Annotated in this window: 103 protein-coding genes and 1 pseudogene (2 of these 104 cut by a window edge); 59 read left to right on the forward strand and 45 right to left on the reverse strand. The window is 44.2% G+C overall.

Annotated features, from left to right (window positions below; translation table 11 throughout):
* The 5 genes in view from miaB to galE are tightly spaced (at most 14 nt apart) and all read left to right on the forward strand, a layout consistent with a single transcriptional unit that may run on beyond the window.
* A protein-coding gene (gene miaB, locus ACHZC4_RS00860) for a tRNA (N6-isopentenyl adenosine(37)-C2)-methylthiotransferase MiaB (RefSeq protein ID WP_394751863.1) crosses the window boundary here: on the forward strand, positions 1-160 show its 3' portion. Its footprint begins 1199 nt before the window's first position; 160 of the gene's 1359 nt are visible here — the last part of the coding sequence; its start codon lies off the left edge, out of view; it ends in the stop codon at positions 158-160.
* Complete coding sequence (locus ACHZC4_RS00865; protein ID WP_394751864.1) at positions 160-1143, forward strand: PhoH family protein; 984 nt, start codon at positions 160-162, stop codon at positions 1141-1143. Before miaB ends, ACHZC4_RS00865 begins: the two co-directional genes overlap by 1 nt.
* Positions 1140-1598 carry an rRNA maturation RNase YbeY gene (ybeY, locus tag ACHZC4_RS00870; protein WP_394751865.1) on the forward strand — a complete coding sequence of 153 codons (459 nt, stop codon included), beginning with the start codon at positions 1140-1142 and terminating at the stop codon, positions 1596-1598. The genes ACHZC4_RS00865 and ybeY overlap by 4 nt, the downstream gene beginning before the upstream one ends.
* Positions 1598-2440, forward strand: a complete 843-nt coding sequence (locus tag ACHZC4_RS00875) for an HlyC/CorC family transporter (protein WP_394751866.1) — start codon at positions 1598-1600, stop codon at positions 2438-2440. The genes ybeY and ACHZC4_RS00875 overlap by 1 nt, the downstream gene beginning before the upstream one ends.
* A 14-nt stretch (positions 2441-2454) precedes the next feature.
* A complete protein-coding gene (gene galE, locus ACHZC4_RS00880; RefSeq protein ID WP_394751867.1) occupies positions 2455-3507 on the forward strand; it encodes a UDP-glucose 4-epimerase GalE in 1053 nt (350 codons plus the stop codon).
* Between the two features lie 38 nt (positions 3508-3545).
* On the opposite strand, the gene ACHZC4_RS00885 is transcribed toward galE, so the two are convergent.
* Positions 3546-4451: a 5'-nucleotidase gene (locus ACHZC4_RS00885; RefSeq protein ID WP_394751868.1), complete on the reverse strand. Its 906-nt coding sequence runs from the start codon at positions 4449-4451 to the stop codon at positions 3546-3548.
* A gap of 13 nt (positions 4452-4464) precedes the next feature.
* Positions 4465-5244: a hypothetical protein gene (locus tag ACHZC4_RS00890; protein ID WP_394751869.1), complete on the reverse strand. Its 780-nt coding sequence runs from the start codon at positions 5242-5244 to the stop codon at positions 4465-4467.
* A gap of 198 nt (positions 5245-5442) precedes the next feature.
* Here ACHZC4_RS00890 and ACHZC4_RS00895 point away from each other — a divergent pair, with 198 nt between their 5' ends.
* The 3 genes from ACHZC4_RS00895 to ACHZC4_RS00905 are packed head-to-tail and all read left to right on the forward strand — an operon-like array spanning position 5443 to position 6869.
* Positions 5443-5967, forward strand: coding sequence for a glycine cleavage system protein R (locus ACHZC4_RS00895; RefSeq protein ID WP_394751870.1), 525 nt, complete (start codon positions 5443-5445; stop codon positions 5965-5967).
* Positions 5968-5975: 8 nt separating this feature from the next.
* On the forward strand, positions 5976-6449 hold the full coding sequence (locus ACHZC4_RS00900) for a peroxiredoxin (RefSeq protein ID WP_394751871.1): 474 nt from the start codon (positions 5976-5978) through the stop codon (positions 6447-6449).
* 12 nt (positions 6450-6461) lie between these two features.
* Positions 6462-6869, forward strand: coding sequence for a YchJ family protein (locus ACHZC4_RS00905; protein ID WP_394751872.1), 408 nt, complete (start codon positions 6462-6464; stop codon positions 6867-6869).
* A 109-nt stretch (positions 6870-6978) separates the two neighbouring features.
* Here the strand turns inward: ACHZC4_RS00905 and ACHZC4_RS00910 are convergent, their stop codons facing one another.
* The 7 genes from ACHZC4_RS00910 to ACHZC4_RS00940 all read right to left on the reverse strand — a co-directional run bounded on the left by ACHZC4_RS00910 (position 6979) and on the right by ACHZC4_RS00940 (position 19802).
* Complete coding sequence (locus ACHZC4_RS00910) at positions 6979-7962, reverse strand: SCO family protein (RefSeq protein WP_394751873.1); 984 nt, start codon at positions 7960-7962, stop codon at positions 6979-6981.
* A 17-nt stretch (positions 7963-7979) separates the two neighbouring features.
* A complete protein-coding gene (locus ACHZC4_RS00915; RefSeq protein WP_394751874.1) occupies positions 7980-10502 on the reverse strand; it encodes a multicopper oxidase domain-containing protein in 2523 nt (840 codons plus the stop codon).
* A gap of 192 nt (positions 10503-10694) precedes the next feature.
* Positions 10695-13256 carry an HYR domain-containing protein gene (locus tag ACHZC4_RS00920; RefSeq protein WP_394751875.1) on the reverse strand — a complete coding sequence of 854 codons (2562 nt, stop codon included), beginning with the start codon at positions 13254-13256 and terminating at the stop codon, positions 10695-10697.
* Between the two features lie 10 nt (positions 13257-13266).
* The gene (locus ACHZC4_RS00925) at positions 13267-14004 is read right to left on the reverse strand and encodes a hypothetical protein (protein ID WP_394751876.1); all 738 of its coding nucleotides are present in this window, start codon (positions 14002-14004) and stop codon (positions 13267-13269) included.
* Between the two features lie 163 nt (positions 14005-14167).
* The gene (locus ACHZC4_RS00930) at positions 14168-16669 is read right to left on the reverse strand and encodes an Ig-like domain-containing protein (protein WP_394751877.1); all 2502 of its coding nucleotides are present in this window, start codon (positions 16667-16669) and stop codon (positions 14168-14170) included.
* A gap of 1104 nt (positions 16670-17773) precedes the next feature.
* Positions 17774-18880, reverse strand: coding sequence for an AI-2E family transporter (locus ACHZC4_RS00935; protein ID WP_394751878.1), 1107 nt, complete (start codon positions 18878-18880; stop codon positions 17774-17776).
* A 49-nt stretch (positions 18881-18929) separates the two neighbouring features.
* The gene (locus ACHZC4_RS00940) at positions 18930-19802 is read right to left on the reverse strand and encodes a class I SAM-dependent methyltransferase (protein ID WP_394751880.1); all 873 of its coding nucleotides are present in this window, start codon (positions 19800-19802) and stop codon (positions 18930-18932) included.
* 242 nt (positions 19803-20044) lie between these two features.
* Here ACHZC4_RS00940 and ACHZC4_RS00945 point away from each other — a divergent pair, with 242 nt between their 5' ends.
* Together ACHZC4_RS00945 and ACHZC4_RS00950 are read left to right on the forward strand one after the other, a co-directional pair.
* A complete protein-coding gene (locus ACHZC4_RS00945; RefSeq protein WP_394751881.1) occupies positions 20045-20677 on the forward strand; it encodes a discoidin domain-containing protein in 633 nt (210 codons plus the stop codon).
* Between the two features lie 171 nt (positions 20678-20848).
* Complete coding sequence (locus ACHZC4_RS00950; protein ID WP_394751882.1) at positions 20849-22651, forward strand: M14 family metallopeptidase; 1803 nt, start codon at positions 20849-20851, stop codon at positions 22649-22651.
* A 16-nt stretch (positions 22652-22667) separates the two neighbouring features.
* On the opposite strand, the gene ACHZC4_RS00955 is transcribed toward ACHZC4_RS00950, so the two are convergent.
* The 3 genes from ACHZC4_RS00955 to queF all read right to left on the reverse strand — a co-directional run bounded on the left by ACHZC4_RS00955 (position 22668) and on the right by queF (position 24632).
* Positions 22668-22910, reverse strand: coding sequence for a VF530 family DNA-binding protein (locus ACHZC4_RS00955; RefSeq protein ID WP_394752128.1), 243 nt, complete (start codon positions 22908-22910; stop codon positions 22668-22670).
* A gap of 444 nt (positions 22911-23354) precedes the next feature.
* The gene (gene asd, locus ACHZC4_RS00960) at positions 23355-24215 is read right to left on the reverse strand and encodes an archaetidylserine decarboxylase (RefSeq protein ID WP_394751883.1); all 861 of its coding nucleotides are present in this window, start codon (positions 24213-24215) and stop codon (positions 23355-23357) included.
* Between the two features lie 27 nt (positions 24216-24242).
* Complete coding sequence (gene queF / locus ACHZC4_RS00965) at positions 24243-24632, reverse strand: preQ(1) synthase (RefSeq protein ID WP_394751884.1); 390 nt, start codon at positions 24630-24632, stop codon at positions 24243-24245.
* A 97-nt stretch (positions 24633-24729) separates the two neighbouring features.
* Between queF and smc the strand changes: the two genes are divergently transcribed.
* From smc to ACHZC4_RS00980, 3 genes are all read left to right on the forward strand, one after another.
* The gene (gene smc, locus ACHZC4_RS00970) at positions 24730-28236 is read left to right on the forward strand and encodes a chromosome segregation protein SMC (protein ID WP_394751885.1); all 3507 of its coding nucleotides are present in this window, start codon (positions 24730-24732) and stop codon (positions 28234-28236) included.
* Positions 28237-29034 (forward strand): cell division protein ZipA C-terminal FtsZ-binding domain-containing protein, encoded by a 798-nt coding sequence (locus tag ACHZC4_RS00975; protein WP_394751886.1) that lies wholly within the window; start codon positions 28237-28239, stop codon positions 29032-29034.
* 182 nt (positions 29035-29216) lie between these two features.
* Positions 29217-31268, forward strand: coding sequence for a helix-hairpin-helix domain-containing protein (locus tag ACHZC4_RS00980; protein ID WP_394751888.1), 2052 nt, complete (start codon positions 29217-29219; stop codon positions 31266-31268).
* 57 nt (positions 31269-31325) lie between these two features.
* Here the strand turns inward: ACHZC4_RS00980 and ACHZC4_RS00985 are convergent, their stop codons facing one another.
* A complete protein-coding gene (locus ACHZC4_RS00985; protein ID WP_087147187.1) occupies positions 31326-31625 on the reverse strand; it encodes a BrnA antitoxin family protein in 300 nt (99 codons plus the stop codon).
* Positions 31585-31863 carry a BrnT family toxin gene (locus ACHZC4_RS00990; RefSeq protein ID WP_394751889.1) on the reverse strand — a complete coding sequence of 93 codons (279 nt, stop codon included), beginning with the start codon at positions 31861-31863 and terminating at the stop codon, positions 31585-31587. Before ACHZC4_RS00990 ends, ACHZC4_RS00985 begins: the two co-directional genes overlap by 41 nt.
* Positions 31864-32077: 214 nt before the next feature.
* Between ACHZC4_RS00990 and ACHZC4_RS00995 the strand changes: the two genes are divergently transcribed.
* A complete protein-coding gene (locus ACHZC4_RS00995) occupies positions 32078-32323 on the forward strand; it encodes a hypothetical protein (protein ID WP_394751890.1) in 246 nt (81 codons plus the stop codon).
* Positions 32324-32464: 141 nt separating this feature from the next.
* Here the strand turns inward: ACHZC4_RS00995 and ACHZC4_RS01000 are convergent, their stop codons facing one another.
* Complete coding sequence (locus tag ACHZC4_RS01000; protein WP_394751891.1) at positions 32465-33214, reverse strand: hypothetical protein; 750 nt, start codon at positions 33212-33214, stop codon at positions 32465-32467.
* A 475-nt stretch (positions 33215-33689) separates the two neighbouring features.
* Here ACHZC4_RS01000 and ACHZC4_RS01005 point away from each other — a divergent pair, with 475 nt between their 5' ends.
* The 7 genes from ACHZC4_RS01005 (at position 33690) to ACHZC4_RS01035 (ending at position 44047) form a co-directional block, all read left to right on the forward strand.
* The gene (locus tag ACHZC4_RS01005; RefSeq protein WP_394751892.1) at positions 33690-34100 is read left to right on the forward strand and encodes a hypothetical protein; all 411 of its coding nucleotides are present in this window, start codon (positions 33690-33692) and stop codon (positions 34098-34100) included.
* A 113-nt stretch (positions 34101-34213) separates the two neighbouring features.
* Positions 34214-35056 carry a 23S rRNA (adenine(2030)-N(6))-methyltransferase RlmJ gene (locus ACHZC4_RS01010; protein WP_394751893.1) on the forward strand — a complete coding sequence of 281 codons (843 nt, stop codon included), beginning with the start codon at positions 34214-34216 and terminating at the stop codon, positions 35054-35056.
* 135 nt (positions 35057-35191) lie between these two features.
* Complete coding sequence (gene nhaD, locus ACHZC4_RS01015; RefSeq protein WP_394751894.1) at positions 35192-36712, forward strand: sodium:proton antiporter NhaD; 1521 nt, start codon at positions 35192-35194, stop codon at positions 36710-36712.
* Positions 36713-37070: 358 nt separating this feature from the next.
* Positions 37071-39017, forward strand: coding sequence for a S8 family peptidase (locus ACHZC4_RS01020; RefSeq protein ID WP_394751895.1), 1947 nt, complete (start codon positions 37071-37073; stop codon positions 39015-39017).
* 29 nt (positions 39018-39046) lie between these two features.
* Positions 39047-40372 carry an alpha/beta fold hydrolase gene (locus ACHZC4_RS01025; protein ID WP_394751896.1) on the forward strand — a complete coding sequence of 442 codons (1326 nt, stop codon included), beginning with the start codon at positions 39047-39049 and terminating at the stop codon, positions 40370-40372.
* 347 nt (positions 40373-40719) lie between these two features.
* Positions 40720-41388, forward strand: coding sequence for a CPBP family intramembrane glutamic endopeptidase (locus ACHZC4_RS01030; protein WP_394751897.1), 669 nt, complete (start codon positions 40720-40722; stop codon positions 41386-41388).
* 541 nt (positions 41389-41929) lie between these two features.
* Positions 41930-44047: an acyltransferase family protein gene (locus ACHZC4_RS01035; RefSeq protein WP_394751898.1), complete on the forward strand. Its 2118-nt coding sequence runs from the start codon at positions 41930-41932 to the stop codon at positions 44045-44047.
* Between the two features lie 17 nt (positions 44048-44064).
* Here the strand turns inward: ACHZC4_RS01035 and ACHZC4_RS01040 are convergent, their stop codons facing one another.
* Positions 44065-44865, reverse strand: a complete 801-nt coding sequence (locus ACHZC4_RS01040) for a phosphatase PAP2 family protein (RefSeq protein WP_394751899.1) — start codon at positions 44863-44865, stop codon at positions 44065-44067.
* Positions 44837-46468, reverse strand: a complete 1632-nt coding sequence (locus ACHZC4_RS01045; protein ID WP_394751900.1) for a phosphoethanolamine transferase — start codon at positions 46466-46468, stop codon at positions 44837-44839. The genes ACHZC4_RS01040 and ACHZC4_RS01045 overlap by 29 nt, the downstream gene beginning before the upstream one ends.
* Positions 46469-46960: 492 nt before the next feature.
* On the opposite strand from ACHZC4_RS01045, the gene ACHZC4_RS01050 reads away from it, so the two are divergent.
* Positions 46961-47692, forward strand: a complete 732-nt coding sequence (locus tag ACHZC4_RS01050; RefSeq protein ID WP_394751901.1) for an MHYT domain-containing protein — start codon at positions 46961-46963, stop codon at positions 47690-47692.
* 303 nt (positions 47693-47995) lie between these two features.
* On the forward strand, positions 47996-48730 hold the full coding sequence (locus tag ACHZC4_RS01055) for an MHYT domain-containing protein (RefSeq protein WP_394751902.1): 735 nt from the start codon (positions 47996-47998) through the stop codon (positions 48728-48730).
* Positions 48731-48846: 116 nt separating this feature from the next.
* On the opposite strand, the gene ACHZC4_RS01060 is transcribed toward ACHZC4_RS01055, so the two are convergent.
* Both ACHZC4_RS01060 and ACHZC4_RS01065 read right to left on the reverse strand, forming a co-directional pair.
* Complete coding sequence (locus tag ACHZC4_RS01060) at positions 48847-50988, reverse strand: YgiQ family radical SAM protein (RefSeq protein ID WP_394751903.1); 2142 nt, start codon at positions 50986-50988, stop codon at positions 48847-48849.
* Positions 50988-51797 carry a spermine synthase gene (locus ACHZC4_RS01065; RefSeq protein WP_394751904.1) on the reverse strand — a complete coding sequence of 270 codons (810 nt, stop codon included), beginning with the start codon at positions 51795-51797 and terminating at the stop codon, positions 50988-50990. The genes ACHZC4_RS01060 and ACHZC4_RS01065 overlap by 1 nt, the downstream gene beginning before the upstream one ends.
* Before the next feature lie 269 nt (positions 51798-52066).
* Between ACHZC4_RS01065 and ACHZC4_RS01070 the strand changes: the two genes are divergently transcribed.
* From ACHZC4_RS01070 to ACHZC4_RS01080, 3 genes are read left to right on the forward strand one after another with little or no spacing between them, the layout of a single operon-like run.
* A complete protein-coding gene (locus tag ACHZC4_RS01070; RefSeq protein ID WP_394751905.1) occupies positions 52067-52453 on the forward strand; it encodes a hypothetical protein in 387 nt (128 codons plus the stop codon).
* Positions 52454-52472: 19 nt separating this feature from the next.
* Complete coding sequence (locus ACHZC4_RS01075) at positions 52473-53150, forward strand: DUF2760 domain-containing protein (protein ID WP_394751906.1); 678 nt, start codon at positions 52473-52475, stop codon at positions 53148-53150.
* Entirely contained in the window at positions 53147-55228 is a 2082-nt protein-coding gene (locus ACHZC4_RS01080; RefSeq protein WP_394751907.1) for an Hsp70 family protein, read from the forward strand. Before ACHZC4_RS01075 ends, ACHZC4_RS01080 begins: the two co-directional genes overlap by 4 nt.
* Positions 55229-55425: 197 nt before the next feature.
* Here the strand turns inward: ACHZC4_RS01080 and ACHZC4_RS01085 are convergent, their stop codons facing one another.
* Positions 55426-56445, reverse strand: coding sequence for a TolB family protein (locus ACHZC4_RS01085; RefSeq protein ID WP_394751908.1), 1020 nt, complete (start codon positions 56443-56445; stop codon positions 55426-55428).
* A 496-nt stretch (positions 56446-56941) separates the two neighbouring features.
* Here ACHZC4_RS01085 and ACHZC4_RS01090 point away from each other — a divergent pair, with 496 nt between their 5' ends.
* From ACHZC4_RS01090 to ACHZC4_RS01125, 8 genes are all read left to right on the forward strand, one after another.
* The gene (locus ACHZC4_RS01090) at positions 56942-59737 is read left to right on the forward strand and encodes a valine--tRNA ligase (RefSeq protein ID WP_394751909.1); all 2796 of its coding nucleotides are present in this window, start codon (positions 56942-56944) and stop codon (positions 59735-59737) included.
* A 296-nt stretch (positions 59738-60033) separates the two neighbouring features.
* Positions 60034-61755 carry a type IV-A pilus assembly ATPase PilB gene (pilB, locus tag ACHZC4_RS01095; RefSeq protein WP_394751911.1) on the forward strand — a complete coding sequence of 574 codons (1722 nt, stop codon included), beginning with the start codon at positions 60034-60036 and terminating at the stop codon, positions 61753-61755.
* A gap of 2 nt (positions 61756-61757) precedes the next feature.
* Positions 61758-62978 carry a type II secretion system F family protein gene (locus ACHZC4_RS01100; RefSeq protein ID WP_394751912.1) on the forward strand — a complete coding sequence of 407 codons (1221 nt, stop codon included), beginning with the start codon at positions 61758-61760 and terminating at the stop codon, positions 62976-62978.
* An 85-nt stretch (positions 62979-63063) separates the two neighbouring features.
* Entirely contained in the window at positions 63064-63933 is an 870-nt protein-coding gene (locus tag ACHZC4_RS01105; RefSeq protein ID WP_394751913.1) for a prepilin peptidase, read from the forward strand.
* A gap of 2 nt (positions 63934-63935) precedes the next feature.
* Entirely contained in the window at positions 63936-64532 is a 597-nt protein-coding gene (gene coaE / locus ACHZC4_RS01110) for a dephospho-CoA kinase (RefSeq protein ID WP_394751914.1), read from the forward strand.
* A 12-nt stretch (positions 64533-64544) separates the two neighbouring features.
* Positions 64545-65315: a cell division protein ZapD gene (zapD, locus tag ACHZC4_RS01115; RefSeq protein WP_394751915.1), complete on the forward strand. Its 771-nt coding sequence runs from the start codon at positions 64545-64547 to the stop codon at positions 65313-65315.
* Positions 65315-65509, forward strand: coding sequence for a DNA gyrase inhibitor YacG (gene yacG / locus ACHZC4_RS01120; RefSeq protein WP_394751916.1), 195 nt, complete (start codon positions 65315-65317; stop codon positions 65507-65509). The genes zapD and yacG overlap by 1 nt, the downstream gene beginning before the upstream one ends.
* A gap of 76 nt (positions 65510-65585) precedes the next feature.
* Positions 65586-66149: a plasmid pRiA4b ORF-3 family protein gene (locus tag ACHZC4_RS01125; RefSeq protein ID WP_394751917.1), complete on the forward strand. Its 564-nt coding sequence runs from the start codon at positions 65586-65588 to the stop codon at positions 66147-66149.
* Between the two features lie 39 nt (positions 66150-66188).
* Here the strand turns inward: ACHZC4_RS01125 and ACHZC4_RS01130 are convergent, their stop codons facing one another.
* Complete coding sequence (locus tag ACHZC4_RS01130; RefSeq protein ID WP_394751918.1) at positions 66189-66920, reverse strand: pteridine reductase; 732 nt, start codon at positions 66918-66920, stop codon at positions 66189-66191.
* A 303-nt stretch (positions 66921-67223) separates the two neighbouring features.
* On the opposite strand from ACHZC4_RS01130, the gene ACHZC4_RS01135 reads away from it, so the two are divergent.
* Positions 67224-67988, forward strand: coding sequence for a DUF5765 domain-containing protein (locus ACHZC4_RS01135; protein WP_394751919.1), 765 nt, complete (start codon positions 67224-67226; stop codon positions 67986-67988).
* Positions 67989-68211: 223 nt separating this feature from the next.
* Positions 68212-68550, forward strand: coding sequence for a small metal-binding protein SmbP (gene smbP / locus ACHZC4_RS01140; RefSeq protein WP_394751920.1), 339 nt, complete (start codon positions 68212-68214; stop codon positions 68548-68550).
* 164 nt (positions 68551-68714) lie between these two features.
* On the opposite strand, the gene ACHZC4_RS01145 is transcribed toward smbP, so the two are convergent.
* Positions 68715-68921: a hypothetical protein gene (locus ACHZC4_RS01145; protein ID WP_394751921.1), complete on the reverse strand. Its 207-nt coding sequence runs from the start codon at positions 68919-68921 to the stop codon at positions 68715-68717.
* A 62-nt stretch (positions 68922-68983) separates the two neighbouring features.
* On the opposite strand from ACHZC4_RS01145, the gene mnmG reads away from it, so the two are divergent.
* The 6 genes from mnmG (at position 68984) to ACHZC4_RS01175 (ending at position 74237) form a co-directional block, all read left to right on the forward strand.
* On the forward strand, positions 68984-70855 hold the full coding sequence (mnmG, locus tag ACHZC4_RS01150; RefSeq protein ID WP_394751922.1) for a tRNA uridine-5-carboxymethylaminomethyl(34) synthesis enzyme MnmG: 1872 nt from the start codon (positions 68984-68986) through the stop codon (positions 70853-70855).
* Positions 70855-71475, forward strand: coding sequence for a 16S rRNA (guanine(527)-N(7))-methyltransferase RsmG (gene rsmG / locus ACHZC4_RS01155; RefSeq protein ID WP_394751923.1), 621 nt, complete (start codon positions 70855-70857; stop codon positions 71473-71475). The genes mnmG and rsmG overlap by 1 nt, the downstream gene beginning before the upstream one ends.
* A 239-nt stretch (positions 71476-71714) precedes the next feature.
* Entirely contained in the window at positions 71715-72491 is a 777-nt protein-coding gene (locus ACHZC4_RS01160; protein ID WP_394751924.1) for a ParA family protein, read from the forward strand.
* Between the two features lies 1 nt (position 72492).
* Entirely contained in the window at positions 72493-72759 is a 267-nt protein-coding gene (locus tag ACHZC4_RS01165; RefSeq protein WP_394751925.1) for a hypothetical protein, read from the forward strand.
* Positions 72760-72903: 144 nt separating this feature from the next.
* A complete protein-coding gene (locus ACHZC4_RS01170; protein ID WP_394751926.1) occupies positions 72904-73758 on the forward strand; it encodes a ParB/RepB/Spo0J family partition protein in 855 nt (284 codons plus the stop codon).
* 5 nt (positions 73759-73763) lie between these two features.
* Positions 73764-74237: an EVE domain-containing protein gene (locus ACHZC4_RS01175; RefSeq protein ID WP_394751927.1), complete on the forward strand. Its 474-nt coding sequence runs from the start codon at positions 73764-73766 to the stop codon at positions 74235-74237.
* Positions 74238-74291: 54 nt separating this feature from the next.
* Here ACHZC4_RS01175 and ACHZC4_RS01180 read toward each other — a convergent pair whose 3' ends face one another.
* The 3 genes from ACHZC4_RS01180 to ACHZC4_RS01190 form a co-directional block, all read right to left on the reverse strand.
* Positions 74292-75692: a selenium-binding protein SBP56-related protein gene (locus ACHZC4_RS01180; protein WP_394751928.1), complete on the reverse strand. Its 1401-nt coding sequence runs from the start codon at positions 75690-75692 to the stop codon at positions 74292-74294.
* Between the two features lie 106 nt (positions 75693-75798).
* Positions 75799-76074 (reverse strand): DUF4242 domain-containing protein, encoded by a 276-nt coding sequence (locus ACHZC4_RS01185; protein ID WP_394751929.1) that lies wholly within the window; start codon positions 76072-76074, stop codon positions 75799-75801.
* Positions 76075-76133: 59 nt separating this feature from the next.
* Positions 76134-76730, reverse strand: a complete 597-nt coding sequence (locus ACHZC4_RS01190; protein ID WP_394751930.1) for a TetR family transcriptional regulator C-terminal domain-containing protein — start codon at positions 76728-76730, stop codon at positions 76134-76136.
* A gap of 392 nt (positions 76731-77122) precedes the next feature.
* Here ACHZC4_RS01190 and ACHZC4_RS01195 point away from each other — a divergent pair, with 392 nt between their 5' ends.
* Positions 77123-77773 (forward strand): hypothetical protein, encoded by a 651-nt coding sequence (locus tag ACHZC4_RS01195; protein ID WP_394751931.1) that lies wholly within the window; start codon positions 77123-77125, stop codon positions 77771-77773.
* A gap of 167 nt (positions 77774-77940) precedes the next feature.
* Complete coding sequence (locus ACHZC4_RS01200) at positions 77941-78582, forward strand: hypothetical protein (protein WP_394751932.1); 642 nt, start codon at positions 77941-77943, stop codon at positions 78580-78582.
* Positions 78583-78589: 7 nt separating this feature from the next.
* On the opposite strand, the gene ACHZC4_RS01205 is transcribed toward ACHZC4_RS01200, so the two are convergent.
* The gene (locus tag ACHZC4_RS01205; protein ID WP_394751933.1) at positions 78590-79267 is read right to left on the reverse strand and encodes a YggS family pyridoxal phosphate-dependent enzyme; all 678 of its coding nucleotides are present in this window, start codon (positions 79265-79267) and stop codon (positions 78590-78592) included.
* Between the two features lie 125 nt (positions 79268-79392).
* Between ACHZC4_RS01205 and ACHZC4_RS01210 the strand changes: the two genes are divergently transcribed.
* Positions 79393-80430 (forward strand): type IV pilus twitching motility protein PilT, encoded by a 1038-nt coding sequence (locus ACHZC4_RS01210; protein WP_394751934.1) that lies wholly within the window; start codon positions 79393-79395, stop codon positions 80428-80430.
* A 12-nt stretch (positions 80431-80442) separates the two neighbouring features.
* Complete coding sequence (locus tag ACHZC4_RS01215; protein WP_394751935.1) at positions 80443-81558, forward strand: PilT/PilU family type 4a pilus ATPase; 1116 nt, start codon at positions 80443-80445, stop codon at positions 81556-81558.
* Positions 81559-81659: 101 nt separating this feature from the next.
* On the opposite strand, the gene ACHZC4_RS01220 is transcribed toward ACHZC4_RS01215, so the two are convergent.
* From ACHZC4_RS01220 to rpsT, 15 genes are all read right to left on the reverse strand, one after another.
* Entirely contained in the window at positions 81660-82394 is a 735-nt protein-coding gene (locus ACHZC4_RS01220; protein ID WP_394751936.1) for a WecB/TagA/CpsF family glycosyltransferase, read from the reverse strand.
* Positions 82395-82455: 61 nt separating this feature from the next.
* A complete protein-coding gene (gene greA, locus ACHZC4_RS01225; RefSeq protein ID WP_394751937.1) occupies positions 82456-82932 on the reverse strand; it encodes a transcription elongation factor GreA in 477 nt (158 codons plus the stop codon).
* Positions 82933-83136: 204 nt separating this feature from the next.
* Positions 83137-86355, reverse strand: coding sequence for a carbamoyl-phosphate synthase large subunit (gene carB / locus ACHZC4_RS01230; RefSeq protein WP_394751938.1), 3219 nt, complete (start codon positions 86353-86355; stop codon positions 83137-83139).
* A gap of 63 nt (positions 86356-86418) precedes the next feature.
* Positions 86419-86853 (reverse strand): hypothetical protein, encoded by a 435-nt coding sequence (locus ACHZC4_RS01235; RefSeq protein WP_394751939.1) that lies wholly within the window; start codon positions 86851-86853, stop codon positions 86419-86421.
* On the reverse strand, positions 86850-87401 hold the full coding sequence (locus ACHZC4_RS01240) for a Panacea domain-containing protein (RefSeq protein ID WP_394751940.1): 552 nt from the start codon (positions 87399-87401) through the stop codon (positions 86850-86852). The genes ACHZC4_RS01235 and ACHZC4_RS01240 overlap by 4 nt, the downstream gene beginning before the upstream one ends.
* 130 nt (positions 87402-87531) lie before the next feature.
* Positions 87532-87768 carry a hypothetical protein gene (locus ACHZC4_RS01245; protein WP_394751941.1) on the reverse strand — a complete coding sequence of 79 codons (237 nt, stop codon included), beginning with the start codon at positions 87766-87768 and terminating at the stop codon, positions 87532-87534.
* Positions 87769-87824: 56 nt separating this feature from the next.
* Positions 87825-88397 carry a Uma2 family endonuclease gene (locus tag ACHZC4_RS01250; protein ID WP_394751942.1) on the reverse strand — a complete coding sequence of 191 codons (573 nt, stop codon included), beginning with the start codon at positions 88395-88397 and terminating at the stop codon, positions 87825-87827.
* 24 nt (positions 88398-88421) lie between these two features.
* Positions 88422-89555, reverse strand: coding sequence for a glutamine-hydrolyzing carbamoyl-phosphate synthase small subunit (gene carA / locus ACHZC4_RS01255; protein WP_394751943.1), 1134 nt, complete (start codon positions 89553-89555; stop codon positions 88422-88424).
* A gap of 139 nt (positions 89556-89694) precedes the next feature.
* Positions 89695-90861, reverse strand: a complete 1167-nt coding sequence (locus ACHZC4_RS01260) for a hypothetical protein (protein ID WP_394751944.1) — start codon at positions 90859-90861, stop codon at positions 89695-89697.
* A gap of 111 nt (positions 90862-90972) precedes the next feature.
* Entirely contained in the window at positions 90973-91722 is a 750-nt protein-coding gene (locus ACHZC4_RS01265) for a hydrolase (protein ID WP_394751945.1), read from the reverse strand.
* Positions 91694-92893, reverse strand: a complete 1200-nt coding sequence (locus tag ACHZC4_RS01270) for a phosphoribosyltransferase domain-containing protein (protein WP_394751946.1) — start codon at positions 92891-92893, stop codon at positions 91694-91696. Before ACHZC4_RS01270 ends, ACHZC4_RS01265 begins: the two co-directional genes overlap by 29 nt.
* 17 nt (positions 92894-92910) lie before the next feature.
* On the reverse strand, positions 92911-94599 hold the full coding sequence (locus ACHZC4_RS01275) for an exo-beta-1,3-glucanase (protein WP_394751947.1): 1689 nt from the start codon (positions 94597-94599) through the stop codon (positions 92911-92913).
* 203 nt (positions 94600-94802) lie between these two features.
* On the reverse strand, positions 94803-95120 hold the full coding sequence (locus tag ACHZC4_RS01280) for a hypothetical protein (protein WP_394751948.1): 318 nt from the start codon (positions 95118-95120) through the stop codon (positions 94803-94805).
* A gap of 125 nt (positions 95121-95245) precedes the next feature.
* Positions 95246-98758: an exodeoxyribonuclease V subunit beta gene (gene recB / locus ACHZC4_RS01285; protein WP_394751949.1), complete on the reverse strand. Its 3513-nt coding sequence runs from the start codon at positions 98756-98758 to the stop codon at positions 95246-95248.
* Positions 98759-98946: 188 nt separating this feature from the next.
* Entirely contained in the window at positions 98947-99210 is a 264-nt protein-coding gene (gene rpsT / locus ACHZC4_RS01290) for a 30S ribosomal protein S20 (protein ID WP_394751950.1), read from the reverse strand.
* Positions 99211-99309: 99 nt separating this feature from the next.
* On the opposite strand from rpsT, the gene murJ reads away from it, so the two are divergent.
* The 6 genes from murJ to ACHZC4_RS01320 all read left to right on the forward strand — a co-directional run bounded on the left by murJ (position 99310) and on the right by ACHZC4_RS01320 (position 107003).
* Entirely contained in the window at positions 99310-100851 is a 1542-nt protein-coding gene (gene murJ, locus ACHZC4_RS01295) for a murein biosynthesis integral membrane protein MurJ (RefSeq protein WP_394751951.1), read from the forward strand.
* A gap of 201 nt (positions 100852-101052) precedes the next feature.
* Positions 101053-102009 (forward strand): bifunctional riboflavin kinase/FAD synthetase, encoded by a 957-nt coding sequence (gene ribF, locus ACHZC4_RS01300; protein WP_394751952.1) that lies wholly within the window; start codon positions 101053-101055, stop codon positions 102007-102009.
* Complete coding sequence (gene ileS / locus ACHZC4_RS01305; RefSeq protein ID WP_394751953.1) at positions 101993-104824, forward strand: isoleucine--tRNA ligase; 2832 nt, start codon at positions 101993-101995, stop codon at positions 104822-104824. Before ribF ends, ileS begins: the two co-directional genes overlap by 17 nt.
* Positions 104817-105314: a signal peptidase II gene (lspA, locus tag ACHZC4_RS01310; RefSeq protein ID WP_394751954.1), complete on the forward strand. Its 498-nt coding sequence runs from the start codon at positions 104817-104819 to the stop codon at positions 105312-105314. The genes ileS and lspA overlap by 8 nt, the downstream gene beginning before the upstream one ends.
* 109 nt (positions 105315-105423) lie before the next feature.
* Complete coding sequence (locus tag ACHZC4_RS01315) at positions 105424-106233, forward strand: DUF2971 domain-containing protein (protein ID WP_394751955.1); 810 nt, start codon at positions 105424-105426, stop codon at positions 106231-106233.
* A gap of 152 nt (positions 106234-106385) precedes the next feature.
* Positions 106386-107003 carry a class I SAM-dependent methyltransferase gene (locus ACHZC4_RS01320; protein WP_394751956.1) on the forward strand — a complete coding sequence of 206 codons (618 nt, stop codon included), beginning with the start codon at positions 106386-106388 and terminating at the stop codon, positions 107001-107003.
* Positions 107004-107073: 70 nt separating this feature from the next.
* Here the strand turns inward: ACHZC4_RS01320 and ACHZC4_RS01325 are convergent, their stop codons facing one another.
* Positions 107074-107517 carry a DUF29 domain-containing protein gene (locus ACHZC4_RS01325; protein ID WP_394751957.1) on the reverse strand — a complete coding sequence of 148 codons (444 nt, stop codon included), beginning with the start codon at positions 107515-107517 and terminating at the stop codon, positions 107074-107076.
* Positions 107518-107735: 218 nt separating this feature from the next.
* Here ACHZC4_RS01325 and ACHZC4_RS01330 point away from each other — a divergent pair, with 218 nt between their 5' ends.
* Positions 107736-108233, forward strand: coding sequence for a hypothetical protein (locus ACHZC4_RS01330; RefSeq protein ID WP_394751958.1), 498 nt, complete (start codon positions 107736-107738; stop codon positions 108231-108233).
* Positions 108234-108249: 16 nt separating this feature from the next.
* Here the strand turns inward: ACHZC4_RS01330 and ACHZC4_RS01335 are convergent.
* Together ACHZC4_RS01335 and ACHZC4_RS01340 are read right to left on the reverse strand one after the other, a co-directional pair.
* Positions 108250-108540, reverse strand: a pseudogene (locus ACHZC4_RS01335) (type II toxin-antitoxin system RelE/ParE family toxin).
* The gene (locus tag ACHZC4_RS01340) at positions 108530-108778 is read right to left on the reverse strand and encodes a type II toxin-antitoxin system Phd/YefM family antitoxin (RefSeq protein WP_394751959.1); all 249 of its coding nucleotides are present in this window, start codon (positions 108776-108778) and stop codon (positions 108530-108532) included. The pseudogene ACHZC4_RS01335 and the gene ACHZC4_RS01340 overlap by 11 nt, the downstream one beginning before the upstream one ends.
* Before the next feature lie 360 nt (positions 108779-109138).
* Between ACHZC4_RS01340 and ACHZC4_RS01345 the strand changes: the two genes are divergently transcribed.
* Positions 109139-110107, forward strand: a complete 969-nt coding sequence (locus ACHZC4_RS01345) for a GIY-YIG nuclease family protein (protein ID WP_394751960.1) — start codon at positions 109139-109141, stop codon at positions 110105-110107.
* 122 nt (positions 110108-110229) lie between these two features.
* Here the strand turns inward: ACHZC4_RS01345 and trxC are convergent, their stop codons facing one another.
* The gene (trxC, locus tag ACHZC4_RS01350; RefSeq protein ID WP_394751961.1) at positions 110230-110661 is read right to left on the reverse strand and encodes a thioredoxin TrxC; all 432 of its coding nucleotides are present in this window, start codon (positions 110659-110661) and stop codon (positions 110230-110232) included.
* Positions 110662-110758: 97 nt separating this feature from the next.
* On the opposite strand from trxC, the gene rlmA reads away from it, so the two are divergent.
* From rlmA to ACHZC4_RS01375, 5 genes are all read left to right on the forward strand, one after another.
* On the forward strand, positions 110759-111634 hold the full coding sequence (gene rlmA / locus ACHZC4_RS01355; protein ID WP_394751962.1) for a 23S rRNA (guanine(745)-N(1))-methyltransferase: 876 nt from the start codon (positions 110759-110761) through the stop codon (positions 111632-111634).
* Between the two features lie 152 nt (positions 111635-111786).
* Positions 111787-112290 (forward strand): hypothetical protein, encoded by a 504-nt coding sequence (locus ACHZC4_RS01360; RefSeq protein ID WP_394751963.1) that lies wholly within the window; start codon positions 111787-111789, stop codon positions 112288-112290.
* A gap of 121 nt (positions 112291-112411) precedes the next feature.
* The gene (locus tag ACHZC4_RS01365; RefSeq protein ID WP_394751964.1) at positions 112412-112804 is read left to right on the forward strand and encodes a rhodanese-like domain-containing protein; all 393 of its coding nucleotides are present in this window, start codon (positions 112412-112414) and stop codon (positions 112802-112804) included.
* Positions 112805-113007: 203 nt separating this feature from the next.
* A complete protein-coding gene (gene typA, locus ACHZC4_RS01370; RefSeq protein WP_394751965.1) occupies positions 113008-114819 on the forward strand; it encodes a translational GTPase TypA in 1812 nt (603 codons plus the stop codon).
* Positions 114820-115166: 347 nt separating this feature from the next.
* Positions 115167-115343 carry the 5' portion of a putative lipoprotein gene (locus tag ACHZC4_RS01375; protein ID WP_394751966.1) on the forward strand. The gene runs 306 nt beyond the window's last position, so only the first 177 of its 483 coding nucleotides appear in the window; the start codon lies at positions 115167-115169; its stop codon lies beyond the right edge, outside the window.

Here is a 115343-nt window from a genome sequence, read left to right on the forward strand (position 1 = left end):
GCAAGGGCGTACCGAAAATAACCGCGTGGTGAATTTTATTGCCCACCCGCGTTTGGCAGGTCAGTTTGTTGATGTGCTGATCACCGAAGCTTTACCGAATTCTTTACGGGGTCGATTAATTGATTCTACTGTTGATAAAATTTTTGCCGTTGGTGTGTAATGATTTCACAGGAAATTTGCCTGCTACCCGCTGATAATGAGCGCTTATCCAATTTTTGTGGTTATACCAATGTCAATTTACGACAAATAGAAAATCGGCTTAATGTTGATATTGCCAATCGTGGCAACCAGTTTAAAGTCACTGGTTTAGACGAATCGGTTAAAGCGGCGTGTGCTGTCATGCAAAAATTGTTTGAAAGCACTGAAAGTGAAGAGCTGACGGCCGAGCTGATTCATTTGGCGATGCAGGATGCTTCTATTAATGATTTGTTAACTGTGCAAGGCGAAACTGATACGCCCGCTCAAAAAAATGTCAGTATAAAAACCAAGTCTGGCACGATTAGAGGCCGGGGTGCTAATCAGCAAGATTATTTGCGGAAAATTTTTGCCCACGATATTAATTTTGGTGTCGGCCCCGCTGGAACCGGAAAAACTTATCTCGCCGTGGCCTGTGCGATTGATGCGTTGCAATCTGAGAAGGTTAAACGCATTATTTTAGTGCGTCCGGCGGTAGAAGCTGGTGAAAAACTGGGTTTTTTGCCTGGCGATATGGCACAAAAAGTTGATCCGTATCTGCGGCCTTTGTACGATGCTTTGTATGAAATGCTTGGCGTGGAGCGCGTTGAAAAAATGATCGAGCGAGGTATTATAGAGGTTGCGCCGTTAGCGTTTATGCGCGGTAGGACTTTAAACGATGCTTTTATTATTCTAGATGAGGCGCAAAATACCACGATTGAACAAATCAAAATGTTTCTAACCCGTCTTGGTTTTGGCTCAACAGCGGTAATTACCGGCGATATTACCCAAATTGATTTACCTTCAGAAAAGATGTCCGGCTTGCGGCATGTGTTAGAGGTTTTAAAAGACGTGGAAGGCATTAGTTTTACGTTTTTTGATGTGCGTGACGTAGTAAGGCATCCGTTAGTGCAACGCATTGTATTGGCTTATGAGCTTTATGATAAAAAGATAAAATCTAATCTGTGAATGCTATAGAGTTGCAAAATGTATGTGTATCGCCGGATTTGCCCAATCTCCAGCAGCTGCAAAGCTGGGTCGATACAGCCCTGGAAGCGATAGATTACGATACTGAAATCGTTATTCGACTTGTTGATGAACTAGAAAGCCAAGCGTTAAATGAACAATACCGCCATAAATCCGGGCCTACCAATATTTTGAGTTTTCCGGTTGAAGTGCCAGCGGGCATAGAACTGGATTTACTAGGTGATTTGGTGATTTGTGCGCCGGTTGTTGCTAAAGAAGCGCTGGAACAACAAAAAGCCTTAATGGACCATTGGGCACATATTGTTATCCATGGTGTGCTGCACCTTTTGGGCTATGATCATATTGATGATAGCGAGGCAGATATCATGGAAAGTAAAGAAATAGCCTTATTAATGCGGTTGCATATTGATAATCCATACCTATCGGTGAATGACTAATGAGTGAAGATCAGCCTCCGAGTAAACTCTCCCCGCAGAAAAGTTGGATCGAAAAAATTGTCCATCTGCTGACCGGGGAGATACAAGATCAGGATGATTTACTGGAGATACTGCGAGAGGCACGCGAAAAAAGATTATTAGATACCGATGCGCTGATTATGATTGAAGGCGTATTACAAGTATCGCAGTTGCGGGTGAGGGATATTATGATTCCCCGCGTACAAATGGTTGTGGTTGCTAAAGATGCTGAATTAGAAACTATTTTTCCTTTGGTTATAGAATCTGGGCATTCGCGTTATCCGGTTATTGATGGTGACCGCAGTAAAGTGGTGGGTATTTTACTGATTAAAGATTTACTGGCGCATGTCTTGAAGAATAAAGATCTCCTGGTTCAGGATATTATGCGTCCTGCCAGTGTCGTGCCTGAAAGTAAACGTCTGAATGTATTGCTTAAAGAGTTGCGCACTAATGGTAATCACATGGCTATTGTCGTCGATGAATATGGCCAGACCGCAGGTTCTGTGTCCATTGAGGATGTATTGGAGCAAATTGTCGGTGAAATCGAAGATGAACACGATGATTTTGAAGAAAAAGATTATGTCACCCAGCGTAATGAACATGAGTACATGATTACTGCATTAATGCCCATTGATGAATTTGATGAGTATTTTTCCACCCAACTGGCCACTGATGAATACGATACGGTAGGTGGGTTTATAGTGAATCAGCTTGAACACATGCCCAAAAAAGGCGAAAGCCTTACCGTTGATAATTTAAAGTTTGAAGTGATTAGAGCCGATACCCGCCGTATACATCTCGTTAAACTAAAAATACTCGATTAGCATTAGGATAAAAAATGGATAAACACACGGTTTTAGTGACTGGCGGCGCCGGTTTTATTGGTAGCCATGCCTGCGTTGAATTATTGCAAGCAGGTTTTAACGTTGTTGTTGTGGACAATTTGTCCAACAGCAAGCTTGAATCTTTAAAGCGTGTAGAGCAGATTACCGGCAAGACCTTGCAGTTTTACCAAGCGGATATCAGGGATAAGACGGCATTAACGGACATCTTTGCCAAAGAATCGATTGCTACCGTTATCCATTTTGCCGGCTTAAAAGCGGTAGGTGAGTCATGTGAACAACCGTTAAATTATTATCATAATAATGTTTACGGTACGCTGGTTTTGCTGGAAGCCATGAGCGAAGCCAATGTTAAGCAGCTGGTGTTCAGTTCGTCGGCAACTGTTTATCAGCCTTCAGAAACCGGGCAATATTCCGAAAGCTTACCGTTAGGTGCGATTAATCCTTATGGGCGCTCCAAAGTCATGGTAGAAGACATTTTGCGTGATGTGGCGGCGGTCGATAAAATCAAGCCAAATGGGGCACCCTGGAAAGTCGCGTTATTGCGTTATTTTAATCCCATAGGCGCTCATGAAAGTGGCATGATCGGCGAAGATCCCAATGGTATTCCTAATAATCTGATGCCTTATGTATCGCAAGTGGCGATAGGCAATTTAAAACAATTATCCGTGTATGGTAACGATTATGCTACGCCTGATGGCACCGGGATACGTGATTACATTCATGTGGTTGATCTGGTTAAAGGCCATATTAAAGCCATAGAAGCTATTGAAAGTGACAAGTTCAGTGGCGGCGGTTGTAAAGCTTACAACTTGGGCACTGGCAAAGGGTACAGCGTTTTGGATATCGTCAATACCTTTGAGGCGGTGACGGGCCGTAAAATTTTGTACCAGTTTGCGCCCAGAAGAGCAGGGGATTTGGCTGAATGTTTTGCAAATCCAGCCTTAGCCGATAAAGAATTAAACTGGATAGCCGATAAAGATTTAGAAGATATGATTGCCGATACCTGGAATTGGCAAGTTAAAAATCCACAAGGCTACGTCGACTGAATTGAGGGGTTATTGGTTTTGCCGGTAGGCTGTTCTGTTCATATCTCGGGTGCTTTTTGGTTAATAATGCCGTGCGGTACATGAGCAGCGGCGACATGTTGGGCGGCTGATTCACAATGGCCTTCTTGATCGTCAAAGAAAATATCTGCGCCGAAGGCTTTTAAGAACGCGCCTTTAGGCATACCGCCTAAAAATAAAGCTTCATCGATTCTAATACCCCAGGCGCGTAAGGTTCTTACCACCCGTTCATGTGCAGGCGCTGCCCGTGCAGTCACCAAGGCGGTTCTGATCGGGGATGAATGCGGGTCGCATTGCGTTTGAATATGATGGAGTGCACTTAAAAAATCTTTAAAAGGCCCGCCGGGCAAAGGTTTTTTAGCTTCTGTACGTTCATTTTCGGCAAAAGCCGTTAAGCCGCGTTGTTGATAAATACGTTCGGATTCGTCGGAAAATAATACCGAATCGCCATCAAACGCAATGCGCAGCTGATCAGGATGGCTGTCTATTGAGGAGCCGCATAGAATAGTGGCGGCAGCAAATCCGGCATCCAGGGTTTTGGCGACATCATCGGCATTAGTCGATAAAAATAAATGTGCGCCAAAAGCAGACATATAGCTGTAAGGCGATACTCCGCTGGTAAATGCAGCGCGGGTAATATTTAAACCGTGATGGGCAATAGAATTGAAGATTCTAAGCCCGGTATCAGCGCTATTTTGCGACAGTAATATAATTTCCACTAAAGGATCATCGGCGGTTTTTTCGTTGAGTGCTAGAAATTTTTTGACTAATGAAAAACCGTAACCTGGCTGTAAAACCTCATCTTCATGTTGTATTTGGTAGCGCAAGAAAGCTTCCTTGCCTTGTTTTTCAAATATGGCGTGAGATTCGTCCAGATTAAATAAGGCACGGGAGGATATGGCGACGACTAATTTTTGTTTTCTCATAATATTTTCGTGGTTACACTAAGCCGCTAACGGCGGCAATTAAAGACAGCCCCGCTAAAAGTGCGGCGACAAGGCTAAACAGCAGTGCTTTTCTAAGGCTATTTTCAAGCGCAACGATGCGTTTTTTGTGCTGCGAGTTGATGTTATCCTGTTCGGTTTTAAATAAAATCCATTCAGAATCGTGTAGGGTTTCATTCGCGGTTGATCTGATGGTCACAGAGGTTGGGCTGCCATTATCATCATCTGCCGGTTGCAATTGAGGCAATGTATCTTCTGTTTCGACTAGCAGATTTTTGACTGTGACATTATTGGGGATATATTCCTTATTTGAAGAAATTTTTTCCACTTTTGTATTGTTTTGAACTAGACTTGAGATAGTTCCTACAGAGTTGTTGGATTCTGAATTATCTAAAGGGACAATGATGAGTGGGTTGCCGTTGTTATCGTCGGGAGTTGTCGTAAAAACGTCTGGTTCTGGTATTAATTTTACAGGGGCGGTGTTCTTATTATCAACCCATCTGATGGGCTCAAGAGTAATAGCGGATTTTTTTTCTGCTATAGAGTCTAAAATCAATTGTGAGTCGTGGAAATCATCTACGGTATGAATGTCTACCAGATGTTCGTTGCTGTTAAATAAGTGTGATTTTGTAGTGATTTCTGGCATATCGAGACTGTCGAAGTCGGTGTTGACCGATAAACCGTCAATGCTATCCTCATCACTCATAATGACAGCGAAATGGGCATCAATACCATTTTTGTAATATTTTGATTTCATATCGTTTAAAGATGACATATTTATAGCCGTTGTTTAAGAGTAAAATAGCCCGTAGTTTTCGTTACTGTAGGGATGGGCAAGCTATACCGTATTAACATAATAGTAAGCGCAGTTTTAATATCTGTGGTTATTTTATGCCAATAAAACCTTAATGTTAGTCAAATTTTATCGATTTGATGCTAATCTATTCAAAATAAAAACTTTTAAAAAACAATAATGCAACTAGCCATCACCGTTTTAGGGAATAACAAAATCAATTTTGTTGCCGAATTGCTGCCCGCTATCCGCGATTGTAATTGCAGCATTATGGAAATTAGAACGACAAAATTAGCGCAATCGACTGCGGCTTATGTGTTGATTCAAGGTAACTGGAATCAGATCGCCAAGTTTGAAAGCACATTAGAGCTTATTCAAACCCGCTTAGAAATAAAAGTACACACATTACGTCCCGATGCGAAGGATAAAGGCAAAGATTGCATGCCGTATTCGCTGGAAACCATATCGCTGGATCGTGCGAATGTGGTCGAATCCATCACTTCTTTTTTGTATGATCGAGAGATAGAAATCGAGGAAATCACCGGCAGTTGCTATCAGGCGCCGTATATTCAATCTTCGGTATTTTCAACCAAATTTATTTTGCTGATTCCACCGCAATTGCATTTGCTGTCGTTGCGCGAAGAATTTTTGGATTTTTGTGATCAATCCAATATTGATGCCATTCTTGAGCCTATTAAACGTTAGGTAATACTATGTCTCATCCCGTTATCGGTACGATTATTGCTGATGTTGATTTATTAGCGACAGGCGGTAAAAACGTTAAATTGTCCGATTTTCGGGGTCAATATCTGGTGTTGTACTTTTATCCTAAAGATAATACCCCCGGTTGTACGCAACAAGGCCAGGCGTTCCGCGATAATATCGACAAATTTACCCAGCTCAACGCTGTTATTGTCGGTGTATCGCGTGATAGCGTGCGTGTGCATGAAGGTTTTAAAGGCAAACAGCAGTTTCCGTTTGATTTGCTCAGCGATAGCGATGAAGTCTTGTGCCGGTTGTTTGATGTGATCAAAATGAAAAACATGTATGGCAAACAGGTTTTGGGTATTGAACGCAGTACTTTTTTGGTTGATCCTGACGGCGTACTGATACATGAATGGCGTAAGGTTAAAGTTAAAACGCATATTGATGAAGTATTGCAGGTTTTAAACACCGTTTCTGTATAAAAATAATTAATCATGACAGATTGTTATTGCGGATCGGGTCAGAACTACAACGAATGTTGTGAGCCTTATCACACGGCATCTAAAATGGCGCAGACGGCAGAAGCGTTAATGCGTTCACGCTACAGTGCTTTTGTGCTGGGCAATGAAAGTTATTTATTGGCCACTTGGGATGAGGCTAAACGCCCTTTAAGTCTTGGTCTTTCCGGTGACGGTATCATTTGGCAACGTCTTAACATTATCCGTTGCAACAAGGGGCGAGAAATTCATAAGCAAGGTACGGTTGAATTCAAAGCTTATTACCAGCAAGATGGCCATGATTTTGTACTGCATGAAATCAGCCGATTCAAAAAAAATCAAGTTGTTTGGTTCTATGTGGATGGTGCTGCGAGAATAATTCCGGGACTCGCAGCCAAAAAATGAAATCTTGTTTTATTTAAAGACCGTTCGTGGTGAGCTTGTCGAATCATGAACTACAAACCCTTCGACAAGCTCAGAGCGAACGGATATCTTCTCTTAAAGGTGGAGCCTGTTACGATTTTTTTCCAGAAAGCGATAGCACTTGCTGTCCAGATTTACCCATTTCTTCCATATAATTAATTAAAGCCTCCACGTCACTGTCGTTAAGCCTTAAATTAGGCATCAGTATATGGTTGTAACGTTTGTAGAGACTAACCGCAATAGGGTCTTTTTCGGCCAGTAATTTGTCAGGAGTTTTTATCCAGCGAGCAAGCCAGGCTTTATCGCGCCGTTCTGTTATGCCTTGCAGTCCTGGGCCTAAACCATCTTCATTACCCAGGCTATGACATGCTGCACATCGAAAGCGAAATAGGTCAGCACCTTTGCTAATTTTTGGAAGCTTATCTGCTGCCGCATAACCCGTCTGGACAGTATTATGTACAGCTTTAGTATTGGACAACGCATAACCCAACTGCCAGGCCAAAACCTTGGGTTCGTCAAAGGGTGAACGTTTCATCCATTGCCCTGTGCTTTCATTGCCGATCATAATACTGGTGTTATGATCGCTGAGCTTGCTGGCTTCTACGCTGTCTCTGAATAGACCCAATTTTTTACGCAGTAGCGTGGTGTCGGCTTTGCTTCCGGTTAGAAAACGCCAGCCTGCACCTATACCAAAGTTATCTGCATAGTTTTTCAGGGCTTTAGGAGTATCGTGGTCAGGGTCAATGCTGATGGAATAAAAGAAAATATCCTTGCCCATGCGCTCAGCCAATAAGCGTTGTACCCGTAATAAACTGGCAGTTTCCAGTGGACATGAATCACCGCAATGGGTAAAAATGAAATTGATGACGACGATTTTACCCTTAATCAGGTCATCATAAAAATGCACGGTTTTACCATCCTGGTCGACTAGTTTGGTATTAGTGAAATAATCTCCATTCCAGGGAGAACCCTCGGGCGCAGCCCAAGAAGGACTACCCCCAAAGACAATAGCGCTTATGAACACGGTGAATATAAGCCATTTCCTCCAATACCCCATCACGCTATGTGTTTTCATTGTTTTTCTCCTTTGCCTTACGGTAGCTTAAATGCTTTCTTGGCAGCCACATCACCGATTTTAGCCGTCGGCAATAATATACTGGGATCGTATTTAACCCCATCCCATTCTGGCATCGGTGTGGGTATTGCTATGGTTTGCCCAGGGCGTTGAATATCCCAGCGTAGCAGCATAGCCTTATCCTCATGCTGGGTATTATGACAATGCTCTACATAAGTCCCCGCAAATTCCCTAAAACGAATCGCCATATCCACACTTGCAGTGCTGTCTGCCAGAGGTCCGATACGGTAAACGTCTTTACGGGCGTATTTTTCCCAAGGTGGCGGCGCTTTACCACCACGGTAGAGGATTTGGCCTTCTTCAAAATGGATGTGTACCGGATGACTCCAACCTAAACCACCCAGTTTGATATGCCATATCTCCGGTTTACCTAAATCAGTTGGATTCGCTGGAAGATTTGGTGCCGCTGAAATCCGGTGTGGATCCGCAGATAACCCTCCAGCACCATCGGTTTTAATAGTCCAAGGTGTCGCATCTGTACCACTGGATCTACCAAACTCGAATGTCCTATGCACGGCGGCTTGCAGTTCCTGGGTGGTTGGCCTATTCAGTGGAATCATTTGTTTTTTGCCCTCCACATAATCGGCTGGATTCATGCTCATATCAGTGCCGCTATAGCTCTTTACTCGGAACTCCAGGAACTTGCCAACGCCTGGATCGCCATTTTTACCGTCTGCTTTATACCTTCCGCTAATGACATCTGCTAAAGCAACCACCCTGTTTGGCCCTAATCCACTGACATGCTCCAGCAAATTAACCAAGTACAGTTTTTTGCCTTCCATGCCTTTAAAGTCAATTACCATGTCGTAGCGCTCGGCTATGCCTTGCTCAGGCCAAGCGCCCTCAGCAGAAGCGGCATTAGGAAATGGTACAGTATGTTGCATAAGGTTGCCGTCGTTAGCAACCATGTAAGAGGGGACAACTTTTCCCGTTTCATCGACAACGGCTATTTTAAAATAACGCGAAACACTGCCATCTAATATGCGGAAGCGGTAACGGCGGGCACGGACATCAAGGTAGGGCTTATAAACCCAGTTGACGGTAATGCGGTCACCTAGGTAGCCATCGGTGTTAAAAATGTTGAATTTAAGCTGGCCGTTTTTATCCCAAGCCTTGTCAGCAATCACTAGATTGACGTCATAATCACGGTTGCCCCAGTCAAGACCTGTACCACTCGGCAGGCACAAATTTGCCGCCGTAGGATTGGCGTAATGACAAGCGTAGCCTGGTTTATCATTACCATTGGCTTGATCCAGATTTTCAGGTTCGCGGCCACGATCAATTGCGCTGTAATAGTTCATCATGGCCGCATTGCCTTTGTAGACATTTTGCGCGGTGTAATCCAACATGTGGTCATGAAACCAATGGGTACTCATGGTTTCATGCCAGTCGCCAGGGACTTGCGTGATGCCGCCATGACCATCAGGTGCCCCAGTCCGAAGATCAGTTGCCCCAGTATTGATACTGTCATGCCCTGCTAATACCATCGGCCAATGGTAGTCATAAAACTGGCCAGGATAAGAGTAAGCATGCATAAAACCATCGCTTTCGGCAGGGTTATGGCCATTGTGTTCATGCGTGGAGATGGTGTGCATACCAAAGCCGTTGTTGGCGGCAACATCAATCGGCAGCGCATTATAATGGCGGAACAATAGGGTTTCGCCATAGCGTGCCATGAGCAACTTAGGTGGCAGCGTACCGTCAAAAGTCCAAACCGAATTGGGTTTTTGCACGGGTAAGTTGGGGTGCATTTTTATTTCAATGCCTGCCGTCGTATTACCGGGCAAACAATACAGGCCGCTGTCTGGTGCGCCACATACACCATCCTTATTAGGCGCAAACTCACCGACTTTGTATTCATGTAATTGTCGCTTGTCGCGCATGCCGCCGTTAACGCGCGCCCCGGCCTGTGCCGATTGAAAATAGGCTTGTGCCGGAAAATCTTCCCAGCGTTGGTGGGCAAACCATTCCCCAGCTGGACGGGCATCGCCTGGCGTAGGCGTTTGATCAGACAAGCCAACACAAGCCCGTACTTGCGTTTCCCACGCATTAGCTAGCGTTTCATCTGTCGCACGAGTTGGGGCAGGATAGAGGTCTTCCTTTAAAAAATAATCCAAGGCTGCGCCGTCTGGTGCATTCTTGCAAACAGCAGTAGGGTCAGTTGGATTTTCGACAGGTTGCGGCAAGCTCATTGGAGTAGCGGGTGAACTTGACATGTTTTTAAGGCCAAATTCTTCAAACATCAGCATCTTGGCAGTAAATTCTGTTGCACAAACACCATTAATACACAGAGGGCTGGATACAGGAATGGGGTTAATACCGCTTTCTGTGGGTATATTAAATGCTGCTTGTGCGGGTATTGCAGACAAAAAATAGCCAGACAGTGCTGCAATGGCCATAGCCAATCTGGATAAGTTATGGGGTTTATACGTAAGTATTCCAGCGCGTCTCTGTAGGCTGAAGTTGATTGTTTTGTTCATGACACAATCCTCTTTAATAAAGATTTAAAATGCTGCACTGGAGCGTGTACCTAGTGCAAACGTTGTTATTCAATTCAAATTACTCGGCTAGAAAAATTAGCTTTTCAACAAAACCGAGGTATTGCCAGGCAGCCAACCGGTAATTGATACCGGTATGGCGGTTTAACTTAACGACATTAAAATACGATGCTGCTACTGAACGTTGACAACAATATTCTCCTTAATAGTACCAACAGTAGATCGCAAGCTGATGGGTGTCTTGCAAGCCGGGCCAGGTTTAGCCGAAAACGACCATGCCCCAGCCGATACCTGAACAGACGTACCTAATCTGTTACTGGTTAAATCAACTGGAACAGTGGACGTTAAATATAGCTGGATTCTGTTGTTAGTTGAGACAGTGCTGGTTCCCCGTACTGACCATTCACCAGATGTGCTGCTCTTAACCTTACAAATAGCTGTCGAAGCAGGCACATTGATTGTTTCGGTAACCGGGGCATTAACCGTCACCTGTTGAATGCAGGTTGATGGTGTAGTGTTACCGGCTTGATCTCTAGCTATCCAGGTTACCGAAGTTGTTCCAAGGGGCAGCGTGCCAGCGGGTGTACGGGTAACAACAGCTGCTGACAAGTTGTCAGTTGCAGTGGGTGTGGTTACAGTAGCGGGTGATATCAGGGTAACTGCTGCAGGGCAAGTGAAGCTAGGCGCTAGCGTGTCGATATTTATTAGTTGTGTGTTTACCGTTGCAGTGCCTCCTGCACTGGTCGCTGTGCAAGCACGGGTTTGCCCTATGCCGTTGGTTGAAATAACCACTGATGGACATGCAGGTGAAGTAATTGCCGATTGGGCGTCAGTGGCGCTCCAGGACACGGTAACCGGACCAATAAACCAGCCGTTTTGGCCCATAGTACCGGTCACGGTGGGTGTGATTACAGGGGGTGTGGTGTCGGGTGCTGCCAAGACAGTCACTACAAAGCTCGCGCTTTTGCTGTTGCCAGCGTTATCAGTAGCAGAGCAGGTTATTGTGTTAGCGCCGATAGGTAAGGTGGCACCAGACGCTGGCAAACAGCTTACAACTCCATTGACACCTGAGAAAGTATCTGTTGCTGTTGGCAAAGTGTAATTTACCGTTGCACCTGTTGGACTGCTTGCTTGTTGGGTGAATGCTGCTGGAACACCTACCAATACAGGCGCAACAGTATCTACTTTGATAACAGAAGTGACGACAGGGGTTGATGTGCCACCTGCACTGGTCGCTATACACGAAAAGGTTTGTCCCGCAGGGGCTGTGTTAGCGACTGCTGGCACATTTGTACACCCCACCCTGGATGAAATAGCCGATTGTGCATCCGTGACTGTCCAGGTTACGCTCGGCGACACCAAATACCAACCGGATGCACTAGGTGAAACGGGTGCAATAGCAACACTGACGACTGGCGGCGTATTGTCACCACCGACAGTCACTAACTGCGTACAAGTCGCTGCATTACCGTTAGCGTCAGTTGCAGTCCACACGACGGTCGTGTCGCCATTCGGGAAGGGCGTAGGCCGGTTATTGGTGATAGCTGGCGCTGTATCCAGGTTATCCTGGGCTATCGCCGTACCTATACCAATCGGTTGTGCGCCCGTTGTAGTAATTGTTGCAGGACAGGTTATCGTTGGTTTTACTGTGTCAGGTGTCAATAGGAAGGCGTGGGGTTCCACCCGATTGAGATTGTTAACGGTATCGACTTTTGTCAAAGTGCCGATGCCGACAATCTGTCCTGCATCATTAATAGCGCGGGCTTCAGACAACGCCCAACCCGTATTGGGTAAAATCAGTCCATTGAGGTCTGCCAGGGTTGTTCCGGTCTTGCGGATAATGGCACGCTTTGTCACACCACTCGCCGTAGTCGAATATCCAACTACATCATCATTTGAGTTGATGTCAAGACCCGCCGTATGGGTGCTGGTGGCGGTCAAAGTGCCCAAATCAACCATGCCTTGGCCTGATTGCCAGATGAAGCCCCGAAACTGGGCATCATTAGCGTTACTGGAAATGCCCGTTATATGCCCCAATGCGTTAATGCCATAAGCCTCACTATAAGAACCTCCCAAGGTGCCTAAATCCAAGCGCGACGCAGCATCGTAAGGCGCTACCCAACGGATGGCATGAGTAAGGCCGCTGGCATTCTCGGCATAGCCAACAACTTGGCCATTAATATTGATGTCATTGCCTTGGCTATTAGAACCACCCAATGTACCTAAATCCGTCGGTGACGTAACCAGCGAAGTCGGCCAAATGACACCATGCTCGGAGGTATCTCCTGTTACGCTTGCCGCACCGCTCATAACACCATTATCATTGATGGCGGTGGCACGGCTTCTTGTACCGCCGAGCGTAGATAATGACGACATGGCGTTCACGTTCCAGACGAAGCCGCGACTGGCTGCATCCCCGGTTATTTGCGAGTTGCCAATGACTTGTCCGGCACTATTAATGCCCAAAGCCATTGCATGTGTACCGCCCAGTGTGCCAAGGTCAAGATTTACACCGCTTTGCCAAAGGAATGGATGTAGCGCAGAATTGGCGGCGAAATGAGAATAACCGACTATCTGTCCTGATTCGTTGATAGCTGCACCGTTACTGTAAATACCACCGAGCGTACCCAGATCGGTAATGATATATTGGGGCGCGGCGTGTAAAGTGCCAAACGGCAAACCTAAGGCGAGCGGAATCGCCAACAGGTTTCTAATCGTGATTGTTAATGTTTTCATGATCGCGCTCTCAGAAATTAGTCAGGGGTACGATGGTGAACTGGTCACCGATGATAGATCCACCGCCCGTACTGATGATAGTCAGATCGGTAAAGCCATGCGGGTCTTCCACGCCGACAAAAGGAATATTGCCGCGTAACTCCTGGGTAAGGTCACGAACGGGTGTCGATTGGCCGTTGACGACAAACTGTATGCCATCAGAAATTCGCCCTTCCAAAGGATCAGGCGTGTCGGTCACGATGTAGGGATCAAAAACCATCCCGAATTGTGCGATCCGTTTATTAAAGTGAATGTGGACTACACGCGGTGTCTCGTTAGGCTGGTTAACTGCCGGAGATCGGCCATTAACGCCAAACTCTATGCTGACCTTATCAAGCCCTGAATCTTTATCGGCGGCCGTAAAAGGTAAGTTGGGCTTGGGAATGTTGGTAATACTGTTGAAGGAAAAAAAATCAGCACCGAAGCGGATTGCACCACTGCCACAAACTAGATTGTTGACATTAAGGTCGCCTGGGATAAGGCAAGGCGTAGTGCTAAGTCCTGCTGCAATAAGGCGTTCCTGTAACTGGGTCTGTACCGTCGCTGTTGTCAATAAGACTTTGTTGGGATCGGCGTAAAAAAATGAATAACTTGTCTTGACTGGCCTTAAATCGACATCACCTATCAACCTTGGCGCAGCGGCAACCGGTAAGGTGATAACCGAGCAGAGCGCTATCGCTATCGTTTTTGTGAGTTTATTTGTATACATTGTGATACCTACGTTTAAGTGCAGAAAATACTGCATCAAGCCTTGGGTAGTTCATCCATAAATAAGGTAGTGGCCGATACAACCACAACCTCTGTTTTTTAGGGGTTACGGCGACCCCCTAAGGTGATCGCCGTTTACTATGGTTTCCCTACTGGCTAAGGGCTTACAGTGTTCCGGTACGAGATCCCGCACCGCCACTGGATGTGGTGCAAGTAACCGTCCAGGTATTGCCGACAGTAGCTGGCGAGGTGGCGACATTCACGTAAGCATTTGTACCAGCAGCCGGTAGAACTGGGCCGCCAATGTTGCCGTTTGCCGTGCCATTGTTGCTCATCACGCATTGCGCACTTGGTGTCAAGGTAACGGCACCGGACGCACCCGCGTAAGTGCTGGTAAAACGGATATCCCAACGTGTACCAGTCCATTTGACGCGTTGGAAGGCGACAGCTTCAGCCGCTGTTTTCAAGGCTACTTGTACTGTGATAGGTGTTGAACGAATGCCAGCCGTATTAGCCACTGTGTAGGTAAAGCTATCGATGGTGTTGTTGGCTGTTGCGCCTTGGCTTACAGGGGTGTAGGTTATGGTACCATTGGCGTTCGGTGTTGCAGTACCACGGCCAGGCGCTGTTACAATCTGAACAGTTGCAGGATCAATCAGCGTGCTGCTCAGGCCAGTCGTATCATTAGCAAGCACCGGAATGATTGCCCCGGCGCTGCTACGGAACACACCTTGACTGTCAGTCACACCCACTGGTGGTGGTACTGTCTTCTTTACTCTCAAATCCACTCTGGCAACATTGCTTACTTCGTTGGTGGCCGTGTTCTGGATTGCATAGTAGAAAGTCAGTTCAGACGCTGGCATATTCTGTTCAGCCGTGTAGGTCACGCTGCCTCCGCTACTCGGTGCAGTCACTGTACCAAGTTGCTCGCCCAAGTTATTTACAGGTTGACTGACCACAACGATACGGAAGTTACCCGGTGTGTTATCCGCACTATCAGTCAGCTTAGCTAAATTAGGGCTTGCGCCGAAACTTGCTCCAGTGAGATCCAAGGTGGTTGTACCCGTACCTTGTATATTGTCGAAGCTATCGCTGATCGCGCCAGTAATCAATGGTGCATCGCTTACCCCCGTACCACTGACAGGCTGGCTGGTTTCTTGTCCACCCAAGTTAGACTGCACAATAACGTCTTTAGGGATGAAGTGGGTATCTGGATTAAATTCGTTCAAATCTTTTTCCAGTACCACGTCGTTATCTGCCACCTTTCCGCAAGTTCCAGTCGGTGCGCCGAATGCACCGTAAGCAGGTGAGTTCAGGCTTAAAGGTAACGGGTTGGTTTCATCTCCAGAATGTGCGGCTATACAAAGCTTTCTTGTCACTGGATCAAAGACTGACTTAGTAACGACTACGGCATCCACCACACCGCTAGATGAACGGTTAGCCGGATTACTGGTCAGGTCGGTTACTGTCACGTTGGTAGGAATCGGTTGATCTTTATCGAACTCCAAATGGGCATGATAGCGACCAGTGAGATTACCGCTAATTTTTTCTTCCAACATCGTGACGCTAGGCATGTGTTGGGAAGCATCCGATGAAGCTGTCAGAACTACATCATGCGCTTTAGTCCCGTCTGCCCAGACATCTAAGGCAGCAGTTGTGGAGTTACGGACGTAAGTTGCCTTACTAATGGAGATTGGATCCACAATGGGCAGATCCCAAATAGGGCCAGAGATGGCAGCCAATTCATTGAACAGCGGTTGCCCAGCACCAGCACCCAAGTTACAACCTGCGGGTGGCGTAATTTCTACATAATTATTGAATGGATGCTCAGGATGACCGGCAGGCGCTCCCGCCGGTACGGTACTACCCACAAACAAATGCGGAACGTTTGGATCACCGATATACTTACGAACTGGGCCAGCGGGTGGGGTAAACGTTACCGCAGGGTTGGTAGCACTGACTGGGTTGATGTTATCAATACCCACATCCCATTTCAGGAAAGGACCGGTGTGGCCTTTTAAGGCAGCATCGTAATCACCTGGAATGGCAGTCTTGTCGTCTGTATAGAACAAGGCTCGCGCCCCTTCTACCATGTCAAAAGTATGGACTGCAAAAGGCGTACGAACGATGTACTCTCCTGTACAGGAGTTGTCATTGGTTGTTGGCAAGTCAATACGAATACGCTCACGGGAAAAAACAATTTCCTGTGGGTCAGCCGCATTGCGAATGGCTGGTGGTTCGCCATCGGCGGTTAAATAAGCCATTTCTAAATGCCCCATCCACAACAAGTTACCGCCGGTCATGGGAATGGTTACATCAGCAGTGGCATAGAATGCTTCCGGCCCAATATTGCCGGCAAAGCGACCGGCTGTGGCATCGGCAGTGCTGGTCAAACACAAAGGGCCATTACCTGCATCATCTTGATAGATACATTGGCCGACTGCCAAGCCACCTGCGTCAGCAGTTTCACGATACCAGTCCGGAAAGAAATCAGCCGCTAACGTGGTTGTGCCAGCAGTTCTTATTGGGCCACGGTCACGCAGCACAGCGTTTGCCATACCGCTGACAAATATTGAACCCGCCAATGCAATTTGAATACTTTTACGTAGGCGACTATTGCCTGGTTGGGAGTTTGTACTCCCTGTTAAAGATTTAATTTTGTTCATTTTAATACCTCATTAAGTCAGGGTGTGCTGAGTTAAAGGGGTAATAAAAGTTTCTTCAAAAAACAGATGTGGTTACTATTAGAATTTCACTTATGCGCTAGTATCCGCACACAAACACAAACACAAACACAAACACAAACACAAACACAAACACAAGCCATGTTTGCATTGCGTTAGAGGCAATCGCATTTGTCGTTACACGTTAAAGTTGGGTGTAAAAATAACTTAAGTCTACATTAATATTATTTTGTTATAATCAATACAAGATTTCGAAACCGCCAAAGTTTTAAGCCCAGGTTGATTTTACTCAGCCGATGTAGTTGTCAATCTTCCACGGATTGGCAACTACGTTTAACGCCATAAAAAATCAATAGTTTTGCGTTTCATATTTTTATCCGATACTTTATAACCCCTTAAATCGTTAGTAGCGTGCATCCGTGCGTGAGTAAAATTTTTGAGTATTTGCCGCGTAGGCAATTCAAACCTATCCAACAGCCATCTTCGTTTTGCAGTAATAGATATTCTTGCCAGTAATTACTATACGCAGATTAAAATTTGTGTACATACGTATAATTACCTACGGTAAGTGGGCTGAGGCTTACGCATGAATTCAAGCTATTTTTCCTTTCGGATTGAGAAATATCCATACTGCAACACCCCATAATTCCTTGCAGGCCTTAGCCTAAAATGCACTCCAATACCGGTAATCCTTGCTTCAAACAGCTAAAGTCCTATGGACAATGAACTCCAGAGTTTATGTAGGGTATTGGTATCAGAAATACACATTAATATCTAAGCGCATACTGTGCCATTAATTTTAATAAATTGATTGTAATGATTTATTTAGCATTTGTTGCTGTTAGTTTCGGTAGCAATCAGCAGCAGTGTACAAAAATAAATACGTTGTGTTTTAGATGGATAGACAAGGAGTTGATAAATATGTAAATAGGGGAGGCAAAAACTAAGCCATATCAAAAAACTAGTCCTTAAATATGTAAAAAACTGATTACTATGGCTAAAAGCTGAATGGAAAATTACATGAAGTTGCTTAATATTTAAAAATGTAATATGTATAAAAAACAAACAAAGGAAAGCTGATTTTTTTTAAACTTCACTGACTTCTTTATCCTCCACTTGTGGCCAAGCGGGCCAGGCAGTTAGCACGGCTTTAACGACCGTAGCCAATGGAATCGCCAAAAATACCCCCCAAAATCCCCATAAGCCACCAAAAAATAGAATGGCTACAATAATGGCAATCGCATGTAAATTAACCGCTTCGGAAAATAATACCGGCACCAGAATAACGCCGTCTAAAGCCTGAATAATTGAATAGGCAATCAAAATATACAGAAAATTATCACCGCTTAAGCCCCATTGGAAATACGCCACCCCCAGCACTGGAAAAGTAACTAAAGTTGCGCCGATGTAGGGAATAACCACTTGCAAACCCATTAATACTGACAGCAGTAGCGCATAATTTAAGCCCATGGTTTTGTAAGTCACATAGCTGACAAACCACATAATCAGAATCTCCGCAAATTTCCCGCGAATGTAGTTACCAATTTGCATATCAATTTCTTCCCACACCCGTACCGATAAATTACGTTCTTCGGGTAAAAACTGCAAAAACCAATCAATAAGCAATTGCTTATCTTTTAAAAAGAAAAACACCATCATCGGTACCAAAAACAAATACACCATCGCACTCACTAAACTCACCACCGAAGCCGCCGAAAACGACAACATGTTTTGTCCGTAATTCAGTAATTCGCTTTGCACCTTAAACAAAATGTCCTGAATTTTATGCTCGGAAATAAACTGCGGATAAGTTTGCGGCAAGCGCATAATTTCATCCTGAAAGCTCGAAATAATGGCCGGAATATGCTGTACCAGTTCTACCGCTTGTTCTGACACAATAGGCATTAAATAAAATAACAAAATGCCAAGACAGGCCATAAAACAGGAAAATACCAAATACACAGCGGGTAAGCGGTGCATTTTTAGACCTTCAAGTTTCTCTACGATACCTTCCAGTAAATAGGCCAGCACAATAGAGGCAAACACCGGCATTAATAAATCAGCGAGAGAATAAATCAGCACAAAACTGACCACTAAAATAATGGCCAGGGAAACCGTTTGTGTATTGGGCAAAAATCGATTAAAGCGTTCTATAAAAAATCGTAAATTGACGGATTGGTTTTGCATGGGCATTACGTCTTATTTTAATTATGGCAATGGTCTGGATGGCTTGTTTTTAATGCTAAAAAGGTTTTTGGAAGCCGTAGATGTAGTAGTTTAATAATTTCAACCGACTTAAGCATTCTAATGCCGCTGTTTCTAAGCGGGCAATAGGTCGCGCAACGCGTTGTTGGCGTGCAAGCCAGTTTAGATAAGTGTATGTGGGCAAGGTGTTGTCGGTAATGTCCCGTTCAGTGTGCAGATTAAAGCGCATTTGCTTGGCTAAGTTCCGATAATGAGCAGTGGTGTATTGTACGTTGCATTTGCCGTAAAAGCCGATACTTAAGCTCTCTGGGAGTTTTATTTTTGTTAACGGTGCTATGGCCGCATGAGGGATAAAATCGGATAACGCTAAATAACCACCCGGCTTAAGCACCCGATAGGCTTCAGCAAAAAATTGCTCACGATCAGGAAAATGGAAAATACATTCAACCGCCAGCACGGTGTCAAAGGATTGATCGGCAAAGGGCAGGGCACAGGCATTGCCTTGTTGAAAATCAATATGATTGCCGTTTTGAGCTACAACAGTAGCACGCGCCCTGTGCAATTGGCGCTCATCAATATTTAATCCTGTTAATGTCATGCCGGTATGGTTTTCGTTGATATGGGCAATGGTGCCGCCAAAGCCGCAGCCGACATCAAGCACAGTAAGATTATTACCCACGTGACCTGCAAGGCACACTTGCTCACTTAGGTTTTCTGCGGCCTGTGCAAAATCGGCGCTAGTCGGCAAGGCATGGGTAGGTTTCGGCCAATAACCCCAGTGCACATGGCGTCCAAAGCTTTCGGCAACCACTTTATTGTCTTGGGCTAATAAGGCTAGCAAATCATCAAAATAGGGTAGGTTGACAGTTACCCGGTGAGTTTGTTTTTTTAATGGATCAGGTGTTTTCATGGCAAATTTAACCGTTTAAGGTTGGGTTTATTAGCTTAAGCTAAATAAGTTTACAGGTGTTGAAAAAATATTAGCATGAGACTTGTTGTTAGCTTTACATTAACTATACTCAATGTACTATCAATAGATTAATTTTTTTTGAAAACTATCTGTTTATAGTTACCGGTATTACCGGAAAAATAATGGATTTATATTAGGTTAAGGATTTAAAACAGATTGAAAATAGTTATAAGAGGATAAAAATGAAATTGAAAATTTTGGCTTTGGCTGCAATGGCCAATTTAATGATGCTGACATCTCCTATAGTGAGTGCAATAGTGATAACACCTAAATCGGTCGTGGCTTCAAGCACTTTTATTAATTCGGATGCAGATAATCTGATTAACAGTGTGGGAATGGATAATCAGCTGCATAATACGGATTTTGACAATATGTGGTTGAGTAATCAATCGATAACCGCAACACTTACTTTTGATTTGGGAAGTGTTTATGATTTAAGTGGTGCTTATGTATGGCAATATAACCCAGACAATGCCACGACTACATCTGGCGTAAAGCAATTTAATATTTTAACGTCGCTGGATGGCTTAGACTTTGTTCCAGTTTTTTCGGCCACTCTGGCTCAAGGAAGCGGTGTTGCTGGTTGGTTTGAACCTGAATTTAAGGCATTCTCTCAAACTGCCCAATATGTTCAATTTTCAATTTTGTCAAATTACGGCAGTTCTTACAGCGGTTTAAGCGAAGTTAAATTTGAAACAGGTGTTTCTGTACCTGAGCCTCAAGTGATGGGCTTATTGGCTTTATCACTATTAGGTTTATTGGCACTACGGGCAAAAACTGGTTTTTCTCAAAGAAGCATGGCACTGCCTTTTTGATTATAAACTCCTTCAAAAATGATGATATTATTAGATTATGGGTTTGTGAAAACTAATAAAAAGTTTACAATTGACCCATTTTTTGAGTACACATTTGCATTAATGCTTATAACCAAAGTGGTGTTGTAGAGCATTTTTATGATCGGATGGTATAAATAACATCAGGGTAACATGAGTAGATTTAAGCATTTTTTGATTTTTTTTCTGACGCCCTTATTATTGGCCAGTTTGCTTTCAATAGGCATAGGCAACGCTGCGGTTGCTGTGGATAAGCAAGCGTCGAGTGTTTATAAGGTGGATCGGGTTTTTAGTGCCATCAACCGTTCAAAAATTGCTAAAACCGGCGCACTTATACTCGAAGCGGGTCATGACTATGTCTTGGTTGAGGCAACAGCGTTAGAAAAAACAGCCATCGCCCAACTGGGTTTTTCTATTGCCCGGCCAACGCAGGATGAAGGCAAAATGTTAGCTTTTTCGGCTACCGACTCTGATTATCATGATTATGCGGAAATGGTGGCCGAAATACAGCAGGCAGAAACCGACTATCCGGCTATTTTTAAGTTGTTTAATTTAGGTATTTCTGTCCAAGGGCGTACCATCTGGGCGGGTAAAATATCGGACAATGTTGAAAAAGATGAGCCCGAGCCTGAAATTTTATTAACGCATCATCAGCATGCGCGTGAGCATCTGACAGTAGAGCAAGCGTTATACACTTTAAAAATGTTAACCACTGAATACGCTAATGATCAGCAAATTATGCGTTTGGTCAATGACCGCGAAATCTGGATTATTTTTGATATGAATCCCGATGGCGGCGAATACGATACCGCTAGCGGTTCTTACCGGTCTTGGCGTAAAAATCGCCAACCTAATGCCAAGTCTAAAGCACTGGGCAGTGATTTAAATCGCAATTGGAATTATGTGTGGGGATGCTGTGACGGCAGTAAAGCTATTCCCAGCAGTCCAACGTATAAAGGTGATGCCGAATTTTCTGCGCCAGAAACCAAGGTAGTGCGTGATTTTGTTAATAGCCGCGTATTGAAGGGCAAGCAGCAAATCAAAGTGGCTATTGATTTTCATAGTTATTCAGAACTGGTTTTGTGGCCGTACAGTTACACACTAACGGATGTGCCCGTTGATATGACCCAGGATGACCATGATGTATTGGTGGCGATGGGCAAGCAAATGGCCAAGCTAAATGGCTACGCACCCAAGCAGTGGAGCGATATGTATATTGCCGACGGTACCTTGAACGATTGGTTATACGGCGTACACGGCATTCTTAATTATACCTTCGAGATGGCGCCGAAAACCTTGGGTAAAGGCGGTTTTTACCCGTCTGATAAGGTTATTCCCAAAGAAACCGCCCGTAATCGTGCCGCCATTTTGTATTTAATGGCTCAAGCGGCGTGTCCGTACAGCGCAATTGGTAAAAAAGTGCAGTATTGCGATACGGTTACTACGGGCTTTTACAGCCCCAGTGACGATAATCCTGTGTCGCGTAATGCCGGTGATAATAATGGCTATGATATCAGCCCCGTCAATGCTTATTCACCTCAGAAACTCAGCGCTGTTGATATCAATAGTGGTATCGGCAAGGTTGTGGCTTGTGATGATAAAGGTAAAGATAGTCATGATTTTTATGATTATTTTATCAATATCCCTAAAGAGGCAAATGTTAAAGGCCTAGAGCTAAAGCTGTATGCTAAAGCCGACAGTGCCTTGAATGAACCGCATATTTGCACACAATTGTCATGGGATGGTGGACAAACGTGGACGACACCCAAGTTAACGGGCACATTAACTACTCATCTTCAAGCTTACACCTTAGGGGGTATTTCAGATACTTGGGGACGTACTTGGGCTTCAAATGATTTAGCTAATCATAGCTTTAGAGTGCGCTTGACGAATGTGGCAAGCTCTCCATTGCGTGATTTTTCGCTGGATTGGTTAGCCGTTAGGGTCAGATATTAAGTCAAACCACGTAGATTTAATCGTCACGCTTAGCTACTCGGTTAATGTCACGTAGCATAAAACCGTAAAGCCCTTCCACTTTGTCACGCGCCCATGGCGTTTTACGTAAAAATTTCAGGCTTGAGATAATGCTGGGGTCAGTACTAAAACACCGTATCGGGATTCGCTCAGCCAATTCATCCCAGCCATAGTGCGCTACCAGTGCGGTTACTATGGTTTCCAGGGTCAGGCCATGTAAAGGATTGTGCCGTTGCTTTATCGGCTCAACGGGCAGTTGTTCAGCTTGAGTAACCGGCGCATCCGGGAGATTATCAGGTGGCGAGATCATGATTGTTGTCCGTTTTTGATGGGTTTAAATAAGTGCGATGGGTCTTGAAATTATCGGATCCAAAATCCATCGCCCACCAATGCCCAAGCTGGCCAGATCAGTAACAAATCGATATTCAACATCGCTTTTTAACATGGGTTCCTAGGTGTGATCAATGTCTTGTATGGGAGTAATTTCCGCATCGAGACAATGTTGTGTTCAACGCTGTATAGCCAAGTGTCTTTAGTGTGCGTTCCACTAAAAAATAAAATTAAACAATGGCTTAGTCGTTTTCTGCCCAGGAAAATGAGCGTAACATTATTTTTACATTTTTAAGAGTACATTGTAACTCAACAACAATAATGCTTCTTCCGCTTTAAACGCGAAGTCTAAACGTTAAACCATCACAGTCCCAATCTGTTCACCCAGTCTAACCGCTTCACCGGCAACAAGCCCATCACGCCACTGCGCTGCATCTTTGCCAAATAGCACAATAATGGTAGATCCCATATTAAAACGCCCAAGCTCCTCGCCGATATTAAGCGTTATGGGTTTGTCATCATAATGCCAGGTTTGCACACTGGTAGCGCTGGGTGGTGTCACTTCACCATGCCAAACAGTTTCTATGCTACACACAAAAATAGCGCCTACCATCACCAAGGCCATCGGCCCTGCGGCGGTGTCAAAAATAGCGACTACGCGCTCATTTCGGGCAAACAAGCCCGGCACGTTATTGGCCGTTACCGTATTAACACTAAACAAACGTCCAGGCACATGTATCATCTCGCGCAGTGTACCGGTAAGCGGCATGTGCATACGGTGATAATCCTTGGGTGCCAAGTAAATGGTGCTGAACATGCCGTTATTAAACGGCGCAGCACGTTCGGCATTGCCGCCTAACAAATCAATAGCAGTAAAGCTTTTGCCTTTGGCCTGAAAAATAGTGCCGTTAGTAATCGCTCCCGCCTGACTAACCGCTCCATCAGCAGGACTGGCAATAGCATTGGCCTCACTTGTAACAGGCCGTAAGCCGGGCTTAAGTGCGCGGGTAAAAAAATGGTTAAAACTTTTAAAAGCACTGATATCCTCTTCAATGGATTCAGCCATGTTGACGTCGTAATGCTTGATAATCTGCGTGATGAACAGTGTCTTAATAAAGTTATTTTCTGAATGTGAAATGCGCCGCATTATGCGCGACAAAAAATGATGTGGCAGGATATATTGTGGCAAGGTTGCCAGGGCTTCTTTAAATGTCATGTAAACAAGAGGTTCGTGATAGTGAAATTAAGGCAGATTAACAAGCTGCGGCGCTTGCCAGCCAGGGTTTTTGTGTTCCACAATCACCGTCGTATAAATACCGCCACGCACGTTAAACTCGGCACGGATGCGCATAAAGTTAGGCGCAATCGCAGCAACGATGTCGTTGAGGATTTCATTAGTGACTGCTTCATGAAACGCACCTTGATTCCGAAATGCCCACATATAAAGCTTAAGGGCTTTTAATTCCACACATAAAGCACCTGGAACGTACTCTATAACGATAGTCGCAAAATCAGGTTGGCCGGTTTTAGGGCACAAACAAGTAAACTCCGGAATGGTCATTCGTATCGTATAATCACGCTCTGGCTGGGGATTGGGAAAGGTTTCCAGGGTTTTACTTGGGGTTGTTGTCATGTTGAATTATGCAAAAAGTGTATAAAAAATAAAAAGTCTGACAAATACCGCTAAAATAGTAAATGTTTTCTTTAAGTCTAGGGATATTCTACCAGTTATGAAGCTGGAAAAAATCAAACTTTCAGGTTTTAAGTCGTTCGTCGACCCGACCACCATCCCGATTAAAGGGAATTTAACCGCTATTGTCGGCCCCAATGGCTGCGGCAAATCTAATATTATAGATGCCGTGCGCTGGGTTATGGGCGAGAGTTCTGCCAAGCATTTGCGTGGCGGCAGTATGGCCGATGTGATTTTCAATGGTTCATCGGGTCGAAAGCCGGTGAGCACCGCATCTGTTGAACTGGTTTTTGATAACAGCGAAGGTAAGCTTGGCGGCGAATATGCGCAATACGACAGCATTGCTATCCGCCGGCAAGTCAGTCGCGATGGCTTGTCGTCTTATATGCTGAACGGTTCGCGCTGCCGCCGTAAAGATATTACCGACTTATTTTTAGGCACTGGTTTAGGTTCACGCAGTTACGCTATTATTGAACAAGGCACTATCTCCAGAATGGTAGAAGCCAAGCCGGACGAGCTGCGTGTGCATATTGAAGAAGCGGCTGGCATCTCTAAATATAAAGAGCGGCGCAGTGAAACCGAAACCCGCATGAAGCAAACCCGGGAAAATCTGGAACGTCTGGACGATGTGCGCGACGAGGTGGACAAGCAATGCAAGCATCTGCAAAAACAATCAGAAAAAGCCGAAAAATATACCGAGCTCAAACAGCAAGAGCGCCAGTTTAAACTGGAATTGCTGGCCATGCGCTGGAATACTTATCATCAAGCCGCCACGCAACTTGATGCCCTATTACAGGCGGTTGCAACCGAACATAACCGTCTGTTTGTCGAACGCCGTGCGCTTGAAAGCAACATAGAAAACAAGCGCACCGAACACAAAGCCCAACAACAGCAGCTCAATCAAAGCCAAGAAGCGTATTACGCTGTGGTTACCGAAGTCAGTACGCTGGAACAAACGATTAAGCATAACGAAACCAGCCATCAAGAAACCTTGGTAGAAATTGAACGTTGCCAACACTTGCAAGCCCAGGCCGCTGAACAGCTGGAAGCGGATATGGAAGCGTTGGAGAATATTAAATACGACCTGCTCGCCGCCGAAGAAGCGTTGTTAATTGCCGAAACTACCCAAGAAGAAGCGTTGCATATCCAGCAGGACTCACAGCAAAAACGCAGCATTTGGCAGGCACAATGGGAAAGCTATCGTAACGAAAGCGCTAAATACAAAGAACAAACCGAGGTGCATCGGGTAAAAATAAGCCAACTGGACAACCAAAACCGCCAGTTACAAGCGCGTTTGGATAAGCTCAGCGCGGAAGGCAGCGAGCTTAGGCGCCAAAATGACCAAACTGATCTGGATGCTTTGCAAGACAGTCTTGACCAAATGCTTGAAGAGCGCGATAGCTTGCATAATCAACTGGAAATCTTGCAACAGCAAATCCGCGAATACCGCGAGCTGGCCAAATACACGCATAATCAATTGCACGGACAACGCTTAGAAAGCCAAAATGTACAAGGCAAAATCACTTCGCTAGAACTGCTTCAGCAACACGCCATGGGCAAAGATAATCAGCAAACCGGTACGTGGCTAGAAACAGTGAATTTGCATCAACAGCAACGATTAGCTGAATTTCTGGACGTTGAAAGCGGCTGGGAAACAGCGGTTGAAACCGTGTTGGGCAGTTATCTGGAAGCTATTTGTCTGGATAGTGCTGAGCCTATTATTGCCGCTCTAAATTCTTTAAAAGAAGGATCAGTTAGTTTATTTGAGACTGTTTACCCTACTGCATCAACCTCACAGCAGCACGTGGCATTACAAGATAAGATCACCGCGCCGTGGAACTTAAGTGCGTTATTATCCGGCGTTTATTGCGCCGCTAACCCTGAGCAGGCACGGCAGTTATCAGCACAGATTAAAGTGCATGAATCGGTGATTACACCCGATGGCAGTTGGTTTGGCCCTGGATGGGTAAAAATCACTCATCATCAGGACAGTAAAACCGGCATCTTACAACGTGAAAAGGAGTTGCGACTATTAAAGCAGCGTCAGGAAAGCTTGCATCATGAAATCGATACCAGCGAACAGCAACTTGAAAGCTCTGAAACTGCCTTAAAAAATGCCGAACTTAATCGTGAAACCTTACAGCAACAGCACAACCGTCTTAACGCAGAACTGTCCGCGAAAAGCTCAGAATTTAGCGCATCTTCCGCAAAATGGGAGCAGCAGCAATTACGCCTCAAACAGATTAAACAAGAGCTGGAGGACATTAATCAAGAGCTGTCTGAAAATGCTGAAATAGTGGCTGAATCGCGTTTGTTACAGGAAGAGGCTGAACAAGTCATGGCAGAACAAGATGAAAAACGCCAGCACCTGGAAGCGTTAAGCCAAACTTTGCAAGCGCAACAACACACTACCGAGCAAATTGTTAAAGAAACTCAGCAGCAGTTTTATAGCATAAGAGCGCAAATTGAAGCGTTACGGTCATCAGAAACACTTACCCAAAAACAAATCGAACGCCTACAGATTCAGCAGCAACAAAGTCGTGAACGCATTACTGAACTTGAAAAAAAGCGCCAGCAGACTAACTTGCCGCTAGATGGTGAAAAAGAGCACCTCATACAGCGGCGTAGCGATAAAGATGATCTGGAAAACCAGTTAGCAAAACACCGCCAACAACAAGATGACAGCGAAACGCAGATTACGGTTTTAGCAACTGAGCTATCGCGCGCAGAAAAAGCACTTGAAAAACAAAAAGAAAAATTGGATCATCTACGTTTTGAACACCAAGAAAACAAAGTTCGCCAGCAAACCGTCAGTGAGCAGCTTAAAGAAATTGATGCTAATATTGAACACGTACTGAGTACTCTACCGGAAAATGCACAAGAGCCCGGTTGGAAAAAGAAGGTGGATGAATTGGCTACGCAGATTGAACGCTTAGGCAGTATTAATCTTACCGCTATAGAAGAGTACAAAACGCACAGTGAACGCCTGAATTTTCTGAATGAACAGCATGCCGATTTAGTTGAAGCATTGCAAACGTTAGATCAAGCCATCAGTAAAATTGATAAAGAAAGCAGGCTGCGTTTTAAAGACACATTCGATAAAATAAACACCGGTTTACAGGAAAAGTTTCCTAAACTGTTTGGCGGTGGCCAGGCTTATCTGGAATTAACCGATCAGGATATACTGGAATCGGGTGTTAACATTATTGCAAGGCCTCCAGGCAAGCGCAATAGCTCTATCCATTTGCTGTCGGGTGGTGAAAAAGCCTTAACGGCAGTTGCGTTGGTGTTTTCAATTTTTGAGCTCAATCCAGCACCGTTTTGTTTGCTTGATGAAGTCGATGCACCGCTGGACGATGCCAATGTCGGGCGGTTTTCTAAGATGGTTGAAGAGATGTCGGAATCTGTCCAGTTTTTATATATTTCCCATAATAAAGTCACTATGGAAATTGCAAAACAACTGGCAGGTGTTACTATGAAAGAGCCGGGCGTGTCCCGGATGGTCGCTGTTGATATTGAAGAAGCAGTCAGTCTTGCGGAAATCTAAATGGATAAAGAAATATTGAGAATTGTAATAATTGCCTCCGGTTTGCTGGTGATGATGGCGATGCTGTTATGGGGCTATTTGAGAAGTCGACGCTCGTCGGATGACTTCAAGATTTTTGATGGCGAAAAAAATATCGGCCCGCTCAAAGAATCGTTAAAACTTCATCCTGAAAATGATGAGTATGACGTTGTGCGCGTGTCGCCGAGTGCGCCTATTGCCCAACAAAATGTAGCAAGCAGCACAGCAACCAAACCCCAAAGTCAACCACCGACTCCTAAACCAGCGGCCGCTAAAAAACCAGCACATCTTAAAGTCGTACAGCCACCGGTACCCGTGGTTGAGCAAGACGATGACTTTGATATCGATTTTGATTATGAGCCGCTTGATACCGATCCTAAACCACGCGCAACGCTACCTGCTATTATTCAATTTAGTATTGTTGCTAATGCAGATCAAGGCTTTAATGGTGTGAATTTATTTGAAGCGTTTGAATCGGCGGGACTGCATTACGGGTCATTGAAGATTTTTGAGCGCCTTGATGCACAGCGTTTAGTTAATTTCGGTGTTGCTTGTATGGTGGAACCGGGTACGTTTCCCGATAAAAACCTGGAATCGTTTTACTGCCCTGGTGTGGTTTTTTTCATGCAGCACGGTGAATTGGAAGATGCCCGCATCGTTTTTGATGATTACGTCGATACCATTGCCTATTTGGCTGACGCACTTGATGGTGTCGCCTGGGATCATCAAAGACAACCGCTTACTGAAGAAACGGTTGAAGCGATTCGGCGCAGTTTGTAGACAGCACGGCTAGGGTCGCAAAATCTTGTGATTTAGAAACGCAAAAAATTCTACAATTGTAGAGACGTAAAATCTTGCGTCTCTACACGCTGCCCCGAAAATGTTTAACTAATTCGACTATCCATTTAAGCTGCTGCGACACGTTTTGTAGGTTGGGGTGAGGTAACAAAACCCAACATGTGATGCACCGTGTCGTTGGGGTTCCTAACGTCACCCCAACCTACGCCAGTAGCAATACAACTTTGTCCCAACTTAAGTGGATAGCCACTAATTCAATGACGACATCCATGCTTAATCCAACACAGTTACAGCTCCTTGAAGTTGCTGATCTAACCCCACTGAATTTATCCCCTGAACAAATTGCTGAGATGGCCACAAAGCTTGATGCTTCTTTGTTAAGTGATGCGCAATTGGTGGGGTTTTTGCAGATTTGTAATGCGCTGTACCGTGGTGGTGAGCCGCTGATTACTGATTTAGCCTATGACCAGATTTTTCTCGCCGAACTGGAGAAGCGCCACCCTGATCACCCTTATCTACAAACCGTCGAACCCGAACTGGCTTTTGCCGGTAAAACAGTGTTGTTGCCTGAAAAAATGCTGTCCACCGAAAAAACCTACACCGCTGATGGCATCAAAAAATGGTTAGCAAGGTTAGAAAAAGCCGCTGAAGATATCGGTATAGATATTGAAAGCTTACACTTTAAATCCACACCCAAGCTGGATGGTTACGCAGCTTACGATGATGGAAATCTGCTTTATACCCGTGGCGATGGCCGAAAAGGTACTGATATTACCCGTGTGTTTGAGCGCGGTTTGATTGTCGGCGGTAATGGCCTGCGCGGCCAAGGTGCAGGTGAGATTGTGGTTAACCAGAGCTATTTTGCTAGTCATTTGGCCGACACCTTCGACAATGCCCGAAACTTCCAGGCCAGTATCATCAAAGAAAAAGACCTGGGACAACACGCGCTGGAAGCCATACAGAATCACGCGGCAGTGTTCTATCCGTTTGCCCAACTGCCGCAATGGCAAGGTTGTGCCCAAGACCTTAAAGCCAATCTGGCCGACATCATCACGCAAGCACTAAGCAGTGTGGATTATGATGTCGATGGTGTGGTTTTTGAAGTGACTGATGAGGTGCTGAAAAACCATTTGGGTGCGACACGGCATCATCATCGCTGGCAAATTGCTTATAAAAATAACATCGAAACGGCGATCGTGACGGTATTAAGCGTCACACCGCAAACCTCGCGTTCTGGCCGTGTTAATCCGGTTGCAGAACTGGAACCGACCCGATTGAGCGGTGCGTTGATTTCTAGAGCGACTGCCCACCATTATGGCATGGTGAAAGAGCAGGGGATTGGTATCGGTACGGTGATTGAATTAACCCGTAGCGGCCAAGTTATCCCAAAAATTGAGCGCGTCATCACCCCGCAAACACCGCAAATTCCCGAACATTGTCCCAGTTGTGGCAGTGATCTTGTATGGGACAGCGATTACCTGTACTGCCTAAATACCACGCAATGCCCTGCACAAATCGAAAACAGCATTGAGCATTTTTTCAGGGTTTTGGCCAATAACGATGGTTTCGGTGGTAAAACCATCCAAAAACTCCATGCGGCAGGCGTCAGTTCCGTGTATGCCATTTACCAGCTATCTTTGGAAGATTTAATGGGTATGGGTTTTGGCGAAAAAACCGCACAAAATCTGCTGGCACAGCGCCAACTCAGTCAAAGTTTAGCTATAGAAGACTGGCGTTTTTTGGGTGCATTTGGTATTCATCGCATGGGTTTAGGCAATTGTGAACGGTTGCTGCAACATTACCGGTTGGCTGATATTTTTCAGCTGACGGTAGAGGAAATTATTAACATAGAAGGCTTTGCGGATAAAACGGCTGCCGCAGTGGTCGAATCCTTAGCCAAAATTCAGCATGACTTTCAGCAGCTCTATCAACTGGGTTTTAACTTAATCACTACGCCGTTACTCTCGGAACAGCAGCAAAACCACAGTCCGATTGCCGGTAAAATCATTGTTTTTACGGGCACTATGATACACGGCAAGCGCGATGTTATGGCGCAACAAGCCAAGCGTTTGGGTGCAAAAGTGGCGACCTCTGTTACGGGCAAGACGGATTTTCTGGTCACCGGTACGGATGTCGGCGCTGCTAAGATTGCGGCAGCTATAGAAAAAGGTGTTAATGTTATTAGTGAAGATGCGTATTTGGCGTTGCTGAGTTAATCACCCTCTTGATAACGAGATTAAAGCTCCGGCTCCCAACTAATCTTGAACAGACAATCATCCTATAACGTGCTCTTTTAGCCATTCCTTAAGGGCATCATTCATACGGGTTTGCCAGCCGCTCCCAGTAGAGCGAAAGGCTTCCAGAATGTCTTTATCAAAACGTATCGTCAGTTGTTCTTTTACGCTATTTCCCGCAGGTCTACCACGTCTAATAAGTTTTGTACCCTCGTACAAATCGGCTTTCTCAAAAAATTCATCATTTAATTCTGGCAGTTCGTCATACTCTTCGGGCTGTATGATATGAGTATCAGCTTTACTCAAATCGCTCCTGATAATTATTAATTTCTCGTTCATTGGCTTTCCTCATTGTAAACACATGGTGGTTATCACCGCGTTGTACCCATCCCACAACCATCATACGCCCGTGTAAAAATCCGACAGTAATTTGACGAATTTCTCCATAATCTTTACGAGAATCTACGATAGTGAAATGTCGCCCAGCAAAAATATAAGTAGCATCCATGAAATCGAGACCTCGGTCAATAAGGGTTTTAGTACGTTTATTGGGGTCAAAAGTAATGTTCATTTGCATTATTGTAACTACAAATAATACGGGTTAGCAACTTGTTTTGATTCAATTTCTCCCTCGTTTTCGATCATCATTTTTTGAGTACGATGTTATTCCTTTATGTAGCTTGATTTGAGTTAACTTGCAAAAGTGCCTTCCAAAAACCTATTTCATTAAGCCTGCATTCATCAATAAACCTGTAAACTTAGCTCCTATATTCATAAACTTACTGGAGCAAATGATGAAAACAATATTGCTTTTAACCTCTATTTTGGGGCTTGCACTTAGCTTGCAAGGTTGTGCCGTATATCCTTATGGCAACGGCAACTATGGGGGTTATAACGGCTACAATAATGGCTATCAGTCTTATGGAAATGGCGGTAGGGGCGGCGGTTATGGAAGAGGATATGGTGGTGGACATCATGGCTGGGGAGATGACGACGGACGCGGCTGGCATGGTGGAGGCGGACACCACCACCATTGATGCCTTAAGTCTTTGTGGTCTTGCAATGAGTAAAAGTCGCGCCCCGTATGGGGCGCGTGGATTGAAACGCTTCCGATTGATATCAGCTGCCCGTTGTCCTATGTCGCGTCATGCAATTAACGGGTTGGACAACAGGCTTCACTAGTCTTTGTCTGATCTATTATTTTTAGAAAAAAACCACATCTGATAAATACTCAAAAAAATCTGTAAGCCCATAGACAGCCCCATTAACGCGCCACTGAAAATAACCACATAAGCGAATGAGGAAATCTCTTTAGTAATAAACCACGACAGCACATCCAGTAGCATCGCTGCAAATGGAATCACGACGGCCACTCTTTTTATATGTACATTGATATCGCACAATATAAAAATTTTGCCAATAAAAAACAGAATAAAGGCAATACCAAATAAATGGATATGCGATACCCGCACCAGCGTGGGTATGGTTGCGCCACCGGCATGAGCCACTTCGGAGACTGTTGCATAATGCGTTAAATCTGGCAAAGATGGGTTAATAGTAGGTGTGTGGCAAACAATGCAGTCACGATTCAATATGGGGGCGATTTTTTCTTCATAGGCGGGTTCTTCAGCGCCTTGTTGTATCCATTGCAAGATGACATCTTTGTCGCTGACATATTTCAGGTTAGATTTCATAATCCCATTAATGGCAGTACCTAAACGGGTTTGATCCTTCCCGCCATGATAACTGATGACAATGTCCTCAACGGAAAGCCCGGCTTTACCATCAAGTCCTTGATGGGTGTAATACATATTAGCAAGCGCCATCAGATACCCAAGGCCTATGGTCAATAGGAATACGGTATTTAAAATTCTTTCACTGACGGAAATATCGCGAAAGCGTCTATAGCGCTCAGGGGGTGCTGGCATGAGAAGTCCTAAAGTAGAGGTATTACTATGGGGAATGGTGGATGTTTAGGCGTATTTTTTAGGAAGCCGCCTTGTTCATAGTATAGGCAGTATTAAATTTATAGGTAGTTACAGCGTTTTCAGTATCGATTAGTTATATTTCAATGCAGTACAAACTTAGGTTTGTAATTTACTGCTAATAATTAATGTTATTCACCTGATATGAAAACGCTGTAAATGCACTGATTGCAAATCTGGTCTGCAAATTTGGTATGGCCTAGGGATTGGGGCTTAGTCAGTCAGCTACAGTTTAGTCGATAATTGATAAGCGCTGTAAATTGATTATGAAAGCAATGACGGTTATTATTTCTAAGCTCGCAGAAGCGGCTGATATTTTCATGACGATTAAACTTTTTTGGGGGCTGTGATTTTTAGTTCACTTAATCACCCGAATTTAGCTCTCATCGTCACCTATCATTTCAACTAAAATAAAAATATGAAAAAATTATTGATAGTTTTATCGTTTTCAACTTCGTTGCTTACTTACATTGACGTCAATGCTGCCCAGCATCATGGGGGGCATAGAGGTGCAAGCCGTGGTGCGGCAAGCGGCAATTGTTCACGGCCTCAGTTTGAGAAGTTCTTGCCGCCTAATATGGCCACTGTCGCCCCAGGATCGGAATTTTCTTTTAGAGCCACCAACATTGAAAAACCGGAACAACTTGAAGTAACCGCAAAAAAACTCCCCGTTACCGTCAATCTGGAATTTAAAGATCCGTATTATGTCGTTACCGGCAAATTACCCGATAGTTTACGTAATACCGTAGCCCGTATTAACGTTAAGTTGAATGCAAAAATCTCTGCGTGTGAAGCGGAAACAGGATGGCTAGTCAAAATATCTGAATAATGCACTTTCAAGCTGCGCAAATCGGATTTAACTGGCGTTAGCCGATTTGCCATCACACCTGTGCGCAGTTTTTCCTGTAAACTGCTCTCATTTACTCACTACTCTCCTTGCTCATGCTGAGTTACCGCCACATCTTCCACGCTGGAAATTTTGCTGATGTTTTAAAGCACAGTGTTCTCATTCACATTATTGAGTACCTGAAGAAAAAAGATAAGCCATTATGCTATATCGATACCCATGCAGGCCCCGGAAAATATCCCTTAGATAATGAGTTTGCGCTAAAAAATAAAGAGTTTGACAGCGGTATCAGCAAATTATGGCCATGCGATGACTTGCCCGCATCGTTAGCATCTTATGTGGCTTTGGTTAAACACTTTAATAACACTAACGCCTTAAAAAGCTATCCAGGATCACCGTTGCTTGCGCAACACTTATTGCGTAATCAGGACCATTTGTTTTTATGCGAATTACACAATACCGAGATTACTTTATTAACCAAGCGCTTTAAAGGCGTTAAAGGTGTGGATGTTATTCAGGCCGATGGTTTAAAACATGGCGTAAACTTACTACCGCCTAGCCAGCATCGTGGCTTGGTTATGATCGATCCCTCTTATGAAATAAAAAACGATTATCGATTGGTCGTCGACGCCTTGCAAGCGATGAGCAAACGCTTTGCCAGCGGTACCTATGCGCTATGGTATCCGGTTGTGGAACGCGATCGTAACCATCGGCTAGAAAAAGCCCTTGTTGCTACCGGCATCAAAAATATCCAGTTATTTGAGTTGGCAGTACGTGAAGATAGCAGCGGCCACGGTATGACAGCAAGCGGCATGATTGTCATCAATCCTCCGTTTACATTAATAGCGGAAATGGAACAAACGTTACCTTATTTGTCTAAAGTGCTTGGCGATAACGGAGCGGGATTTCATCGCATACAGACTTTGTCTGGAGAATAATTATTTCAGATTGAAATGTAGTGCAGCACGGGTATATTAACTACTAAAGCACTTTATTGCCCAACTAATAAAAACCATGATACCCTTAAAACATACGTCGCAAAACCTACTTTAATTGTTAGGATTACTCTTTAAATGACATCGCGTTACTTAAAATACTCTTGGTTTTTGTTTGCCCTGTTTTTACCCTCTTTGTCACTGGCCGCAGAGGATTTGGCCACTATCAACCCCCTCCTGCATTTAAACTTAACCCATCACTGGACGGGTTATCTGTCTTTGGTTTTATTTGCCGTGGCTTATTTGTTTGCCATGACCGAAGAAGTCACCGACTTACGCAAATCCAAGCCTATGGTGCTGGCGGCCAGTTTAATTTGGGTATTTATCGCCATTATTTATGCCCGTAACGGCATGAGTGAGCAAGCAGGACTGGCATTCCGTTCTTCTTTAGAAGGCTATGCCCAGCTGTTTTTGTTTATTATGGTATCAATGACTTATTTGAATGCCATGGAGGATAGGGGCGTATTTGAGAGCCTTCGAATCTGGCTGTTAAGCAAAAATTTCAGTTATCGACAATTATTCTGGATAACCGGTATTCAGGCGTTCTTTATTTCCTCAGTGTGCAATAACCTCACCACGGCATTATTGATGGGTTCAGTTATTGTCGCTATGGGCAAAAATGAACGCAAATTCGTCACCCTGGCGTGTATTAACGTGGTAGTTGCGGCCAATGCAGGCGGCTCGTTTAGTCCTTTTGGTGATATCACAACGCTGCTCGTGTGGCAAAAAGGCGTGGTGCCCTTTGGTGATTTCTTTTCGCTATTGATCCCCGCCATCGTTAACTTTGTTATACCGGCTACGGTGATGAATTTTGCCATCCCTAAGAAAAAGCCTGAAGCGGTGCAGGAAGAGCAACAAATGAAACGCGGTGGTTTTGTCATTATATTTTTATTTATTATGACCATTATTACCGCTGCAACCTTTGAAAACTTCCTCGGATTACCCCCGGTTGCTGGCATGATGATGGGCTTAACATACCTGAAGTTTTTCAGCTTTTACCTGCAAAAAACCTCAGACTATAGTGATGTTGTTTCGCATGAATTAACCGGCGCGGAGTTGATGAAGCTTCAGCAGCGACCTGTTAACGGTAAAATAGACTATTTTGCCCCCATGAAAATGATGAATACGCCGCAATATAAAGAAGCGGCATTCGATCAGCCTTTTGATGTATTTAACAAAGTAGCTAATCTTGAGTGGGACACGCTGTTGTTTTTTTACGGTGTCATGGTGGCTGTTGGCGGCTTAAGCTTTATTGGCTATTTAACGGTGGCTTCTACTTATTTGTATTCAGCCATTGATCCCTCTGTGGCCAATATTTTGGTGGGTATTGCCTCTGCTTTTGTTGATAACGGCACCATCATGTTGGCAGTATTAACCATGGAACCGCATATTTCGCAAGGCCAATGGCTATTGGTGACATTAACAGCGGGGGTTGGCGGTAGTTTGCTAGCGGTAGGTTCAGCGGCAGGTGTAGGCTTAATGGGGCAAGCTAAAGGCATTTATACTTTTACCAGTCATTTAAAATGGATGCCGGTTATTGCATTAGGTTATGCAGCCAGTATTTTGGCGCATTTTTTAATAAATGGCCGATATTTTTGATCTTATCCGCTATTAAAAAAAATTATTCCTACTCCTGTTAAAAATGGCCTAGGAAACCAAAAGTAGGCGTTTTTAAGCGACACGAAAGCTCCAGTAAAATAAATTCAGAGTTAAATGTTTTTGTCTATCGATAATTCCACAGTTTTTTAGTGAACTAGTTAACAGGCATTTAGTTTAAATTTACTTAAACTAATTCTGGCTCAAAATTTCAGCTTTGTGTGGCTAGTTCAAGCCTAGTTATCGTGGCAAGGAAGCGTTTTTATTGCTGAAGTTTTAGTGCTGCGCAGGTCCAGGGGATTTGTTTAGTTTCTGTAAACACTATATTCCTGACTTCTATCTTTAAGTATGGGAGTTTTTTATGAAAACAAAACTCGAACGCCAGCCCCACCCCTTCAACCCTAAAATCTTGGCTCGTTCGGTTATAGCGCTTCCGCTGCTAGAGCAGATAGAGCGGGAGTTTACTGTTACAGAGAGCATAAAAAAGAAATACCCGCATCTCCGCGATACCCACAATACTGCAATTTTCCTACAGCCTAAGTTTCCTGGTGGTTTAAAAGCTGCTTTAAAAACTATTCGTGAGCTCCTTCCGCAAATCGCAACAAAAGTTGGCGCTAAAACCCAGCCTACGGTAGACGACCCTGACCCCATAAGGATTAGTGATGACGTTGCGCTTGCATCGATTGAGGGTGCAATTGTTCGCCAGCTTCTAAGGATGGTAGCTGCCGGTAAATTGCCTGCCATCAAGTGTATTTGGCCGACGCAATTTGAAGTGATCATAGACATCAATCTCGATTTCAAACCCCTTGAAATGGGTAGCGACTCTGTTACGTCAGGTATTGAAATCAAACATCCTGATCCAAGACGAATTGCTAAAGTGTTGATAAAAAAATACATCGAAAAAGCAAAGAAAGCGGCTGGAGTCACTGATCAGGATCAAGGTGTAGACGAATATAAAACCGAGCTGAGCAATCAATATGTGTTTGCCCGACTTGAAGGCAGCGTCATCAAAAAACTTGTCGATATTGATTTGCGTGCTGCCAAGTCGTTGGTTAAAAAAGCAACCGCAGCAAAACCTGAAATTGTCGAACAAGCTGTAGGCCGTACCGGCCAAGCTACCAATAAAGTGATTGATGCGACACCGACTGTTGAAACATCGCGTTTTCGGACTATTCATCATATCTGGCCGGATTTTGAGCTCCAGAACTGCATTACCCGCTCAATCCGTACTATTAAAGTGGATGCCGCGCGAAATTCTTTTACCGCTTCGGGTGAGGGTATTACGTGGGCAATTATGGATACCGGCATTGATGCTTTGCACCCGCATTTCAAGCTGCACCAAAATATTGATGCTTCCTCACCGTATCATGCCGATTTTACCGATGTACCGGGTGGGCCAAAACCTTTGCAAGACGATTTTGGTCACGGAACCCATGTCGCTGGCATTATCGCTGGCGAACAGTCGGTTAAAGAAGGCTCAGATCAGACAAAAATGTTTGCCGTCTCGCATGAGCTGGATGCTAACAATAAACCCGTTATCCGCAAGCTACAGCTGGATAGCATCAGTGGCATGGCGCCCAAGTGCAAGCTGGTAAGTCTCAAGGTGCTGGATGAATTCGGCATAGGCAATGCCAGTAACGTTATCGCGGCGATTTCTCACGTCCAGTTACTTAACGGCTATGGACGCGATCTTAAAATTCATGGGGTTAATCTCAGCCTTGGACACACCTTTGATCCCAATTGGTTTGCCTGCGGCCACAGTCCGCTGTGTACGGAAGTCAACCGCTTGGTAAAATCTGGGGTGGTCGTTGTGATCGCTGCTGGCAACACTGGCTACGGCACATTGCAAACCAAAGAAGGCACGAGCGATACCTGCCTTGATCTGACTATCAATGATCCCGGTAATGCCGAATACGCCATTACAGTAGGCGCTACCCATAGAGACATGCCGCATAAATATGGCGTGTCTTATTTCTCTTCCAAAGGCCCCACCGGCGATGGACGCTACAAGCCTGATTTAGTCGCACCCGGTGAAAAAATTATTTCTTGCGCTGCGCCAAACAGTGAATTAGTCCAACGCGAACCCGGCAGTGACGAATGTGCATACTTTGAAAACAGCGGCACGAGTATGGCCGCGCCGCATGTGAGTGGTGCCATTGCAGCGTTCCTTTCTATTCGTGGCGAATTTAAAGGCGAAGCTGAAAAAGTTAAACAAATTTTCACCTCCACCGCGACTGATCTTGGCCGGGACCGCTATTTTCAGGGCGCAGGGTTGGTGGATCTTATGCGAGCCATTCAATCGGTATAATTTATTAAAAACTTAACTCGGAGCTACCCATGAACACCATCAAAGGCATTCCGTACAGCACTGCTGAGTTTGACAAAGAAGGCAAGCTTCTCAGCCAGCCGATTGTTCCGGCAGGAACCACCGATCTTATTGTTATGTCCCACGGCTGGAACAACAACCGCATTGAGGCAGAGGCGCTTTACACCAAGCTTTTTAGTAACTTTGTTGATGTCACCGCAACTGATTCTGTACTCAAACAACGTAAACTTGCCATCATTGGTGTCATCTGGCCGTCGAAGAAATTTGATGAGTTTATGACGCAACCCGACAATAATAAAGTAGCCGGAGGCGCCGCGTCCGCAGGTAGCGTTAAAAAAGCAGCCTCAGAAGCCACGATGCACGCCGCTATCGACCTCAGCGCCCAGCTTTTTAACGATGCCGGTGATGCTGAGCGCATTGCCACGCTCCATAAGCTTGTACCCAAACTTGAAGATGACACCGACGCACAAAAAGACTTTGTGAAAACACTACGTAGTTTGCTGGATCCTAATAATGCCCATACTAGCGAACAAAGTAAAAATGACGGCTCTGCGGTTTTTTTTAGAGCCCAAGCCGAGGTGATTTTTAACCGTGCTGCCGCATCATCGGTTGAGACATTAGGTGTTCCAATAGTGCACAGCCAAACTCCAGGGGATAGCATGGGGCAGGCTGCGGGAATAGGCAGCTTTTTTTCCGGTGCCACCCATGCCGTCAGCAACTTGCTTAATCTCACGACTTATTTTGAGATGAAACAGCGTGCGGGAACGGTGGGCAAAATCGGCCTCGTCCCACTTTTAGATAAGCTTGCAAGCCAAGTGGAGCGTATTCATCTCGCTGGGCATAGCTTTGGTGCACGCGTGGTGACAGCAGCGGCAGCAAATTCCACAACTAACAAACTCTACAGCCTTTCACTGTTGCAGGCTGCTTTTTCGCACAATGGCTTTTCTTTAAGACGGCAAGGCTTTTTCCGTTCCGTAGTCAACAATAAACGCATTTCGGGGCCAATATTGGTGACTTATAGCAACCACGATAAAGCGGTGGGTATTGCCTACCCGAGCGCGTCACGCATCAGCCGCGACAGTGCTGCGGCTTTGGGGGATGCTAACGACGAGTTTGGCGGGCTTGGTAGCAATGGCGCCCAGCAAATGGAAGTGGGTGAGGTTGTCTCTGGCGTTAAAGACTTGCTACCGGTAGGTCAAGCCTATTCGTGGCAAATGGGAAAATTCCATAATCTGGACAGCAGCAAATTTATTATCGATCCAAAAGGCGGCGACGCGCATGGGTTTGTTTTCGTCCCACAAGTTGCCTGGGCTATCAGCCGTGCCATCGTGTCATAAACGGTCAATTTTAGGCGATTGATAAAAATAATAACCTCCCAAACCCTCATGGGATCCAGTAGGGACACAAAATCTTGCGTCTCTACTGGGTAAATTATGTAGGTGGAATCACCTCAAACTCAACAGTTTCCGCTGGCGTATTCACAATTAACATCATTTTTTCTGACCGTATGTTCCCGCCAACTCGCCTGCCGCCAGGACATGATCGTGTTTAAACCTGATCTCTAACTCGAAAACTGAATCAGAAAAGCTTTAAAGCCCGATCCTATAAATGTATTAAAAACAACTTTCATACGCTTGCAAAAATAACCGTGTAGAGTGTGGCTTTAAATTGGAGGCTTTATTTTATGTATCTTAATCACAGACAAAAAATAGAAGTTGCTGTTGTTTTGTTTCTGATTGTAATGGTCTGGGAAGCTAACGGCATTTATCTGGCGGCTTTTGCACACAACCATATTGTACTGTATTGGTTGAGTTATCTTTTTCAGTGGGTAATACTTCCAACAATGCTAATAATTTTGCTGGCTAAACAAGCGTTGATCTTGCCTCAGCATTATGGATTTAACAGCACTGTCTTTTCATGGCAAGGATTTATTGCCGAAACGATAGGTATGTTCATTTCAGCAGGCTTGGCTTTTAAATGGTCTAGCCAATTATCCTGGCATTTACTGGGTCAGCGTACGGGCTATTTTAATGTGCTTAGCGCATACCCCAATGGCGCACTGCATACTGTGGTTTGGATTTACTCATCCATTGCGGTAGGTATTGTTGAAAGTATTTTCTTTATTGGTCTTCCGTGGCTTTTGTATAAAAATACTCAGCGTCACGCTTCGGTAAAAGTTTTCTCTGTACTCATTTCTGTGATCTTTGCTACCACACATTGGGAACAAGGGCCACATGTGATTGTGGGGGCTTTTTTCTTTAGCATAGTGGCGTGTTATTGGTATTTTAAGTTAGGTACGTTGTGGCCTGTAGCGGCTGGTCATGCTCTGATCGACTTGGTTGCCTTCGCATAAGTGAAGCTCAAGCCTTGGCCATCCAGCTTAAGGTTTAGTAGATTTAAAAGGTTAGCTCTAATTATCGATTTCCTTTTCAATAACCTCAATAATAAAATCAGCATTGCCTTAAAAGGGCTTTTAACTTAACACTAAACAGTTTAAGATGAAGCTGTTATTCGTTAAACCCTCTTGCTTGCGTTTAAAAAGTCTCTCCGACTCTTTACAGTTTGCCGCTATACCCCTCGATAAATTCCAATTATAAAAATAGCCTTAAGGTTAGTTAAACGCTTAGGCCTTATATTACTTTGTTTTTTACAAGCAATTAAAGTACAGACATCAATGTCTCCGCCACTTTATGGTTTGGTTTGGAAAGGATTTAATCAAATCAAGGTAAGGTACTTGGGGTTCAATCAATAGACTAAAAATAACTAAAGTCTGCTTTTCAACTGACTTTATGCGTTTGATGAAGATATTGAAATAAATAGAAAAGTTCTTATGATGCAATGGATTGATGCCCTTGAATTCATTTATGGCGAGTTAATTTTTTATATGGGTATCTATGGTTTTTATGAGAGCTAAGGCTAAGCATTCTACTTATCGATCTGATATTGATGGTTTGAGGGCAATTGCGGTAATGGCGGTATTGTTCTTCCACGCGGGTGTACCCGGATTTTCCGGTGGTTTTGTGGGTGTCGATATGTTTTTTGTCATATCAGGCTATTTAATCACTGGTATTATTTTGCGGGAATGTTCCTCTAAAACTTTCAGCTTCAAGGGCTTTTACTTAAGGCGCATCCGACGCATATTGCCAGCATTGATTGTCATGGTAGCCACAACTTTGGTGTTAGCCTCATTTGTATTAACGGCATTCGATTTTAAGATGCTCGCTAAAAATGTGCTGGCTACTGTGTTTATGATACCGAATATCAGTATCTGGAAAACCTCCGGTGATTATTTTTCTAATGCCGTTGATAGCAATCCTTTACTGCATTTATGGTCGCTGGGTGTCGAAGAGCAATTTTATTTTTTGTTCCCGCTGCTGTTGTTTCTGTTAACACGTTACTTACATTTAAAATGGTTGTGGGGATTACTGGTTATCGCCTTGTTAGGCGGCATTGGCTTTGCTTATTGGGCGGTTTCTCTTAAACCTACTTTCGCTTTTTACTGGTTACCACCGCGTGCCTGGGAATTGTTGTGTGGCGCAGTGTTAGCCTATTATCACTTGCGCCGACAATCCATCAATGGCCAACGACTTATGACGTTGTTAGGCTCAGTAATGATATTCCTGGCCATTGTTGTAGCTAGAAATAATGATGTGTATTCGGATTTTGCCCATCAAATACTCGCGGTAGTTGGCATTACATTACTGATTGATGGCAATAGGAAATTGTGCAATGCTGCCGATTCAGGCTATCAAAACCTGTTTCCAAAACCTCAAGAAGCCTATATAAAACACAGTATTCCTGTTCTGATATCAACCCGATTAACACAGTGGATTGGTTTTTTTCTGAGCTGGCAACTCTTGGTTGGCATTGGCCGCATTTCTTATTCTTTGTATTTGTGGCACTGGCCCTTGTTTAGCTTATATGCCTATCGGATACATCCGGATGCATTGCTTTGGTATGAAACCACGGGCTTGCTGGCAGCTACTTTTATATTAGCATACGGGAGTTGGCGTTTTGTGGAAACGCCGTTTCGTCGTCCAGCCAATTGGAATAACAGATCAGTGGTCAAACTGGCTGTCAGCTTACAATCTGTGTTGGTGCTTATTGCTGTGGGCATTTTATACAGTAACGGCATGCCTCAACGTTTTGGTCTTGCAAGTAGCGCTTATTCGGCGGGGGCAGAGGATAAAAACGCTTTGCAAAAAGATTGTCATACCGATCCGTACTCATCTGATTACCATTTTCCCAGCATCGAAAAATGTTTGATTGGTCAACAGGTTGCTGATGCACCTATTCGCTTTCTGGTCTGGGGAGATAGTCATGCCAATGCAGTAACGCCAGTTTTTGATGCCCTGGGCAGCGAATACGGACTGACAGGCGGGCATGCGACTTTATTTGGCCATGCACCTTTATGGGGAGCCAAATCCAATGATGACAACGCAACTTTGAATTGGCTGAAATTTAACCAAGGCCAATTGAAGGTCATTGCTGATCGGGGCATTCATGATGTTTTTCTGGTAGGCAGATGGCCCAGTTATGTTTTTTCAGCAACCCGGTTTGAAGGCACGCTGGGTAGAAATGGTATTCCGAATGTGTTGATTAAAGGACATGAAACCGGACTGCAAGCATTTCGCTCTAGCCTTGAGGAAACCGTGCAGCGGCTGCAACAGCAAGGCGTAAGCGTCTGGCTGGTATTGCCGGTGCCAGAAATGGATCGCATAATGCCAAGGTGGCTGGCACTTAATGCCGCCGATAAAACCGAGGTTTGGTTAAATAACCCTTATCCGGAACGTTCTGCTGCCGTGTGGCCGGTTTTTAAGGAACTACAGGCAAAATACGGTGTGCATTTGTTAGATCCAAGGCTACAGCTGTGCCGCAAAGATGGGCAATGCCGTGTGGCTTACCAGGGAAAATCGGTGTATTACGACGATGATCATCTGTCAGCCAGCGGATCCATGTTATTGAAAGACATGCTACGTCCGGCCTTTGCAGCCATGAAGCAGCACCTGTAAGTAGTGTAGGGTAACGGTTAACGATTATTTGGTACGTTGTTTGGAATAATATTTTCAGGAAAATTTTCAGTAGCGCTTAGCAAATGCTTTCTGAAGAACAGCATAAATACTGTCGCGGAACAAAACCAGCACACCGCGAGCGTAAACAGGTCATGGCTTAAAAAATGTGCGCCCCGTATTTCTTGCGCCATAGCAAACACAGTGCCTGTCAGTAGCCCAATGGCTAAGCCGTAAAATTTATACGCTGGCTTAACAATCAGGCAGAAAAAATACAGGTTAACTAGGGTAAAGCCTAAGCTGGAATGGCCTGCCGGAAAACAATGTCCCACACTCAGCGTGTCGCTGATACTGTCGAATAATTTTATATGCGGCTTGCTGCCACCAAATAGACTTACATCCCACGGGCAATAAATATGGGTATGGCTTTTTAAATAGGTAATTACTAAAGGCCCGGTTACGCCTGCCATCACTAAGAATGCTAAGGCGCGTCTATAGGGCGACAGTTTTGATGTTGTTCGGCAGGACATGATTAAACAAATCAGCATGCCGCCGCCAACGGCATACACCGCGTTACGCCCAGTTTTATGAATAACCGCTTGCAACAACCAATGCTCGCGGTAAGGCCATTGCTGCAAAGCAGTATTATAAAAATGTTTAGCGAGCCACACATCAATCTGGGTATACTGAAAACACAGCAACAAAGCCAGCCAAGCCAACAGCGGCAGGCTAATATGGTATTTAACAAACTGGCTAAAATCTAATACTTTATAAGAATTCAAAAGCAAACCTTTATTCCCGACAACCGTTAAAAATATCATAGCTTTTATCATAAACACTGGTTTGAATAGCCATTAAACCCAGTACGGAATGAAACAGGTTATCATGTGAATAGTGGCCATCACTGTTTTGTTTTAAACAGTTTTTATCGATGCCAAACTTGTCGGCATAACCATCAGACAGCCAAAAGATAAACGGAATGTGTTTTTGTTCGTCCGGTGCCAGCATATAAGGTAAGCCGTGCAGATAAATACCGTTTTCGCCTAACGATTCACCATGGTCAGACATATACAGCATGGCGGTATGGTAGTTAACGCTGTTGTGTTGTAGAAAATGGATAACTTGCGTTAAGAAATGGTCGGTATACAAAATGGTGTTGTCGTAAGCGTGGACAATCTGATCTTGCGGACAATCCTGTACCTGGTTGGTATCACATTCTGGCGTAAACACTTTAAAGTTGGACGGATAGCGTTTGTAATACGCAGGGCCATGGCTACCCTTTTGGTGCATAACAATAACGCTGTCATTGGGCAGCTTATCCACCATGGCTTGCAGACCGTGTAACAGCACTTCGTCATAACATTCTTCGCTGTTGCACACATCAGGAATTTTCAGGTTTTCCATGGCTTCGGTAGGGGTTCTGTTACATACACCTTTGCAGCCGGAATTATTGTCGCGCCAAAAAACGCTGATGCCGGCATGTTTTAACACATCTAAAAGATTCTCGGATTTTTCGGCTTTGGCTTCATCATAATCATTACGGTTAAGCGGCGAAAACATGCAAGGAACTGAAGCGGCAGTGGCCGTCCCGCAAGAGGTAGTGTTCGGGTAATTGATGATGTCTTCTTTGCTCAGTTCAGGATTGGTTAACTGACTGTAACCGTTTAGCGAGAAATTTTGTGCGCGTGCCGTTTCACCTACTACCAGAACTAGCAAGGATTTTTTGCCGCGTGTTTGCCAGGTTGTTGTTTGTTTGGCATCCATACCAATGGGGTCAACATTGATTACCTTGGGATGTGCCGAGCGCTTCAGGTATTTAGTTAATGCGTATACTGCGTGGTTAGGGTTAATTAAATAGCGTAAATGTTTGTTATTTCTGTCGACAAAAGACAGATCTTTATAGTGGCTAAATACTGCGCCAGCAAATACGGCAATCGCCAATACAAACACGACAATGCGAATCAACAATTCTTTTAAAAAAGAGTGATAACGAATATCAGTATGGTAAATCAGTAAGGCCGGTAACAATCCCCAAAATAGAATATGCACCAGCAATTTAACGCTGATTAATTCTAATATCTCCTTAGAATCGGTCTCGAACATGTTTTGTATCATCGAGGTATCGACAATAACCCCGTAAGCATTCATAAAAAAGCTGATGACGGAGGCGGTGATCAGTATCACAATCACGAACGGCTTAAACAGGTACTTATTAGCAAAGATAGACAGCAATGCCGTAAACAAAGCGATGAGCGCAACGACAAGCGCAGCTTTAAAACCGATGCCGGTAAATGACGATTGGTCAGCGATTTTAAAGGCCGCCTGGAAAAATGCCTGGTTATCGAGTAGTGTCAGGAACAGCGCCGTGATCAGTAGCAACTGGGTAAGCGTTAATGTTGGCCTTGGCCATTTTTGGGGCAGCATGATTAAAGACGGTGTTTAAATAAGACTAAATAAATTGCGTGAACCTGTCAGGGTTGACAGCGCTACGGCAGAGGCTGATCGGTCATTTTTGAGATACGGTACACGCTAGTGCTTAGTCATCTTTGTTTTGCCGAGTACCATAAAATACTTCGTTCGTCCTGAGCTTGTCGAAGGACTTGTGGTTCATGGTTCGACAAACTCACCACGAACGGTTTTTTAAAGTTCACAGCCGCCAAAATAATATTGACTAAGTACTAGTACTTAGTCAGCTTTATAATGTCGAGTACTATAAAATACTCCGTTCGTCCTGAGCCTGTCGAAGGACTTGTGGTTCATGGTTCGACAAGCTCACCACGAACGGTTTTTTAAAATATCTGACTGACAAAATAAGATTGACTAAGTACTAGCAATCCCATATTCCAAGGCAGGCAATCTGGACAATAATGACATGGTGTTTTTAATTTATTATTGATTTTATTTTAAGAGAAAAAAATGGCAAGTTACGATATTACCCTGGTTATTCTATCCTTTGTGGTAGCAGTAGTCGGTTCATTAATGGCTTTAATCGCCACTAAGGATGCCCTGTTACGGCCAGCTGAAAACCGTCGCGGCTTGATTGCTTTGGCTTCATTGTGTTTAGGCGGGGTCGCTATTTGGTCGATGCATTTCATCGGCATGTTGGCGTTTGACATGGACGGCATGGAAATGAGCTACAACGGATGGCTTACGGCTTTTTCATTTTATGTGGGCGTAGGCGTGGTTTATGTGGGTTTAACCCTCATGACTACTGGAGAATTCGAAATTTCCAAGTTAATTATGGCGGGCGTTTTGGTAGGCTTTGGCGTTGCAGGCATGCATTATAGCGGCATGTTGTCTATGCAAGTGCAAGCAGATGCACATTGGAATTGGGGACTGGTCACGGTTTCGATTGTAATAGCCGTCACCGCTGCAATTGTTGCGCTGTGGCTGGCCGTACACGTTAAACACATGTGGCAAATGTTGATCAGTGCAGTAGTGATGGGAGTTGCTGTATGCGGTATGCATTATACCGGCATGGCGGCAGTGGAGTTTGTGCATAATGCGGCTTTGCCTTATATAAATGCGATGAATGTGACATCATCCGTTTTTTCATTAAGCATAGCCACGGTTGATGCTGTCATTATAGTATTGGCCATTGCGCAAGCTATCTCCGAAGCGAATCAACGTAAGTTTTTTTCGCTTTAATATGGCAGGGCAAGTAGCTTAATCACAGCATTTGTCCCAGCATCTAGCATTCGATCTACTTTTTCGGAAAGTCTTGCTTTAACTTTTCGGCTACCAACTAAGACGAGACAATTTAAAAAACCGTTGTTGGTGAGCTTATCGAATGACTCACCAACAACGCCCTAACCTGAAACTGTCTCGCTTTAGTGGGTAAGCATTTTATCGAAGGAAATCTCACTGCCTATTCCCTAGAAATCTTGATCATATTTACTATACTCATTTAGGTATATAAATTTTATTATGATTTAAACTAGAGGTAAATAAATGGCACATTACAGTTTTTCCTTGGTTCTTCTTTCCTATATTATAGCGGTAGTGGGTTCTTTAATGGCGTTGATAGCGACGCGGGATGCGTTGCTACGACCCGAAAACAGTCGCCGTGGTTTGATTTTATTAGCAGCATTAAGCTTAGGTGGCGTGGCAATTTGGTCGATGCATTTTATTGGTATGCTCGCATTCGATATGCACGGTATGGACATGAATTATAATGGATGGCTCACAGTATTATCTTTTGTAGTGGGTGTGGGGGTCGTCTATATTGGACTAATGATTATGGTTTTGGGGAAGTTTAAGTTGCCCAAATTAATTTTAGCAGGTATTTTGGTGGGGCTGGGTGTTGCCGGTATGCATTACACTGGCATGTTATCTATGGAAGTACAGGCCGATAGCCACTGGAACTGGAGTCTTGTCGCTGTTTCAATTGGTATCGCCATAGCCGCAGCCATTGTCGCGTTATGGCTGGCTGTGCACGTCAAACACATGTGGCAAATGGTAGCAAGTGCCCTGGTTATGGGCGTTGCGGTTTGCGGCATGCACTATACAGGCATGGTAGCTGTAGACTTCGTACATAACGCCGCTTTACCTTATGTCACATCAATGAGCGTGACCGCATCTGTTTTTTCATTAACTATTGCTACATTAGATGCTGTAATAATAATTCTGGCATTAGCGCAAGCTTTGTCGGAATCTAACCAGCGTAAATTTCACCCAGCGCAATAAACATAACAATTATTCTGATTACCTTGCCTACTTAGCTGTATATCTCCTCCATCCTAGAGACGCAGTAGCGTCTCTATTTTCCTCACAACTCCCCTATTTTTTTGTCAGCCAATCGTTCAATTTTTCGCTGATGGCCGCGCTTTGTTTTTGCCAAACTGGCTCGCGATACTGGTATGTTTGGTTTTAAAGTGCTGAATTTTTCCAGGTGCTTCCAAACTGCCTTTAGGTTGGAACGATGGAATTAAATGATGTTTGCCATTGCCGATTAAATCATTGCGACCCATAGCCTTCAAAGCATCACGCAATAACGGCCAGTTTTTAGGGTCGTGGTAACGCAAGAAGGCTTTATGTATCCGGCGCTGCTTAACGCTTTTGGGTATAGAAATATCGTCAGCTGTACGACTGACTTTACGCAGCGTATCTTTACCAGAATGATACATAGCAGTCGCAATCGCCATGGGTGACGGCAAAAATGCCTGTACTTGATCCGCTCTAAAACCATGGCGCTTTAGCCATAAAGCCAGATTCAACATATCTTCATCAGTCGTTCCAGGATGCGCGGCAATAAAATAGGGAATCAAATACTGCTCTTTACCGGCTTCCTTGGAGTACTTATCAAACATTTCCTTAAAGCGGTCATAACTGCCCATACCCGGCTTCATCATTTTAGATAGCACACCTTGCTCGGTATGTTCAGGGGCAATCTTAAGATAACCACCCACATGATGAGTGACTAATTCTTTAACGTATTCAGGCGATGTCACCGCCAAATCGTAACGTAGGCCTGAGGCAATGAAGATTTTCTTAATACCCGGCAAGGCACGCGCGCGGCGATACAATTTAATCAAAGACGAATGATCGGTATTAAGATTGGGGCAAATCCCTGGGTAAACACACGATGGCAATCGACACGCCGCTTCAATTTTAGGATCTTTACACGCCAACCGGTACATATTGGCGGTAGGTCCGCCCAAATCAGAAATATGGCCAGTAAAGCTAGGCGACATATCACGGATATTTTCTATTTCCTTGATAATGGAGTCTTCCGAACGGCTCTGGATAATACGGCCTTCGTGTTCAGTAATGGAACAAAACGTACAGCCGCCAAAGCAGCCGCGCATAATATTCACCGAATGCTGAATCATCTCAAACGCCGGTACGTTGGCCTTACCGTAAGTTTTATGCGGCACGCGCGAATACGGCAAATCATACACACCATCCATTTCCTTAGTGGTCAATGGAATCGGCGGTGGGTTAATCCACACTTCACGAGTACCGTGCAACTGAATTAACGGCCGTGCGTTACCTGGATTGGTTTCACCGTGCATAACTCGCGAGGCATGGGCATACAAAATCGGGTCGTCTTTAACGGCATCATAATCCGGCAAACGGATAACGGTTTTGGCACGGCGATCTTTAATCAATTGACGGTCAAAACGGATGACTTTTTCCTCCGGATTAGCATCCGGCTCTTTTAAATCACAGGCTGGCGCTTCTTGATACGGATCGACTATCGGAGTAATTTTGCCAGGCTTATCCACATCGGTGGAATCTTTAACCTGAAAATCAACCGGTATTTGCTTGACAAAATGCACGGTGCCACGAATCCCCTTAAGATCGCTGATGCTTTCGCCATTGGCTAAACGATGGGCAATTTCCGCCACTTGACGCTCGGCATTGCCGTACACCAGCAAATCAGCCTTGGAATCCAGCAACACCGATTTTCTGACCTTATCCGACCAGTAATCATAATGCGCGATACGGCGCAAGCTGGCTTCAATGCCGCCGATAATAATCGGTACATCTTTAAAGGCTTCGCGGCAGCGGTGCGAATACACATTAACCGCACGATCCGGGCGTTTGCCTGCTGCGCCATCAGGGGTATAGGCATCGTTGGAGCGGATTTTTTTATCCGAGGTGTAGCGGTTGACCATGGAATCCATATTGCCACCGGTCACCCCGAAAAATAAATTCGGTCGGCCTAATACGGTAAAATCCGCCGCGCTAGTCCAATCGGGCTGGGAGATTATCCCTACGCGAAAGCCCTGCGCTTCCAGCAATCGGCCAATCAGCGCCATACCAAAACTGGGGTGATCGATATAAGCATCACCGGTGACCAGGATAACATCACAGCTATCCCAGCCTAGCTCGTCCATTTCAGCGCGGCTCATAGGCAGCAGCGGCGAGATACCAAAACGGTGCGCCCAGTATTTTCGGTAACCAAACAGGTTGGGTTCAGATTGAAGAATTGCTGACATTAGGGTTTTATTAAGTTGTTAAGTACGCTGGCGTTGTGTCTTGTAAGATCTTTCAAAAACGAAGGAAATTCGATTTGATAATGCTGCTCAAGTTCAACGGCTTTGGTTTTTAGGACTTTCATGGAAAAAGAAGCGGCAGCATCGTTAAAACCGATAGCAATAATATTGCCTTTACCTCGCACCGGTAAAAATAGTAATCGCCAATCAAATAACCGGCTAAGCCACATGGCACAGTCCTGGAAAGGTTTGTTGTTCATGCCGCCCCACAAATTAACCAGCAATAAACCATCGGGTTTCAACAACGCTTTGCAGTTTTTAAAAAAGCTTTCATTGCACATAGAAGGCGCCATGCCTTCATGATCAAAAGCATCAATAAACATCAGGCTGTAATGCTGGGAGTGGGTTTCTACACGATGCTGTATATGGTGTGCGCCATCACCCATAATAATTTTTAAGCGCCTATCCAAAGGTAAACTAAAATGGCTGCGGGCGATTTTTACTACACTTGGCCGGTATTCTACCGCGTCTAAGTGGCAATCAGGGAAATGATATAATAAATGTTTGGCAAGCGAACCGCCACCCAACCCAACCAATAAGGCATCATCATCTACGGTGCCTTTAAACAATAGCCAGCAGGCCATAGCGCGTGCGTAGTCCAGCTCAAGGCGATAAGGATCAGCGATTTTTATGCTGCTTTGTCTGGCAGGCGAACCGAAATGTAGCGATCTGACACCGCCACGCTCAACCACCTCTACAATACCGTCATCATCGTGGCTCTGATGAATCAAGAGTCCATTGTATTTATACATAAAGAGGTTTTAAACGCATTTTTATTCAAAGTGTGATTATACACCAACATAAAAACGGGTATTCTGTCTTATGCAACTCAGTGAATGGCAAATTGCCGATTTAAGCTACGGTTTCGTGGACTACACTCATCAATTACAAAATAATATCAAACTGACTTGTACGGGCTTGAAAAATAAATTCCTGCCTCGATGTTATTTAAATGCTGCGCTGTTATAGTGAGTTCACATAAAATTAAACTAGACATTCCATCCACAATCCGAGGAAGATTATGAAACAGCTGTTTTTTATAACCGTGCTACTGTTTACGGCCAACACTTTTGCAGCAGAAACAAAAAACGACTGGGAACAAGGCACAAGCTTGTCTGAAGATTTGATTAAAAAAATTCAGGAAGCACAGTACCAGTACAAAAAATGTGTGTCTGATGAAATGCAAAAACCAGAATATCAAAGCTTGGAAAGCAAGCAATCCACCAGCAAAATCATCAAACAATGCGAACCGTCCTTGGCCAAAATGCGGACAATGTATTTGGCTGAAAAAGTGCCCGGCGAGGTGGCTGATCGGCATTTAAAAAAAATGCGCATACAAACCATTCGTAATGTCCTACAAAACATGATGTATGGCGAAGCGGCCCGTAAAGCGGGGCAGCAGAAATAATATGGAAGAGCCTCTTGTTATGAACACCTATGCAATCGACTTAGCCCTGAAACCCACCACTTTTGACTTATGGCATGTGTGCTTGGCAGGCACGGTGGCCGTACTGGCGTTAATGCTAATTTCTCTGTTACTGGCAATGGTCATCAGCTTGTCCAGACGTAAAAAACCGCAGCCAGTTGCCGAGCCTATCATTCAATACGTGCAAGCACCTGCGCCGGAACCGGTGATTAAAGTCGTTGAAAAGATCGTCGAAAAAATTGTTGAAGTAGAAAAAATCGTCCATGCACCTGCGCCAGAACCGGTTGTGCTTAAAGAAGCCACACCCGATGCGGCGTTGCAATTATTAGGTTTGCTGCAAAAAGAAGCGCGGTTTATTGATTTTGTGAAAGAAAATATCACCGAATACAGCGATGAAGACATCGGTATTGCCGCACGGGTGGTTCACGAAGGCTGCAATAAAGTCATTAATGAGCATTTCACGCTCGCACCGATCCGTAACGAAACCGAAGGCAACAACATTACACTGCCCAAAGGCTTTAATGCCGCAGAAATCCGCTTGACGGGGAACATTGTTGGCAACGCACCGTTTAATGGCACCTTGGTACACAAAGGCTGGCAAATTACCAACACCAAGCTACCCAAATTAACACAAGGCCATAGCGCCAATATCATTGCCGCAGCGGAAGTTGAAATATGAGTTTATTCGATCACATCAAGAAAAAACAAGACCCCAAACCAGAGCCTAAAGCTGTCGAACCGGTCGCTGAATCTGTTCAACCTGAGCCTGTTGAAGTTATCGCAGCCGAACCAGAAGTTATTGTTTCTGAACACATTGAACCTATTGAAAATGTAGCGCCAGCCATTGAAGAGCCGATTGCCGACACAATAGTAGAATCGAGTGCCCAAGCGACAACATCAACATCAGCCGCGATAGACCATCGCACTGATCGGCATTATTCAGTCGGTATCGATTTGGGCACCACGCATTGCGTATTGTCCTATGCCGACATTACCGACATTACCGATGATGAATTCAACCTGCACGTTATGCCGATACCGCAGCTAACCGCTCCCGGCATGGTAGAAGACGGCAAGCAATTACCGTCGTTTTTGTACCAGCCGCACGAATCGGAACTGGCAGAAAACACTATTGTGTTGCCGTGGAGCGCGCATCCTGAGCATTTGGTTGGTGAGATTGCGCGTAATTTGGGCAGCAAAACTCCAATACGCTTAGTGTCCAGTGCCAAAAGCTGGTTATGCCATGCCGGTGTCGATTGCAAAGCGCCGATTTTACCGGTGGATGCACCGGATGAAATCGCCCGTATTTCGCCATTTGCCGCCACTACCGCGTTCTTGCAACATTTATGCGATGCCTGGAAATACGCACACCCGAATGCGCCGCTATCTGAACAAAGTTTGGTGATTACCGTACCGGCCTCGTTTGATCCGGCGGCGCGGGAATTAACCATAGAATCTGCTCGTAGCGTAGGCTTAGGTCAGGCGATTTTGTTGGAAGAGCCACAAGCGGCCCTGTACAGTTGGATAGAAAAAAGCCAAGGCAAATGGCGTACACAAGCCAAATGCGGCGATATTATCTTGGTAGTGGATATTGGCGGTGGTACCACCGACTTGTCGCTCATTGCCGTTACTGAACACGGGGGTAATTTAGAATTAACCCGTGTGGCGGTGGGGGATCATATCTTGCTAGGCGGCGACAATATGGATTTGGCGTTAGCTTATACCGTTAAAGCCAAGCTTGAACAAGACGGCAAGCGTTTAGAGCCGTGGCAGTTACAAGCCTTAACCCACGCTTGCCGCGAAGCCAAAGAAAAAATCTTTAACAGTGCTGATGTGGATTCCATGCCCATCGTGGTGGCCAACCGCAGTTCGTCGTTAATTGGCGGTAATTTACGCACCGAATTAACCCGTGATGAAGTCAATAGCGTGTTAGTGGAAGGCTTTTTCCCGCAGGTTAATGTCAGTGATAGACCAGTGAGCCGTACCCGTACCGGTTTGCGGACTACCGGTTTGCCGTATGCACAAGATGCAGGGATTACTCGGCACTTAGCGGCGTTTTTAACCAAGCAGCAAGGTGCTGCCGAAGATTTAAAAGACATCAATCTACCCGCAGATGCAACTTTCTTGCACCCAACCGCAGTGTTGTTTAACGGCGGCGTGTTAAAAGCGCAGCCATTAGCAGAGCGTTTGATGCAGGTGATGAACAGCTGGTTAAGCACAGAGCAAGCCCCCGAAGCGCGTCTGCTGGCTGGTGCTGATCTGGATTTAGCGGTAGCGCGGGGTGCGTCTTACTATGGTTATGTGCGTAAAGGTAAAGGCGTACGCATTAAAGGCGGTACGGCGGCATCGTATTATGTGGGTGTGGAAAGCGCGATGCCAGCCGTGCCTGGACGACCACCAGAGCTTGAAGCTCTGTGTATTGCACCGTTCGGTATGGAAGAAGGCACCCAGCAAGAGTTACCTGATGATGAATTCGGTTTAGTGATTGGTGAGCCAGTACGTTTCCGCTTCTTTGCCTCTACTACGCGCCGTGAAGATCGTGTGGGTACGCGCTTAGATCATTGGACAGCGGATGAAATTTCTGAGCTGGATGAAATTGAAGTGACTTTACCGGAAGAAGGTTTCCGTGCCGGCGAAGTCATTCCGGTGCATTTGTGCGCGGCAGTCACTGAAGTGGGTACGTTGGAATTGCAAGCAGTATCGCAAAAGAATGATAGCCGCTGGAAAATTGAACTGGATGTAAGAGCAGGCGATTGATAGTAAAGCCTGTAAGTGACTGTGTTTTAAAATAGTTTTTATACATAATGGCGTAGAGCCGCAAGATTTTGCGTCTCTACGTTTATCCGGATGCATTGGCTTATTACGATTGCCCAATAATCTTCCAAATTCAAGCTTTACTGATTTTTGAGAATATTATCATTCTCCTTAATTACTATGTGGCAGCGCTAACTTCCTTAGCGCAGAGCACTATAGGTAGCACCCAGCTGATTTTTTTGCATTTGATTGACACCAAATTTATTCAGCGACCACACTTTACCGGTAGAAATATTACCCATAAACAGGTTATAAAAATTGCTGCCCCGTGTGCTGGAGAAAAAAAGATTAGCAGCATCAACTGACATAGGATCAGAGTTATCGGCATTGCAATCGTTTAAATTAAGTTCACTAGGCTGACTATAAACATCGGTACTCATCGAATAAACCTGATCTCTTCTTGCCGTGGCATTTTTCCAGCCGACAAAATATAAAGACTTGTTTTGAACAATTGGATAATACTCGGCTAAACCCGATCTGCCAGCCATTAATCGTGGATTTTCTACAAACAATTGACCAGACTGAATTGTAAAATCTATACGATACAGATCGCTGTTTTCCCGCGCGCCACGACTGTAAAAAACCGATTTTCCATCTGAGGACAGATAGGGCATAGACTCTTCCGAAAGATAGCCATCTTGAGTCAATCGCCATAAATTATTCACAAAAGGGTTAGCGGCATCGTTGTAATTCATATGCATCAAAGCAACATCGCCATTGTTTTTGTAGACAATGTAATTGCCATCGGCAGAAAATTTTGGATCTTCGCTAGTGCCACCTGAGCTATCGGTATGATGACTCAAGTTAATGGGTGCAAATTGCGAATCCGTTTTCCAAATAAAAATATTCCACCGCGAATTTTGCTTACCCATAAAAGTAAGATAACGCCCATTTGGAGAAAAGTGTGCATTCATCGGATCTTCAATATTCCAAAAAGGCTGATTAATCTGGGTTAATGTATTGAAGCGAAAATCTTTTAAAAATAAATTTGATGAACCATCGCCGTATTGAACATAGCTGTGGTAAACCAACCTGCCTTGTAATGCCAAAGGGAATTTCGAATCAGCTTGTAGCGTAGGGTTAACTGTACACTGCGCATTACTGGTAAAGCTGGCCATCAGCGATGTAATAAGAATCGGTAAGGCTAAGATTTTTTTCATAATTATTTCAATAAAGTTAATTTTTTGAGGTGCCATGACATGTCGTTACTATCTAAGGCACCTACAAATCCATTGAAGATGGCTTAGCGTAAAACCGATACATACCGAATTTTCAACACTGTTTTTTATGTTGTTATTCAGGATGAAGCATGTAATGTGCCACTTTAAAAGTGATAAGGCTTTTGGCCTTGTGATTGCCCCATATTCGTGGAGTGTGTTGAGCCGAGCGGAAAAATAATGGGGATGTTGTTAAAAAAAGGGGCTTCATGGGTGGCTGTTAATAATAACCAAAGGCGTATTTATGTCAGCTAGTGACACTTTTTGCTGCCCTATGTGGAAAATGCTGTGTTGAGATTATCTATAAGCGTAGCTTTTATATTTTATTTTTCTGTAAAAATTAATTTGAAATGACTGCTGAACAGTTAAATCCTGCATACCGATGCATCCTTAACCCTGTTAAAATGAAACAATTTTTCACCTAAACACACTGCCCTCCATGGAAAAAACATACGCTCCACACGCAATAGAACAACGTTGGTATCAAAACTGGGAAGAAAACGGTTATTTCGCCGCCAAACCTGAGGGTGAATCTTATTGCATCATGATTCCACCACCCAATGTCACCGGCAGTTTGCACATGGGACACGCCTTTCAAGACACCATCATGGATGCGCTAATTCGCTACCACCGCATGAAAGGCTTTAGCACACATTGGCAAGCGGGAACCGACCATGCCGGGATTGCCACGCAAATGGTCGTAGAGCGCTTGTGTAATGCCGAAGGCAAAACCCGCCATGATTATGGCCGCGAAAAATTCATCGAAAAAGTCTGGCACTGGAAGGAAGAATCGGGCGGCACGATTACCCGTCAGTTGCGCCGCATGGGTTCATCGCTGGATTGGAGTAAAGAACGTTTTACCATGGACGATGGCATGTCCGATGCCGTGCAGGAAGTCTTTATCCGTTTGCATGAAGAAGGCCTGATTTATCGCGGTAAACGCTTGGTGAACTGGGATCCGGTTTTGCATACCGCCGTGTCTGATTTGGAAGTGCTGTCCGAAGAAGAAAATGGCTTCATGTGGCACATACGTTATCCATTGTCCAATGGTCAAGGCCATTTGATTGTGGCGACCACGCGCCCTGAGACCCTACTGGGCGATGCGGCGGTGGCGATTCATCCTGACGATGACCGCTATAAACATTTGCTCGGCGAGTTTGTGGAATTACCGCTCACCGGCAGACGTATTCCTATAATTGCCGATGACTATGTTGACCCAGAATTTGGCACCGGCTGCGTTAAGATTACCCCTGCGCATGATTTTAACGATTACGAAGTCTGGACGCGCCATCGTCATACCTCGGCTATATTGGATCTACCGCACGGCGGCTTGATCAATATTCTCACGGTTGATGCCAGTATTGGCACGGATGACTTAATTCCCGCGCACTATCAAGGGCTGGATCGTTTTGACGCACGCAAGAAAATCGTCGCTGACCTGGAAGCACAAGGTTTGCTGGAAAAAATCGCCGACCATAAATTAATGGTACCGCGTGGTGATCGTACCAACAGCGTTATCGAACCGTTGTTGACTGACCAATGGTATGTCAAAGTTGCACCGCTCGCTGAACCTGCCATTGCCGCTGTTGAAAACGGCGACATCAAATTTGTACCGGACAACTGGAAAAATACTTATTTTGACTGGATGCGTAATATTCAGGATTGGTGTATTTCGCGGCAAATTTGGTGGGGACACCGCATTCCCGCTTGGTATGATGATAAAGGCAATATCTATGTCGGTCGTTCAGAACAAGCCATCCGCGAACAACATGGCTTTGCGCCTGATTACCTGCTTAAACAAGATGAAGATGTTTTGGATACCTGGTTTTCGTCGGCATTATGGCCATTTTCTACGCTCGGTTGGCCAGAAAATACCGAAGAACTGGCCAAGCATTATCCTACCAGTGTGTTAGTCACCGGCTTTGATATTATTTTCTTCTGGGTTGCCAGAATGATTATGATGGGCTTGAAGTTTAAAGGCACAGTACCGTTTAAAGAAGTCTATATTCATGGTCTGGTACGTGATGCCGAAGGCCAGAAAATGTCCAAGTCCAAAGGCAATGTGCTTGACCCTATCGATATTATCGACGGCATTGATCTGGAAGCGTTGGTGGCTAAACGGGTGTCTGGCATGATGCAGCCGCATTTAGCCAAGAAAATTGAACAAGCCACACGCAAACAATTTCCTGACGGTATTGCCTCGTTTGGTACCGATGCGTTACGTTTTACTTTTGCATCGCTGGCCTCCAATGGCCGTGATATTCGCTTTGATTTGGCACGTACCGAAGGCTATCGCAACTTCTGTAACAAACTGTGGAATGCAGCACGTTTTGTATTGATGAACACTGAAGATCAGGATAATGGCTTGTCTGGTGACATCTGTCAGTACAATCAGGTAGATCGCTGGATAAACACCCGCTTAAACCAGGTGATTGCCGAAACCAGCAAAGCGATTGATAACTACCGTTTTGATTTGGCCTCACAAGCGATCTACGATTTTACCTGGAACGAATTTTGCGATTGGTATTTGGAACTTACGAAAATTTCCCTGCAATCAGAAAATAGTGCTGAGCAGCGTGGCACACGTAAAACATTGTTAAATGTATTGGAAACCTTATTGCGTTTGGCGCATCCGATTATGCCATTTATTACCGAAGAAATTTGGCAGACTGTCGCGCCGATTGCGGGCATTCAAGGCGATACCATCATGTTACAAGCTTACCCAAGCGTTGATGAAACAAAAAATGATCTGGGAGCCGTCGCTGAAATTAACTGGATCATGCAGTTTATTTTAGGGGTGCGTCGTATTCGGGGTGAAATGAATATTGCGCCCGGAAAACCTTTAACTGTGTTGCTGAAAAATGGCTCGGCGACTGATCAACACAGCGTCAGTAATAATCAAACCTATTTGCAAAAATTGGGGCGTTTAGAAACTATAAGCTGGTTAAACGAAAATGACGACGTTCCTGAATCTGCCATCGCCTTAGTCGGTGACATGCAACTGCTGATTCCGATGGCTGGTTTAATCGATAAACAGGCTGAACTTAACCGCCTGGACAAAGAAATCCAACGCATTAAAAACGATTTACCGCGTATTGAAGGTAAGCTAAACAACCCGACTTTTGTTGATAAAGCGCCGCAAGACGTTATTGACAAGGAAAAAACAAAATTGGTAGAGCTACATTCTTTACTGCATAATCTTGAAGAACAACACCGTAAAATACAAACATTGTAAAACCTCAGTAACGTGCATAGAATAAGTTAGTTAGGTTATATTTCCGACAAAGACAAGTGTTACCGGTAGAGACGCAAAATCTTGCGTCTCTATATTAATTCCACGATGAGATGCTATTTCTGGGTATATTATTTCCCATAAATTACCTTAGACATAAACTACCCGCTAAACACAACACACGATTTGGTAGCTGGCAAACCTGTCATCTTATTAACGGACTTAATCGGCCTATAGATTGAATAAAACCGTTATTTCATCTATATTTTTCTAGTTACATCTCATAAGATACTTATCCCATGGCAACTGCACCAATAGATTTTCGTCTGAGCGGTCTTACCAACTGCTTAATTCAGGAAGGCCTGCTTTCTGAAAGCGATGCAAAAATGCATGCTCAGGAAGCAAAAAAAAATAAAACGCCTTTAATCAGTTACTTGGTTAGCGCCAAACTGGTAGATAGCAAAAAAGTCGCATCAGTCGCCATGGCATCATTTGGTGTGCCTTATTTTGATTTAGACGCTATCGATAAAAGCAATTTACCGATTAGCCTGGTCAGCGAAGTACTGATACGTAAACACCATGCGCTACCGCTGTACAAACGCGGTAAAACGTTGTTTATTGCTATGTCTGATCCCACTAACCTCCAGGCAATAGACGATATTAAGTTTCAAAGTCGGCTTAATCCAGAGACTATCCTGGTTGAAGAAAACAAATTAGCGCACGCTATTGATACCTACCTAGAATCTCTCAACACTGCGATGACTGATTTGATGGATTCCGATCTGGATAATCTGGTGACATCCTCATCCACAGGCGATGAAGAAATCGGCAGCAAAGATGCTATTAACGTGGATATTGACGATGCGCCGATTGTGCGCTTTGTTAACAAAATTTTGCTGGATGCCATTAAAAAAGGCGTTTCCGATATACACATGGAGCCGTATGAAAAAAACTTCCGCATCCGTTTTAGATCAGATGGCATCTTGTCTACTGTGCCAAGCCCGCCTGCCAATATCGCCAATAGAATTATATCGCGCATAAAAGTGATGGCCAAAATGGATATTGCTGAACGCCGTATTCCGCAAGATGGCCGGATTAAATTGACCATATCTAAAAACAGGGCGCTTGATTTTCGGGTTAACACCTGCCCGACTTTATTTGGTGAAAAAGTAGTGTTGCGGATTTTGGATTCTACCGCCGCGCATATCGGTATTGAAAAACTGGGCTTTGAACCCGAACAAGAACGGCTTTTTTTAAAGGCCATTAATAAGCCTTATGGCATGGTATTGGTAACAGGCCCCACCGGTAGCGGTAAAACTGTAACCTTATACACGGGTTTAAATTTACTGAACAGCGTGGAACGCAATATTTCCACCGCCGAAGACCCCGTTGAAATTACGGTTGAAGGCATCAACCAGGTTAACGTTAACCCCAAAGCCGGCTTAACATTTGCTACCGCATTACGTTCGTTTTTGCGCCAAGATCCAGACATCATCATGGTGGGCGAAATTCGCGACCTGGAAACCGCCGAAATTGCCGTAAAAGCCGCACAAACCGGCCATTTAGTATTATCGACACTGCACACCAATGATGCACCCCAAACCTTAAACCGCTTGATGCAAATGGGTATTGAGCCTTTTAATATTGTGTCGGCGGTAAACTTGATTATGGCGCAGCGTTTGGCGCGGCGCTTATGCGAACATTGTAAAACACCGGTCAATTACCCCGATAATGTCCTTAAATCCATTGGTTTTACCGATGCAGAAATTCAGTCCATAACCGTTTATGGCCCAGTAGGGTGTGAAAACTGCACCAACGGTTATAAAGGTCGGGTCGGTATTTATCAGGTGATGACATTAAGCGACGGCATGCGCCAACTTATACTGGAAGGTGGCAATGCTTTGCAGCTTGCTGAACAGGCAACCGCAGAAGGCATTAATGATTTACGCGCATCTGGATTAAACAAAGTGCGTTCGGGCATTACCAGTCTTGAAGAAATTGACAGAGTTACTAAGGAATAGCCATGGCAGAACAGATTGAGCAACTAGATTTTATTTGGCAAGGTAAAGATAAGACCGGCAAAAGAACCAAAGGGGAAATTGCTGCCAAAACCGAAGCCCTTGCCCGTACCGAATTAAGGCGACAAGGGATTAAGGTTATTAGTATTAAAACCAAGTCCAAATCCCTGTTCAGCGCACGCACCAGACCGATTACCCCCGCTGACATTGCCATATTTTCACGTCAGTTAGCCACCATGCTGGGTGCTGGCGTACCGCTGGTGCAATCTTTTGATATTGTTGCCAAAGGCCACGAAAACCCAAGTATGCAAAACATGCTATTGGATGTTAAAGCCGACATTGAGGCAGGTAGTACATTAACCGAAGCCATGAGTAAAAAGCCGCTGTATTTTGACGAGCTGTTTTGTAACTTGGTCAGAGCCGGTGAACATGCCGGTATCCTGGAAACCTTACTGGACAAGATTGCGACTTACAAAGAAAAAACTGAGTCGATGAAGAAGAAGATCAAGAAAGCATTGACCTATCCGATAGCGGTTCTGGTCGTCGCTTTTGTAGTGACTGTTATCTTGTTAGTATTTGTAGTGCCGGTATTTGAAGATTTATTTAAAAGCTTTGGTGCGGACTTACCGGCTTTCACCCGCATGGTCATTAATATGTCGGAATGGATGCAAGCGTGGTGGTGGGTGGTTATTGCGGTGATTGGCGCGACTGTATATACCTTTGGTTATTTCAAAAAACGCTCACGCGAATTTAATCACGTCCTGGATCGCACCTTGCTGAGAATACCTGTTGTCGGGATGATATTAAACAAATCTGCTGTGGCACGGTTTGCAAGAACGCTATCGACCATGTCTGCGGCAGGTGTACCGTTGGTTGATGCGCTGGAGTCTGTGGCGGGCGCATGCGGCAATATTATTTATTCGGATGCTGTTTTAAAAATGCGCGAAGAAGTGGCCACTGGCCAACGCTTGCAGTTTGCCATGCAACAAACCACACTGTTTCCGCACATGGTGCAGCAAATGGTCGCTATTGGTGAAGAATCGGGATCTATCGACAGTATGTTAGCAAAAGTAGCTGATTTTTATGAAGAAGATGTAGACAATCTGATTGATAATCTTAGCAGCTTAATGGAGCCTTTAATTATGGTGGTACTGGGGGTTTTAGTCGGTGGCTTGATTATTGCCATGTATTTACCCATTTTCAAAATGGGTGCGGCGGTGGGTTAATTGGCTGTCTATTATTTGTATTAATATATTAGATAATTATCCATAAACAATACGTTAGTTATAGAAACCTTATGCATACAGCCTCATGCTATTAAATCCCATATCACCCTTTTTGCTGTGTGCGATTGTAGGGATTATTGGCCTACTGGTCGGCAGTTTTCTGAATGTGCTGATTTACCGACTGCCGATTATGATGCGCCGCGATTGGCGTAATGAGTGTGCCGACTATTTACAGCTTGAACTCGATGACATCGACAACATCGAAAAACCTTTTAATCTGGTTTTGCCGCTATCACGCTGCTCGCAATGTAAAACGCCCATTAAACCCTATCAAAATGTGCCGGTTATCAGCTATGTTTTACTAAGGGGGCGTTGTGGGCAATGTCGTCATCCTATTTCAATACGCTATCCGGCTATTGAAGTGTTGACTATGGTGTTATCCATTGCTGTTGCCTGGCACTTAGGTTACTCATTGCAAACCGTTTTTGCTTTGCTGTTAACGTGGGCATTAATTGCCCTTAGTTTTATTGATGTTGATCAGCAACTGTTACCGGATTCAATTACTTTACCGATGCTGTGGCTGGGTTTGTTATTAAGTGTATTTAATATATTCATCGATGCGCCCACCAGTATTATCGGGGCGTGTGCTGGCTATCTAATTTTATGGCTCGTTTATCATTTGTTTAAATTAGCTACCGGCAAAGAAGGCATGGGCTACGGTGACTTTAAATTACTGGCTTTATTCGGGGCGTGGCTAGGCTGGCAAACCTTGCCGATGATTATCTTATTGTCATCACTAGTGGGAGCCATCATTGGTACGGCTATGATTATCTTTGGCAATCGTGACCGCAATACGCCTATTCCTTTTGGGCCTTATTTAGCAGCAGCAGGATGGATAGCGCTGTTATGGGGCAAGCCGATTAATCAACTCTATCTGAATATAGTGGGTCTGTAGTAATGCTAAAAATTGGCTTGACAGGCGGCATAGGCTGTGGGAAAACAACAGTCACCAACTTGTTCGTGGCGCATAATATTCCTGTTATTGATGCTGATGAAATCGCCCATCAATTGGTTGAGCCGGGACAACCTGCTTTGGAACACATAAAAACAGCCTTCGGCACAGACTTTGTCAGTGTAGAGGGTGTGTTAGATCGAAAAAAAATGCGCGACTGTATTTTTTCCGACAATTATGCAAAAAAAAAACTTGAAGCTATTTTACATCCTTTGGTTTACAGCGGTTTACAATCAAAACTAACTCAATTGCATGCGCCCTATTGTATTATTTGTGTGCCACTGCTTTTTGAAACCCAAATGGAAAGTATTGCTGATAGAATACTGGTTGTAGATTGCTCAGTAGCGCAACAGATAGAACGTGTCAAAAAAAGGGAAAATATGAGCGCTGAAAAAATTCAGGCGATAATCAATAGCCAGATAGCTAGAGACATTAGACTATCAAAAGCCGATGATATTATTAATAACGCAGAAACGGAAAACAACCTTGCCCACCAGGTTAAAAAACTGCACCAGTTGTATATTTCATTAAGCACACTTTAGGATAAACTGTCTGTGAATACTACCATTACCTATGAATTTCCACTCAATGAAAGGATTCGAGTTTTCATACGGCTCGAACAGCTTTTTCAACAATTCAGTCATTTTTTAGTCCGGGATACTGTGACTGACAAACGCATTACCATTCATCTTTTGCTGGATATTGTGTCTATTTTTAGACGTAATAATCTCAAATCAGAAATATTGCAAGAACTGGAACGCCAATTCAAAGTGTTAACAAAAATTGTTAACAGCCAAAACCTGGGCACGGGCAAACTGCAAGAGTTGCTCACTAAAATCAATCAGATCAGAGAAAGACTGTACGCCACCAAAGACCGCGTTGACGTGAATATGATGTCGAGCGATTTGTTTCAAAGTATTAATCAACGTAGTGCCATACCTGGTGGCACATGCTCTTTTGATTTGCCCGAATACCATTATTGGCTGGAACAAAATGAAGCCACGCGCCTTAAAGATTTACAGTATTGGAGCAGTCCATTTGAGGACATTCGCCTAGCCAATCAACTGGTGCTTGAGATGATCCGTAATAGCAACACCACCAGCCAAGAAATAGCCGAAGCCGGTTTTTTCCAGATTGTTTTGGATGCCAGCCAGCCTATGCAATTAATTAAAGTGACGCTGGAAAAATCGATACCGTGTTTTGTAGAGATTAGCGGCGGCAAACACCGTTGCACTATTCGTTTTATGGTTCCATCTGCGGATGAAAAGCGCCCCGTACAAAGCCCAAATGATATCCCCTTCACCTTGAGTTGCTGTATGCTCTAATGTCATTAACTAAACCGCTTAATGTTAAATGCCCCACTTGTAAAAGGCAAGTTGCCTGGACATCCGAGCAACTGTTCAAACCCTTTTGCTCTGAGCAATGTAGGCTTATTGATTTAGGTGAATGGTTTATGGAAGAAAAATCAATCCCCGGCGAAGATTTACTAGATGATGAGCAAGACTGGAAAGACATTTGACAGTTATGCGTTGTACAATTATTCTTTAAGATATACCCAAGTATACTTAACCCTTGTTTAATAGCAGGCCGCTAAAATGACAATTAAACCAGCCAATATTTATCAATTAAAAATAACCCTGAACGATTCAAAACCGCCTATTTGGCGGAGAGTTTTAGTTGCCAGCAATATTAACCTCAGTGTTTTTCACAAGGTGATTCAGATTGTGATGGGGTGGACCGACAGCCATTTACATCAATTCGTTGCTGGACAGGTGTTTTATGCACCACCCTACGATGATGATTTTGGCATGGAATGCAAAGACGAATCCAAATACAAGCTGTCGCAATTATTAAAAAAAGAAAAAGATAAAATCATTTACGAATATGATTTTGGCGATAGCTGGCGCCATAAAATAGAGCTGGAAAAGATCCTTCCCTATGATGCAAAAACCGTATTCCCTTCTTGCATTAAAGGCAAGCTTGCTTGCCCACCAGAAGATTGTGGTGGTGTGTGGGGCTATGCTGATCTTCTGGAAACACTAACTGAAACTGACAACCCAGATCGCGAAGAGCTCTTGCATTGGTTAGGCGAAAAATTTGAACCCGACTATTTTAATATTACAGAAATAAATGCAGAACTGGCGCATAGGTTCCGGTAGCGTTTAGAACCTTGTGTACGGATTAAATGACATCAAATATCAGTAAAACAAAGTTCTACCGCCATCTACTGTAAGCACCTGCCCCGTCGTATAATTCGCATCTTTTACTAAATAAAGCACGGCTTTGGCAATATCTTCCGGCGATCCGCTACGTTCAAGCGGAACACGCTGCAAAATTTCATTTTTAGCTTGTTCTGACAAGCCCCCTTCAGGCCACATTATTGCGCCAGGCGCAATGGCGTTGACTCTAACCAGTGGCCCCAACTCCTTGGCTAAAACTTTGGTCATCGCCACCAATCCGGCTTTGGCAATGCTATAGACCGTATAATCGGGCAAGCCGCGTTCAGCATGAATATCAACAATATTAATAATACAGCCTTGGCGGTTTGACAAGCCATCAGACAAAGCTTTAGACAAGAAAAAGGGGGCTTTCAGATTGCTGCCTAATAAATCATCCCATTGAGCTTCCGTTGTACTGGCTAACGGTGTCGGGTAAAACGATGAGGCATTATTGATTAACACATCTATCCCGCCCCAGTTAGATAACGCTTGTTGCGCTAGCTTATCCAACTCGTGCATATTCAGTAAATTAGCTTGAATAAGTCTGGCAGAATCTGATCGCTTTTGGTTAAGTTCAGAACAAAGCAGCTCAGCATCTTGTTGAGATGATCGGTAATGCAATAACACATTACAGCCCTCATTGTGCAACAGCCTTGCACAGCTTGCCCCTATGCGCTTGGCTGCGCCGGTAATGAGTACGTTTTTTTTCATAGAGAAACCTTATCATTAAGAAGCAGGCTATAACTGCTCTGATTTTACAGAGGAACGCCCAAAAATCGTTAATAAATGAAAATAATTTGAAAGTTAATTTAATTCGCCTGCTAGCTAACAATCCATTATCGTATATTTCGCCAGTGTAATAGAATAACGTCGCAGCTTTCTAACGTTGCAAAAACAGATAAGGGTAAGGGGTGGGTACAACTGGCAGTAGTACTCAAGAAGTATAATAAATCGTTTTAATGCCAAAACCTGCGCCAGGCGCGGGATGGCAGCATCTTATAGAAAGGTTAGTTTATGTGTTGGAGTGGAGAAGCGTCCGGTGTTTTAGCCGCCGCAGGACTGAGTACAGCAGCTTATGTTGCGTGGAAAGGGGAGTCAAAAGAGCTGTGGATTCCATTAACGTATTTTGCATTAATGGAGCTGTTACAGGCAATAACCTACATTTATATCGATTTGTGTGATAACCCAAGCAATCAGATATTGACGTTTTTGGGCTATGTACACGTTGCGTTTCAGCCATTTTTTGTCAATATGGTGGCAATGTATTTTATTCCTCAAGAGGTCAAAGAAAAAATCAGTACTGTGGTGTACACGATTTGCACCGCCAGCACCGTTTTAATGTTAATAAAAATGTACCCGTTTGTATGGGCCGGCAAATGCGTGATTGGTATTGAAGGCTTTTGTGGCCCAGCCGTATGTTCTGTGCATGGCGCCTGGCATATTGCTTGGCAAATGCCATTAAATGGCTTGATGTCAGGCCCTGTCGACTGGTTGTTTGGCTATCAATGGGGACTGCATGTCTTCAGCTATTCTATCGCGGCGTTTTATGTGCCAATTGTTTATGGCTCATGGCGTTTTGTGGGATTTCATTATTTGATAGGACCTTTTATTTCCGATATTACTACCGATGATCCTAACGAATATGCCGCAGTTTGGTGTTTATTTTCGATTGCCTTGTGCGTATCAGTCATTAAAACGCCGATCAGAAAATATTTGCACGTTAAAACATGGCCGTTTTACAACAGGCTCACTCACTTAACCACGCGAGATCAGGTGTGATACAGAGCTAACGCTTAAATCAGCATTGCAGGGGACATGATTTTGTTCCCTGCACCTCCACCAACCTGATGTTTTTTTGCGCACTTGGGAACAATTTTATTTTTCCATAGTCTAATGTTATGCATTGGCTCGATCAGTGCAATGACAATAATTTCTATGACCATTTAAATATTCACACTGCCTGATAAACGAGGGGCAGTTATATTAATTTAGGAGAGAAACAATGAAAAAAATAATATTCGCAGGTATCGCACTTTTATTTTCTCTGAGCACAGCAGTGTTTGCAGAACCCCATACTGATGCTGCATTAGAGCATGCCAATGCAGCGGTAACGCACGGTAAAGCAGGCCATGCGGACGTGCTGGTGGAACACGCATTCCCAGCATTGGAACACACTATGGCAGCAGCTTTAGTTGCTAAAGGTATTGCAAAAACACACCTTGATGCGGCGGCGGCAGAACTTGAAGCAGCTGTTGAACACGGAAAAATGGGGCACGCAGACGTGGCAACACAACATGCTGAGGCAGCTGTCGCACATTTGACGGCATCAGAAGCGAAATAATCACTAGTCCTTAAAACCCGCCGACTAAGACTGGCAGGCATGATACCCAGCGCGAAGGCTTAACCCATCGTCAACCTTCGCGCCCATTGTTTTATATATCCTCATGGCTGAACTGCCTGGTCTAGCTCCACATAAGCGTTAGCTTCCAGCACACTAAAATGTCACTATTGATGCACAAAGAAACAAGAAGATTTCCCAGTGGTTCTGTTTTGAATCACTGGGAAATCCTCCTGCTTTCCTTGTCTGCCTTTGCGACTGTATTTGCTTTTGTCTGCAAACACATGCGCCTTAACAAACAGATGCGCGTATTTCGCCACCGGATTTTGCCGTGCTGGCTCTTCCATTTTGTTCATATTTCTACGTTTTTTCATGATTTACCCTTTATAATATTAACAAAAGTTATTGTAACAACCCTTTAGAGTATATAACGTTCGTGAAATTCAAAAAAGATTTTGATGTCATTGTGGTCGGCGGTGGCCATGCCGGTACTGAAGCAGCCTTGGCAGCAGCGCGCAGTGGCGCAAACACCTTGTTGCTCAGCCAAAATATAGAAACCCTCGGCCAAATGAGCTGTAACCCTGCCATAGGCGGCATAGGCAAGGGCCATTTGGTCAAAGAGATTGACGCGCTGGGTGGCATTATGGCCAAAGCCATTGACCTTGGCGGCATCCAGTTTCGTACTCTTAACGCAAGCAAAGGCCCTGCGGTACGGGCAACCCGCGCCCAAGCCGATCGCAAGCTATATAAGCAGGCCATCCTCCATACGCTGGAAAATCAGCCTAATTTATCGCTGTTTCAACAAACCGTTGCCGATTTAATCGTTGAAGGCGGCAAAGTAGTGGGCGTTAAAACTCAGATGGGGCTTGATTTTATGGCGCGTGCCGTTGTGTTAACCACAGGTACTTTTTTAGGCGGTAAAATCCATATTGGTTTGGAAAATTACAGCGGTGGCCGTGCCGGTGACCCTGCATCGATTGCCTTGGCGGATAGATTAAGGGAATTGCCGTTCCGTATCGACCGGCTTAAAACCGGCACACCGCCAAGACTTAACGGTAGAACCATCAACTTTAGCAAATTGGCCGAACAGCATGGTGATACGCCAAGACCGGTCTTTTCGTTTATGGGCAACCGTAGCCAACATCCACGGCAAGTTCCCTGCCATATCACCCGCACCAACGAAAAAACCCACGATATTATCCGTGCTGGTTTAGACAGGTCGCCGTTGTATTCCGGCGTGATTGAAGGCATCGGTCCGCGATATTGCCCGTCGATTGAAGACAAAGTGGTGCGTTTTGCCGACCGCGACACCCACCAGATTTTTGTTGAACCCGAAGGTTTGGATACCCACGAAATTTATCCAAACGGTATTTCCACTAGCCTGCCGTTTGATGTGCAATACGAATTTGTGCGCTCTATGGAAGGCTTTGAAAATGCCGAAATCATTCGTCCCGGTTATGCGATTGAGTACGACTTTTTCGACCCGCGTGATTTAAAAATGTCGCTGGAAACCAAGCATCTGGACGGCTTGTTTTTTGCCGGACAGATCAACGGTACAACCGGCTACGAAGAAGCCGCAGCGCAAGGTTTGATTGCCGGTTTAAACGCTGCGCGCCTTACACAAGGCCTGGAAAGCTGGTGTCCACGCCGTGATGAAGCCTATATGGGCGTGATGATTGATGACCTGATTACCTGCGGCACCCAAGAGCCGTACCGTATGTTCACCAGTCGCGCCGAATACCGGTTAATTTTACGTGAAGACAATGCCGATTTGCGCTTAACACCTAAAGGCCGTGAATTAGGCTTGGTGGATGATGAGCGCTGGCGGGCATTTGAAATAAAACGCGATGCCGTCACCGAGTTACAGGAAACCCTGAAAAAGAAGTGGGTACGAACCGAAAGCCCAGAAGCCGAACGTGTGGCTGAATTGTGGGGTACCCCGCTGTTAAAAGAAGCCAATTTGATGGATTTATTACGTCGACCTGAAATTGATATGGCGCAGCTATTGGAATTTTTGGACGGCGGTGAACTGATTGATGAGCAGGTTGGCGAACAGGTGGAAATTCAGGCCAAATATGCAGGTTACATTGTCAGGCAGCAATCGGATATTGATAAAGTGCTGCGTTACGATCATTTGCGCTTACCTGAAACGCTGGATTACCAAGGGGTATCCGGTCTATCCAATGAAATCAGCCAAAAACTGACGGCACAACGCCCTGAAACTTTGGGTCAAGCATCACGTATACCTGGCATGACACCAGCGGCGGTATCGTTATTACTGGTTTATTTGAAAAAGAAAAGCGCTTAATGGAACGGTGTAAAGAAATTCTTAAAGCAGGCCTTGAAGCCTTGTCACTTACGCTGACAGATGCGCAAATCGAGCAACTGTTAGCGTTTATCAAGCTGCTGGCAAAATGGAATAAAGCCTATAACCTGACTGCCATCCGTAAGCTGGAAGACATGGTATCTTTGCATCTGTTGGACAGTTTGGCGATAGTGCCGTATATCCACGGCCAGCGCGTGATTGATATCGGCACAGGCGCGGGCTTGCCTGGCATTCCGTTGGCGATTTGTTTGCCTGATCTACATTTCTCCCTGCTTGATAGCAATGCAAAAAAAACACGCTTTGTGCAACAGGCTATACTGGAACTAAAATTAAACAATGTCCGTGTTTTTCACAGCCGAGTTGAAGACTACCAGCCAGAGTTGGGCTTTGATACCGTCACGACCCGCGCCTTTGCCAGCTTGCCGGTTATTATCGATTTAACCCGCCATTTGCTGGCTGAAAACGCTATTGTGTTGGCTATGAAAGGACAAAATTTCGATGAAGAATTGGCGCAAATCGCAACACAACAATCCACGCTGATTCCCATAGCTGTTCCAGGTGTTGAGGCGGAACGATATTTGGTACGCATACAATCAACGTAAGCTAGCTCGCAATAAATATCCCCATTATCGTAGGGTGGTTTTGCGATAGCAAACCACCAGGCAACTGTTAAATATCAAGGTGATATTGGGTGTTGTATTTTTTGCGAGTTACCTAAGAACTCAGCTCCCCTCTTGTAAAAGAGGGGTCAGAAAGGGGAGATTTTTAAAACAAATCCCCCTCGACCCCCCTTTTTCAAAGGGGGGGGATGCGAAATCAACAGTAAACGAGGAAATATTAAGTGGCTAAAATAATTGCCGTAAGCAATCAAAAAGGTGGCGTTGGTAAAACCACAACCTGTGTCAATCTGGCTGCGGCATTCGCTGCGGTTAAAAAGCGTGTGTTACTGGTCGATCTTGATCCACAAGGCAATGCCGCCATGGGGTGCGGTGTGGATAAACAGGAAATTCGCCACTCCAGTTATGATCTTTTAATGGAGCAAGACACTATTCCGGCTTCAGAAACCGTGATTGCCTTGCCGGATTTGGGATTTTCGGTGATTGCTGGCAATGCCGATTTAACGGCTGCGGAAGTCAACTTGATGCAAGCCGAGCGCAAGGAATCGCGTTTAGCGGATGGCTTACAGTCGTTTAAAGCCGACTATGATTATATTCTGATTGATTGCCCACCATCCTTGAACATGCTGACTTTAAATGCAATGGTGGCAGCTAACAGCCTGCTTATTCCTATGCAATGCGAATATTACGCATTGGAAGGTATCTCTTCATTAATGAACACGTTAAAAAATATTCAGGAAACCGTCAATCCCGGACTATATTTAGAAGGTATTGTCCGCACTATGTACGACGACAGAAATCGTCTGACCAAAGATGTGTCTGAACAGCTGATCCGCTATTTTGGCGATAAAGTATTCAGAGCCTGTGTGCCAAGAAATATACGCGTAGCCGAAGCGCCCAGCCATGGTTTGCCGGTTTTAAACTATGACAAGTCGTCTCGGGGATCTATTGCGTATGTTGCCTTGGCTAATGAAATGATTAAGAACGAGAAATCCAAATAATATGGTATTAGCAAAACGAGGATTAGGACGCGGCCTGGAAGCTCTGCTAGTTAAAGTGCCCATTATGGCAAGAGCTTCGCAGCAAATATCAACTATAGAACAAGCACAAGTCAGCCAAAATCAAGAGTTGGTCAGTGTCGATTTGCAAAACCCCCTTCATCCAATAGAAACTGACCCGTTAAAAAATCATCTGTTATTGCAAGAAGCCGAGGCTTTAAAAAGTTTTTTGGATGATTTTGAAACTATGCTGCAACAGCATAGCTTATAATACCGCCTGTCTTTTGAATAACGTCCGCACACCGGTGGACGTTATTCTACAAGCAAAAACCTCATGCGCATTTCAGGCGCATATCACCAAAAGGTGTTGCGTCCAAAAGCGCAATAACCCCTAAGCTCATAATAGACTAAATAGATGACGGCAATAAAACGTGGATTGGGTCGAGGATTGGATGCCTTAATGGGCGATATGTCGGCTAAACCGAATAAAAATCCGTTACAAACTTTGCCGATAGAATATCTGCAACGCGGTAAATATCAGCCGCGTAAAGATATGAATCCGGAAAAACTACAGGAATTAACCGATTCTATTAAAGCTCAGGGCGTTATCCAGCCCGTCGTTGTACGCAGTATCGGGTCAGACAAGTATGAAATCGTGGCCGGAGAGCGGCGTTGGCGTGCAGCGCAATTAGCTGGTTTGCAAGAAATTCCGGTGGTTATCAGAGACATTGATGACCGCTCGGCAATGGCGATTGCCCTGATTGAAAATATTCAACGAGAAGACCTTAATCCCTTAGAAGAAGCAGCCGCTTTACGACGTTTGCTGGATGAATTTACCATGACCCATCAACAAATTGCCGATGCGGTGGGCAAATCACGCACTACTGTCACCAATTTATTGCGGCTGATGGATTTGCATCCCGACGTCAAAACACTACTTATTAACGGCCAACTGGAAATGGGCCATGCCAGAGCGCTGCTGTCTTTGGATGATGTTAAACAAGTTGCCATTGCTAATAAAATTGTCAAGGAAGGCTTAACAGTACGTGATGCAGAACGCTTGGCGAAAGAAAGTCAGCTGGAACCCAAAGTCATTAAACCCAAGATTATCGACCATGATACCTTACGCTTACAACGCGATTTGACCGCGCAATTGGGCGCTAAAGTAATGATTGACCATAAGGAAAATGGCACCGGAAAATTGGTTATTGCCTATACCAGCCTGGAAGAATTGGATGGGATTATTGAGCATATTAAGCGCAGCGTGTAGGAATCATGAAAAAGCCCCCACAAAATTACTGGCTCATGAAATCCGAACCGGATTCCTTTAGCATAGCTGATTTAAGCAAAAGATTGCATCAAACCGAACACTGGGATGGCGTGCGTAATTATCAAGCCAGAAACATGATGCGCGATGATATGAAAGTGGGCGACCAGATATTTTTTTACCACTCCAACTGCGATGTGCCCGGCATAGTCGGGATTATGGAAGTGGTTAAAGAAGGTTATCCGGATTTTTCAGCGTTTGATCCTGATGACCACCATTTTGATCCTAAAAGTGATGCGGCTAATCCGCGCTGGATAATGGTCGATGTTAAATATGTTAAAACGCTGTCGCGCACCATTACGCTGAGAGAACTAAAAGCTAAAACTGAATTGACTGACTTGGCTTTGGTAAGGCGTGGAAACCGCTTGTCGATTATGCCGATAAGCCAACAGCACTGGGATTTTATTCTGGCGCTCGAGTAAGTCCACCGGGCTGGGTTAACGATAAAACCGTTAACCCAACCAAAATCTACGCTGTTATTTTTTAATAACGGTCTTTATAGCGTCCACTACTTTTGATTCTAATGCGACCACCGGTTTATTCGCGCCATAAAGCGCATAAGCACCAAACAACATCTGATGGGCACGCCCCAATTTTTCCTTGGTAAAATCAATGGCAAATTGCTCTTTAAGCGCCTTACCATCCCAGTTATAAGCTTTTAAGAACTGCTCATTATCCACGCCTTTTTTGTCCCAATTCGCCAGTAACGACGAGGTAAAATACAAGCGCTTGCCATCCCAGCTTGAAGACACCATATTGACCTGTGCGCCGATTTTTTGCTCAAATACTTGCGTGGGTTTAAACGGATCGCTAATGTCAAAAGCGCGGGTTTTGCCATCCATAAAGGTATTCACCCACAGCAGTTTGTCATCGTTTTGTATGGAGATGTCTACCGGCAATGGAATTTCGCTAGGTACACCAATATCTGCCACTTCTTTAGCTTGCCACGCGCCTTTTTTATCGGCATAAATCAGCCATATTTTTGACGTTAATGCCGTGCTGGTAAAGCAGTAATGATGGCTGTCATCCAACGCACAGCGAATTTCTAAAGGAGCGCCCGGCACATCAAATACTTTTTTGGGCTGTTTAGTATGCAGATCCCATTCCACTACCGTATTGCCAAACTGCTTCATGGCTTCTGGATCTTTAAGCATTTTGCCAAAGTCCATCATGTAATTGGACCAACCGGTAAACGATGAAGTCAACATGAAATTAAGTTTTGGCAATGCGCGTACATCATAACCATAGCCATCGGCAAATTTGCCGGTTTTTTCTGCACCCTGCAAAGCACCATTCACCGGTGTCCAGTGTGTAGCAACATAATCACCGGCATTGGTGTATTCCACTAAACCGGTTTTGCCGCCATGATCTTTATTATTGGAAAGCCCGGTCATCATCATAACTCCGGGCAGCGCATAAATGCTGTGAGGCCCCACTACACCGCCGCTTTTGCCGACAAAATCAGTAATAGTTTTAGTTAAAACCGGTTTGGCGGGGTTGGTATGCACATCAAAGATAAAGATTTTGTTGGTGTCCAATCCACTCGCCCACAGATATTGCCGATCATCGGTAAAACCAGCATGATGCGCCTCATTGCGCCCACCCACTGACACCGTACTGACCACTTTTCCGTAAGTTTTGGATTTTGGATTGGCATCAACAGTCACTAATTTATCTTGCTCATCGCCGACACCTTCCGAACCTAAAGTCCACACATACACAAAATCTTCTTGGCCGGTAATTTTAGGCATATATGGCGACACGCAGGTTTCATCCGCCTGAACAGTGTTTATAGCCAGTCCGCCTACCGTAAATACCGATGCCGCAATAATACACGTCGATAACAATCGATTTAATCTTTTTGGAGCATTAATCATTAGTGTTTCCTCTCTGCTATCACCCAAAGGCGACTATGTTGAGCGCCCTTATGCGCCGGACACCCTCAATAGTATTGTTATTTTTATGTGGATTACTAAAGCAATCTCAGCCTTCCGCCGTGGTGGGATCAATCATACCTTTAACTTGCGAAACACGATTAGCGGGAAAGCCGCCTTGTTCTGCATGTGACCTCACTGTGGCTTCATCGGGGGCAATGTATACGCAATAGATTTTGTCATCGGTTACAAAACTTTCGACCCATTGTATTTGCGGCCCCATTTTACTCAGAACACCACATGACTTTTGGGAAATACCCTGCAAATCTGCCGCTGTTAATGCACCGGCGCCGGGAATATCGCGTTCGATAATAAATTTAGGCATAACTGATTCTCCTGATTAACGTTAATATTGAGATGTTTTGTTTAAAACGCAATTAACTCTTACGCTTTAAAAAAATCATTCAGTAAATCCTGACAACACTGGCGCAGTGGTGACACTGATTTTTCTATTTTCATGCGCAGCAACGCACCTTGCCAACTATTGAGTAATAAATCAGCTAGCTCGGTGGCGGTTTTATCATCACGCACCGAACCTTCCTGTTGTGCTTTCGCAAGTCCTGTGGCCAGTAAATTTCGGTAACGATTTAATGTGCTCTGTAAAGCCATTCGGCACAACTCATTGCTGCTGCCTAATTCACCCATTAAATTGCCCAGTAGACAACCACTCTTAAACTCAGTTTTTTCAAGCTCCCCAATAGATTCATTAAAATAGCGCCGCAACGCGGTTAAGGCATCGATATGTGGATTTTGCAAATGGCTATTTAATTGCGCGATAAAAGGTTCGATGTAATGCTGAATCACTTCGGCACCAAAATTTTCTTTACTGCCGAAATAATTATAAAAAGAACCTTTAGGAATACCCTCCGCATCCAAAATTTCTTTGAGCCCCGTTCCGTGATAACCCTGCTGCATAAGCAGCATGACACCTTGATTTAAAAGATTTTCCTTATTGATTTGTTTTTGAGTGCGACTAGTCATGATTAATAATATGACCGGTTGTCTTATGTTGTCAATCTATTTTTAATATCGCTGTAACAAGCACTTGCTAGGATAGAAATTGATCAGGATGTGATATGCCACAATTGACTGTGGGATATGCCCTACTTTGGTCATTAATTAAACCTTATTATCAAGCGAGGCCTGATTTTGAATGCTTTTTCTACAAGCAAAATAATTATATGCAGCAATTATAATGCCAGGAGCAGTGGCATATTGCCGCGCGTCAATATGCCACATTTTCAAAGACTTATTATATCGATACACTTGATCCAACTCTTGTGTATGAGTCCTCATAGACAGCAGTTATCATCCTTCCTCTCTGCAATGCGGGTTGCTATTTTAACCCGCATTTTTTTTAAGCCGGGGTCACTATGAACCGCAAAGCATTAATACCTACTTTAAGCTATATCAGCAAGCATGAATCCAATCGAGAAACCGCGATTCATGAAGCCGGTCATGCAACCGCCATTTATCTTGGCAATAAACAAAGGCAGTTACCCGATATTGTTTTTCAGATTGTTATTAACCGAAAATCAGTGCCCTATAGCACGTCGCTTTTGCGTAGAAGCCACCATGAGTGGATTGCCAAAATAGAAGGTGGACGTTTAATCCATGCCCTGCCCTCATTTAAACATTTTACCGCCGCTCAAAAATACGACTATCGAGATGCCTTTGAGGCCGATATTGTTAATCTACTCGTCGGCCCTCTGGCGGAAGCTAAATATGTTGCGCTCCGCGATGATGAACCTATTAGTCCGCGTTTAATTCCGCCGCAAGCTTTACATCATTATGGCGGTACCTCAGACCTTGAACTCGTTCGTGAATATTTAGAATGCTTTATTACTGACGAAGCTGAACGTGCCGATAAAATTGCAGAATTATTTTTAATGGCATTCAACTTTATCAACAATCCGGTTAATTGGGCGGCAATTGTGGCTTTAGCTGATTATATCCTGAGGGTAGACAAAGACCGAATAGACTGCGAAGAAGCAGGTTTTATCATTACTCAACAGCATCTGTGAACAGCTTTGCAACAATCTGAAAGTTTTTTGTAAACCTCTTCGATCTACCTTATACATTACCCATGAAAAATGAAAAAATTAATTGTCAATAAATTTTTAAGATTATCGTAATATGTGTCTGCTAAATTACACCAGCACGTCACACATCTTCTTCGATAGGAGTCACAATGAACAGTAATCATATAACGCGTTCTTTAAATCAATTTAGTCGCAATGACATTAGCCTTGAAACCGCTATTTATGAAGCGGGGCATGCAACCGCTATTTGCCTAGGCAATAAACAAAGAAAATTACCACCTATTTTTTTCCAAATTTTCATTACCCATGATACCTGTCGGATGGACAACGGATGGATCGCCAAAATCGATGGCGGACGCTTGATTCATACCCTCCCCTCCTCTATCGCTGAAGCCACCAGAAGCTTTACCGATGCCCAAAAACAAGCCTATCAACTGGCATTTGAAGCCGATATTGTCAATCTGCTGGTTGGCCCCTTAGCCGAAGCCAAGTACATTGCGCTACGTGATCACGCCCCTATTAATCCCTGTTTAATCCCTCTGCAACCGCTGCAATATTACGGCGAAACATCAGATCTCCATACGGTTCGAGAATACCTAGACTGCTTTATTACAGAAAAAGCAGAACAGATTGCTAAAATTGCGGAATTATTTTTAACGGCGCTTAACTTTATTAACAACCCCGCGCACTGGCGTGCAATTGTCGCTTTGGCGGATTATATTCTTCGGGTCGGCAAACAAAAAATAGATTGCGAAGAAGCCGATTTCATTATTGCTCAACAAGTTTACTGATTATAATTTACGAGCGATAACCGAATAAAGCCGTACCAATTCTAACCATAGTAGCGCCTTCAAAAATAGCAGCTTTTAAATCGCCGCTCATGCCAAACGAGAAGGTATCCAAGTTAGGATTATTAAGCGTAGCGACAGCCTGATAGAGCTGTCGGTAAGGTTGTCGCTGTAACTCAAAATCGTCTTGCGGTGACGGCATAGCCATCACACCGCGTAATTTTAAGCGGGGTAATGTTGCTACAGCAGCACTTAACTCAGGCAAATCTGCCAAACTAATTCCCGATTTTGTTGCCTCATTACTGATATTCACTTGCAAACAAATATTAAGTGGCGGCAAATGATCTGGCCGCTGATCATTCAAGCGCCTGGCTATTTTTAAACTGTCTACGCTGTGTACCCATTGAAAATGCGCGGCAATGTCCTTGGTTTTATTAGATTGAATAGGGCCAATAAAATGCCAGGTAATATCGAAAGCCCCCAATTGCTGCTGTTTTTTTAGCGCCTCCTGACAATAATTCTCCCCAAAATGGCGTTGCCCGGCTTGGTAAGCAATCGCTATGTCGCTAGCTGGCTTGGTTTTACTGACGGCTAACAACAAAACTGACTGTGAAGTACGCTGCGCAGACTCTTGCAGAGTGTTTATATCGGCAAGAATATGTTGAAGTCGCTGACTGATTGTGTCCATAAGTTGGCGTAAAATAGTGATGAGGTTGTTTATTTAACCGCATCACTTCAAAAATGCAAAGACTTGAACTATTGTATGAGCAAGGTTTTGCGTTTTTACCTGTTCAATAGTTTTTAAAGGATGTTATGGATATTACCGAGTTACTGGCTTTTTCAGTGAAAAACAACGCTTCAGATTTGCATTTATCGGCAGGTTTGCCGCCCATGATTCGAGTTGATGGCGATATTAGACGCATTAATATTCCCTCTTTGAGCCATAAAGAAGTCCATGCGCTGATTTATGACATCATGAATGACAAACAGCGCCGGGACTACGAAGAGTTTTTAGAAACCGATTTCTCATTTGAGTTACCTAATGTGGCGCGGTTTCGTGTCAATGCTTTTAATCAGGGGCGCGGCGCTGCGGCGGTTTTTAGAACCATTCCCTCAAAAGTATTAAGTCTTGAAGATTTGCAAGCGCCTAAATTCTTTCAGGAGATTACCCGAAAATCCCGTGGGCTGATTTTGGTGACAGGGCCTACCGGTTCCGGTAAGTCAACCACGTTGGCAGCCATGATTAACCACATCAACACCAATGAATACCACCATATTCTTACCGTTGAAGACCCGATTGAGTTTGTGCATGAAAGCCAAAAATGTCTAATCAATCAACGCGAAGTGCATCGCGATACGCACGGTTTTAACGAAGCTTTACGCTCGGCATTACGTGAAGATCCGGATATTATTATGGTGGGTGAAATGCGTGATCTGGAAACCATTCGCTTAGCATTATCCGCTGCCGAAACCGGCCATTTGGTGTTTGGTACCTTGCACACCACATCTGCTGCTAAAACTATAGACCGTATTATTGACGTATTCCCTGCGGCAGAAAAAGACATGATACGCGCCATGTTGTCCGAATCATTACAAGCGGTCATTTCACAAACCTTGCTCAAAAAAGTAGGCGGTGGCCGTATCGCTGCCCATGAAATTATGATCGGCACTTCGGCAATCAGAAACCTGATCCGTGAAGCTAAGGTGGCGCAAATGTATTCGGCTATTCAAACCGGCCGCAAAGAAGGTATGCAAACGCTGGATCAAAACCTGAAGGAACTGGTTGAGAAAGGTTTAATCACTTCCAAAATGGCGATGGGTAAAGCAGTTAACAAAGACATGTTCCGATAAAGGGTTACACTCGTGGATTTTAAAGCCTTACTTACTTTAATGGTGCAAAAGAAAGCATCAGATTTTTTTATTACTGCTGAACGCGCGCCGACCATGAAGGTAGACGGTAGCCTGGTTGAAGTGTCCAAATCGGTATTGTCGGCAGACCAAGCAATGAAGGTGGTGTTGAGTATTATGAATCAGCGCCAGAAAACTGAATTTGAAAATACCAAGGAATGTCAGTTTGCCATCACTTTACCCGATTTAGGTCGTTTTCGGGTCAGTGCGTTTACACAGCGAGATTCTGCCGGCATGGTGTTGCGACGGATTGAAAATGAAATTCCCGATGCCGATGCCCTGCATCTGCCGCCTATCCTAAAAAGCCTGATTATGGAAAAACGGGGACTGATTGTATTCGTAGGTGGCACTGGTGCCGGTAAATCGTCTACATTAGCCGCGTTAATTAGACACCGCAATATCAACAGCAGCGGGCATATTATCACCATAGAAGATCCGATAGAATTTCATCATCCGCATTTGGGCTGCATTATTACCCAGCGTGAAGTGGGCGTTGACAGCGAATCCTACGATGTGGCTTTAAAAAATACCTTACGGCAAGCGCCTGATGTTATTTTGATCGGTGAAGTCAGAACCCGTGAAACCATGCAAAATGCTATCACCTTTGCGGAAACCGGCCATTTGTGCCTGTGTACCTTACATGCTAATAATGCTAACCAAGCGATTGACCGAATTTTGCATTTCTTCCCAGATGAAATGCACGATCAGTTACACATGGATTTATCATTAAATTTGCGAGGAATTGTAGCGCAGCAGTTAATTAAACGCACCGATGGCAAAGGTCGTTACCCTGCTATTGAAATTTTGATCAATACACCTTTGGCTAAAGATTTCATCCGTAAAGGCGAGGTACACAAGCTTAAAGAGTTAATGAAAAACTCCCGCGAACAAGGCATGCAGACTTTCGACCAGGCGCTTTATGACTTATACACCGCCGGAAAAATCAGCTATCAGGATGCACTAGACTACGCCGACTCCAGAAATGAAGTGCGTTTAATGATTAAGATGAGCACTAATAGTAACGGTGTGGAAAACAACGATGGCTTGATTCTGTCTGAAATACAAAACTAATCTCATAGTAGAGACGCAAAATCTTGCGTCTCTACCTAAACCCCACAACATTAATTTTACAATTATATAACCGAGAATCGAAGCACATACGAAATAGTAAACTAACGCAAAAATTCTTTTACCAATAACCAGAAAAATGCCATATCTTCAATAAAATAACGTTTAAACATACGCCTTGGTTCTTGTAAAAAACGGTAAAACCATTCAAAACCTATTTTCTGTATCCAGGGAGGCGCTCTTTTAATTTTCCCCGCTATAACATCAAAACTACCGCCAACGCCCATCACAAAAGGGATTTGTAATTGGGCTTGGTAAGTACTCAAGAAATTTTCTTTTTGGGGTGAGCTTAGAGCAACAAACAAAAGCTGAGTCTGGCTATTTTTAATCTGCGCCACTAAGCCTGGCTCTTCTTCTGTTGTCCAATAGCCATTATGGTAACCCGCTATTGAGATATTAGGATATTTCTGTTGATAAATGTGGTTTACAGTGGAAACGATTTCTTCACTAGCGCCTAAAAAATAAATACGCCATGCTTTTTCTGCCGAGCGTTGTATTAATTTTTCGAATAGATCAATTCCCGCTACCCGCTCTTTTAAAGGTTTTCCAAGTAAGTAGGATGCCCAGACTACCGGCATTCCATCAACATTAACCAAGGCGCATTCGTTAATAATACGCAGCAAGTGCGGATCTTTATTGGCCTTGACAATTTTATCGACATTAACAACAACGTGCTGATGCGACTGACCGGAATATATAAAGCCTTCAATGGTCTGTAGCGTTTCTTCCATGGACAAATTGTCAATTTCACACCCTATAATATTAATACGCTGCTTCATTCCGCCACTTTATGGGCATCCTTTAAATGGCAGAGCCCGATAATCTAAAAATCAGGATGGGCTAAATATATTGGATGGAAATAATTTCATAGTCGACATTACCTCCCGGTGCTTTTACGGTAACAATGTCTTCAACTTCTTTACCGATTAAAGCACGAGCAATAGGAGAGCCTATGGAAATACGGCCTTCCTTGATACTGGCCTCATCTTCACCCACAATCTGATAAGTGACGCGCTTTTCCGACTCAATCGCTTCCAGCTCTACCGTTGCACCAAACACGACTTTGCCATTGGCATCCACTTTGGTGACGTCAATAATTTGCGCATTGGACAATTTTCCTTCAATTTCACCAATACGGCCTTCTGCAAAGCTTTGCTGCTCTTTGGCGGCATGGTATTCGGCATTTTCCTTTAAATCACCGTGCGCCCTGGCGGTGGCAATTGATGCAATAATGCGTGGTCGTACTACGGATTTTAACTCTTCCAGTTCTGCACGTAATTTTTCTGCACCCTTTACGGTGAGTGGTACTTTAATCATTGCTTACAGCTCCAAATATATATTGTTTTCGGCTTTCAACTCAAGACGATATAGCGTTAGAAGTAAGATGCTCATGGTTAGCCGATCAGACTCTTCTAAGCCCAGCGCACTACCAACGATTTAACCATTCGCTTTGAAAAAGCATCAGGGCTAAGTCCCATTCACAGCCTCATTTCCAGTGTAAAATTATTTATTATAATTCAATTAAATAAATGTCTTATGTAGGTCTTGCAAGCAATTAACCTCGCCCGCATCTAATTCGCCTAGAGCATAACAAGCCGCCTTAGCACCGGCCATTGTCGTATAATAAGCAACACGATGTTGCAGCGCTTCTCTACGCATGGTAAAAGAATCCGAAATGGCTTTTGCGCCTTCTGTGGTGTTAATAATCAGCTGGATTTGATCATTTTTAATCATATCCACGGTATTGGGGCGGCCTTCATTGACTTTATAAACGCTTTCACACGGGATACCGGCTTCTTTAAGAAATCTGGCCGTGCCGCCGGTAGCCACAATCTGATAATCCTTGCTGACCAGCATTTTAGCAATTTCCGGCGCTTTGTGCTTATCGGCGTCGCGGATGCTGATTAACACTTTGCCGCTATGGTTCAAATTAACACCCGCCGCACGTTGCGATTTGGCAAAGGCCTCACCAAATGTTTTACCAACGCCCATGACTTCGCCAGTAGATTTCATTTCAGGGCCCAGCAGTGGATCCACGCCTGGAAACTTCACAAACGGGAACACAGCTTCTTTCACCGAAAAATAACTTGGAATACGTTCTTCGGTAATGCCTTGTTGCGTTAAAGTTTGTCCAACCATTACCCGTGCCGCAATCTTGGCTAAGGCATAGCCGGTGGCTTTGGAGACAAACGGCGCAGTACGCGAAGCCCGTGGATTGACTTCCAGCACATAAATATCCTCACCTTGCACGGCAAACTGGGTGTTCATTAAACCTCTTACACCCAAAGCTTCGGCCAAGGCATGAACTTGTTCACGCAGTTTATCTTGAATAGCCGGAGCCAGTTCATAAGGCGGCAAGGAACAGGCCGAATCACCGGAATGCACACCGGCTTGCTCGATATGTTCCATCAAGCCGCCAATCAAGGTGCGTTCGCCGTCGTAAATTGCATCGACATCCATTTCCACCGCATCATCCAAGAAGCGATCCAGCAACACCGGTGAATCATGCGACACAGACACCGCTTCTTTCATGTAGCGGTTAAGGCCTTCTTCGTTGAAGACAATTTCCATGGCGCGGCCACCCAATACGTAAGACGGGCGCACTACCAAGGGATAGCCCAGCTCTTTAGCGGCATTAATGGCTTGTTCGGTGGAGCGTGCGGTGGCGTTAGGTGGTTGTTTTAAGTTTAAGCGTTCCAGCAATTTTTGGAAGCGTTCACGGTCTTCCGCCAAATCGATGGAATCCGGTGAAGTGCCAATAATCGGCACGCCAGCGGCTTCCAATGCCCTCGCCAATTTTAGCGGGGTTTGGCCGCCGTATTGCACAATCACGCCTTTGGGTTTTTCCAGATGCACAATTTCCAGCACGTCTTCCAAGGTCAACGATTCAAAGTACAAACGGTCTGAGGTGTCAAAATCGGTGGACACCGTTTCAGGATTACAGTTGACCATGATGGTTTCGTAACCGTCTTCGCGCAAGGCCAAAGCTGCGTGGACACAGCAATAGTCGAATTCGATACCCTGGCCAATCCGATTAGGGCCGCCGCCCAGAATAATGATTTTTTCCTTGTCTGTGACCCGCGCTTCGCATTCTTCTTCATAGGTTGAGTACAAATACGCGGTATCTGAAGAAAATTCTGCCGCGCACGAGTCGATGCGCTTATACACCGGATGTAGACTTTGTTTAAAGCGGGTGTTGCGCACCTCGTTTTCCGATGCGCCCAACAATTTGGCGATACGGATATCAGAAAAACCCTTGCGTTTCAGCTTGTACAGCTCGCCTTCTTTTAAGGTGGATAAAGTTTTGGTGGATAAGGATTGTTCGATAATGACCAAATCTTCAATCTGCGACAAAAACCACGGGTCAATTTTGCTGGAGTCGTGGACTTCCAACAGGCTCATGCCGCTACGGAACGCGTCGGCCACGTACAGCAAGCGATTGGGGCCTGGGTGGCGCATTTCGCGGCGCATCTTGTCGCCCGCATCGGGTGAGGTTAAATCGGTGATTTCATCCAGGCCGCTGATGCCGATTTCCAAACCGCGCAAAGCTTTTTGCAGCGCTTCTTGAAAAGTACGGCCAATCGCCATCACTTCGCCGACCGATTTCATTTGCGTGGTCAACCGGTCATCGGCCTGCGGGAATTTTTCGAAGGTAAAACGCGGCACTTTTACCACCACGTAATCAATCGACGGCTCAAAGGAGGCCGGAGTCGCACCACCGGTGATTTCATTTTGCAGCTCGTCCAGCGTAAAACCCACCGCCAATTTCGCCGCCACCTTAGCAATCGGGAAACCGGTGGCTTTGGAGGCCAAAGCGGAAGAACGTGACACCCGTGGGTTCATCTCGATGACGATCATACGGCCATCCACCGGATTAATCGCCACTTGCACGTTGGAACCGCCGGTATCGACACCGATTTCGCGTAATACGGCGAGCGATACATTACGCAGGATTTGGTATTCTTTGTCGGTCAGGGTTTGTGCGGGGGCAACGGTGATGGAATCGCCGGTATGCACGCCCATTGGGTCGAAGTTTTCGATGGAGCAGACGATGATGCAGTTGTCCTTGTGGTCACGCACCACTTCCATTTCGAATTCTTTCCAGCCCAGGACCGATTCTTCAATCAGCAGTTCTTTGGTGGGCGACAAGTACAGGCCGCGTTCGCAAATTTCGACGAATTCTTCCTTGTTGTAAGCAATGCCGCCGCCGCTGCCGCCCATGGTAAATGAGGGGCGGATGACAGTGGGATAACCCACTTCCAGCTGTGCGGCGAAAGCTTCTTCCATAGAATGCGCTGTTTTGGATTTGGCGACTTCAAAACCAATGCGGCGCATGGCCTGGTTGAACTGCTCACGGTCTTCGGCCATGTGGATGGCTTCTTTAGTGGCACCGATCATTTCCACACCGTATTTAGCCAGTACGCCGTGTTTGTCCAAATCCAACGCGCAATTTAACGCAGTTTGGCCGCCCATCGTGGGTAAGATGGCATCGGGGCGTTCTTTGGCAATGATTTTTTCGACGGTTTGCCAGTCGATAGGTTCGATATAAATCGCATCGGCCATATCAGGGTCGGTCATGATAGTGGCGGGGTTGGAGTTGACCAGGATGACACGGTAGCCTTCTTCGCGCAGGGCTTTGCAGGCTTGTGTGCCGGAATAGTCAAATTCGCAGGCCTGGCCAATAACGATGGGGCCGGCGCCTAGTAGTAATATCGATTTTATGTCGGTTCTTTTTGGCATGTTTTATAAAGTTAAGATTTGTACTGCAAATAATTAATTAAGTAAGCTTGTTACTTAGCCTATTTAAGTGGTTGATTGGTTTTTTATGCTAGCAATAGTTTTTTTAATTTCATCTTCTTGAATTTTTGATGCATCATCAGAATGGCTAGCGCAAATAAGAAGCTCTAATGTTTGTGATGTATTAAGCACGCCAATTCTGTGGATCGCATTATGTATGATTTTTTGATCTAGTTCTGCTGCCTCAAATTCAAAAAAATCATCTAATTGAACCCAGGTGTTGTCATGAAGAAAACAACTACCTTTTACAAAATAAAAATTTGGAAACCTATCCATGATTTGGCAACCATATTGAATACCGTATCTATCTGCTTTCGAGGTGGTTTTGACCACAATATACGAACCTAGGACACCATTGTTTAAAATGGTAAATATTTTTTTTCCTGTTTTCCCGTCTTTAAATTTAAAACTCTCATCAACTAAAAAAGTCCCAGGTGTCATCTATAGTTCGCTTTAAATTCAAGGTGTTCATTTACATTCTTACTTATTTGTCCCAGCTCAGCTTTATTTAATGCTAATTCATAGGGTATTTGTTGTTGTTTTAATCCTTGTTTTTCATAAATTTCATGCCAAGGAAGATTTTCTAAATGAGTTGCTTCAACCATGTCTTTCGCATACGAATTTTTAAATTCGCTGGCTAATTGCTCAAGCAATTTAATTTCTCGTTTAGAAAAAAAATCAGCAGAAAAACTGACTAAAGGATTAATATTCAGCATATTTCCTTTTGCTATTTTTTTAGACCTAACCTCAAGTGCTTGGCTAAAATCGCTACTAGGATTGGTTAGCTCATTATTTAATTCTGCTGGCACAGGCCCCATTGGCCAAGCAAAATAATCTAACCCAGTTACATTTCTACCTGTCCGAGAATAATGCTCAAAATCTAAAAAATACAATAATTTAAATAACTTGATTTTTCCACAGGATTTAGTGTTTGTTACGAAGTAAATTATGGCATTTATGAGTTTTTGACGACTATGATCTATTAACATAAAAACTCCGATATTTTTCTAGTTTGCATTTTTAAAAACTAGAGCTTATAGTTCAACCACTTGGTCATGTTGGGTTGAGAAAAGCGTTCAACCTAACTTACATTTTGTCCCAGCTTAAGTTGGTAGCCCTTCATTCGCTTTCAAACGGCAGGTATCTATCTTGGCGGCTTTGATTAAATTCTTGCAGTAAGCTATTAAAATCAACTACATCAGCGCCTTGTTCAATGACACGACGGTGGAAATCAAGACTGTTGGGATTAATGTCTTCTTTTTTTAGTATTGTGTAGCTGATACCTAAACGTTGCAATAAAGGCAATAAAAGATTTTCATCCTCGTTATTTTTAAGTTCTAAAGTTATTTGTAACATGTCGCACCTCCGTCAATTCATTGATGCATTAACGATTTACTAATAATGCCGTAGCATTAGCCATCAAATACCACATCCTCATAAATATCAGCCAAACTCAAAACCGCCTGATAATTTTCACATTCAACTGTCAATGTTTCATCAGCTTCCAACAGTGCTGATTGCCATTCGTCTTGGCTATTGCGGACAAAATATTCAACGTTTTCTCGGTTGGCGCTCACCAGCAAGTAATAGCGTAAACTGGGTATTTTTTGATAAGCCCAAAGCTTTTCACGCCGATCCGTTTTGTTTGTGCTAGGTGATAACACTTCAGCAATGAGGCAAGGTTGTTGCTTAAAATTATTCCCATCATCCTGACGATGGCAAACCAGCATAACATCAGGGTAATAATACGCTTTTTGCCAGGCAATTTTCAGTTTCATATCACTCAGGAATACACCGCAATGCCCACCGCGTGCCGCTGCACGAAGATGAAAGCCAATATTCAAGCTAATGCGGTTATGGTTTTCGCCCGCACCCGCCATCGCATAAATTTGCCCATCAATATATTCATGGCGCACGTTGGCGGTCAATTCAGCCGCAAGATAATCTTGTTCCGATAAATAAGTGATTTTTCGTAACGCTGTCATGACAATATTTTAAGTGTGCTGATGTTAAACCGACTTAGCCGCATCCATCTTATCAATAAACCAATCAAACAAAAATTCCACATCATGCGGACCAGGACTGGCTTCAGGATGTCCCTGGAAACTCATCGCCGGGCAATCGGTACGCTCTACGCCTTGCAAACTGCCGTCAAATAACGAGCGGTAGGTAGGAATCAGATTATCCGGCAAACTGGCTTCGTTAACCGCAAAGCCGTGGTTCTGGCTGCTGATCATCACCCGGCCTGTGGCAAGCTCTTGCACGGGATGGTTCGCACCGTGATGGCCGAACTTCATTTTTTCGGTGTGTGCGCCACTGGCCAAAGCCAATAATTGATGCCCCAAACAAATGCCCAATACCGGCGTTTTAGTGGCCAGGATGGTTTTGATGGCTTCGATAGCGTAAGTACACGGCTCAGGATCACCAGGGCCATTGGACAAGAACACGCCGTCTGGTTGCATGGCCAAAACCACATCCGCTGGCGTAGTAGCCGGTACAACAGTAATACGACAACCACGCTTGACCATTAATCTTAAAATATTGCGCTTAATGCCAAAATCGTAGGCAACAACGTGCTTGGTTAAATTTACACCTGGCTGATGGCCTACTTGTAAATCCCAAACACCTTCTGTCCATTCGTAAGACTTGGCAGTGGTAACTTCTTTAGCCAAGTCCAGGCCTTTTAAGCCAGAAAAGCCAGCGATAGCTTGTTGAGCGGTTTCTATGTCGATACTTTCGCCCGCGATAATACAACCACGCTGTGCGCCTTTGTCGCGCAGTATACGGGTGAGCTTGCGGGTGTCTATATCGGCAATCGCCACCACATTGTGCTTTAGCAAATAATCTTGCAAAGACATTTCACTGCGCCAGTTGCTGGTCAGCAGTGGTAAATCCCTAATGACTAAGCCACTGACAAACACCCCCGCCGATTCGTCATCTTCGCTGTTGGTGCCGACATTGCCTATGTGCGGGTAAGTTAACGTAACGATCTGTTTGGCATACGACGGATCGCTGAGAATCTCCTGATAACCGGTCATGGCGGTATTAAACACCACCTCACCCACTGAGCAACCGTCAGCGCCTATCGACACGCCGTTAAATACTGTGCCATCTTCCAATACCAATAATGCCGACTTGCTCAAACACGCCACCTCAAATGTGCAAAACGGGATGAATCCTGCGACTCACCCCGTCATAAAATGTGTAAACTGGGATACTATGCAAAATTATACCATGCAGATCACTAACAATTTTAAGTTTCAACCGGAGCTTTGGAAAGCATTAAGGCAGGTAAGCCTTGTTGCTGAGCTTTTTCTCAACTATAGCCACCTGGTTAAGTAACAATCCTATATTTCGTTTTAATAATGCCACGTATTCTGCGGGTTTGAGCTCACCGTATAAACCAAGATCGACCACAAATGCTTCGGCATTTTTATAACCCAGGAAACCCTTTGCCGGATTAACTAAAAAACCATAGAGTGCTTTCAGCCGAGTAATGGTTTTACGATCATATCGGCTAAAATATTTTAAGTTATTTAATACCTTGGCAGGGCTCTTTTCCAAATTGGCTCCGCCATTATCTGTGGAATAAAAATGCGCAATACCGGCTTTGTCTTTTGCCAGTACAACGTTGGCGCCACTGTAGCGATCCCACTGCTGAAAGATAGTATCCAATGTCATAATAATTGAATATTCCCGTGCTAATTGCAGCATATTGCTTTTATAACCTGTCACAGGCTCAAATTTTTGGCTGACGCTGGGCTGAGGACTAGCAGCCTGTAAAGCTTTAATGATGGAGTTAGTCTTTCTGGGAAGACCTGCTTTTATATCGGCAATAGCATCGTAAGCAATATTGGTATCAAGTTTTTTGGACTTTAAGCAGCCATTAAGTGGCTTTCCTGTTGCAATATCTCGTAACACCCGCTTCTTATTTTCAAGACGATTGCCGGGCGGAATAGCAGTATTATTCAACAAAGTCTTGAAGGCTTGCCTTGCCCGTGAACCTAAAGCGTAGCGGACGGTTGGGCGGAAAATACCATCATAACCAAGAATGGCAGCCAGATTAAAGTAAGCTAGTTCACTGTAAGGATTGGCAGAATTGCTGCGTGACAAAAAGGTGCCATAAGCCTTATACCCATCTTTTTCGGTGGCGTCTGGTTTTCTAACTTTCAAATAAACCGATGTACTTCCTGATAGCTCATCCAGTTTAAACGCAGGTTTCTCAAGATCTACACCTTTCCATCTCGCCATCCATTTAATAGTTTCCGGTGCCAACGGCTTTCTTTGTTGCTGTAATTTTTCAAGAATAGGAGGTTTAATAATAGCGTCGGCGCAAGCGTTGCTGGTTAATGCAGCACTTAAAGTTAAGGTAGCGACCATGCCCAACATAATTTTAGCTTTTGTGAAAGCCCCATTCTTATTAACTGCTCGCAAATGATCTAAATACATGTTTTATCCCCTGAATCAAATATAATAGCCAATAAATTTAACAAATAATTATCGCCACTTAGCCAGTTTATACCAGTTTTATTTTATTTACATTATGCGATTATATTGCATTTACACAGCGTTTAAAGTTTTGAATAATTGCGTATTGGTCGGAATAAGCGCGTAATCACAAAGCGCCATAAACGCTGCATCGCTTTTGCTGTCACCGGCCGCAAAGGTGATAAGTTCTGGATCGTGTTGTTTGTAGATTTGAATTAAATAATCTACTGCATCCTGTTTGTTGATGATTTTTGGCAAAATAGCCAGATTATTGCCATTTAAATGCCAATACAGACTGCCATCGGCAAAATGTGCGTGGGTTTCAATGCACTGTATTATTGGCAATAATGCTGCTTCCATGCCTGATTTATGCTTGATGACACCATACCAAATGATGTCAAAATCATTCACTAAACGAAGCTTAAAATCGGTGTCTGACGCACAATAACTTTCGATAATTTGCCACACTTCCAGCAATTTTTCATGGTAAGGCGGTAAGGCACTCACCATTTTAACCATCCACACCGCATCGATATTTCTGTGTTTATCTAAAATAACTGCGCCATGATTTAATACCACTTCTTCTTGAAAAGGCAGCTCAACACGGCCAAAGGCATGAAAATCCCGCGCCGTTACCGCAACCATTTTGAAGTCTTTTGCCAACCATTGCCACAGCCATTGTTGCTTATGAGTGGCAAATGAATTGGGTGTGCCATCAGGTAAGGTAGCGCGTAGTTGTAAGCGAGGATGATCATCCGGCGCACATTTTCTCAGGGTTTGGAATAGTGTGTCATCAAGGTCTAAAAAAATGTAGGGTTGCATGCGTTGAATTTGCCGGAAGGTCTATGCGGGCGCTGATGGCGTTCCATTGGTCGAGTAGCGTATGCAGTGAAGCGCATAAAGGCGTTTCATGACACAGGATAATCTCTTGGTAGGTGTCAGGGTCAAGGTTATAAATGAAATTGGGAATGTTGTCATCGTAGTTATCTTCAAACTGAATGACTGAAGCAATGGCATTGCTGACATGAATCGGCGAGCGAGTGGTGCTTTGCACTTTTACTTTGTAACCTTTGCGCTCCAGCTCACGTCCGAGCAGATAAGCAGGCGCATTGCATTCACCTGAACCCAGCACCAGAATGGGACGCTTATGGGATAAAACCGTGTTGGGTTTAAAAAATGCAGCCAAACTATCAACAACATTAGTCCCCATCGTAATCGGGGTATCTATGCCTTGTCGCCCTGGCCAGCCAAATAACTGCTTTTTACAGCCGCCATTACCAGACACATTGACGGTAATATTATTCAGTATTTTGTTTTCGTGCTCTTCAAAATGAAACCAGCCTTGCCGAAGAGAAACCCATTCCACAGCCACACCCGCTTCTGCTTCTAATGCTTTGCGGTCTGTAGGGTTGGCAAAATTAATCAAGCTAACAATAAAGACCTTGCACAGATTAGGATTAATAGTCTGGTAAGCCTGAATCAGGCGTAAAAAAGTTTTACCGGTGCTGATTTCATCATCAATTAATACCAGCGTTTTAGCCTGTAGAAATTGCTGCTGGCGCTCTGATGAATCCGGATAGTATAAAAAGAAATCAGTGGCATGGCTGTGCGCTTCTTTAAACTCTAAACGCGCCACACCATTAATATGGTAACGGGTGGTTTGCATGAACAAACCGTCCTGAATGCCTTCACGGTAAGCTGCTGCAAACACGCCATACCCTAAGCCGGTTGCGGTTTCTGCCATACCCAGCCACAGCGACTCACCGATAATACCACGCTTTAAAACAGCACGCGCCAAAGCCCGATAAGACCAGCTCATAAAGCGTGGCGACACTGGATAATGCTTGCCCAATATTTTACTGACTAACAAAAACTTGCGCTTGCTACTGATGCGCGCAGCAAAGCCCAATAAGCGCTTAAGCGGAACCGAACCCGGTTCCATATTAATGTGTAATAAACCGGTTTCTAGGGTAACAGTGAGTGTTTTGGGCATGAAGTTGTCTTAAAAGCCTATCGTTTACTGCGTTGACTACTCAGCAAAAATGCGCTGGCCAGTAAAATTAGACTGGTAAACCATTGCACCAGCTGCAAATTGGTAATGCTAAAAATTAATGCCCGGCCAAAGCGTCTGTATAGATCAGGATTTTCAAGGATAAAATCACGCCCCACCATAAAAGCACGGGTTTCGCCGATAATCAGGCCAACGGCGATAGCTATCAAGCTGTAACCAACAATTTTAGGGTGTACCAAACTCTGCGAAGTACCGATTAAAGTATTGAGTGCAAGCGTCTTTTCCGGCAATGGCTTATTGGCCACGTAGTGCGTGATCATTAAGCCCAGCAACCCAAATACGGGAATAGTCGTCAGGATAAACGGGAAGCTGATGTAACGGCCATCGGTAGCCAGTGTATAGGTTCTGTAAATAGCCAGCACTACAAACAACACGTAAAGAAGATATAGCCCAAGCCCCACTTTCTGATTAGCCGCTTTTTTATTGAATATATCGCTGGCCCGCTGTGCTAATAAAATCACCAGCAACGTATTTAAACTGACCGCTAAAATGCTTTGCACATAGTGCTCGGTTGTGTAACTGGTATTCCAGGCCTGACACGCCAAACTCACCAACGCAATACTGAGCAGATGCAAGAACAGCAAAAACACCGCCGTGTGCGCCGTGCTAAAAGCCTGTAATTGCTTACGGTAACACACTGCACCGATCAGAAAAATACCGCACGCATAGCCAAATTGCTGTAGCCAGTGTGGATTTTGGTAAACTTTGCCGGTGAGTGGGAACACCTCTTCACGATCCGTGGAAAAAATACCCCAGTTTGCGCCAATCACGCCTTCTAAAGCATTTTTCCAGGGTTGGTCGAAAGCCTCAACGATGTTGTAATCAAAATGTTTTTCAGTGGCGATTTTAATCAGGCTGCGGATAAAAGTGGCTTCGTTGGTAACGCTAGGCACAGACCAACCGCGCTGACGACCGGCACTTGGCCAACCTGATTCACCGATTAATATGGGTTTGCCAGGGGCAATCGTGCTGGCCTCTTGCTGGACTATGTTATAGATTTTAGCGATATGAGCAGGCGCTTGCTCAACTGGGATCGGCTGATCTTCCCAGTAAGGCAAAATATGAATAGTAATAAAATCGACTTCTTTAATAAGCTGTGGATTTTTCATATACATCGACCAGACATCCGCGTAAGACACCGGTTGTTTGACCGCCGCTTTGACTTCACGGATATAACCAATCAGCTCCTCAGGTTCCATCTCGCCGCGCAATAACACTTCGTTGCCGACGATAACCCGCTTGATCACATCGGGATAAGTATTGGCGGCATGAATAAGCTCTTGAAGCTCGGTTCTGATATCTTTTTTAATAAAACCAATCCAGGCACCCTGAATCATTTTTAAGCCATGTTTTCTGGCAAGTTCCGGTATTTTACTGAATATCCATGCGCTGGAATAAGTACGTATAGTGTGGGTTTTTTGGGATAACAACCGCAAGTCTTCATCGATTTGCTCTACGCTGGGGAATTTTTCTTCCAGCGGACTTTGGCCTTCACGAAAGGGCGCATACGACATGCTGTTAAGCTTACCTTGCGGCACATCCGGGCCTACATCTTGGGGTAAGTTAATAAACCAGCCGAATAATCCGTTGATTAATATAAGCAGGGCAGCGATTAGAAATATTCTCATAGCGGTATATCTACTCCACAACGTTGGTAATGCGATGCGTGTTAGTGCAAACGATGGTAAAACCAGAACATTGTAGGACATCTATGACGAATAGACCTAGTTCGGTGTAATGTAAAATTTTCTTAAACGATTTGGCAGGGTGTTTTAACCGACGGTAAAAACACCCCATTAGATTTTTTAGCTGATGCTGTGCTGAATCCTCGCTATTGTTTTATGCTTTTGTAATGCTCTTCGCTTTCACGAATGATTTTATTGCCTTCAGAAATTAAGCGATTGCCTTCTTCAATTTTGGCTTCTCCAACGCTTACCATGGTGTTCCCCCGCTCAACCAATTGTTTGCCGCTTTTCCAGCGCTCACCCAAACTGGCAATGCCTTGGCTTTCGCGTAGCATGGTTTCGCCAGAAATAATCGGCTCAGGTTCAGGAGCAACTACTGGCTCAGACGCGCAACCCATAAACAACATCGATAAACAAACAGGTATCAAGCGACGTGAAGCGTGGAAAGATTTCTGCATAGTCATAATTTTCCTTGAGTGTTGATAGTTAATGAACAATGCCATTAATGTTACAAAATAGATTACCGGTTGCAAATTATTTTTCACAACAAAATACTTGGAATCATAAATAAAATCATCAATATTGATAATTAAGCCTCAAAAAGCAGCGCTAACGCGTTAATTTTTTCTAATTCGGGCTTATCTTCATAAACCCCCGCCATTGCCACATCGGGTTGCATACCGCGTACAAACAAATAACGCACACCACCAAAATGCTGTTGATAATTATAATCAGGTAAACGCGTTTGCAAGTATCGGTGCAAAACCACACTATAAAGCCAGTATTGCAAGCCATAATTATGTTCGCGCATGGCTTGCGTCAGTGTTTCATCACAGTAATCCGGTAAAGTGTTAGTTTTATAGTCCATGACATAGTAACGCCCTTGATACGCACAAATCAAATCAATAAAACCAGTAAGATAGCCCGCAATTTGCTTGCTATCTAAAATCTGAAATGTAGGGCTGTCTTGTAAAATATGGTTTATTCCCAACGTATTTACGGGATTTAATGGCAAATAAAATGGCATTTCTTTAAGACAATATTGATCTTGCACATTCATCAAACAAAAATCCGGATCATTTTTAGACAATGGCGTTGTCACCACGGCATACAATAGCTCATCCAACAATTCCGGACGTTCCAGCTTAAGTCCATGACGCAAGCACACTTTAGTTTTTTGCACGGAAATATCTTTACGCTCCGCTAACTGCTTAAAATTATTAGTTTCCAGCAATTCATGAACCACATTACCGGTATGCGCTCCTTTGGGTAATAACGGTTGCACAGCGTCAAATCGAGTTTGTTGCTCATCCGCTTTGTCGTCCGGAAATTCCGGCGTTTCTTGAACCGTTAATGCCGATAACGCGGTATAACTGCTCATCTGCCAAGGCGTGTATAAAGATCGGTAGCGTTTTAATGCCTGTAAATCTAAGTTTTCAACCCGCTTTTGATAACGCCCAGTGGGCGTTTCGGACAGATCAAGTAATTGATAATCAAACACTTGCGCATACTGTATTTTGAATGATTTTAGCCTGGCTTCTTGCATAGCAAAATCAGCATCGGCAAATTCCAGCAACCACGCCATCGCCGAGTTATTCGCCGTGGTCGCCGTACGCACATCTGCCCACGCTAAATAACAGCGGTATTTCGCACGGGTAACTGCCACATACAATACCCGTAAATCTTCGGCCAGTTCTTCATCAAGCGCCTGCAAACGACGCTTTGCAAACTCATCCGAGCCTAAATCGGCGACCATCTGGCCGTTTTCATGGCAAATTACTAGCGGATTATCGTAACTGTTGCGTTGCCACAAGTAAGGGCAAAACACGATGTTATATTCCAAGCCTTTTGAACGGTGTGTGGTAACAATTTTGACGGCATTGTCATCGCTTTCCAAGCGCAATTGCTGATCTTCACTACCACTCGCTTGCGTTATGGCAGTACGCAACCAATCTACGGTTTTGTTGATAGTTAGCAGCTGATCAACAGCCGTTTGCTGCATCAATTCCAGTAAATGCTGTATGTTGGTAAGCTGCCGTTCTGACAGGTTTGTTGTTGACAGATAGGTTTTGATTTTCTCCTGTGCCATCACCTGTTGCATCATGGCCATCAGGCCGTATTTTTGCCATTGTTGATGATAGGCAAAAACGCGCTCCATGCCATCATCCACAGCGGTTTCATCATTGATAAAACCATAAAAACCCTGTCCATTGAGGCCAAACCAATCCAAAGTCATCGCCTGCTTAAACAACGCCATATCACCTGGATGGGCTATTGCGTGCAGCAAAGTGTACAGGTCAATGGCTTCAGGCGTAGAAAATACCGATTCCATACTGTTAAGCACAGACGGTATATTAGCGCCCCGAAGGGCAGCTTGATAGTCTCGGGCTTGCTGGTTGCTCCTGACCAAAATGGCAATATCTTTAGGCTGTATACTGCGCTTGCTGGGTTCCGGTGTGACGGCTTGTATGCTGTAGTCTTGAGTCAATAAGTTAATAATTTCAACAACCACTGCATTGCGTACCGCTAAGCCTGCGGCTCCACTGCTCCAGTGGCCTTTTGAGGTTTCACTGGGTGGTAGCTGCCAAAGCACCATAGGCGCGATGATCTGATCGGTGTGATATAAACTGCCACGTGCTGCTGACAATCCGGATGCAACAGGAATAAATTGTAAATCTTGCAGAAAAAAAGCATTTTGCCGTTGAAATAAACCATTAACCGCTTCAACCAATTGTGGCTGCGAACGCCAGTTGCTGGCGAGCGTAAACCGATGTTCGGCAGCTTTTTGTGCGCCCAGATAAGAATAGATATCGGCGCCGCGAAATTTATAAATAGCCTGTTTTGGATCGCCAATCAGGTACAAATACTGTGTTGGCGCGGCAAAAATACTGGAAAAAATACACCATTGGTTATCATCAGTGTCTTGAAATTCATCAATCAGCGCGACACTAAAAGCCTCTCGTAATTGGCTAATCAACGCTACGCCTTTTTCACCCGTCAAGCTATCTGCCAAACGCGTTATTAAATCATCAAAAGACATCACGTTTTGTTGCTGTAACTGCCTGTCAACATCTACGCGCAAGTGTTCCAGCAAGGTACGGCGCAATATCAAGCTACTTTGGTCAATCAATAGCACCAGCTTATCAAATGGCTCGGTATTAATACCTAAACTGTCCAAATACTCTAGCTTGCGATCATCACCACTTTGGGTTTTAGTGGTGCGAAATTTATGGCCGTTCAGCGCGTCTTTCAGCCCTTGCCCCGTCAACAAGGCAAATGCTTCCTTACTGGGTAATTGCGCACTGTCGCCTTGTAACCAGGCCTTCAATTCATTAGCGTGACTTTCAAAGTCTTTGATAGCACTGGCCTTAAATTTATCTTCACTAAAACTGTTTTGCAGGATAACGATCACATCTGAGCATGTGTCATTGGCCAAAGCAGCCCAGCGCTTAAGTTCTAGCAAAACACTCTCTAGTTCTTGATGCGCCGGATAAACACTAATATGAGAGGCAATCTTATCAACACTGCTCAAGAGTTTATCGGGGGTATTGTAAGTTGCCGTTAGAATGCCTGCTTCCCAAACTGTGCGCGGATAAATGTAGCGCCGCCAAAAATCATGGGCACATTGCTGCTTTATAGCCTGAATACTATCCACTAATTCAGTGGTAAATAATTGCCCACTTTCCAGTGGTCGTTCCTGTAATACGCGCTGACAAAAACCGTGTATGGTAAAAATACTGGCTTGGTCAATATTTAGCAGGGCATTATCTAAGCGTTGTTTGATATCCGCTAACGTCAGCTCAGACTTATTCGGCAAATTATTTAACCACTCGATTATTGTACTATCCACACCACTCGTGTTATCAGTTAAGGCTTTCCTGGCTTCTGCAAGCCTGGCACGAATACGGTCTCTTAATTCTTCAGTTGCCGCTTTGGTAAAGGTGACTACCAGTATCTTTTCTATTTCTATATTCTGCTCAACCACAAAACGCAAGGCAAGCATAGCAATAGCGTAGGTTTTTCCAGTACCAGCACTGGCCTCTATAAGGTTAACACCTTTATGAAGACAGGTTGTTATAGGATTAAAATGATCAGTTTGCATAAAATAATAGAGTACCCAGAAGCTAACTTTAAAAACATGCCCACGTAACAATCGGTCAAAGCAAAATGAATACCTACTCGTTAACGTCCATTAAAGCTTTTTTAAACAGCGGATTGCAATTCTTATTGCATAAAAAAAGGCCGAACCCCAAAGAGTTCGGCCTTTTCATTTAAAGCAAGGCTAGTGGCTTACGCCATAGACTTTACTTTGGAATTCAATCTGCTCTTACCGCGTGATGCTTTATTTTTGTGGATAATGCCTTTCGTTACCGCAGAATCGATAATGGGCATAACTACTGTTAAAGCTGCTTGAGCTTGTGCTTTATCGCCGGATTTAACGGCTAAAATCACTTTCTTTACGAAAGTACGCAAATTGCTGCGTTGTCCTACGTTGCGAACACGGCTCTTTTCTGCTTGTTTCGCGCGTTTTTTTGCCTGTGGGGAATTAGCCATAAGTTACCGATGCTTCAAAGTCAAGTTAATTAGTCAGGTATTATGGTTTTAAATGCTATGATTGTCAACTTTTAACCAAATCTTTATACAGGATTCGCTTTGAGCCGCCAGCTTTTCAAATCCACCTTAATTGTCAGTAGCATGACGCTTATTTCGCGTCTGCTGGGCTTTGTGCGCGACATGTTAATTGCCCGCTTATTTGGTGTTGATTTGGCAACCGATGCGTTTTTTGTCGCGTTTAAAATCCCTAATTTTTTGCGGCGTTTGTTTACCGAAGGCGCGTTTGCCCATGCCTTTGTGCCTATCGTCACTGAGTACAAAGAAAACTCTGATCCCGCCACCCTCAAGCAATTTATCAACAAAAGCACGGGCACGCTAGCGGTTATTTTATTGGCGATAACAGTACTCGGAGTCATTATAGCGCCGTTGCTGATTATTTTATTAGCACCCGGTTTCTCCTGGCAAGGCACACAGCATGACCTTGCCGTACAGATGTTGCAAATCACCCTGCCCTATCTGTTTTTTATAGGACTAACGGCGTTGGCAGGCAGCATCCTTAATGCCCATGATAAATTTGCCGTCCCCGCATTAACGCCGGTATTTTTAAACCTGTGCATGATTGCCACGGCTATTTATTTAGCGCCCAAAATGCACGAACCCGTTATTGCATTAGCCTGGGGGGTGTTTATTGCAGGGATAGTACAGGTGTTGTTTCAGCTTCCGGCGCTGATGCAACTGGGCTTGTTGCCGCGTTTGCAAATGGACTTTAAAGATCCCGGCATCCAGCGTTTTCTTAAACAATTACTGCCGTCAATATTCAGCGTGTCAGTTACGCAGATTAATTTATTGCTGGATACCTTAGTTGCGTCTTTCTTAACGGTCGGCAGCGTATCGTGGTTATATTATTCTGACCGTTTGGTGGAATTTCCGGTGGGTATATTAGGCTTGGCTTTGGGCAGCGTGATATTACCGCATCTGTCCAAAAATACCGCCTTTGATAATCGTGAAGCATTTTCTCAAACCATAGATTGGGGTTTGCGCTTGGGCATACTTATTGGTATGCCCGCGACGCTGGGGCTAATTTTATTGGCTGAACCGTTATTATCCACGCTATTTCAATACAAAGAATTCGGTGCGCAAGACGTGATTTTATCAGCGCAAAGTTTGCGGGCGTATGCGATTGGCGTGTTAGGGTATATTTTGATTAAAGTATTGGTCGGAGGCTTTACCGCACGTCAGGACATGAAAACACCCGTGCGTTACGGTATTTACGCGATGGTCGCCAGTCTTGCCCTGAATGTGCTGGCCATTCCCATGCACCATGCGGGACTGGCGCTGGCAACTTCTTTGGGCGCATTCATTAATGTGGGATTATTACTAAAGACTTTGCTTAAACAACAGGTGTATCGACCGACTGCGGGTTGGCTGTTATTTGCCATCCGTATTGTGTTAGCCAGTGCAGCCATGTCCTGGGTATTATATAAGTGGGTTAACCCGGAATGGTGGCAGGACTGGAGTTCCAGCGAACGGATTTTAAATCTGCTATTGTGGGTCAGCATCGGCATAGTCATCTATACCGCAAGCCTTGTATTAAGCGGCGTAAGGTTACGGCATTTGGCTGTGCCGCATGATAGAATGTAATATTGGCTTTATTGAAGATTTCATCTTGTGCCTTTCTGGTCTAAAACCTCCCCCTTTAGGGGGATTTTTAATTTTGACAACGTTACGCGAGTATCGTTGTCCTTTACGGTAACCGCCTCGTTCACGGGGAGGAACAATCCACCGACCTCTATCCGTCGGCGGGTGTCACTCGACGGATTGAGGTTGGGTGTGGATTGAAACATGCGAATAATTAGAGGCCTGCATCATCTGGAATCACTGCACAGCGGCTGTGTACTGACGATTGGCAATTTTGATGGTTTACATTTAGGGCATTTGGCGGTTATCGAGAAATTGTCGGCGCGTGGACATAACTTAGGTTTGCCAGTGGTGGTTATGATTTTTGAGCCACAGCCGCTGGAATATTTCCTAAAAGACAACGCACCGCCGCGCTTGACCCGCTTGCGTGAGAAAGTCATCCAGTTTGCCAAATTGCCGATTGATGTGTTGCTAATCGCACATTTTAACGAGCGTTTTGCTAATCTGGATGCCGGGTATTTTGTAGACGATATTTTAATCAACAAACTAAACGTCAAGCATTTGGTGGTCGGCGATGATTTTCATTTTGGCAAAGCGCGCTGCGGTAATTTCGCCATGCTTAAAGATAAAGGCCAGCAGCACGGTTTTAGTGTGGAAGATACCGGTTCGTATTTAACGCAAGGCTTAAGAGTGAGCAGCACACTGATCCGTGATGCACTGGCCGCAGGTGACTTAACCCAGGCAGAACAACTATTAGGACGGTCTTACTCGGTATGTGGACGGGTAGCGCACGGCGGCAAACGTGGCCGCACCATCGGTTTCCCTACCGCCAATATTAAAATGTTCCGAAAAATATCGCCCATCCGTGGCGTGTTTGCTGTTACCGTAACCGGCCTTGATGATCTGGAGCTGGCGGGCATAGCCAACGTCGGTACTCGGCCTACTGTGGATGGCAGCGCCGAAGTCATCCTGGAAACACACATTTTCGACTTTGACCGCGATATTTATGGCCGTTACATTGAAGTGCATTTTAAACAAAAAATCCGCGATGAACTGCGTTTTCAATCCCTGGAACAGCTGCAAGACCAGATTAAACGTGACGTAGCCGAGACTAAAAAACAATTGCAAAAAAGAGTACAAGTTAATGACCATGGATTATAAAAAAACACTGAATTTACCGAGCACCGCGTTCCCAATGAAAGCTAATCTGGCGCAGCGCGAACCCGAACGCTTGAAAAAATGGACGGACGCGGGTTTATACCAAAAAATTCGCGACAGGTTTGCAGGGCAAACCAAGTTCATTTTGCACGATGGCCCCCCGTATGCCAATGGCGAAATTCATATTGGCCATGCTGTCAATAAAGTACTAAAAGACATTATCGTTAAATCCAAAAACCTGGGTGGCTTTGATGCGCCTTATGTACCGGGCTGGGATTGCCATGGTTTGCCGATTGAGTTGATGGTGGAGAAAAAAATAGGCAAGGCCGGTGTGAAAGTATCTGCGGCTGAGTTTCGTAAAGCTTGCCGCGAATACGCCGCCAAGCAAGTCGACATTCAGAAGGAAGCCTTTGTACGCTTAGGAATTTTGGGCGATTGGGATAATCCGTATTTGACTATGGACTTTAGTTTTGAAGCCAATATTGTACGCTCGTTGGGCAAAATCAACGCAAAACACCATATTACCAAAGGCGCAAAGCCGGTGCATTGGTGTACCGATTGCGGTTCTGCGCTAGCGGAAGCTGAAGTAGAGTATGAAGACAAGCATTCGCCAGCGATTGATGTGCGTTTTAAAGTGGTGGATGAACACGGCTTTTTGGCGCAATGTCATCATGTGCCAGATCATGAGGGACTGGGCGAGTTATCGGTCGTCATCTGGACGACTACGCCGTGGACGTTGCCTGCCAACCAGGGCGTGGCACTGAATCCTGAGCTGGAATATGCTGTTGTTCAATATGAAAAAGACGGCAAGCACGAGCGTTTATTATTGGCAGAAGCTTTGTTGAAAACCGCTATGTTGCGTTATGGCATCGACGATTACCATGTCATTGCCTATTGCAAAGGCAGTGCGCTGGAAAACCAGTTACTGCAACACCCGTTCTATGATCGCCAAGTACCCATTATTTTGGGTGACCATGTGACAACAGAAGCCGGTACCGGTGCCGTACATACTGCACCCGGGCATGGCCAGGACGATTATATTGTTGGCCTGAAATACGGTTTACCCATAGATAACCCTGTGGGCGGTGATGGCGTATTTTTACCCAGTACTGAACTCTTTGCTGGCCAGCATGTGTTTAACGCCAATGACAAAGTGCTGGAAGTGCTGGAAGCCAAAGGACGCTTGTTGCACCACCACGCGCTGCTGCACAGTTATCCACACTGCTGGCGGCATAAAACGCCCATTATTTTCCGCGCTACGCCGCAGTGGTTTATCGCCATGAATAAAAATCATTTGCGCGAACGGGCTTTGGAACAAATCAAGCAAGTGGCGTGGTTCCCCGATTGGGGGCAAGCGCGTATTGAAAGCATGGTGGACGGACGGCCAGATTGGTGTATCTCGCGTCAACGCACCTGGGGCGTACCGATTACGTTTTTTGTCCATAAAGAAACCGGTGAATTGCACCCACGCACGCCTGAATTGATCGAACAAGTGGCTTTACGCATCGAGCAAAAAGGTATCGAAGCCTGGTTTGGATTGGACAAACAAGAGCTACTCGGTGACGAAGCTGCGCTCTACGACAAAGCCACTGATACCTTGGACGTGTGGTTTGATTCCGGTGTAACCCATGCCTGCGTACTGGAAAAACGTGAACAACTCGCATTCCCCGCAGATTTGTATTTAGAAGGCTCGGATCAACACCGTGGCTGGTTTCAATCGTCCTTATTAACATCGGTGGCCATGAATGATGTTGCACCTTATAAAGCGGTGTTGACACATGGCTTTACGGTGGATGCGGAAGGCAAGAAAATGTCCAAATCTAAGGGCAATGTGGTTGCGCCGCAATCCGTGGTCAAAGACTTGGGTGCTGATGTGTTGCGCTTATGGGTAGCCTCTACCGATTATCGTGGTGAAATGTCCGTCTCCAATGAAATTTTGAGCCGCACCTCAGATGGTTACCGACGTTTGCGTAATACCGCACGTTTTCTATTATCCAACCTGAATGAATTCGATCCTGCTTTGCATTTGGTAGCCACCAAGGATTTATTAGCATTGGATCGCTGGGTGCTGGATAGAACCTTAGCATTACAAGAAGAAATCATCATCGCTTACGAAACCTATCAATTTCAAACGATTTACCAAAAGATACATCATTTTTGCGTGATTGATTTGGGTGGTTTTTACCTGGATATTATCAAAGATCGCCAATACACTGCCAAAGCCGATGGCTTGGCGCGGCGCTCTGCGCAAAGCGCCATGTACCATGTGCTGGAAGCCTTAACGCGCTGGTTGGCACCGATTACCAGTTATACCGCTGATGAAATCTGGCAGTTTATGCCGGGGCAGCGCAGTGAGTCGGTATTTTTGGAAACCTGGTACAAAGATTTGGCGCCATTAGATACCGATGCTGTGATGGATGCCAAGTTTTGGCAAAATATTATGTCGGCAAGAACGGCTGTCGCTAAAGAGTTGGAAAAAGTGCGCGCGCAAGGGGCGATTGGGTCGTCTTTGAATGCTGAACTGGAATTGTACTGTAATGAAGAATTGTTAGCTGATCTCAAGCAACTGGGCGATGAGCTGCGTTTTGTGTTTATAACTTCTGGTGTGGCGGCGTTACCCGAACTCAATGCCCCAGCAGAAGCGGTCGCTACGGAAATAGAAGGCGTAAAAATTAAAGTTCGGGTATCTGAGCACACTAAATGCGTCCGTTGTTGGCATCAACGTCCTGAAGTGGGTAGCCATGCAGAACATCCAGAATTGTGCGCACGCTGCATAGAAAACGTGGTAGGTGCCGGGGAAGTGAGACACTATGCGTAGCCTAAGCAAGCTCAAGTGGTTATGGCTATCCGTGTTGGCGCTAGGTTTGGATCAGGCCAGCAAATTTAAGGTTGCCAGTGCAATGCAGCTTTATGAATCCATTCCGGTAATGCCGTATTTTAATCTGACCTATATGCGCAATACTGGCGCGGCTTTCAGTTTCTTAAGTGAAGCTGGTGGCTGGCAACGCTGGTTTTTTGCCGCTTTGGCGCTGATCATTAGTGTAGTGATGACAATTTGGCTGGCTAGATTAAAACAACATGAGACATTGTTGGCCATAGCGTTATCTTTGGTGCTGGGCGGTGCGATTGGTAATTTAATTGATAGATTGGCTTATGGTTATGTCATCGATTTTCTGGATGTGTATTATCAAGATCGGCATTGGCCCGCGTTTAATATTGCCGATTCTGCGATTGTACTGGGCGTGGGTTTGATGCTTGCTGAATCGTTTGGTATTGGTCGTGGTAAAGCGCCTGATGATATTGAATAGCGGATTAATATATTTTTAATACCGCACATCACAAAAAGTAGAATTGCAAAATATACTCTATATCAAATTATTGAGATGACTTTTTTTATAGGCCAATGTAGGGCGAATTATGGTTAATGAAGGTCATCGCCCGCCATTCCTCTATAAATATCGAGCTATTTCAAACGAAACAGATTTAACTAAAGACTATGCTTTAGATGCTCTCTTTAAATCTTACGCAGTTTTTTCAAGCAGAAAAAATTTCAACGATTTATTTGACTCGAAAGTCGAACTCGTAAAACCGTCCCTCCGCCAAATAAAATCTGTGAGAGATAAAGCTAAATCTGATGATAAAAGCACCTATAAATATCTGAACAAATGGATAAGCAAAGGAAAAATTACAATTGAAGGTAACGCTGAAATTCAAAAACTAGAGATGGAAATCAATAAACTTATTGACAGCTATATATTTCTAAGTCTATCAGCTAAAAACAATAGCAATCTAATGTGGTCTCATTATGCTAACTCCCACCGAGGATTCTGTATTGAGTTTCGATCAGACCACGTTTCTGCAGACAAAGTATTCTATCAAGATAGTATTCCAAAAATAGGGCTTACAGAATTCGCTATACAAAGAGAACTAGGCAATGCCAATCATATTGGCACAAAGATTTGGCAAGCATTACGCACTAAATTAATGGAATGGGAATACGAAGAAGAATACAGATTTCAGTTAAGCAATATAGGCTCTGGTACTATGTTGAAACCAGGTGAGAAATTTCTAAAAGTACCATATCCCCCTAATTTTGTGGAATCTGTAATTTTTGGATGCCGAACGCCACAAAAAACTAAGGATTTTATCACTAGTAACATACCGTTTTGTATCAAGTTCAAACAGGCATATGAAAGAAAAAACTCTATTAAAATTGAAATTATTTGAATATTAGAATTTATATGCTAGACATAATTGGTAGCTGCATACATTGTAAATCTTGAAGCCCATGATTCTTAGAGATATTCCATGGACAGATTTCTTTGTCTCGGCCTATTGGTTGTCAACATAATCAATTACTCGGTAACGAACTGAACCTTATGAAACTCGACAGCGCCAACATCATAAAAAAATACAACCGTATCGCGCCTTTTTATGAAGGCATGGAAGCGATCATGGAAGGTTTGTTTTTTAAACATTGGCGCGAAAAATTATGGGCAAAAACCGAAGGGCAGCATATTTTGGAAGTCGGTGTCGGTACGGGCAAAAACTTTGCGTACTACCCCAAAAATGCCAAAGTTACTGCGATTGATTTTAGTCCTGCCATGTTGGCACAGGCCAAGCTTAAAAAAGACGCACGAGGCATTAACGTTGATTTGCATCTTATGGACATTGAGTTTTTGCAATTTGCCGATAACAGTTTTGATACCGTGGTGGCTTCATTTGTATTTTGCTCAGTGCCATCACCTGCTAAAGGTTTGAAGGAATTGCAGCGTGTCTGTAAACCTGACGGTAAGGTTTTGTTGCTAGAACATGTTTTAAGCTCGCAGCGGTTGATTGCCAAGCTAATGAATTTTGTCAATCCGTTGGTGTTATCGTTAGTCGGTGCGAATATTAATAGAAATACTGTTAAAAGCGTTCAAGGCGGCACGTTTCGTTTTGTGCGGGTGGATGAACGCAGCAGCGATATTATTAAATTGATTGAAGCTGTGAAATAAGTTTTAGATCAAACCCTACGTTAGAAACCTAAGGCGTAGCACTTTTAAAAAGTTGTTTGGGTTGAGTTCATTAGGCTGCGCTCATTGGCAACCAACCATGCGAAAGAATATTTTCTATTGTCCAAGGGCATGTTTCTGGAAAATTTTCTATTGCTGTTTCTCGGATTGCAATGGTAATTGCGTCAGCCCAAACAGCTTCTTGCCATTCTGGGTTTAATAATTTTGCTTTTAAGCTTGGCACTTGTTTTAAATGAAATTCCAAGGACTTGCGTTGCTCTTTAATTATCCTTTCCCAACTGGAACCTCGATAATCTGGCTGGAATTGCCATTTTAATAAATGCGCGATAAGTACAGCCATACGGCTTGCCAGTTCACGTTGCTCACTTTTACCCACGTCTTCTATTTCCTCGGCGATATGCTCAATATCCAGTAAGTCAAATTTTTTGTTACGAATCAACCATGCCTGTTGATTAGCCCATGCAACCACATCGGTTTCGTAATTAATCGTGGCCATAAGTATTCCTACATTATTTAAGTTTCGGTTTTTTAAAATACCCGGCTGATATTTCAAAGCTTGTCAGAGAGTATGATCATAACGCGTATATTTATCAATGGTAACAGTCAATTACTTCGACCTGCCTACAGCTTAAAAATATCCAGTCCACTCACTTTTTAAATAAAAAAACTAGACTAAGCTTTTACCCAAAGATTGGGAATTAAGGAGCTTGGGAAATGTTGGAAATATTAATATTTTTAGTTACCGTTATTGGTACTATCAGCTACGTGGTAGGAATTCGTAGACAAGCCATCATTTTAACGCGGCAAACTTTTGCTCGCACATGGAGCAACGAAGGCGATATTCATTCAAATGGATCGGATTATATTATTCTGAAGCTTGAAAACAGCGGCGGCGATTTAACAGGCAGTCTGTCTTTTAGTAATGACAGCAAACTGTTTGGTATTTATGCTGAGATTGGTTGGTTTAAAACCCGTTTACGCATTTCAGAGCTACAAGATAACACTATCTTTCCCATTGCCAATGCCACCTTAAAACTCACTGACAATCATAGGCTGAGCTGGTGTATGGAACAGGGTGAAAATCAGACTATTTTTCCAACTCAAACGGTGCTTTGGCCTTATTCGAAAATAGTTTCGTCATCTGTTGACACAAAAGCTAACGCCGTTCTTTCAGAAAATCACGATATTCCAAGCAATGCTACAGTTTTTTAAGTAACCGTTTCTTTAATTACTTATGCAGCCTTGAAAGCGCAAGATCATAAACCTCATTTCTATTACGTTTGCCCACTGCAATTACTGTGACTGTTATGGTTTTATCTTCCACAGCGTAAACAAGACGGTAGCCTACTTGACGCAGTTTTATTTTATACATATTGGGCGCACCTATTAGTGCAGCTGAAGGGACGTGGGGATTTTCGAGCCGTTCTTTGAGCTTGTTTTTAAACTGGTCTTTTATGGTCTAGCCTAATTTCTGCCATTCTTTAAGTGCAGATTTTTTAAATTCAAGCTCATAGGTCATCAAGCGAAACCTTAACAGATGTTTCCGCCAACCGAGCTTTTACAATTTTCAGTAACTCAATGTCGTCAATCAAATCCATCATGGCTTCATAAGCTGGCGCAGGTACGCAATAAAATGCAGGTTCGTTTCTGTTTAAAACGGCAATAGGCATTCCGCCCCCACTGGCAACTACTTTCATAGGATTGGCTTTAAGCTCAGATATGCTAGCGGCAATTTCTGTAAGAACCTGATAAGTCATAGTATTACTCTGGTATTAGCCAATTAAGAGACTTGATAATAGGGCTTTTAAATGGTCTTGTAAAGCGCTGACGTGTTGAGAAGAGCAAGAGGGTGTAATCAAGTATTGGTATAAAGTGCAATATAATTCTGGCACCGAAATGTCTTATTCCGCAAGGTTCCCAGAACACCAATATTCGTCTCATCAGTAGCCTCCAAATCAAAAAATCTAAACTAAGCTTGTTTACAAAGCGGGTTTTAATACGAGTTGCCCACTTACTCTACACTTTAGGCAATTTCCTAGAGTGATATCGTCTTAAGAACTAACATTCAATGAATATAATTATGGCAGATACCTTTAAATTTAAGAGGATAATTACCAATGCGTAATTATACAAAGAACAACAATGATAATTATGACCAGTTACTTGGAAAAGCAGGTGTGGTCTATATCCTTGCGAACGATGCACTAGCCCCCAATATATTTAAAATTGGTGCAACTCAACGATCTGGTGCTTTACGTGCAATAGAGCTCAATAAAGAAGCAACCACAGGGTTACCAGCAGAATACAAATGTATATTTGAATACAGCAGTTTAGATTGCGGAAGAAGTGAAAGACAGGTTCATGAAAAACTCGATAAATTTAGAAGAGGAAAACATGGTTTCAAGAATAGTGGCAAAAAATGGGGGCAAGAGTTTTTCAAGATTGATGACTTGGAGCTAGCAAAAATAATAATTATTGAAATATGTAAAAACACCCTTCAGGCACAACCCCAAGAAAGATACAGTTCTTCATCGAGCCGTGATATTAATTTGCCCTATACAAATTGGTGGGTAAAAAGACTTGTTGAGTGCGCAATAATAGCAGGCGGCGTATTAGCTATAGGAAGCAGATATAAAGAGCAAAAAGCGATACCTATTCAAGCGCAGACGCAGTCTGTACAAGTTCAACAAACTTCATTTCCTATATTAATCGAAGAAGAAAAGAAATTAGCCAAAGTACAAACAAATGCCACAACCAATACAAAAGAGGGAAATTTTGATAGCGATAAAATTCAAGAGTCCCTATTAAACAACGACAAACAGGAGCTATCCGAAGAGCCTGTGATTACCCAAACAAACGATACAGTTCGTGCAGAATGGAAAGAAGAATCAAAAAATAACAACGCTTATAAAATAGCCGAGATAAAAGGCAATCGCGATACCATAAGAAAACAGATGAATGAATCGAAAAGATTTTCACTTAATTCTAATTATTACCGCAAGCTCAGCAATAATGCGAAAACAGAAACTAAATGCGAATTCAAAACTGTAATGACAAATGAGGAAATTAAAAATTGCCAAAATTAACACGTTATAAAACAACCTATAACCATCTGTTTAATAGAGTATTCGTCGGCAAGCCATCATAATTCACACAACTGAATTAATCTGAACTTACTTCATCAAATAATTGAAAATTAATGATCCCTTCAAATATGACTGTTAACCCAACGCACAATATCCGCAGTATTCATAGCGCCAGCATTCCGTGCGATTTCACGACCCGCTTTAAATATTACCAACGTAGGAATGCTACGAATATTAAATTGAGCCGCAATACTTTGCTCCTGTTCAGTATTGAGCTTGGCTAAACGTGCTTTCGGCTCAAGCTTGCCAACTGCTTCAGCATAAGCTGGTGCCATCATCTTGCAAGGACCACACCACGCCGCCCAAAAATCAACAACCACCGGAATATCATTCCGTGTAATATGCTGTTGAAAATTTTGGCTGGTTAAATCCAACGGATGTCCGGTAAACAAAGCCTGTTTACATTGACCGCAACGTGGATTCTGGCTTAATCGCTCGGCGGGTATCCGGTTTACCGTCTGGCAATGGGGACAAACAATATGCAGCGTGTTCATAAGATCACCTTTTTTAAGGTTTAATGACTTAAGATATAAGGTCACCAGAGTAAAATTCAATATTGAAATCGCACCCCATTATATTGCCAACCATTAAATGACTTATTACCAATGCCCGCTTTGCGCAACCCCGCTTACGTTGCAACCCACCGGTAAACACTACGCCTGCCAAAATCAACATCATTTTGATGTGGCTAAAGAAGGTTATCTCAATTTATTGCCCGTGCAACACAAGCATTCATTAGAACCTGGCGACAGCAAACAAATGCTACAAGCACGCCGGGGATTTTTAGAAGCGGGCTATTATGCCAAGATGGCTGAAAGCGTAGCCATGATGATTGCGGCGCATTGTCCCAGTCATCAAAATCTACGATTATTGGATCTGGGCTGCGGCGAAGGCTATTACAGCCGTGGTCTTGCGCGTTTTATGGAGGAACAAACACCCGTAGAATTACATGGTGTTGATATTGCCAAATTTGCCATTGCAGCGGCAGCCAAAAAACAATCCAATGCCCGCTTTGTGGTTGCCAGCACCAGTCGATTGCCCTATGTCGATCACTATTTTGATTTAGTGCTGCGCGTCTTTGCGCCGTCAAATGCGCTTGAGCTTAATCGAGTACTGAAACCTTCAGGACTATTGCTAACGGTCACACCCGGGCCGCGACATTTGTGGCAATTAAAAGAGTTTATTTATACGGACGTAAAAGAACATACGCTAGAGCCAGAACTTGCCGATGGATTTGTGCGCATAGCCACCGAGCGAATCCAGTATCAAATCACTCCTAATCCTGAACAAAGACTTGCGCTGTTACAAATGACACCTTTTGCATGGCGTGCCAATGTGCAGGTTCAGCAAAGCATCCAGTCACTTGCAGAGCTTACTATAGATGTGGACTTTAACTTAACGTTGGCAAAAAGGCTGGAGAATTCACAGCCCATATCACCTGCCGCTAAAAAAGAAGTGGACGAATGACGCCACTATCCCAATAATGCCTAAACCTACTTCTAAAAAGACCAGTCTCTGACAGATTAGGTAATCAAGTCCACTATTGAAATGGCTGAAGCTCATCAAAACCGATATCAGCGAACTCAATAGTCCTTAGACGACCACAATCGACGGATACCATGTTCTTTTATACTTTACCTATCTTGTTCAACAGCATTCGCTCCGTCAGCCCTACCGAATGCCTGCTCATGGCGCTTGCATTATTTGCCCTACTCTATATTAGCGTATCAGCAGAAGATAAAAAATGGCAGCCCCAAGCGTACTCTAATTTTCTGTTGGCATCATGGCTGGGTGGGGTATCGCTTTATTGGGTATTTTGGCCGTTTTTTCTATTATTAAATGCCAGCTTAATCGCGGCTGATTTATTGGCTAAAAGTGGCCTCATTACCGTTTCCGGCTGGGATGATATTCATTTCATACTTTTATTTCCCATTACCTGGTGGACCATCAGTATATGGCGGTGCTCTAATAACACGCGCTTACGGGTATGGGCGGCGTTGGCACGCTGGGTAACCGTGGCTTTATTGGTTGAATACGGATTAAAATTGCTGATTCGTATTGACTACCCGCGTATATTTTTCAATTGCGAAGATTTGCTCTTAGATTACGGCAGTTGTTTTTAAGGCTATGTTAATTCAGGATAACAGGTGCGGAAGGGTGGGGATAAGTGCGATAATACCCATCTGAAAGATGTGAGCTGCTTTTTAGCAGCCGCGCAGAAAGCCAAACCATAGGTTTATGTTTATGATAGAAAATTTAACACCACAACAATGCTGGGATGTCTTACAACAAAATCCTGCGGCGGTAATGGTGGATGTACGATCCAAAATGGAACACCTGTTTGTAGGACACCCACCTGGCGCAATCCATATTCCCTGGAAAGAAGCACCTGATTGGCAATTAAACAGCAACTTTGTTGCCGAAATAAGCCATAATATACCTGATCATAGTGCGCCGATTTTACTATTGTGCCGCAGTGGCCAGCGTTCATTGGATGCTGCAAAAGCACTTGAAGCAGTAGGCTATCAGCGTTTAATCAATATTGTCGATGGTTTTGAAGGGCCTTTGGATGCCAACAAACACCGAGGCAATCTAGGCGGATGGCGTTTTTGTAGTTTACCTTGGCAACAAAGCTAATTGCGTTCATTTTTTATTGATGATTACGTGACATTTCGGCTATTTCTGCACGTTAGAACCTACGCCTTCCCTACATTGAGATAATCCGTTAGCTTTGAATCCGTAATAATCTCGTTATCATCCCAACGTAAACTATATCGCCTAACCCAACAAGAGCGCCTAAAGGCGTACCATACTTCCTTTAAAACATTAGAGTACAACAAGTGATTGAAAAATTAAGAAACATTGCAATTATTGCGCACGTTGACCACGGCAAGACGACCCTGGTTGATAAATTATTGCAACAGTCGGGTACTTTTGCCGCTCACACTAAAGTGACCGAGCGCATTATGGATTCCAACGATATTGAAAAAGAACGCGGCATTACCATTCTGGCAAAAAACACTGCGCTAGACTGGAACGGTTACCATATCAATATTGTTGACACCCCAGGCCATGCTGATTTTGGCGGTGAAGTAGAGCGCGTGTTATCCATGGTGGATTCAGTGTTATTATTGGTTGATGCGGTTGATGGCCCGATGCCACAAACCCGTTTTGTCACCCAAAAAGCTTTTGCGCTGGGTTTAAAGCCCATCGTCGTTATCAACAAAATAGATCGTCCCGGCGCACGCCCACAATGGGTTGTAGACCAAACGTTTGATTTATTTGATCGCTTGGGCGCTACCGATGAGCAGCTGGATTTCCCGATTGTTTATGCATCGGCAATTAATGGTTACGCTGGCTTAGAGCACACCGTCACCGGTGGCGATATGACCCCATTATTTGAAACCATCGTGGAAAAAGTCAGCCCACCACCTGTGGACATGGACGGCCCGTTTCAAATGCAAGTTTCAAGCCTTGATTACAACACTTATGTAGGTGTTATTGGGATTGGCCGTATCCAGCGCGGCAGCATTAAAGCTAATCAGCAATTAATTATTGTTAATCGTGAAGGCGTCGAGCGCAAAGGCCGCATGTTACAAATTTTTGGCTTTCATGGTTTGGAACGTGTTGAAGTACCGGAAGCCCGTGCCGGTGACATTATTGCTTTTGCAGGCATTGAAAAACTCGAAATTTCAGACACCATCTGCCATCCGGATAAGATAGAAATCATGCCGCCGTTAATGGTCGATGAACCAACGGTAACCATGACATTTCAGGTCAATAACTCACCGTTTGCCGGCAAAGAAGGCAAATATGTAACAACCCGCCAAATCCGTGATCGTCTTGATAAAGAACTGCAACACAACGTTGCCTTAAGAGTTGAAGATACCGGCGACCCAGACAAATTTAAAGTATCTGGCCGTGGCGAATTGCATTTATCAGTTTTAATTGAAAACATGCGCCGCGAAGGCTTTGAAATGGGCGTATCGCGTCCTGAAGTTATCATTAAAGAAATTGATGGCAAAAAATGCGAACCCTTTGAAACGGTTACCATTGAAGTGGAAGAAATCCACCAAGGTACCATCATGGAAAAACTGGGCGAGCGCAAAGGCGATTTAACCAACATGATGCCCGACGGTAAAGGCCGTATTCGTTTGGAATATATGATGCCCTCTCGCGGCCTGATTGGTTTTCAAACTGAATTTATGACCGCTACCTCAGGTTCCGGTTTGCTTTACCATGTCTTCGACCATTACGGCCCTATGAAAGCCGGTGAAGTCGGCAATCGTCTGCGCGGTGTAATGATTTCAATGGTGGCGGGCAAAGCGGTAACCTATTCATTACATCCATTACAAGAGCGCGGCGAATTGTTATTGGTCAATGCCGATGAAGTTTATGAAGGCATGTTGGTCGGTTTGCATTCACGCAGCAATGATTTGTGCGTCAACCCGTGTAAACCGAAGCAATTAACCAACGTTCGCGCATCAGGTACCGATGAAAGCTTGGTATTGGCGCGTATTCAGAAAATGACTTTAGAGCAGGCCTTGGAATTTATTGCTGAAGATGAATTGGTAGAAGTCACACCAAAATCGATTCGTTTACGCAAGAAACTATTAACGGAAAATGAGCGCAAAAGAGCTGCAAAAAGTTAATGACATAAAAAAACCTCAGAACAATGGGGGTTCTGAGGTTTGCAGTCGCCAGATTTTGTAACATCCATTTAAGTTAGCATCCTGCTTACTATCCATGCTGCTGTTTTGGCGACGGTTCTATTATTGCAAAAAAAACCAACAAACACAGCCAGCTAATACGGAATTTTACGTCATCTTAAGATGACGTAAATAATTACAGAATACTGCCTCAACTATTTTATTTATGTAAATAATTGCATAATCAGTAAAGACTTGGTGCTTACACCCCTCTCCAATACCTTAACAGTAAATTATTTTTATAAAAACACACTTTGTAGTGTTGATTTTTTCTTTAATCTGGAAACGCTATGATTATTTTAGGTAAATTACAAACCGCATGTATGGCAACCCTGAGCATCAGCGTTATGCTGACACTTAACGGCTGCTCTATTTCAAACAGTATTGGTTCAACGTCAGACAGCTCAGGCTCTCTAGCCAATAGTTCGGAAAGTATTTCAGACTCATCAAAGTCGTCCAGTAAAAGT

The sequence above is a fragment of the Crenothrix sp. genome (assembly GCF_043729335.1).
Classification (GTDB): Bacteria; Pseudomonadota; Gammaproteobacteria; order Methylococcales; family Methylomonadaceae; genus Crenothrix.

Bases quoted from the DNA above. Each gene is read 5' to 3' on its own strand.
- lspA (WP_394751954.1), top strand. From the start codon at position 104,817: ATGCGTAGCCTAAGCAAGCTCAAGTGGTTATGGCTATCCGTGTTGGCG.
- ACHZC4_RS01100 (WP_394751912.1), top strand. From the start codon at position 61,758: ATGGCAGAACAGATTGAGCAACTAGATTTTATTTGGCAAGGTAAAGAT.
- ACHZC4_RS00945 (WP_394751881.1), top strand. From the start codon at position 20,045: ATGAAATTGAAAATTTTGGCTTTGGCTGCAATGGCCAATTTAATGATG.
- ACHZC4_RS01050 (WP_394751901.1), top strand. From the start codon at position 46,961: ATGGCAAGTTACGATATTACCCTGGTTATTCTATCCTTTGTGGTAGCA.
- ACHZC4_RS00920 (WP_394751875.1), bottom strand. From the start codon at position 13,256: ATGAAAACATTAACAATCACGATTAGAAACCTGTTGGCGATTCCGCTC.
- ACHZC4_RS00865 (WP_394751864.1), top strand. From the start codon at position 160: ATGATTTCACAGGAAATTTGCCTGCTACCCGCTGATAATGAGCGCTTA.
- galE (WP_394751867.1), top strand. From the start codon at position 2,455: ATGGATAAACACACGGTTTTAGTGACTGGCGGCGCCGGTTTTATTGGT.
- ACHZC4_RS00900 (WP_394751871.1), top strand. From the start codon at position 5,976: ATGTCTCATCCCGTTATCGGTACGATTATTGCTGATGTTGATTTATTA.
- ACHZC4_RS01315 (WP_394751955.1), top strand. From the start codon at position 105,424: ATGGTTAATGAAGGTCATCGCCCGCCATTCCTCTATAAATATCGAGCT.
- ACHZC4_RS00905 (WP_394751872.1), top strand. From the start codon at position 6,462: ATGACAGATTGTTATTGCGGATCGGGTCAGAACTACAACGAATGTTGT.
- ACHZC4_RS01005 (WP_394751892.1), top strand. From the start codon at position 33,690: ATGAAAAAATTATTGATAGTTTTATCGTTTTCAACTTCGTTGCTTACT.
- ACHZC4_RS01360 (WP_394751963.1), top strand. From the start codon at position 111,787: ATGTTCTTTTATACTTTACCTATCTTGTTCAACAGCATTCGCTCCGTC.
- ACHZC4_RS01275 (WP_394751947.1), bottom strand. From the start codon at position 94,599: ATGAGAATATTTCTAATCGCTGCCCTGCTTATATTAATCAACGGATTA.
- ACHZC4_RS01075 (WP_394751906.1), top strand. From the start codon at position 52,473: ATGAACACCTATGCAATCGACTTAGCCCTGAAACCCACCACTTTTGAC.
- ACHZC4_RS00990 (WP_394751889.1), bottom strand. From the start codon at position 31,863: ATGCAAATGAACATTACTTTTGACCCCAATAAACGTACTAAAACCCTT.
- greA (WP_394751937.1), bottom strand. From the start codon at position 82,932: ATGATTAAAGTACCACTCACCGTAAAGGGTGCAGAAAAATTACGTGCA.
- ACHZC4_RS01175 (WP_394751927.1), top strand. From the start codon at position 73,764: ATGAAAAAGCCCCCACAAAATTACTGGCTCATGAAATCCGAACCGGAT.
- ACHZC4_RS01280 (WP_394751948.1), bottom strand. From the start codon at position 95,120: ATGACTATGCAGAAATCTTTCCACGCTTCACGTCGCTTGATACCTGTT.
- ACHZC4_RS01145 (WP_394751921.1), bottom strand. From the start codon at position 68,921: ATGAAAAAACGTAGAAATATGAACAAAATGGAAGAGCCAGCACGGCAA.
- ACHZC4_RS00980 (WP_394751888.1), top strand. From the start codon at position 29,217: ATGCACCGTGTCGTTGGGGTTCCTAACGTCACCCCAACCTACGCCAGT.
- ACHZC4_RS01065 (WP_394751904.1), bottom strand. From the start codon at position 51,797: ATGTATAAATACAATGGACTCTTGATTCATCAGAGCCACGATGATGAC.
- ACHZC4_RS01210 (WP_394751934.1), top strand. From the start codon at position 79,393: ATGGATATTACCGAGTTACTGGCTTTTTCAGTGAAAAACAACGCTTCA.
- ACHZC4_RS00890 (WP_394751869.1), bottom strand. From the start codon at position 5,244: ATGTCATCTTTAAACGATATGAAATCAAAATATTACAAAAATGGTATT.
- rlmA (WP_394751962.1), top strand. From the start codon at position 110,759: ATGACTTATTACCAATGCCCGCTTTGCGCAACCCCGCTTACGTTGCAA.
- ACHZC4_RS01200 (WP_394751932.1), top strand. From the start codon at position 77,941: ATGAACAGTAATCATATAACGCGTTCTTTAAATCAATTTAGTCGCAAT.
- coaE (WP_394751914.1), top strand. From the start codon at position 63,936: ATGCTAAAAATTGGCTTGACAGGCGGCATAGGCTGTGGGAAAACAACA.
- ACHZC4_RS01165 (WP_394751925.1), top strand. From the start codon at position 72,493: ATGGTATTAGCAAAACGAGGATTAGGACGCGGCCTGGAAGCTCTGCTA.
- ACHZC4_RS01020 (WP_394751895.1), top strand. From the start codon at position 37,071: ATGAAAACAAAACTCGAACGCCAGCCCCACCCCTTCAACCCTAAAATC.
- ACHZC4_RS01055 (WP_394751902.1), top strand. From the start codon at position 47,996: ATGGCACATTACAGTTTTTCCTTGGTTCTTCTTTCCTATATTATAGCG.
- smc (WP_394751885.1), top strand. From the start codon at position 24,730: ATGAAGCTGGAAAAAATCAAACTTTCAGGTTTTAAGTCGTTCGTCGAC.
- ACHZC4_RS01080 (WP_394751907.1), top strand. From the start codon at position 53,147: ATGAGTTTATTCGATCACATCAAGAAAAAACAAGACCCCAAACCAGAG.
- ACHZC4_RS01190 (WP_394751930.1), bottom strand. From the start codon at position 76,730: ATGACTAGTCGCACTCAAAAACAAATCAATAAGGAAAATCTTTTAAAT.
- ACHZC4_RS01035 (WP_394751898.1), top strand. From the start codon at position 41,930: ATGGTTTTTATGAGAGCTAAGGCTAAGCATTCTACTTATCGATCTGAT.
- carB (WP_394751938.1), bottom strand. From the start codon at position 86,355: ATGCCAAAAAGAACCGACATAAAATCGATATTACTACTAGGCGCCGGC.
- ACHZC4_RS00995 (WP_394751890.1), top strand. From the start codon at position 32,078: ATGATGAAAACAATATTGCTTTTAACCTCTATTTTGGGGCTTGCACTT.
- trxC (WP_394751961.1), bottom strand. From the start codon at position 110,661: ATGAACACGCTGCATATTGTTTGTCCCCATTGCCAGACGGTAAACCGG.
- ACHZC4_RS00935 (WP_394751878.1), bottom strand. From the start codon at position 18,880: ATGCCCATGCAAAACCAATCCGTCAATTTACGATTTTTTATAGAACGC.
- ACHZC4_RS00915 (WP_394751874.1), bottom strand. From the start codon at position 10,502: ATGAACAAAACAATCAACTTCAGCCTACAGAGACGCGCTGGAATACTT.
- ACHZC4_RS01180 (WP_394751928.1), bottom strand. From the start codon at position 75,692: ATGATTAATGCTCCAAAAAGATTAAATCGATTGTTATCGACGTGTATT.
- ACHZC4_RS00895 (WP_394751870.1), top strand. From the start codon at position 5,443: ATGCAACTAGCCATCACCGTTTTAGGGAATAACAAAATCAATTTTGTT.
- ACHZC4_RS01130 (WP_394751918.1), bottom strand. From the start codon at position 66,920: ATGAAAAAAAACGTACTCATTACCGGCGCAGCCAAGCGCATAGGGGCA.
- ACHZC4_RS01025 (WP_394751896.1), top strand. From the start codon at position 39,047: ATGAACACCATCAAAGGCATTCCGTACAGCACTGCTGAGTTTGACAAA.
- ACHZC4_RS01325 (WP_394751957.1), bottom strand. From the start codon at position 107,517: ATGGCCACGATTAATTACGAAACCGATGTGGTTGCATGGGCTAATCAA.
- ACHZC4_RS00925 (WP_394751876.1), bottom strand. From the start codon at position 14,004: ATGTATACAAATAAACTCACAAAAACGATAGCGATAGCGCTCTGCTCG.
- ACHZC4_RS01125 (WP_394751917.1), top strand. From the start codon at position 65,586: ATGACAATTAAACCAGCCAATATTTATCAATTAAAAATAACCCTGAAC.
- ACHZC4_RS01265 (WP_394751945.1), bottom strand. From the start codon at position 91,722: ATGCAACCCTACATTTTTTTAGACCTTGATGACACACTATTCCAAACC.
- ACHZC4_RS01345 (WP_394751960.1), top strand. From the start codon at position 109,139: ATGCGTAATTATACAAAGAACAACAATGATAATTATGACCAGTTACTT.
- recB (WP_394751949.1), bottom strand. From the start codon at position 98,758: ATGCAAACTGATCATTTTAATCCTATAACAACCTGTCTTCATAAAGGT.
- ACHZC4_RS01250 (WP_394751942.1), bottom strand. From the start codon at position 88,397: ATGACAGCGTTACGAAAAATCACTTATTTATCGGAACAAGATTATCTT.
- asd (WP_394751883.1), bottom strand. From the start codon at position 24,215: ATGACATTTAAAGAAGCCCTGGCAACCTTGCCACAATATATCCTGCCA.
- ACHZC4_RS01340 (WP_394751959.1), bottom strand. From the start codon at position 108,778: ATGACTTATCAGGTTCTTACAGAAATTGCCGCTAGCATATCTGAGCTT.
- ACHZC4_RS00975 (WP_394751886.1), top strand. From the start codon at position 28,237: ATGGATAAAGAAATATTGAGAATTGTAATAATTGCCTCCGGTTTGCTG.
- ACHZC4_RS01030 (WP_394751897.1), top strand. From the start codon at position 40,720: ATGTATCTTAATCACAGACAAAAAATAGAAGTTGCTGTTGTTTTGTTT.
- ACHZC4_RS00985 (WP_087147187.1), bottom strand. From the start codon at position 31,625: ATGAACGAGAAATTAATAATTATCAGGAGCGATTTGAGTAAAGCTGAT.
- pilB (WP_394751911.1), top strand. From the start codon at position 60,034: ATGGCAACTGCACCAATAGATTTTCGTCTGAGCGGTCTTACCAACTGC.
- ACHZC4_RS01195 (WP_394751931.1), top strand. From the start codon at position 77,123: ATGAACCGCAAAGCATTAATACCTACTTTAAGCTATATCAGCAAGCAT.
- ACHZC4_RS01040 (WP_394751899.1), bottom strand. From the start codon at position 44,865: ATGATATTTTTAACGGTTGTCGGGAATAAAGGTTTGCTTTTGAATTCT.
- ACHZC4_RS00875 (WP_394751866.1), top strand. From the start codon at position 1,598: ATGAGTGAAGATCAGCCTCCGAGTAAACTCTCCCCGCAGAAAAGTTGG.
- ACHZC4_RS00940 (WP_394751880.1), bottom strand. From the start codon at position 19,802: ATGAAAACACCTGATCCATTAAAAAAACAAACTCACCGGGTAACTGTC.
- rpsT (WP_394751950.1), bottom strand. From the start codon at position 99,210: ATGGCTAATTCCCCACAGGCAAAAAAACGCGCGAAACAAGCAGAAAAG.
- ACHZC4_RS01240 (WP_394751940.1), bottom strand. From the start codon at position 87,401: ATGTTAATAGATCATAGTCGTCAAAAACTCATAAATGCCATAATTTAC.
- ACHZC4_RS01060 (WP_394751903.1), bottom strand. From the start codon at position 50,988: ATGTCAGCAATTCTTCAATCTGAACCCAACCTGTTTGGTTACCGAAAA.
- ribF (WP_394751952.1), top strand. From the start codon at position 101,053: ATGCGAATAATTAGAGGCCTGCATCATCTGGAATCACTGCACAGCGGC.
- ACHZC4_RS01000 (WP_394751891.1), bottom strand. From the start codon at position 33,214: ATGCCAGCACCCCCTGAGCGCTATAGACGCTTTCGCGATATTTCCGTC.
- ACHZC4_RS00950 (WP_394751882.1), top strand. From the start codon at position 20,849: ATGAGTAGATTTAAGCATTTTTTGATTTTTTTTCTGACGCCCTTATTA.
- queF (WP_394751884.1), bottom strand. From the start codon at position 24,632: ATGACAACAACCCCAAGTAAAACCCTGGAAACCTTTCCCAATCCCCAG.
- ACHZC4_RS01170 (WP_394751926.1), top strand. From the start codon at position 72,904: ATGACGGCAATAAAACGTGGATTGGGTCGAGGATTGGATGCCTTAATG.
- ACHZC4_RS01070 (WP_394751905.1), top strand. From the start codon at position 52,067: ATGAAACAGCTGTTTTTTATAACCGTGCTACTGTTTACGGCCAACACT.
- ACHZC4_RS01330 (WP_394751958.1), top strand. From the start codon at position 107,736: ATGTTGGAAATATTAATATTTTTAGTTACCGTTATTGGTACTATCAGC.
- ACHZC4_RS01085 (WP_394751908.1), bottom strand. From the start codon at position 56,445: ATGAAAAAAATCTTAGCCTTACCGATTCTTATTACATCGCTGATGGCC.
- smbP (WP_394751920.1), top strand. From the start codon at position 68,212: ATGAAAAAAATAATATTCGCAGGTATCGCACTTTTATTTTCTCTGAGC.
- ACHZC4_RS00885 (WP_394751868.1), bottom strand. From the start codon at position 4,451: ATGAGAAAACAAAAATTAGTCGTCGCCATATCCTCCCGTGCCTTATTT.
- ACHZC4_RS01260 (WP_394751944.1), bottom strand. From the start codon at position 90,861: ATGTATTTAGATCATTTGCGAGCAGTTAATAAGAATGGGGCTTTCACA.
- ACHZC4_RS01220 (WP_394751936.1), bottom strand. From the start codon at position 82,394: ATGAAGCAGCGTATTAATATTATAGGGTGTGAAATTGACAATTTGTCC.
- ACHZC4_RS00930 (WP_394751877.1), bottom strand. From the start codon at position 16,669: ATGAACAAAATTAAATCTTTAACAGGGAGTACAAACTCCCAACCAGGC.
- ACHZC4_RS01365 (WP_394751964.1), top strand. From the start codon at position 112,412: ATGATAGAAAATTTAACACCACAACAATGCTGGGATGTCTTACAACAA.
- ACHZC4_RS01320 (WP_394751956.1), top strand. From the start codon at position 106,386: ATGAAACTCGACAGCGCCAACATCATAAAAAAATACAACCGTATCGCG.
- ACHZC4_RS01010 (WP_394751893.1), top strand. From the start codon at position 34,214: ATGCTGAGTTACCGCCACATCTTCCACGCTGGAAATTTTGCTGATGTT.
- ACHZC4_RS01090 (WP_394751909.1), top strand. From the start codon at position 56,942: ATGGAAAAAACATACGCTCCACACGCAATAGAACAACGTTGGTATCAA.
- ACHZC4_RS01045 (WP_394751900.1), bottom strand. From the start codon at position 46,468: ATGCTGCCCCAAAAATGGCCAAGGCCAACATTAACGCTTACCCAGTTG.
- ACHZC4_RS01105 (WP_394751913.1), top strand. From the start codon at position 63,064: ATGCTATTAAATCCCATATCACCCTTTTTGCTGTGTGCGATTGTAGGG.
- ACHZC4_RS01185 (WP_394751929.1), bottom strand. From the start codon at position 76,074: ATGCCTAAATTTATTATCGAACGCGATATTCCCGGCGCCGGTGCATTA.
- ACHZC4_RS01205 (WP_394751933.1), bottom strand. From the start codon at position 79,267: ATGGACACAATCAGTCAGCGACTTCAACATATTCTTGCCGATATAAAC.
- ACHZC4_RS00910 (WP_394751873.1), bottom strand. From the start codon at position 7,962: ATGAAAACACATAGCGTGATGGGGTATTGGAGGAAATGGCTTATATTC.
- ACHZC4_RS01235 (WP_394751939.1), bottom strand. From the start codon at position 86,853: ATGACACCTGGGACTTTTTTAGTTGATGAGAGTTTTAAATTTAAAGAC.
- rsmG (WP_394751923.1), top strand. From the start codon at position 70,855: ATGGAACGGTGTAAAGAAATTCTTAAAGCAGGCCTTGAAGCCTTGTCA.
- ACHZC4_RS01270 (WP_394751946.1), bottom strand. From the start codon at position 92,893: ATGCCCAAAACACTCACTGTTACCCTAGAAACCGGTTTATTACACATT.
- nhaD (WP_394751894.1), top strand. From the start codon at position 35,192: ATGACATCGCGTTACTTAAAATACTCTTGGTTTTTGTTTGCCCTGTTT.
- yacG (WP_394751916.1), top strand. From the start codon at position 65,315: ATGTCATTAACTAAACCGCTTAATGTTAAATGCCCCACTTGTAAAAGG.
- ACHZC4_RS01245 (WP_394751941.1), bottom strand. From the start codon at position 87,768: ATGTTACAAATAACTTTAGAACTTAAAAATAACGAGGATGAAAATCTT.
- ACHZC4_RS01135 (WP_394751919.1), top strand. From the start codon at position 67,224: ATGTGTTGGAGTGGAGAAGCGTCCGGTGTTTTAGCCGCCGCAGGACTG.
- ileS (WP_394751953.1), top strand. From the start codon at position 101,993: ATGACCATGGATTATAAAAAAACACTGAATTTACCGAGCACCGCGTTC.